The organism is Faecalicatena sp. (genome assembly GCF_058819085.1).
In genome coordinates this window covers 173014-287827 of the sequence record NZ_JBZUUL010000049.1, presented here as the reverse complement: position 1 = coordinate 287827, position 114814 = coordinate 173014, and the positions used below count along the sequence as shown (strand labels likewise).

Below are 114814 nucleotides of genomic sequence, written 5' to 3'. Positions count from 1 at the left end.
AGAAAAATAATTATATAAATAGGGGGATTAGAAAACGGAAATGGAATAATTATCCAAAGTTATTACGCTTAGTATTAAGAAATTTGACTGAACCAGCATATCTGTTTATATATTTAAAAACAAAGCATCAGTGGAAAAAGGGAAAATATAAGGGGGAAAATTTTATAGATGTTTTGTAAATTCAAAAAAATAGACACTATTGAGGAGATATTATTAAATGAGTAAATATAATAGGCATGTATACCTTTTTCACATGGTTGCAATTAGTGTAATAATTGTGCTGTGTTGTACTAATATTCAAAAATTAGATTATATAGCAGTTTTAAACGACGAATTTGGTTATTGGGGAAATGCTGCTTCAATTGCTGGATACGACTGGTCTTCATTAATTGCAGAAACTCCATATTACTCTTTAGGATATAGTATCTTTTTAATTCCGATAATGAAAATATTCTCGTCACCTGAGTTTTGGTATAAGATAGCAATTGGTTTAAATATATTCTTTTTAGTTATGTCGTATTTCCTTTGTTGTAACATAGGGCAGAGAGTTTTTAGTAAGGTGGATAAAAGAATTATTAATCTAGTTAGTTTACTAACAATTATTTTTCCAAGTAATATCACATATGCTCAAATAGCATGGAGTGAAACTCTTTTGTATTTATTGGTATGGTGTATGACATATTGTATCATAAGATTAGATGAAAAATTTTCTTACAAGTTATTTTTCTTGGAAGTATTCCTTATGATATACGCATATTTCGTACATTCAAGAAGTATCGGTTTGATTTTATCTGGGACCTTATGCTTATTTATGATTTTAATTAAACACAATAAGGGGAAATGGAACATTATTTTACTCCCGCTTTTAATTATTGTAGGATATGTGTGCGTTAAGCAAATATCAAAAATTCAAATTGCAACATTATGGAGTAACTCAAATTTATCGAATATGAATAACCTAAGTATTAATAGGAATACAGTTGCAACATATTTTGGTAATTTAGTGGTGAACTTTAAACTTTTTCTAGAATCATTAGGTGGTAAGTTACTATATTTAATAATAGGTACAGGTTTAACTATTTTTGGGCCAATTATATTCTTTACAAAGATATTGATTGGTAATATAAAAGAAAAAAAAATATGGAATAAGTATCTTATTTCGCAATTCTGGTGTGTTTCTATAATAGTAATAATGTGGATATTAAATAGTTTACAAATGCTAGACTGGTCATCAAGAAAAGACATAATAGTTTACTCACGTTATATGGAATATGTTTTAGGTCCTATTTTGTATTGGGGTATTTTACTTGTAATTACAAATAAAAAAGTTTCACGTTATAGTGGAATTATTTCATTTATTCTTCTAGCAATAGGGATTAGAAGTTTATATTATAGAGTAAATGAAGCAGATAAGTTTTTTAACACAATCTGTAGTCCTATCATAGGAACTTTTTATGATAATTCAGTAGATTGTAAGAGTGCATTTATAAAAATTTTTTTAGTAAGTTTAATTTTTTTCATTATAATTGTATTTGTTCCTACCATCAAAAAAGCATTGGTAAAAGTTTTCTTAATAAGTGGGATTTTTTTTGTTATTTTTATAACTATTGGATATAAGTCTAGTACATATATGAATGCTGCGAGAGAAAGATTTACATCTAGTACATTACCATTAAAGGAAGAAATAGAATACTATAACAAATTAGATATTTATTATGTACATGATGTTGAACACGATTTATATAGTGTAAATCCTAAATATTTGCAATTTATGATTCCTAGTAGATCTATTCATGTTATTGAAAGACAGGAAGTAACTCAGATAGAAGGAAAGTGTATAATTTTAGTTAATCCATTAGATTTAGACAGTATTTCTTATATTGAGAAAAAAATAGCGGAGGACTCTGTGAAAGAGACAAAAATGTTAGATTTATATATTATAGATTGAAATAAAATCAAATTATTAAGAGGAGAAATGTATGAGGTTAGAAAAAATAAAATTTCAACAGCATGGAGATAAACGAGGGCAACTGGTAGCAATTGAGGAATGGAAGGATATTCCATTTGAGATTAAAAGAATATATTATATGTATGATACGGGAAAAGGGGTACGAAGAGGATTTCATGCTCACAAATGTTTGCAACAGATACTAGTATGTGTCCATGGTTCATGTAAAATTCTTTTAGACGATGGAAAGGAAAAGGAAATAGTATTATTAGAGAATCCCTACGAGGGAATACTTATCACGAATAATATATGGAGAGAAATGTATGATTTTTCTGAGGATGCAGTGCTTTTAGTTCTGGCATCTGAATATTATGATGAAAAAGATTATATTAGGGATTATGATAAGTTTTTAGAAATGGTTCAGTAAATATTATATGTGATGAGGGATTAAGTATGAATATTTTATTTTCGACAGTAAAAGATATGCATAGTGAAATAAAAGAAGAGTTATTGTTAGACTTTAAAAGAGTATTAGATAATAATTGGTTTATAGGTGGAGAAGAGGATACTAAATTTGAACAAGCGTTTTCAGATTATCAAAATAGAAAATACTGCATAGGATGTGGTAATGGTCTGGATGCGATAATGCTTAGTTTAAAGGCCTTAGGTATTTCAGAAGGAGACGAGGTTATAATACCTTCTAATACATTTATTGCTACAGCATTAGCGGTTTCGTATACAGGAGCAACCCCCATATTTGTAGAACCCAGAATCGAGACATTTAATATCAATCCTGAATTAATAGTAGAAAAAATCACCCCAAAGACTAAGGCAATTATTGCGGTGCATTTGTATGGTCAACCGGCAGAAATGGATGCGATTTGTAGTATAGCTCAAAAATACAATTTGTTTTTGATAGAAGATTGTGCGCAGGCTCATGGAGCAGAGTACAAAGGGAAAAAGGTAGGAAATTTTGGAGATGCAGCAGCATTTAGCTTCTATCCAGGGAAGAATTTGGGAGCTTTAGGAGATGCAGGGGCTGTTGTAACAGACGATGTAAAACTTGCTGAAACAATAAGGGCTCTAGGTAATTATGGTTCTATTGAAAAGTATAATCATATTTATCAGGGAAATAATTCGAGATTAGATGAAGTGCAAGCTGCATTGTTAACTACCAAACTTAAATATTTAGACAAATGGAATAATGAAAGAAAAAGAATTGCAAAGAGGTATTTAACGGAAATTATTAACCCTAAAATTATCTTACCTAAGATTCTAGATGAGGTTGAATCAGTATGGCATATATTTGCAATAAGATGTTATGATAGAAACCGTTTAGAAAAGTATATGGATAAAAAAAATATTGGTACCAATATGCATTATCCAATACCGTTACATCTTCAAAAGGCTTATAAAAATTTGAGAATACCAGAAGGGGCATATCTAATTGCAGAGGAAATTTCAGCTACGGAATTGAGTATTCCGATGTATTATGGTATGACAGAAGAAGAGATTCAGTATGTAATTGATGCATTGAATGAATTTAAGTAAAGGAATTTAGTATGTATTTAAGGAATTTAAAAGAAAAAGATGCAGAACCAATGATAGAATGGATGCATGATCAAGACGTTATTGAAAATATGGCTGCAGATTTTATGCATATGTCAATCGAAGATTGTTTACAGTTTATTAGAAAATCTAACGAGGATGAGAGTGCAACATTAAACAGGGCGATTTGTACAGATGAAGATGAATATTTAGGAACCGTCAGTCTGAAGAATATTTCGGATACAGATAAAAATGCAGAATATGCAATCATCTTAAAAAAATCCGCTATGGGAAGTGGTGCGGCTAGATTTGCAACAGTAGAAATTTTGCGGATAGCCTTTGAAGTGTTAAAATTGCATAAGGTATATCTTTATGTTAGGAGTGGCAACATTCGAGCGCAAAAGTTCTATAATAAAATTGGATTTAGAAATGAAGGTACTTTTATTGATCATGTTATCAATAAAAACGGTGCATATGAAAGTTTAATTTGGCTTGCAATATTGGAAGATGAATTTGCTAAAATATCTAAAGATGAGAACGGAAGGAAAGAATGAGTAGGTTTAAACTTTTTATAGAAAATTTTCTTGTATATGGATTGGGCGGAATGATTAGTAAAATTGTTCCGTTTATTATGTTACCTATTGTAACAAGATTAATGCCGAATACATTTTACTTTGGTCTAAATGATATATCAACAGTAATAGTCTCATTTGGACAGGCTATTGCTATAATGGGAATGTATGATGCTTTATTTCGTTTATTCTTTGAGAAAGGTGAACAAGAGTATAAAAAGGAAATATGCTCTACAGCATTAACATTTACATTAATTACTTCAGCAATAATCTTTGTATTAATGATATTATTTAGAAAGCCAATGGCAGTATTATTTTTTAGTGACAGAAAATATGCTAATCTGTTATGTCTTTCTGCTATGAGCATATTAATAGGAGCGACAAATTCTATTGTATCGGCCCCCACTCGTATGCAAAACAAGAGAAAAGTTTTTCTAATTACCAATACCCTAAGTCCTGTGATTTCCTATAGTATATCGATTCCTTTATTATTAAAAGGATACTATGTCATAGCCTTACCATTAGCCTCTATTTTAGCAGCATTATCAGTAGAAATTATTTTTACAGTTTTGAACCATACATGGTTCAGCTGTAAAATAAATAAAAAACATCTAAAAAACATGCTTATTATTGCCCTGCCTTTAGTTCCTAATTTTTTGGTTTACTGGATATTTAATTCTTCTGATCGTTTGATGATATCCAAGCTGATAGGTACAGAATGGAATGGTATTTATGCAGTCGGAGCGAAAATAGGACAGATAAGTCAGCTTATATATACTGCATTTGCGGGGGGATGGCAGTTTTTTGCATTCTCAACAATGAATGATGATGATCAGGTTAAAATGACCTCAAATATTTTTGAGTATTTGGGTATAATTACTTTTTCATCAGGCATGATAATGGCATCCATAAGTAAGATAGTATTTAAAATGCTATTTTCTGAGGAATATTTGTCAGGTTACATTGTAATGCCGTATTTGTTTGTAGCGCCATTGTTGCTAATGCTTTATCAAGTAGTTGTAAATCAATTTTTAGTCATAAAAAAAACCTGGCCAAGTGTTATAATTTTAGCTGTAGGAGCTATAACAAATGTGACAATTAACGCATTGCTTATTCCGATAATAGGAATAGAAGGGGCAGCCATAGGTACATTCTTAGGGTATGTAGCAGCAATTGTGGGAGTTATAATTGTTTTAAGTATAATGAAGTTGGTATGTGTATCAGGGAAATTTTATCTTGGTGTAATATTATTTATTGGTTTTGCTTTAGTTTGGAGATTATTATTACTTAATAATTATGTGATTTGTTTGTTCTTGGCAATAGGTATAATTGTCTTTTATTGTTTTATGTATCGAAAAGACCTACGCAAAGTTTTACGGAAGAGATAGACAGTAGGGCAGGTACAGATATAAATATAATAGGAGAAAAAGCATTTTTTATGTCAGTTTCTGCTGCACAAATTCATACAGGAGTACCTCACACAAATGAAAAAGCACCACATTTTTTTTATTTTCATCATCATATCCGCCCTCCTCTGCCTCTTCTACGAAAAAGGCCACACCTATGCCATAGACAGGCAGCTTTCTAAGGACGAGGTCAACTGGACAGAAGCAGAAGGCGGCACCAGCTACATTCTGGATGCTTTCGACGCCGGCCTGACCCGCGGCGACTACAATTTAACCTTCGAATACAGCGATGTTCCTGCCAAGGAGATCACCTTCCAGCTTTTAGACACCAACCGCAATGACGGAAATAACAACCTGGGTGTCATAATCGCGGAAGGTGTCATCGATTCGGATAAGTCTCCTGACCAGTTATCCGTTACGATCCCTTTCCATCTGGAAGAGGACAGCTATGCCCTGCAGGTGCGTTTTTCTGAGCAGCCTGCTCTGCAAAGCTGGAAAGTAGAGCTGGTCCGTGACAATTATACAGACGGGTTTTTCGTGTTCCTTTTGCTTGCAGTATTCATTTATCTGTTCTACTGGAGGTTAAATTGGAAAAGACCTCAGTATACAATTCTTCTGACAGGCGCTGCCATATTGATCACGTTACCGTTTGTTGGAAATCTGTTAATGGACGGACATGACATTTCCTTCCATTTATCCCGAATCAAAGGAATCGCAGAGTCGTTATTCTTAGGCCAGTTCCCGGTTCGTATGAATGTGGATATTAATCAGGGGTATGGGTTTGTAAGTGAGATCCTCTATCCTAATCTGTTTGTCTACATTCCTGGAATCCTGTATTTGCTGGGTGTGTCTTTGATCACATCATATAAGATCTGGATCTTATTGATCAATATTGCAACGGCTCTGACTGGCTACTATAGTTTCAAAGGGCTGTTTAAATCACAGAAATTAGGCGCTGTATGTGCTTTTTTATATCTGGTTAACCCATACAGGCTGAATAATATTTTTCTGCGGGCGTCTATGGGAGAAGTGCTGGCTGAGATTTTCCTCCCGCTGCTCGTCTATGCGCTGGCTGAGATGATATTTGGTGACTCGAAGAGGTGGTGGCTGCTGTCAGTGGCTGCCGTAGGGATTCTTCAAAGTCACATTTTAACATTAGAAATGTGTGTTATGTTCGGACTGTTTTTCTGTGTGATGAACTGGCGGCACTTGTTATCCAGAGACGGCTTGGGCCGGATTTTTAACTGTTTGAAAGCTGCCGTTGTTTCCATTTTACTGAACCTTTGGTTTTTAGTACCGTTTCTGGATCAATTCTCCAAGGGCTATACTCTTGTGGAGGAGATTAATGACGTTGCAGCAAACTGCGCTTTCTTATTCCAGATGTTCTTGAGCCATTTTAAAGTCTCCGGAATGAATGTAGTAAACGGAGTCTATGAGGAGATGGCGATCACGATAGGTGGAGCTGTGCTCGCTGGTAGCATCATATTTCTATACTATGCCTTCGGCAAAAAGAGTTTAGACCCGGTGCTTGAGAAGATCGGGAATACGTGTCTGCTGATGGGGAGTATCAGTTGTTTTATGGCAACAGAATATTTTCCATGGAGCTTTCTACAAAAATATTGCTGGCCTATCTATAAAGTGTTGTCAAAAATGCAGTTCCCATGGAGAATGCTTGGATTTGCAAGTCTGTTCCTCTGTATTGTGACGACGATCGCAGTTTATGCACTCTACCAGGACAAACGGAAGATGGCGGCAGGTGCGATTCTCATTTTCAGTGGTATTTTAATGCTGGAATGCATGGACGGATATATAACAGACGGCTCCCCACTGATCAACAGCAGAAATCAGGATGTGGAACTGATGTCTTACAATGACTATTACCGGCTGGATCTGTATATTGGAGATATCTGGAGACTGAAGGATTATGGGGAACGTGTGATTTCCAAACAGAACGTTCAGATTACTGATTTCGAAAAGCAGGGAGTGGATGTAAAGTTTTATTTCGACAGCACAAAGCAGTGGGATGCAGACCGGGAGGAGATTGTCAAATTGCAGATACCGTTGTATAATTATGAACTGCACAGGGCTTATATCAATGGGGAAGAGGTCAAGACAGAAACCGGGAAATATGGGCTGCTGAATCTGACAGTCCCCAAAGGAGTGTCTGCCGGGCAGGTAAAAGTGGTCTATGTCGGCAGGAAGCTGTACAAAGCAGCAGATCTATTGAGTTTCGTATCGGCTGTGATGATGGCTGTTTATGTGGCAGTAAGAAGGAAAAAACTGCCCAAACCCATGAAGAGAAGGATAGTAGAATGACAAAGGAAAAAATATCTCTTGTAGTACCATGTTACAATGAGGAAGATGTATTACCATATTTTTATCAGGCGTTTTGCAAAGAAGCAGAAGAACTGCCGGACTATGATCTGGAGGCAGTCTTTGTAAATGATGGTTCCGCGGACCATACGCTTGAGCTGATTAAAGAGTACGCCCAAAAGGATGAAAGGATCAAGTTTATCTCTTTTTCGCGGAATTTCGGCAAAGAGGCGGCGATTTATGCCGGATTCGAGCATTCAGACGGTGATTATGTTGCTGTGATGGATGCGGATTTACAGGATCCCCCTGAACTACTCCCACAGATGCTTCATGCCATCAAGGAGGAAGGATATGATTCTGCGGCAACCCGGCGTGTGACGAGGAAGGGAGAACCACCGGTCAGGTCGTTTTTTGCGAGATGTTTTTATAAGCTGATGAACCGGATCTCCTCCACGGAAATTATGGACGGGGCCAGGGATTACCGGCTGATGACCCGGCAGTTTAAAGAAGCGATCATGCAGATGAAGGAGTATAACCGGTTTTCCAAAGGAATTTTCGGCTGGGTCGGCTTTCAGACGAAGTGGATCGAGTTTGAAAATGTGGAGCGTAAAGCAGGGGAGACAAAATGGTCCTTCTGGAAGCTGCTCATGTACAGCATTGAGGGGATCATTGGATTCTCTATTGCACCGCTTGCGATTGCATCTGTGTTGGGAATCATCGTATGTATCGCGGCTTTTATCTTTTTGATCATTATTTTGATCAGGACATTGTGCTTCGGCGATCCGGTTGCGGGGTGGCCGTCTATGACCTGTATCATTTTGATGATGGGCGGAATCCAATTGTTCTGTATGGGAATACTGGGAATGTATCTGTCAAAGACGTATTTGGAGGCGAAGGATCGTCCCATCTATATCTGTAAGGAGACGAACATCAAATAGATGATGTATTTTGAGCAAAACTGCGGTATATGAAAACGGCAGGGAGGAACATGGAAAGATTAAAGACGTTTTTTAAGGAAAATGAAGGATTGGCAGCAATTCTTTTGGCAATCTTAAGTTCGAATATTTTATTTTTCAGTCAAAAGGACTGGCTTATGAATCCAGTTTATATCGCAGGGACCGCCATGGTATTTTATGTGGCGCTGAGATATGCCTGGAAACGGCGGGGATATTTCTTGCATGCGCGTGTCTGGCAGGGCTGCCTTCTGCTGGGAGGACTGTTTTCTGCCATGGTGTCCGCCGGGGCTAAGATCAATGCGGGAAGTATAGAGTTTGGTGTATTTCACGTTGTGGATATTTTTTATTTCTTATTCTATCTGGCAGTGGGCTGTCTTTTATTTTTCTGCCTCTATCTGTTGAGCGAGGACAGTAAGATATCAGCATTTTTTAAGCCGGCAGCTAAGCAGGTGAAAAAGAGGAGTAAGAAGAATTGGATGCTCTACAGTATTGTCCTGCTTCTTGCATGGATTCCGGTTTTTATAACTTATTATCCGGGAATCATGCCGGAGGATGCATCGGTCTCAGTGGCGATTTCGATGGGAGCTCTTCCCTGGGATAATCATTTTCCTGTATTCTATACTTTGATCGTGGGAAAATTGATCTATATCGGCGATTGTCTGCTGCATGATGTGAATCTGGGAATTGCACTTTACTCAGTGATCCAGATGCTGATCATGGCAGGCGGATTAGGATATCTTTTGTACTGGCTGCAGAAAAAAGGAATCAGGAGAGAGATTATTTATCTCGGGCTGGCCTATTTTGCTGCGGCACCGATGTTTGGAAATTATGCAATTGTCATGTGGAAGGATCCCTGGTTTAGCGGACTTTTAATTCTGCTGGGAATCTTTTTATATGAGCATACGGTGGAGGACCGCATGTCCTTTCTGGAGAGGAAGAATCTGCTTTACTATATGGCTCTGATCGTGCTGATGTGCCTGATGAGAAACAATGGGATTTATATTGCTGTATTAATCACATTATGTCTTCTCATTGTTTATCGGAAAGAATTAAAGAAGGTTCTGCTTGTTCTGCTGGGAAGTGTCCTTTTGGTCTGGATCATTACGGGACCTGTATACAAGCATGCATTTTCAGCAGAAAATGTGTTTGTGGAATCCATCGGGATTCCCCTGCAGCAGATGTCAAGGACCGTAGTCATGGGCGGAAAGATGGATAAAGCGGATAAAGAGTTTATGGACAAGCTGCTTCCGCTTGAAAAGTATGAGGAGTATTACAGCCCATATCTGGTTGATTATATCAAATGGGCCCCGGAATTTGATACGCCGTATCTGGATGCGCATAAGGATGAATTTTTTAAGACGTGGTGGTCCATGCTTACGAAAAATTTCGACATTTATGTGGAGCAGTATCTGATGGGAACCTATGGCTACTGGCATATTGGCGGTGATACGAACTATGAGCTGGTGAAGGTAGAGGTTACGGGAAATGACTGGGGAATGCGTCAGAGCAGCCCCATTGAAAAGATATTTGGCTATCCTATGAAGGAGACGCTGAATGCAAAGTATGATTATATCGCCACTGGGCTGCTGATCTGGATCGTTCTTGCCAATGCGGTCTTTTGCTGGATGAAAAGAAGGGGAAATTATGTCATCCCTCTCTTGGGGATGATCGGGAACTGGATGACTCTTATGGTCGCTACGCCGACTGCATTTGGAGTCAGATATATTTTTGTATGTGTGATCGGACTGCCGCTTTTGATAGTCTATCCATGGCTGGTACCTGGCAGGGGAATAAAAACAGATTCCTGACTGCCTGACCATGCTGGGGAGTGACATAGGTATGGCGTATCAGTAGGGCAGAAGATTGACAGAGATAGGAAATACGGAGGAAGAGACATGTGGATTCTGGATGAACTAAAGAAAAGATCGAAAAGCGGTGAGATCGCTTTGATTCACAGAGAAGAGAGGATTACATTCCGGCAGCTGTGGGAAACCTCAGATGCGCTTGCTGCCTGGATGAAGGAAAAGTGTAAAACAAAGGCTCCGGTAGTCGTCTATGGAAATAAGGAGATTGAGATTACGGTGGTCATGCTTGCGGCATTGAAGACGGGGAGGGCCTATGTGCCGCTCGATATTACATTTCCGCCGTCCCGTGTGGAGACGATCATGCAGGATGTGGAAAATGAACTGCTTTTTAACTTTTCTGGCGAGGAGGTGGAGCTTCCTGCGGAGTGTATTGAGATCAAAAAGGATGAATTTCCATCCGTGTTAGAACAAACGGGATATAAAGGAGAAGGGGCGGAACTCCAAACAGGAAGCAAAATATCCGAGGACGAATACATAAAAGCAGATGATAACTGCTATATCCTTTTCACATCCGGCAGCACAGGAAAGCCAAAGGGCGTGCAGATTACCAGAAAGAATATTGAGAATTTCACCTCCTGGTTCGCATCTTCCTGTGAATTGAGCGAAGGAAAACAGGTGGTGCTCAATCAGGTATCCTACTCCTTTGATGTATCAGTCATTCCGCTGTACATCTATCTGCCTATGGGGAAAACCTTATTCAGCATCGATAAGGAGATGCTGGATAATACGAGGCTTTTGTTTGAATATCTGGAGGGCAGCCGGATCGCTGCATGGGTTTCTACACCGGCTTTTCTGGAAATCTGCAGCTTTGCGGACCAGTTTCAGGAGGAGATGCTCCCCGAGCTCGAGACGATCATCCTGGCAGGGGAGGTGCTGACTAAGAAACTGGTGTTGACCTTGCATAACAAGTTCAAACGTGCTAAAGTAATAAACGGATATGGACCGACAGAGGGAACGGTGCTTTTGAGTGCCTGTGAGATCACAGATACCATGCTCCGGGATGAAAAGAGCCTGCCGATCGGAAGAATACTGGATGACGGGGAATATCAGATCCTGGATGAAAAGAGTGAGGCCGTCTTAGACGGCGGCATCGGGGAACTGGTAGTTGTAAGTGACAGTATCAGTAAAGGGTATTTCAAGAATCCAGAGCAGACTAAGAAGGTGTTTTTCCATACAGAGTCAGGGAAGATGGGATATCACACCGGTGACCTTGTTTTCGAGCAGGACGGCCTTTTATACTATGTGGCCAGAAAAGATACCCAGGTGAAGCTGAATGGATTCAGAATCGAATTGAACGATATCAGTTCTAATCTGAATGAGCTGGCTATGGTCAATAACAGCGTAGTGCTTCCTGTGTATAAAGAAGGCAGGGTATCCTATTTGACTGCATTTGTTGTATTGAATGAAAGGCCTGAGGTGTCGGATCTAAAGATTGGAATTGAGTTAAAGAAGGAATTAAAAGAAAAGGTACCTTCCTATATGGTTCCGAGAAAAATTATAATTTTAGATCGTTTTCCTATGAATATTAATGGGAAGATCGATCGAAAGAAATTAGCGGAGGAATATTTGTAATGGTTTTTTCTCAATATGGAAGCATATTCAGTGTGTTTCTATTTACGCTGCTGTTGATTCCGGCGGTGATACTGAATCTGTGTGGTAAGAGGATCAAGTATTACGGAATGCTGCTGAATATCCCAATGCTGATTTTTCTGCTGGGACTTCACAGCCTGCAGATGCTGCAGTTTTTGGTGTTTATCGTCTGTGAGTTGATACTGATATATGGATATTATTTTTTACATAAAAAGGTGAAGGGCAATGCTTTGTATTACTTTGTAATGGCAGCGTCTATGCTTCCGATTTTTGTGATCAAGCTTTGTGTATACACGCCTTATGATATGCTGGGATTTGTGGGAATCTCTTATATCAGCTTTCGGATCTGGCAGCTGATCATAGAGATTCACGACGGACATATTGAAAAATTTGATTTCCTGGGCATTGTTTATTTCGTGACATTTTTCCCGACTTTGAGTTCCGGTCCCATAGACAGGTATCATAGATTTCTTGAGGATCTGGGAAATGTCATTCCGAAGAAGGTGTATTTGGAGGATTATCTGATTTTTGGCTTAACGCGGATCGGAAAGGGAATGCTCTATAAGTTCGGGCTGGCTTTTATTATAAACCAGTATATTATTGCAGAGCTTCCGGCAGAACACACCGTGTTAAGCACGGTGATCTATATGTATGCCTACACGTTGTATTTATTTTTTGATTTTGCAGGATATTCCCATTTCGCCATCGGGACAAGCTATATCCTCGGGATCAAGGTGGGAGAGAACTTCAATAAACCGTTCCTGGCCCATAATATGAAAGAGTTCTGGGAAAGGTGGCATATGTCACTATCACAGTGGTTCGGAGACTATATATATAAACGTTTTGTGCTGAACACTCTTCGTAAAAAGATCTTTAAGAGCAGGAAGACAGCTTCGCGCTGGGGAAATATGGTGACGATGCTGGTAATGGGAATCTGGCACGGACCTTACTTATTCTATATTTTATATGGATTATATGAAGGGGCGGCCCTGGTCGTGACAGACGTTTACTTAAAGAGTAAGGTATACCGCAGGTTCAAACAGATGAAGTGTTATGATCTTGTCAGCCGCATCGTATGCTTTCAGGTGATCGCATTCGGTATGCTTTTGTTTTCAGGGTATATGTTTGCATTTTAACTTCATTAAGGAAGCTGGATAATAAAAAGGAGGATGTTAGAAATGGAGAATTTACAGGAATTGGCATTGGATATTTTAGTCGCAGCATGTGAGACAGACGAGGTGGGAGAAGATCTGGACATGGATCTTTTTGAAGCTGGGTTGATGGATTCACTTGCATCCGTTTCCGTTTTGATCGAACTGGAGGAGCGGACAGGAGTGAGGCTGCAGCCGACAGATGTGGACAAGGATGATATCCGTACCGTGAACAAGTTTGCTGAGTTTTTAAAGGAGAAGATTGGTTAACCGATGAAAAGCAGATTATTAAAGAAGGTCATTGTACTGATTGCTGCGGCTGCAACGGTGATTCTCTTTGCATCGATATTTGAGAAGTATCTGGATAGAAAGATTGATGCGATGTACCGTGTATCGGATTATACAAAGGTGCTGAACCAGCAGTTTGATGACTATACAAAGGATAAGGGACAGCTGATCCTTAAGCGCAGTGCAGACAATGGAAATGTGATCCTGCTCGGTTCCTCGGAGCTGCAGTCATGGGCGGGGCAGAATCCGATCAATATGTTCCCTAATTCCACCTTAGATGAGGATCTCACGATTGTAGGCCAGGCTTATGTACAGAGTCTTCTTCATTCTATGAAGGTGGGAACGAAGGCTTTGGCGGATGAGAAGAAGATTGCCATCGTGGTATCCCTCCAATGGTTTTTTGGAGAAGACATTGATGTGAATGGGTTTGCTGCCAATTTTTCGGAATATCAGTTTTATGAAATGATGAAGAATGAGAGAGTCAGCCATGAAAGTAAGCTCTATGTATGTAACAGGACAGATGAGCTCCTCAGGGATATCCAGGGATACGATGATATCAAGGTATATGCATGGCTGTATACGCGGGATTCCTCGTTAGGCAATGCCGGGCTGACACTCTTAAAGCCTTATTACAGCCTCAGGTATAAGCTGCTGGAGATCAAGGACAAGTGGGATACTTATCAGATCTTAAAGAAGACAGCTTCCGACGCAAAAGCACCAAAGACACTTGAGCTTGACTGGGACAAAGCCATGGAGGACGCCCAGAAGGAAGGGGAGCACTTCTGTACAAATAATGAGTTTTTCGTGGAAGACAGTTACTACACTCAGTATCTTGCGGATGCAATTGAGGGCTTGAAAGGTGCGGAATCTGAGACTAAAATGGAGTCTAAGGAGTTCGAGGATTTCAAGATGTTTCTCCAGATCTGCAGAGAAAATGGCGTGGAGCCATATATCATCATGATGAATACGAATGGCAGATATTACGATTATGTCGGCATTGATCAGGAGAAGCGCAATGCGTTGTACGACAAGGTAGAAAATGCAGCAAAAGAGCAGGGCGCAGAGTATCTCAGGCTGTCTGATAAGGAGTACGAGCCTTATTTTATGTTGGACGTCATGCATCTAGGCTGGAAAGGGTGGTTATATGTGGATCAACAGATTTCTGAACACTTTTCAGAAGTTCAGGAAAAGTAGTATTGGGCAGTATATTTTACTGGTGGCCGTATTGCTTCTGATATTATGGGGCTTTATGGAGGCAGATGGAGCAAATGTTTCATTTGTATACAATAATTTTTAAGGGTGAGCAGCACAAAAAGCTGCAGGATCAGAAAGGAAGGGCTTATGAAAAAGGTCAGAGTGTTACTTGTATTAGCCTGCGTCCTGGCTCTGGGCGTGACTGGCTGTAAAAAGGAAACCAAAGAGGAACCGACAAAGGATACTACAAAAAAGGTGGAAAAACCAGTAGAAAAGGAAGAGGAGCCGGAGGTAAAAGAAGAGATCCCGGCAAACCAGAATCTTCTTACCGGTCTTACTGATCTGTCAGAGGAAGCGATCGGGAAACGCCCGGTGGCAGTTATGGTCAATAACGTAGAAAAAGCAATGCCGCAGTATGGCGTCGCCGAGGCAGATATTATATTCGAGATGCCTGTTGAGGGAGATGTAACACGCTTTATGGCATTATATGCAGACTATACCAAGGTGCCGAAGGTATGTGCGGTCAGAAGCTGCCGTTATTATTATCCGGTATTCTCACAGGGATTTGATGCATTCTATGTAAACTGGGGAATCGATGACAGTGTTGCAGACTATCTGGCAAGCCTGAATCTGGACCAGTATGACGGGATGAGTGATGGAAATGGACTATTTGGCCGTGACCAGGCCCGTCTGGATGCCGGATATGGATTAGAGCATACTGCTTATTTTGACGGTACCAAGTTTGCAGGTGTTGTTCAGGCAAACGGAAAGAGGACAGATCTTGCAGAAGATAAAAAGCGGACAGCATTCCAGTTCAATGGATTGAATGAGCAGCTTAAGCCGGAGGGAAATGACTGTACAAAGGTGGATATCAACTTTGGTGCACAGTCAGCAACTTTCACATACGATGCTGATAAAAAAGTTTATTTAAAGCAGCTGAATGGAAATCCGCAGATCGATGGAAATACACAGGAGCAGCTTGCATTTACGAATGTGTTCATCATGGAGACCTCCATTACGGTAAGAGACGAGATCGGACATAAAGATATGGACTGCATGGGAAGCGATAAAACAACTGCTTACTATGTGTCTAACGGCGCTGTACAGAAGGTACATTGGAAGAAAGATGGGCCGAATGAGAAGGCACCGCTGAAATTCTTCGATGACAATGGAAAAGAGATCAAGGTGAACCGCGGGAAGAGCTATATTGCGGTGAATTATCCTTCACAGGTTACGTTTCAGTAGAGATAAGATGTTTATAAACGAATAGAAGTATTATAGAAAATCAAACAGGAGCAGAAAAAGAGAGGAATCTTTTTCTGCTCCTGCTTATGCTATTGAGTCCAATGACATATTAACGGATCTAATTTCATATTAATGACATTTTTATTTTGAGAAGAAGTGGAAGTAAATCGAAGGTTTCTTATAAACAATATATGAAATTATGCTGTGATGCTTTCTGCAATTTTTTCTACCAGTGCATCGATCTCATCCATCTGTTCTGATTTCAGCGCTGATTTCATCACAAAGTTCTCTGTCAGCAGTGTCATATTCTTCATCTCACGGATCTTCGCCTCGATCTGCTTCGCGGACATCGGCGCCCAGGTGCCATTCCCCATGACAGCGACCGTACGTCCCTGTACATTGAGTGCCTTCATATCATCCAGATAATTGGTCATGACCGGATAGATCCCCCCGTTATAGGTTGGTGAGGCGAGTACCAGATGACTGTATTTAAAGGTGTCGGAAATCAGCTGTGATACATGTGTCCTGGAAATGTCATGCATTGTGATATTCGTTACCCCTGCCTCTGCCAGCTTGACAGCCAGGACATTTGCTGCATTTTCCGTATTGCCGTACATGGAAGCGTAAGCGATCATAACACCCTTGACTTCCGGGGTGTAGGTGCTCCAGGTGTTGTATTTATCCAGTAGATACTCAATATTGCTGCGCCATACAGGGCCGTGCAGCGGGCAGATATACTGAATGTCCAGGGCAGCAGCCTTCTTTAATACATTCTGTACCTGAACGCCATACTTCCCGACGATATTGGTGTAATAACGGCGGGCGTCATCCAGCCAGTCCCTGTCAAAGTCCAGTTCATCGTTGAAAATGGTTCCGCCCACAGCACCGAAGGTTCCGAAGGCGTCTGCCGAGAAGAGGACCTTATCCGTCTCATCATAAGTCAGCATTGCTTCCGGCCAGTGAACCATCGGTGCCATGATAAAGTGCAGTGTATGTTTTCCACAGGAGAATGTATCCCCCTCTTTGATGGTGATGGTCTTACCTGTCAGGTCTAATTCATAGAACTGCCCGATCATAGGAAATGTCTTGGCATTGCCGATGATCTGCATTTCTGGATAGCGCAGTACAAGCTCATTGATCAAAGAGCAGTGATCCGGCTCCATGTGGTTGATAACCAGATAGTCCAGTTTTCTGCCGGATAATACGGCTTCTACATTTTCCAGAAACTGTCTGCCGATAGAAGTGTCAACGGTGTCAAATAATACGGTCTTCTCCTCCATCAGAAGATAGGAGTTATAAGAAACTCCGTTCGGGATGGGAAATAAATTTTCAAATAATGCAAGGCGGCGGTCACTTCCGCCTATCCAGTAAAGATCATCTGTTACTTTTCTGTAATAGTACATATGCGTTCCTCCTTGATGATGTGTTTCGGTATAGTACCCTCCTGATAAATAAGGAAAGCAGATTCGTTAGAAATTATGAGGTATCCGTCCGTATGTGAAAACGGTACTTTTTCTCTTTCGTGAATATTCTATCACAAAAATGAGATTGTGCAAGGCAGGTATCTATTTTCGTACACAAAATTTTAACTATTCTTATAAATCCTTATTAATTCCTTATATTTACCTTTTAAACTAAACATATCGAAACAAACAAGAGATATTAAGAGGAGGATTTTAAAGATGAATGAGATGATGATAGAGACGAAAAGTATCAGTAAACGTTTCGGAGAACAAATGGCACTGGATCAGGTTTCACTAATGGTGCCAAAGGGGTGCGTTTATGGACTTCTGGGGCCCAATGGTGCGGGAAAATCCACGCTGATGAAAATTCTTTCCGGTATGATGCAGCCAAATGCAGGTGAGGTTTATTTTGACGGAAAACCGTGGAGCAGGGCAGACTTAAACAGGACGGGGGTTCTGATCGAGCAGCCGCCTTTGTACGAGAACCTGACGGCAAGGGAGAATTTAAAGGTGCGGGCGCTTCTGCTGGGGCTGCCCCAGAGCAGGATAGGCGAGGTGCTGGAGATTGCAGGATTAAAGAATACCGGAAATAAGAGGGCAGGGCAGTTTTCCTTGGGAATGAAGCAGCGTCTCGGAATCGCGGCGGCACTTTTGAACCATCCTTCGCTGCTGATCTTAGATGAGCCCACCAATGGACTGGACCCATTTGGAATCCAGGAGTTAAGGGAGATGATACTTGAGTTTGCCGGTCAGGGGATCACGGTGATGGTTTCCAGCCATATTCTAAGCGAGGTAGAGCAGGTGGCAGATTATGTGGGAATTATCTCTGAGGGAGTCCTGGGTTATCAAGGCGGCATGAGAGAGGGGAAAGATCTGGAGGAGTTATTCACAGAAGTGGTAAGAAAGAACAGGAGGGAAATGGCATGTTAACAGCATATATCAAAGCAGAGGAATTGAAAAACAGGCATACGGTGGCTGCAAAGTTGTTCTGGATCGTGCCGGGAGTCAGTATTTTACTAGGCATTATTTTTTCAGGACTGGATGCCAGATATTATCAGATGAATCAGTTTAACTGGTGGTATACGCTGTTGTTCCCGATGCTGCTTCTTCTCGTTACTGCATTCACGGTGCAGCGTGAAAGGAAGCTGAAAAACCGTGCGATGCAGGTTCTGCCTGTGGATATGAAAAAGCTCTGGGCAGCAAAAGTATTCTGTTGTTTTAAAACATTGTTTCTAGCGGTTGTGCTGATCTTCTGTGCACAGGAGGGGATCAGCAGGATCTTTGCCGGCGGAGCGGCAAGGGGAATCTCTACGACGGCAGCACTTACGGCGGCTGCATTATGGCTCATTTTAAGTGTCTGGCAGATTCCGCTGTGGCTTTTTATGAATCAGAAGTTCGGTTTTACTTTCAGCATCCTGTTTGGATTGATCTGCAATATAGTGGTAGGAGTACTAGGTTCGACATATATCTGGTGGGTAATAAATCCATTTTCTTATATCAGCCGTCTGATGTGCCCTGTTTTGAAAATTCTGCCAAATGGGCTTCCGGCAGAGCCGGGAAACGTAACTTTTTATCCGCAGCTGCTGGATCAGGGGATAATTCCGATAGGAGTTGGAATATCCGTCATCCTATTTATTGTCTGCTTTGCTGTCACTGCACTCTGGTACGAAAGAAGGGGGAAAAAGGGATGGGAAAAGTAGAAAAAGGACTGGGAAAAGACAGAGGGCATGCCACATTTTTCGGTATGCTCTATGCTGAGGGGATTAAGATGCGCAGAACATGGACACTGTGGCTGCATATCCTGATGCCGGTGATCGGGATTACAGTGTTCCTCTTATACTACTATGTTTCCATCTGGAGTGACTGGGGGAAGATATCGGCCTATGTGGAGGTTGTTTCTATCGTATGTCCTACTTTGGTCGGGTTTGTCACAGCTTTAGCGGCAGAGCAGGAAAAACAGGCAGGGCATTACCAGAATATCCTCGGAATCGGGAAATTCCGGGGAAAGAATCTGGCTGTGAAGCTCTGTTCACTGCTGATCTGGAATCTGCTGGCTGTGAGTCTGACAATCGGTGGGTTTGGAGCGGGATTTTATCTTTTCGTGTCCAGGATTTCCGTCTCTGCCAAGTTCTATTTTGAGGTCATACTGTTGATCTGGATCTGTCAGATATTTGCCTATGAGTTCCATCTGTTCCTGGGGCTGCGCTTCTCCAAGGGGATTACGATCGGTGCCGGGATCGTGGAGAGTGTTGTCAGCGCTCTGATGCTGACCGGGCTGGGGGAGAGGATCTGGCAGTGGATTCCCTGTGCCTGGGCCGGAAGGCTCAGCGGATACTGCGTGAAGGCCGCCGCAGATACAGGGATCAATGTGGAATATATGATGGAACAGATGAGATATGGCGGTGTGGCTTTGGCAGTGATCACATTGGCGGGGACAGTGTTACTGTTTGTGTGGTTTGCACGATATGAGGGAAGGCGGATGGAAGATTAGCAGGGGGGTTTTATAAGTGGAGGATTCATGGTACAATGACAAAGTATGAGGGGATGAAGAAACAGCGAAAAGAATTTTGGATATCCGCTTTGACTATGTATGGAGGTGACAGTTATGGGGAGGATACTCGCAGTAGACGACGAACCGGCAATCCTTACCCTGATCCGCCGCGCCCTGGAAAAGGAAGGACACGATGTAACGGTATGTCAGTCAGCGGATGAGGTAAATATAGAATATTTAACGCAATATGACCTGATCCTTCTGGATATCATGATGCCTGGGACGGACGGCGTGACCTTCTGCCAGCAGATCCGCGGCCAGGTTGACTGCCCGATCTTATTCCTGACCGCGAAGACAGAGGAGAGCAGTATCATGTACGGCTTAGGCTCCGGCGGGGACGACTACATCACAAAGCCTTTCGGGATCGGGGAGCTTCGCGCGAGGGTACAGGCGCACCTGCGCAGGGAAAACCGGGAGAAGAAGCATTCGGTTCTGATATCCGGTGTGCGCTTTGATCTGTCCGGGAAAATCGCCGGGGCAGGAGAGAATAAAATCCCTCTGACCAAGAGTGAGTATGAGATCAGTGAATTTTTAGCAATGAATCATGGACAGGTCTTTTCTAAGGAGCAGATTTTTGAACGTGTCTTTGGATTTGACAGGGAAAGCGATGTATCTGCGATCACAGAGCATGTGAAGAACATTCGTGCAAAGTTCGCAAAGCAGGGGGTGAATCCAATAGAGACGGTATGGGGGATCGGGTATAAATGGAAATAAGACGAAAGATGTCAGTACAGTCTGTATTTGGAAGGTTTTTGATCTGGTTCTGTACTCTGTTGGCCGGGCTGGCATGTTTATTTTTAGTCATGTATTTGGTATTAGACAGTACGGTGGGGATCCTTCCGCCAAATTACTGGGAAATCATGCTGGAAGAGAACCGGACAGAGATTGAAAAGGCAGAAAAGGTAACGAAAGATTTGATTCCGGAGCCCTGTTTTTTTGGAGTATATCAGCCGGACGGAACCTTTCTCTACGGCAGCCTGCCAGAAGAAAACAGAGAGAGCGTCTGGCAGGAATATATACAAGGAACTCAAATAAGCAGACAGGCAAAGGGGTATCTTAAGTTTTATCAGCGCAGCAAAGAAGTCTGTATTGCGGTCTATAAGGTCAGATCCGAATTCGGCGATCCGGTACTGCGTAAGCGTCTGCCTGGAGCTCCGGAAAAGGGCATCCTGCTTTACCTTGTTCTGTTCCTGATAGGATCAATTCTATTAGTCCGCAGATTTGGACGGGTGATGCAGAAAGAGCTGGAGAAATTAAAAAGGGTGACCGAAAAGGTTAGACTTCAGGATTTACAATTTGAAAAACCCGATTCCCGGATACGTGAGGTGGATGAGGTGATGGAATCTCTTGTTCAGATGAAAGCGGCGCTGGAAGATTCATTGAAAAAGCAATGGACCATGGAAGAGAACAGGCGGCAGCAGGTCAGGGCTTTAGTCCATGATATCAAGACTCCAGTGACCGTGATCCGCGGCAACGCCCAGCTTTTGGGGGAAGCAGAGTCTTTGGAGGAGAGCCGGGAGTATCAGGAGTATATTCTTGAGGAGACCGACCATATTGAGCAGTATATCCAGGTTCTGCAGGAAATGCTGAAAACTGAAGGGGTTATGCAGATAAAAAGAGAAAAGGTAGATATAAAAAGCCTGTGCAGCGAATTCAGTATTCGTGCAAAGTCCATGACATCTGCAAAAAAGCAGCATTTGGATATTGTAATTTCCCTGCATTCAGATTATATTATGAGTGACAGACAGCTTTTGCAGCGTGTCTGGGAAAATCTTCTGCACAATGCAGTGGAATATACCCCTCAGGGCGGAAAGATCGGCATTCATATCACAGAAGACGAGAGCAGGCTGTATTTTCAGATAGAAGACAGCGGTCCCGGATTTACCGAGGAAGATCTAATGCATGGGACAGAGCAATTCTATCAGGGGGATAAAAGCAGGAGTTCCAGGAAACATTACGGTATGGGGCTGTTTATCGTGCAGTCGTTTGTCAGTCAGCAGGGCGGCAGGCTCATCTTAAGCAATTTAGAGGGGCAAAAAGGCGCCTGCGTATGTTTAGAAATTAAGAAGATTCAGTGAAACTGTTCATGATCCTGAACAGTTAAGATTCAGGAAAGGGAGGAATAAACATGTTATTTGTATGCTATCCAAAATGAACCACCTGCCAAAAGGCCAGGAAATGGCTCGAAGCACAGGGGATTTCTTATGAGGAGAGAGACATCAAGACTCAGAATCCCAGCAAAGAAGAACTAACGGAATGGTATCAGAAGAGTGGACTGCCATTGAAACGATTCTTCAATACAAGCGGAAATCTTTATAAAGAACTGAAGTTAAAAGATCGCCTTCCAGAAATGAGCGAGGAGGAGCAGTTAGAGCTTCTCTCTACGGACGGAATGCTGGTTAAGCGTCCGCTGGTGGTGACAGAGGATGTGGTACTTACCGGATTTAAGGAAAAAGAATGGGTTGAAAAATTTCAGTAGCAGGAATCTTTAGTAAAAAAGCTGTAAAAGAAAATGCCAAACAGACAGAATGCATTTTCTTCTACAGCTTTTTATGATATCTCTCTCGTGATTCATGAAGGCCTATAGGGTCATTTGGGGAATCAACCGATCTATCTTTTGGAAATCTCCACATCCCCTGTATCAGATTCTATATGGATCAGGCGTTTCCCATCCCCATTGGTCTGATAGTATTCCTCCTCATCATCCCGGTCTCGGAAGTGTCCTTTTGGTGCGCCGTCAGGAAGCTGGATATCACCGTATTCCACGGAAATATCAAAGGTATAGTCATCTAATTTCCCCGGCAGTGTAAGATCCACGTCACCATACTCCACATCGCAGTCCAGCGACTTTAGTTCTACGGCATCGATCGTAAGTGAACTGGTATCCAGTTTTGCTGTGATAAAATCGCCTTTATACTGATTCAGCTCATTGTTTCCATACTCATTTTTTAAAGTAAGATCGGAAATCTTTGTATCTTCGGTTGTAAAATCTCCGCTGTCCAGATGGAGGTCCAGAGAACCAAAACGGGTATGATCAAGTGTAAGTCCGCCATAGTCGACAGCAATCGTGGATTCCGTAAAATTAACATCGGAGATCGAGACATCCCCGGTATCGTTATACAGATGCATATACTCGATGACCTTCCCTTTCGGTACATATAGATGTACATAGGTGTCGGACAGGTCGTCAAAGTATAAAATTCCGATGGAAAGAAAATGAACGCCAAGGTTCTGGTGCTGGAATGTGAAAACGTCATCATCCACAGTGTACTTGGGTTTTCCGTAGGATTTATCCAGGCGGTATTCCAGATAATAATTGTTATCATCAGAGGGAAGGATCTGGATATCGGCGTAGGAGTCGACTGTGATCTTCGCCTCTGAGAAGGAGTCCAGCTTTGTCTTTTTTAACTGACAGGGTTCTGAATTAGAAGGGGTAGATGAGATCCCTTCGCTTGTGATCTGGATACCGGGTCTGCCTCCTATGATAAAGCCGATTCCTCCAATGACTGCGCCAGCAGCCATGAGGCAGGACGATACGATCAGGATCTTTTTAGTGATTGTTTTCATTTCGCTTCCCCCTTTTTGAAATATGTGCAAGTGATTCAGCCACTTTTTTGAAAAAACGACGGCAGCCCAGTACGGATCCGTAAACGATCAGGATGCCGGCGCCAAGTGCAAATAATCCGATGCCAATAGTGGCAAGTCCGTCTGAAAATGCAGAGAAAAGAAGGATCCCGCCGCCGAAGATGCCGACGACACCGCTGGCAACCACTGCAACTGCCGTGAGGACCAGGCAGAGAAGAAGTGAAAGGATCACCACTCCAAAACTGAGGATGACGGCTAAGATGGCAACAGCCATCGGAAGTGCGATGGGAGCGGCACATACACCGAGGATCCCGATCCATATGGCGGACAGCCCGCTCTTGACAGTCTTTGGAGGTTTCTGGGCATTCTTAACGGCTAATTCGATGATCAGTTCATTGGCCGCATCCTGCGGATTCCCTAAGTCCTGAATCGCCTGCTGTTCGTTTTCCGGTCCGGCCTCGTCAAAATATTCTTCAAAGTAATCAATCGCTTTGTCATAATCTTCTTTTGGAAGACGGCGCAGCTGATATGCGAGCGTCTTCATATACTCTGTTCTGGTCATTGTGTTGCCCCTCCTTTAACAATCTCGTCAATTGTTGATTTGTAAACTTCCCATTCTTTTAATAATTCCTGCTGATGTGTCCTTCCGGTATCTGTAATCTTGTAATACTTCCGGTTACGGCCCTGGTACTGCTGGTCGTAAGTCTCGACATACTGGTTATCCTGCAGCCTCTTTAAAATGGGATACAGTGTAGAGTCCTTCGTATTGGCTGCCCTCTTGATGATCTGGCTGATCTGGTAGCCATAGGCATCTCCGTCTGCGATTACCGATAAAACAAGAAAGTCAAACATCGGAGCATTTAGTGTAAACGCCATACGCTCAGTCCTTTCTATATGTTTTTATCTAATATATATATCTGATAAACATATTATATGCAATATAATATATATTGTCAACATATATAATCTAAAGAAAATCAAAAGATTCTATTTAGAACTTGTTAGACAGCCAGGAATCAGAGTATAATATGTCGTAAAAGAAGACTGTGAATAAGAATAATTGTACGGGAATTGTCAAGGGGACTGACCCCCTTGACAATTCCCGCTGAAAAGAGGCACTTATGTATAAAATTTTAATAGTTGAAGATGATTTGACAATTGCAAAAACAATACAGTCCCATCTGCTCAAGTGGGATTATGAGGTCAGTTGCATTACTGATTTTAAGAATGTGCAGGAGGAGTTTATCGCTTTCGAGCCTCATCTGGTTCTGATGGATATCCTGCTTCCTTTTTATAATGGTTTTCACTGGTGTACACAGATCAGGGCGATCTCGAAAGTACCGATTATTTTCCTGTCCTCGGCCAGTGATAATATGAATATTGTGATGGCTATGAACATGGGCGGCGATGACTTTGTTGAGAAGCCCTTTGATTTAAATGTACTGACAGCCAAGATCCAGGCACTTCTGCGCAGGACGTATTCTTTCCAGGGACAGCTCAATGTACTGGAATATCACGGGGTGATCCTGAATCTGAATGACGCCAGCGTAATGTTCCAGGAGCAAAAGCTGGATCTGACGAAGAATGATTTTAAGATTCTTCAGATCCTGATGGAGAATGCGGGAAAGATCGTAAAGCGGGAACGGATCATGGAGAGGCTGTGGGAGAGCGATGAGTTCATCGATGACAACACGCTGACAGTGAATGTTACCAGATTGCGCAAGAAGCTGGAAGGAATCGGTGTGAAGGACTTTATCGTGACGAAGAAAGGAATCGGGTATTTCATAGAATGAGAAGGACAGTATATACTTATTTGAAGTTAAGAGCTGGGCAGATCCTGCTATACCTGGCCGTGCTGGGAATCTTCTGGGGGGTCTTATATCTCTATAATATAAGAAGGGATGCACTTATTTATGCTGTGATTCTGTCTGCCGCATTATTTGCAGGGGCAGGGGGACTGGGGCTTCTTAGATACTGTCGCCATCAAAAGCAGGCAGAAGAGGCTCTTTTACTGCTTCCCGATGAATTGAGGGACATGCCTGATCCTTTGGACCGCACAGAAATGATATATCAGGAAAGGCTGACACAGATGTTTCATGACTACGAGGAAATGAATACGAATGCCAGGATCACCCACCAGGAAATGATCGATTACTACAGCCTTTGGGCACATCAGATCAAGACTCCCATCGCGGCAATGCACCTTCTTCTCCAATCCTATGAGGAGGGCGGGATGGAAGAGGGGCAGGGGGAGTTTGTATATCCGATGAAGATGGAACTTTTCAAGACAGAACAGTATGTGGAAATGGTTCTGTCCTATCTGCGGCTGTCGGAGATGTCCTCAGACTTATCGCTTAAGTGGTATGAGACGGATCAGATCGTCCGCCAGGCTGTGAGAAAATATGCCCAGCTTTTCATTTTGAAAAAAATACGTCTGAACTACCGGAAATGTGAAGGAAAAATTCTGACGGATGAGAAATGGCTTTTGCTCGTCTTGGAACAGCTGCTATCTAATGCACTGAAGTACACGTTAGAGGGCTGTATTTCCATATACATGGAGCCGGGGGAAGAGGATGTTCTTGTGATTGAAGATACCGGGATCGGGATTCAGGCAGAAGACCTTCCGCGGATCTTTGAGAAGGGATTTACCGGCTACAATGGCAGGAAGGATAAAAAGTCCACCGGAATCGGGCTTTATTTGTGTAAAACAATTTGTACCAAATTAAACCATGGTTTGGAGATCGAGTCAGAAGTGGGAAAAGGGACAAAGGCAAAATTATACCTGTCACGAAAAAAGTTTACAGTAGAATAAATAATAGCAGAACAACAGAAGAAAGATTAGAAATGGATGCTGCCTCAGTGTGATAAGTTCCAATGAAGAAAAAACCGTGATCTGTGATTCACATCCTATGGATTGTGATCAACAGATTACGGTTTTACATTTCTTGTCATATTATCCTATCTACGCTTTTGGCTGCTGCTATCAAGCGTTCTGATCCTTCGCTTTCGGCGCTTCTATCTTACATCAATGCTTCGTAAAGCTTATCTGTAGGCCTTGGGATCACAACGCTGTTTACCATCAGCTCGCTGACGGATTCTGCGGCCTTTACGGCAGCGGTTACTGCGCTGACATCTCCGCACATCGTAACGAATCCTTTGCCTCCCACTGCAAATCCTGTACGGATTTCCATCAGGTGTACATCAGCAGCCTTTGCGGCTGTATCTGCAGCAACGATAGCAGAAGAGACAGAATAGAATTCAAGCACGCCAACGGCTCCGCTTGTCGGTACCTGTGTCGTGCTGCTGATCGCAGGCATGAGCTGATCGCTGATATTAGCGATCAAAAGCTTGTCAACCAGGAAAGGTCCTGCGATCTCTTCTCCAACACTCATTGCAGCGTTGACACTGCTTGTATCTCCGCCGATGATGATCATATATTTACCAGGGCATAAGGTAGAAGCTCTTAATAACTCTACCTCGGCCGCCTTAAGTACGTGGTCACATGTTTCAATTCCTTTTGCAATACTGGATAATTCTAACATTCCAACTGAATTTCCCATTTTTGATTCCTCCATTAGTTTACATTAATTCTGATGCCGCCAGGTGCTGCCTCGGTTACTGTTCCGTCAACGCTTGCATGGATATTGGCAGATAATCCAGCTTCGTCAGCCTTACCGATCAGATCACCTTTATGTACTGTGTCACCGGCTTTTACAACAGGTGCGGCTGGTTTGCCGATATGCTGTGACAGCGGGATGAATACCTCCTTAGGAAGCAGATCCGTACAGCTGTGTGCATGGCGCCCGTTGTACTGAGCAAGTCCTAATCTGGAGATCAGACGGTCAGTCGGGATACGGTTTAAGTCGATGGTAGGTCTTGCGGTCGGGTTCGGAGTCTTATCGATCATGATCCCTCTCTCACGCAGCTTCACCTTCATATAGTCATTCACTTTTCTTGGAGAAAGACCCATCGGACAGGAGAACATCTCACAGACACCGCAGCTTGAGCAGTTCACGGCATCGCCGAAGCTCTTTGCAAACTCTTCATTAGAATCGATGATCTCTTCCCTCCACACATTACGCATGACAAGATGCGGCTTGATGCTGTGTCCTGTCTGGAAACGCGGGCACAGATCCGTACACATACGGCACTGGATACAGGCGCTTCGTGCCTGGTGCTTGATCCGTTCGATGGAAACCTTGGTCTTATTGATCAGGTAATGATCCTTCGCAAGTACGATGATGTTCCCTGTTGTCTTAGTAACGACCTGTTTGTCGATCATAGCATCGTCAGAGAAAACTTTTCCCATCATCGGTCCGCCTAAGATCACTGCATAATCAGAGATATTCGGCTGTGCAGCCTCCACACAGGTACGGATGGAGGTACCGATCGGAACCTTGAGCATGACGGGCTCTTTTACTTCGCCTACAACGGAAAGATACTTGTCCGTTACCTTAGCCCCCTCTGTGACAGCACGGTAAATGCCAAGAACAGTTCCCACATTATCGACAACGGCGCCGACCTCGATCGGGATTCCGCGCTCGGGAACGGTCTTTCCGGTGATCTGCTGTACGATGATCTGCTCGTCACCGGCCGGATAGTAAGTCCTCATCTCGAAGATCTCGATATCCGCATGGTTTTTCTCGATAGCCTCCCGCAGTGCGGCGATCTCTGGTTTATATTTTGCTTTCAGTGCGATGTAGCGCTTCTTCGCCTCGAGGTGGTCTGCAATATAGGTAATGCCTTTGATCAGCTCATCAGCAAATGTTCTGCAAAGATACTTATCTGTCTCAATCAATGGTTCACACTCGGCAGCATTGACGATAAAATATTCTGCCTTCGTGTTCAACTTCACATGTGTAGGAAATCCTGCCCCACCGGCCCCTACGATACCGGCGTCTTTTACTGTTTCAATTAAACTCATAGCTTTCTTCTCCATTCATTGATTCTCGCTATTCTTTAAAATACGTTAATATAATAACACATTTTGGTGGAAAGAAACAGAGAAATTTGTATAATAGAGTCTGAAAAGCAAAAAATCGTTACAGAAAGAAACCAGGACCGGGAAGAAGCATTTCGTCACCTGGGACCAGGAAATAAGAAGTTTGCTCAATCTTACAAAAACGTAAGGATTCCATATGATTTTGAAAGCTTAAGTTATGGATTGTGACGCAGCCTCCACGTTATAATAATCATGCAGAGGAAAAGAGAATGCAAAAATAAATATAGAAGGAAAGGCAGGAAATCAATATGTCATTATTAGACGTTAAAAATGTAAAGAAAATTTATACAACCAGATTCGGAGGAAGCCAGGTGCAGGCGCTTTCTGACGTGACATTCTCGGTTGAGCCGAGGGAATATGTTGCCATCATGGGGGAGTCCGGTTCCGGAAAAACAACACTTCTGAACATCCTAGCATCCTTAGATAAACCGACCAGCGGAAAGGTTTATTTAAAAGGACGTGACTTAAGTACCATAAAGGACCGCGAGATGGCGGCATTCAGAAGGCAGAACTTAGGCTTCGTCTTTCAGGATTTCAATCTGTTGGACACCTTCTCACTGGAGGATAATATCTACCTTCCGCTTGTACTGGCGGGAAAGAAATATGAGCAGATGCATGAAAAACTAATGCCCATCGCAGAGAAGCTGGGCATCACAGATCTGTTAAAAAAGTTCCCCTATGAAGTATCCGGCGGACAGAAGCAGAGAGCGGCAGTTGCTCGTGCCCTGATCACCAGGCCCCAGCTCATCCTTGCAGATGAGCCTACGGGAGCATTGGATTCTAAGGCGTCAGACGATCTGCTGGCACTTTTTTCACAGATCAACCGGGAGGGACAGACGATCCTGATGGTGACGCATAGTGTGAAGGCAGCCAGCCATGCCAACCGTGTGCTTTTCATCAAAGACGGGGAAGTGTTCCATCAGATTTACAGAGGAAATCTCACAAATGAAGAAATGTATCAGAGGATCGCAGAATCTCTGACAGTCCTGTCCACAGGAGGTGACCGGTAATGTTTTATCCCAAGCTTGCTTTCACAAATATTAAAAAGAACGGAAAGACATATATCCCATACATGATTACCTGTATCCTGATCGTCATGATGTTCTATGTGATGAACGCCATCGGAAGGAATACAGGGCTGGATCAGATGCCGGGTGCCGCTTCGCTTAAGATAATCCTGTCCTGGGCTGACGTGATCACAGGGATATTTTCTGCAATCTTTCTCTTCTATACAAACAGTTTTCTTGTAAAGCAGAGGAAAAAGGAACTCGGTCTGTACCAGGTGCTGGGGATGGATAAAGGCAACCTGGCAAAGATGATGATCTGGGAGACGATCCTCACGGCAGCAGTCAGCCTTATTTCCGGCCTGCTTTTGGGAATGCTCTTCGGAAGGCTGATGTTTCTGGTTCTTTTGAAAATGCTTCACTTTGAGGTGCCGCTTCAGTTTGCGGTAGAGCCGCAAGCCATGGTGGTTACGGTCAATCTGTTCCTTGCTGTCTTTGTTGTAACTTTGCTTTTTAACCTTCTGCAGGTACAGACGGCGAATCCGGCAGAGCTTCTGCATGGAGGAAATCAAGGGGAAAAGGAACCAAAAACGAAGTGGATTCTTGCACTTTTAGGCGTGGCAACACTGGGTGCCGGATATTATATCGCTCAGACTACGCAGTCTCCGCTTGCGGCGATCAGTAAATTTTTTATTGCAGTTGTGCTGGTCATCGTGGGAACATACTGCCTCTTTACGGCAGGCAGCATTGCAATTTTAAAGCTGTTGAAAAAAAATAAGAATTTCTATTACCAGAGCAGGCATTTTATATCCGTATCCGGCATGATCTACCGGATGAAACAAAATGCCGTGGGACTTGCGAACATCTGTATCATGAGTACGGTAGTCCTTGTTTTGATCTCCGTAACGGTATCCTTGTATGCAGGTATGGAAGATATTCTGGAAACACGTTTTCCAACGGATTTCAGTGTATTTGCCCGTGATGCATCCCAGGAAAATATTGATAAGATCAGTCAGATCATAGAAGAAGAAACCAAGGAAGCGGGAGTACAGGTTGAAAACCGCAGCAACTTCAGATACGGCTCTTTTACTGCCATCTATAATAAAAAAGACAATCAGCTTCTGCTGGAAAATAACAAAGATACTTCTTATGAAACAGAAGATTTTCGAACATTAGAATTCATTCCATTGTCGGATTATAACCGGATGGAACAGAAGGAAGAGGTGCTAAAGGCAGATCAGGTCATTTTGTGTGCGCCGGATGATAAGTGGGATTCTGACACCATTCAGGTAGAAGAGGAACGTTTTCAGGTCAAGAAGGTGCTTCGGAACGAGTTCAGGCCCAATGCTGAGACGTCGAATGTAGTGAAAAGTTTTGTGATGATCGTGCCCGATGTAGAAAAGATCGTAGAGTTAAAGGAAACATATGGTTTTGATGAAACTGACCGGCTGACTTATGTGGATGATTTTGACCTAAAGGGGAAGGAAGCATCCAAGGAAGAAGCAATGAAAGCAATGAACGAACGGATTTCTAAGGAAGCTGTCAGTACAAGCTCAGAATATGAGTCAGCATTCCGGGCAGATTTTTACGCATTATATGGAGGCTTTTTGTTCTTGGGTGTGTTTGTCGGGGCATTGTTCCTGATGGCTGCGGTATTGATCATCTATTACAAACAGATTTCAGAGGGATACGATGACAGGAACCGTTACCAGATCATGCAGAAGGTCGGAATGAGCAAGAAGGAAGTAAAAAGGTCGATCAAGAGTCAGGTGCTTATGGTATTCTTCCTGCCGCTTATCGTGGCGATCGTGCATGTGGCATTTGCCTTCAAAACGGTGACGAAACTCTTGGCAGTCATGAATCTGACGAATGTAAACCTGTTCTTTGGGTGCACAGTGGGGACGGTACTGGTGTTTGCAGTATTCTATGCAGGCGTATTTGCATTTACATCCAGAGAATACTATCGGATCGTACAATAGGAAAGATGACTGCAAAAGATACTGGCAGATAAGAGAGCGGTTATAAAAAATGTATTAAAAAAGAGAGTAAACTGTCGTAATGTGCTATAATAAAAAAGATTGGTAATGAATCAATTTTGAGAGATACCGCGTTTTTGAATTAGGACGGTAAAATAAAAAATAGAGCAGGCATCAGGGAATGCGGGAAAGGACGGGGCATATGACAGAATACAGAGATGCTGTGGAGGGTGTGATCCGCGAGGTCGGGAAGGCAGTGGTTGGAAAAGCCGATGTGATCAATAAGATGATGATGGCAATCCTGGCGAAGGGCCATGTTTTAGTGGAGGATATCCCGGGAACAGGGAAGACAACGATGGCACTGGCTTTTTCCAGGGCCATGGGGCTGGAGGAGAAACGGGTGCAGTTTACGCCGGATGTACTTCCGGCAGACCTGACAGGATTCACGGTGTATCAGAAAGCTTCGGAATCATTTGTTTACCAGCCCGGAGCTGTGATGTGTAATCTTCTGCTTGCGGATGAGATCAACAGGACGTCTCCCAAGACACAATCCGCTCTTTTGGAGGCCATGGAGGAGCGGCAGGTAACCGTGGACGGAGTGACGCGTCCCACGGGGAATCCCTTTGTCGTAATCGCGACAGAGAATCCCACCGGGTCGGCAGGGACACAGCTTCTGCCGGAGGCACAGCTGGATCGGTTTATGATCTGCGTGAATATGGGATATCCGACGGTGAAGGAGGAAGTTGAGATTTTAAAACGGAACCAGTCGGGACGTACAACGGATGCCGTTAAGCGGGTAATGACGGCACAGTGGCTTCTGAAGGCTCAGGAAGAGGTGGAGGATATATTTGTGCATGATGTGGTCTATACCTATATCGCGCAGCTGGCAAAGAAGACGAGGGAGACGGAATGGATCACCATGGGATTAAGTCCGCGTGGTGCCGTGGCGATGACAGCTATGGCGAGGGCAGGAGCATACTTAAAGGGCCGTAATTATGTGGTGCCGGAGGATGTGAAGGAGGTCTTCGCATGTACAGCGATGCACAGGATACAGCTTAGTACCAAGGCAAAGGTGGGGCATATTCAAAAGGAGGATGTCCTGGAGAAGGTACTTGAGGAGGTACGCAGGCCTTCTGTCACAAAGCGTTGAGGATAGGAGCAGAAGATGAAGAAAAGGGTTGGCATATATTTGGCAGCAGTGCTGGTCATCGTATACCTGTTTCTGATGTATGATGAGGCAGCGCTGACAGTGATCCTTGTGCTGGGATGCATTTATCCGGTATTTTCCTTTCTGTATCTGCATTTTATGAGAGGCAGGATTACGGCAGGCCTCTATAAAGTACCTTCAATGGGGGAAAAACATAGTAAGATCAGAATCAGGATCTGGGTGAAAAATACATCAAGGATCTGGAGCGCCAAATACCGGATGGAGATTCGGGCAGGCAGCAGTCTTTTTACGGAGCGGACCGGAGGAAGGCCAAGAGGCGCAAAAAAAATGGGGGTATACAAGCTGCTGTCAGGAATGGTGGAAAGCCGGGGAACAAAAGTGCAGGAATATATTCTGAACGTCGATTACTGCGGCAGAATGTCAGTCTGCCTGGAGTGCCTCTGGATCTATGATCTTCTCGGGATATTTGGCACAAGGGTGAGACTTCGTGATACGGCAGCGATCGGGATCATGCCTGCGTTTGAGCTGATCCCCCTGGAGGTCAGCAGGGGGACGAGAGAATTTTTGGCAGATGCAGAGGAGCATTCTATGGAAAGAGGCGGCGATGATCCGGCGGAGACTTATCGTATCCGTAAATACCGCCCCATGGATTCTGTCCATGATATTCACTGGAAGCTGACGGCGAAGGAAGGGGAGCTCATGGTAAAGGAGCGGGGATTCCCGCTTGGCTGTGTAGTGCTGCTTTGGCTGGATTTCCCGGAGAATGGGATGAGTGCGGAGGGCTTTGACCGGATGCTTGAGAATGCAGCATCCATCTGTATGACTCTGACAGAAGAAAAGTGTATCCATATGGCTGCCTGGTTCGAGGAAAAGAATGAGCAGGTCGTGAAGTATAAGGTCAATGGGGCTGAGGCGGTCTATGAATTGGTATGGCGGCTTTTGGATATTGAGCCATATAAAAATCATGAGATGGCACAGATCGCTTACGAAGATGCCTTTTTAGGAGATCATTTCAGCAGTATCATTACCATCGACGGACAGGGCATCATCAAGGTAAATGGAGAAGCACAGGAATTACTGCAGGTATAGGGGGAGCATGATGTACATAAGAAAAAAGAGCAGGACAGGCGTCCGTCTGTATGAGACCGGGAATAGAAGAGAGACAGGATTCTCTGGAGGGGGCAGCGTGCTGCTGGTCCTGATGAGGGCAGTCTTTGTCTGGCTGCTGGCAGCAGCCTGGCAGCGGGCGTTTCTGTCAGTCTTTACAATCCCGGTAAAGGAAAGATGGATGTATGGATTCCTGCTTCTGTTTTCGGTATTGGCAAGCCTGTGGGCAGCGGGGCCGCGAAAGGTGCGGTTCATTAGTTTTCTGGCGTTCACAGGGGCCGCGGCAGTTTTGTTCTGGAAAAAGAAGGCGCTGGCGGCTGCGATGGTGAATACCATAGCTAACGCATATCTGCGTGTTCATGATGAAGGGGCCGTTTCTCTTCAGCTTTATAAGGTGCCCGCAGTATCTGAGTGGATGCTGGGCTTTCTGACCGCATTTGCCATAGTACCGCTTCTGCTGCTTTGGTGTTATGTGATCACCAGGAACAGAGGCCGGGTACTGGCATTTGCTGCGATATTATTTCCGGCTGTTTTGTCAGCCGTAGAAGGATATTTTATATCGATGCAGTCCTGCTGGCTGCTTTTGTTCGGCGCGGGAATGTATTTTGCGGTATGCGGAGGAAATTCGGGAAAAACAGCGGTAAAAAGCGGTGTATCGGCGTTTGTCTGCATTTTCCTGCTGTTTTTGATCGGCTCGGCGGCCGTAAAGCCTGTTGAATCTATGAAGAGATCCGAAGACGGGTTTTATCTTAAAGCGCGCAGCGCAGTCACTGAAAATGTGATCCAAAGGGTGGCAGATCTGACAGGCAGTGCAGAAAAAGAGAAGGATGCACAGAAAAAAGAGGAGACAGATGAGAAAGCCAGAAAAGAGCAGAAAACCAAAGAGGATACTTCTAAGGAGCCAGAATCTGAGGAGGAAGTGGCAGATTTAGAAAAACAGGAGAAGGACGCCCGGACACCTGCGCCTCCTTCGGATCTGGATGGGAGCACAGGGGGAGTATCAGGGGCACAAGATTTGAAATCGATTGCGGCCTTCTCTCCCGGTGACGGGAAAGGAATTACGGTAACAGTGAAAGAACAGCCAAAGGGCACCTACTACTATCCTGAGGAATATGGAGGAGGCTATGACGGGAACTCCTGGAGTCCAATGCCTTTAGGGGAGGAGGTTTATCCTGAGTACAGCGAATATCCCGGGAATTTGGGAGAGCTTGTTTCTTTGTGCCGTAAACAGAAAGTAGACAATATCGAGGATGCCGCACGGTTTATCCAGCAGCTGTTTGAAAAACAGACAGTATATGATTATCAGCCAGGGCCGACACCTAAGGATCAGGATTTCTCGGAATATTTTCTGTTTGAAAATAAGAAGGGGTTCTGTGTCCACTTTGCGACTACGGCGACGCTTATGTACCGGATCTTTGGCTTCCAGGCCAGATATGCACAGGGATTTGCGATCCCGGCTTCGGCCTTTCAAAAACAGCCGGATGGTACTTATACTGCCCAGGTGACAGGGGATATGGGCCACGCGTGGTGTGAGACTTATGATGATGGCTGGACGATCCGGGAACATACACTTCCCTATACAGGGGATGAGCCGCAGGCACTGCCGCCTGCCCAGAATAGCAGCGAAAATCCACCTATCAAAGAATCTCCGGTGAAAAAGGTTCTGGTGGGAATCCTGGCAGGAGCAGGAAGCCTGGTCATCCTTGTGGGTGTATTTTTCTTTCAGTCTGCCCTGCGCAGAAAACAAAGATTCTTAAGATGCAGAAAATACCGGCAGGGCAGAGGGATCCTGGAGCTTTATCAAAGCCTGTATGATATTGCCGTATTTTTAGGGATGGAAAAAATGGATCCGGCTGACGCACAGACCTTTCAATCACTGCCGGAATGGATTCCGAATATTTCTAAGCCGGACTGGGAATGGATACATATGATTGTCTGGCAGACCCTGTTCGGACCATCCTGTCCGTCTAAGGCAGAGCACGAAAAGCTGTTTCGGATCGTCTTTGATACAGCAGAGCAGACCGGTAAAATGCAAACCGGATGGAAACGTTTTAAATACCGCTATCTAAATAATCTTGGATAAAAACCTGATATGCCCCTGGCAGGCCGGAACAAAGATCCGGCCTGCCAGGGGCATCTGATTTTCTGTTACGTTTTACTTTTTAGAAAAGAGAATCCGGAATATGATTCCCAGGGTAAGCCCGCCGGAGATCAGATACCCGATGAAGCTAAGCCACGGGATGCCAAACCAGGCGGGGATCGATGCAGAATCCAGGATCAGACTGGAACCGATGAACAGCCCGACAGCCAGGACACTCAAAATGAAACGGTTGGCTGTACGGCGGATACCAATACGGATATCCTCGAAATCTGAGATCTGGAGGTTCAGCTGTGCCTGTCCATTCTTGGTAATATTCAGCAGGTCAGAAAGCAGAGCCGGGATGTCCAGCGACTTGTCCATGGAAGTGTAGAGCTGTCTCCCTTTGTACTGTAACAGCTTTTTGACATCTAATTCCTTTAGGATCAGGTTAGACATATGGAGCCTTAATATCTGGAGGATGTTCACCTCAGGAGCACAGGCAGCCAGCGTCCCTTCCATAGTAATCATGCTGCGTCCCAGTAAGGTGACATCCGGTGTGATCGCAAGTTTATGTTCTTTTACCAGTTCCAGCATCCGCTCGATCAGCTCGCCGAGTTTCATGGTTCCGAAATCCATGGACATATACTTACTCAGAATATCATCAACATCGGTATACAGCCGTGCGTGGTTCACACGCTCGCGCGGCTCGCCGAATGCCAGGAGCACATTTTTTAATGTGTAGATATCATTTTCCAGGATGGCGGTGATTGCCTTTTTCAATAACTGCTTATTATGCTGTGTCAGCGTTCCCGTCATACCCAGATCCAGCCAGGCAATTTTCCCGCCCACGATCCAAAGGTTGCCGGGATGAGGGTCGGCATGGAAAAAACCGTCCTCCAGGATCTGCTTGCAGTAATTCTCAGCAGCCTTCTGCCCGATCTCTGTCATGTCATACCCGGCGTCAGTCAGGCGCTTCGTCTCATCGATCTGAATCCCGTCCATATATTCCATCACCAAAAGGCGGGGCGTCGTTAATTCATGGAATACCTGTGGACATGTGGCATACACGATATCCCTTTGATTTTTATAAAACAGATCCAGATTCTCGGCCTCCTGGATAAAATTCATCTCTTCCTGCGTAGTCTTCCAAAGTTCATCTAAAATGGTCTTGAAGTCGATCAGGTCTTCGGTACCGACAGCCAGCTTCAATAGTGTGGCAGCTTTTTTTAAAAGCCCGATATCATTCTGCATGGTCTGCTGGATCGCCGGCCGCTGAATCTTGATCACTACCCTGGTACCATCTTTTAAGATGGCGGGATGTACCTGTGCGATGGAAGCCGAGCCCAGAGGAACAGCTTCGATACTGGAAAAAACCTCCGTCAGTGGTTTCTTCAATTCTGTTTCAATTACCTGGGAAATGACGGAAAAGGGCAGGGGCTTTACTTCTGTCCTCAGCTTTGTCAGTTCCTTGCAGTAAGACTCTGGCAGCATGTCCGAGCGCATGGACATGATCTGACCAAGCTTAACATAAGTAGGCCCCAGGTCTTCGAAAATCTCCCGCAGCTTTACCGGAGTCAGTCCGTGTGTGATCTGATGGCGCCTGAGCACGCCGAGGATCTCACGAAGTCTCCTGTCAGAAGCGGGAGCTTCCCTGTCATGTTGTTCCTGCATTACAATCCTTTCATCCATAATCAGCTCCGTGTCAGTGGGTCAAAGGCCTTACTGCCTAAGATGTCTGCCAAAATGTTTATAAAGTCTTGTCCTCATCACAGGCTTCGGGATCAGGACAGTCACACGCATCACATGCCTGCTCACAGCATTCCTTTGCAGCATCCTCAGGGCAGCAGGCAGCTTCGTCTTTGGGGCAGGTCTCTTCTGTGTCTTCACAGCAGCAACTGTCTTCTTTTGGAGTCTCGCCGGAAGCAGCCTGTGCCTCCTCACATTTTTGAGCATTGGCAGCCTCGGCCTCAGCGATCTTGGCTTTCAGGGCTTCAAGCTCGTCAGCACCCATATGTTCCACAGCGGCCATGGCATCCTTGTATTCTTTGACAACAGTCACGGAAACATGCTCTTTTAACTTTTCTTTGGCACTTTGTTTTAACTCTTCGTTTAAAACCTTGCCCTGCTCCATGGTCAGTTCCCCTTTTTTTACCAGATTATCCACAACATCCTTTGCTGTCTCTGCCGTAGTTGCAACAGCACCTACACCTGCCAAAAATATTTTTTTTAAACCTTCATTTAGTTCCATAAAGCACCATCCTTTCTCTGTGTGGTAAAAATAAAGTCTATTTATAAATACATTATAACACAAAGCGGGGAGAAGAAATCTTAAAAAAAGAGAAAGAATCAGAAAGGAACTCCTTAAATCCCCTGGCAGTTTTAGTAAAAGTATGTTAGGATGATTCCATATTCTCCATGAATAGGAGTTATGAAGCAGGAGGTTTTTATGATACGAGAATTGAAGCAGGAAGACAGAGAATTATATTTGAAGATGGCACATGATTTCTATCATTCACCGGCAGTGCTGCATCCGGTTCCTGATTCTTATTTTGAAAGGACTTTTGAGGAATGCATCAACGGCGGCACTTATGTGAGAGCCTTCATTCTGGAATATGATGGGCAGCCGGCAGGATACGGCCTGATCGCGAAAACCTTTTCACAGGAAGCGGGAGGATATGTGTACTGGCTGGAGGAACTCTACATTTTGGAAGAATTCCGTTCCAAAGGCTTGGGGAGTGAATTCTTTGCTTATGTGGAGGAACATAAAGAAGAGGGCGTTTTAAGATTCCGCCTGGAAGTGGAAGAGGATAATACAAGAGCAGCAGCATTATATGAAAGGCTGGGATATAAGCCTCTCAATTATAAACAGATGATGAAAGAATTTTAAGCAGGGAGGGCATGATGATGACAAAAGCAGGAGAAAGAAAAGTGGAGACCGTGGAGAAGGTAAACGGCGGTGCAGGATTTATTATGAAGGAGGCACTGCTTTCACAGGAGCAGTTAGGGGAACACTGTAAGATGTTTTCTAAGGTGACGCTGAAACCAAACTGCGAGCTGGGACATCATGAGCATCACGGCGAGACAGAGACTTATTATATTCTTTCCGGAAAAGGAATGTATGATGATGACGGAAAGGCTGTTCCGGTAGAGGCAGGGGACGTGACCTTCTGCGAGGACGGTAAGGGCCACGGGATGAAAAATACAGGAAACGAAGATTTAGAGTTTATTGCTTTGATCTTAAAGTAGAATAGGTTGGAAAAAGGCACTCTGGAAATGGATCTGTATCCTTACATTTCCAGGGTGCTTTTTTATGAGACAGGAAATCGGCTGATACCGGATCATTCCAGGATCTCCTTTAAGGCTTTCAGCAGCCTTGTATTTGCTTTGGGCATCATCACACAAAATCTAATATATTCTCCCTTAAGGCATTGGAAGGAGGAGCAGTCCCGTATCATCAGCCCCTGCCTTATTAAAGCTTCGAATACATCATAAGCAGTGAGATCGTCTTTTTGCAGCTGTATCAATATAAAATTAGCATGGGCTTCAAAGACCCGGATATCTGCTAGTTTCTTTAATTCCTTTAACATCCTCGTCCGTTCACGGGAGATCAGACTGCGGGTCCTTTCTATATACTCATGATCCTTTAGCATCCGCTCCCCCGCAAAAGCACCGATGCTGTTCAGTGACCAGGGGATCTGGTGTTCTTTTACACGCTCCAGAAAAGCCTGATTGCTAGTGACTCCGTAGCCAAGCCTCAGGCCGGGGGCAGCGAAAAATTTGGAAACACCACGCAGTACCATGAAGTGGTCAAATTCTTCGAGGAAGGACATGGCAGTCACCTCCTCAATATCCGGGACAAATTCCACATAGGTCTCGTCGATCATGACAAAAGTATTGGTGTCCCGGCATGCCCTTAAAATCTGGCGCATCTCATCTGTTTTGATGACAGAGGAGGTCGGATTGTTTGGATTGCAGATGATAAGAAGGTCAAAGCCTTCCTGCAGCCTGTTGACAAAATCTGGAAGGTCAAGATGAAATCCATTGTCCGGCGTCAGATGATAGTACTCCTGTGTGCTGCCTGAGAAGGAAAGCTCTCTGGCATATTCGGAGTAGGTAGGTCCAAGGATCAAAGCTTTTTTCGGGCAGCGCTGTTCGATCAGCAGGGATATCAATTCTGTGGAACCATTTCCGACAAGGACGTGTTTCGGAGAAACTCTTAAGTAATCTCCGACAGCGCGGCGAAGCGCTTTATACTCCCTGTCAGGATAGGAAGAGATGAGATCTAAATGTTCTTTGATCTCTTCCTTAACTTTCCCGGAAAGTCCCAGGGGGTTGACATTGGCTCCGAAACAAATGATGGATTCCTTTGGAATGCCATAATATTCCTCTATTTTTTCCAGATCACTGCCGTGAAACTCTGGTTTTGTACTCATGTATACAATCTCCCTTCAAATTCTTTCATTCACCCGTTGCAAGAAATACTATAATGATGATATAATTCATTATAGCGTGCTTAAGAAAAAAAGCAAGGAACAACAAGATGAGTAGGTGACGAACTTGAAAAGTAAGATTAAACGTCTTTCCAAAGGAGATTTTCACATTCCGCAGCCAGAGATTATTTTCCCGGAGACACGGATCATTATGCGTGTCGGTGAGGGGGAGATGTATAAGGGGAGCTTCTCTTTGCAGAACCAGGGAGAAGGGACTATCAGAGGGTTAGTATATCCCTCTTCTTATCGTGTCCATTGTGAGGAACAGGGCTTCGATGGGAACCCGGTTAATATTTATTATACATATGATGGTTCTGGTCTGGTGCCGGGACATGTAGAACATGGTAAGTTTACGATCGTATGCAATGGCGGAGAATACGATGTCGCGTTTACGGCGATCATTGAGAAGCCATTTGTAATGACAAGCTATGGTAAGGTACAGAGTCTGGAGGACTTTAAGAAGCTTTCCTTCAGGGATCCGGCAGAGGCGGAGAAGCTGTTCCGTTCCAGAGATTTTTATGAGATATTAAAATATGAAGATAAGCGTATCCAGGCCCTTTATGATAATATGCGAAAGTGGGAGCTGGATCAGCAGGCATTGGAGGAATTCCTTGTCGGCTGTAAACAAAAGGAAAAGATCTTCCTGACACTGGAGGAGGAGAGCCGTGCTTTTATGGAAGTGGAGGAAGCCCGCAAGGAGACTCTGACGGTGAAGAAGAATACGTGGGGCTATCTCACGATCGATGTGCGTACGGAAGGAGATTTCCTGACCGTAGAGCATTCTAAGCTGACGACAGAGGAGTTTATCGGGAATTCCTACCGGCTGGAATATATCATTACGACAGAGCAGCTGCACAGGGGAAGTAATTTTGGGCAGATCATTTTAGAGACTCCTTATGAGACCCTTGTGTATGAGATCGTGGTGGAGAAGGACGTGAAGCGCGAGGAGGATTACCGGAGCGCTGACCTTGAGTTCGCAAGCATTGTGAAGCGCTATCTGACCTACGAGGCAGGAAGGATAGATCTGAATACATGGACGGAGGAGTCTTTGAAAAAGATCGAGCATCTCCGTGAGGCAGACAATAAGAATGAGATCTATCTGCTTGTCCATGCCCATATCTGTCTGCTGGGCAGGCGGTTTGAGGAGGCAAAGTGGATCCTTGAGTCTTATAATTACAATCGGTTTGCCATCGGCAAGAATGTGGAGATGAGTTCTTACTATTTATATCTGACCACGCTGCTCAGCAACGATTCTATCGGACAGCGCAGGGTTGCGGAGGAGCTTTCCAAGTCCTATATGAAGCACCCGGAGAGCTGGATGATCCTCTGTATGCTGGTGAATGTGGATTCGGAATATAAGATCTACAGTGAACGCCTGCGTGTACTGGAACAGCAGTTTGATGAAGAGAAGAGCCATAGTATCTGGTTTTATATGGAAGCGTTCAAATGTTTCAGGGATAAGAGCTCTTCACTTAAGAAGCTGGGGACGTTTGAGGTGCGTGTCCTGTACTTTGCGGCCAAGTATAAGCTGATGACAAAGGAGCTGGCCCTGTATACGGCGAACCTGGCAAGTCAGCTGAAAGGGTTTGACAAGCACCTGTATGAAACCCTTGTCCTTGCCTATAAGATGTATGAGGAGTCTATGATTCTGACGGCGATCTGTACACTGCTGATCAAGGGGAACTGCGTAGACAATCTCTATTTTAAATGGTATGAAAAGGCAGTGGAGTCTGAGTTAAAGATCGCACAGTTATATGAATACTATATGGCGTCCATCCGGGTACAGCATTTCCATAAAGCACTCCCCAGGTCGGTATATCTGTATTTCATGCACGGAAATAATCTGGATTACCGCAAGTGTGCACTTTTATATTCAAATCTGATCACACACGAGGATGAATCCAGTGAGATTTATGCGCATTACCGTGATGAGATGGAGGCTTTTGCGTGGAATCAGCTGGAGCGCCGCCATATTGACGAACAGCTGCGCATCATTTATAAACGCTTTGTAACGGAGCGCGCCATGAATCCTGAGCGGATCAAAGCTTTATACGATATCTGCCATGCCTATGAGATCACGACGAAGGTACCGAATATGAAGTTTATCCATATTATTTCTGATAATGGCACGATCACGCAGAAGGTGCCGTATACAGACAGAGGTACGCAGGTATTTTTGTATGCGAAAACGGACAGGCTCGTGTGGGAGGCAAGAGACGGAAGGCATTTCACAGATTCCATCCCTTATGAAAGCCGGAGACTGTTCTATGAGCTGCGGTATATGGATATGTGCAAGAAGTATCTCAACAGTATGCGTCTGAACCGGATGGAAGAGGAGGAAGAGCCTCTGACACTGGAAGTGGTAAGAGAACGTGGTGTGGAGAACTATGAGGAGGACGAGCTGTTTGCACTGTGCAGCAAGACCATCCGTGAAAATAATTATGAGAATGATGATTTTCTGACTTATATCTGCTTTGAGCTATTTAAGAAGGGGCAGTATGATAAGGTGATCCTGACGTACCTTTCCAACTATTACTGCGGAGCTACGTCAGAGATGAAACAGCTCTGGCGGGAAGCCAGGGAATACGAGGTGCACACCCATAAGCTGGGTGAGCGCATCCTGACCCAGATGCTGTTCTCAGAGGAGTTATTTGCAGAGGTGCAGGTATTTGAGGAGTATTATGCAGAGGGAGCCTACTTCCGCCTGCAGCAGGCATATCTGGCTTATATGGCAAGGGGCTATGTGGTGGAAGAACGCAAGATCAGCAAGAGTGTGATCGATATCATCTGCCGTGAATATGAGAAGGGCGAGGATACGATCGATATCAGCAAGATCGCGGTACTGAAATACTACTCCACGAGAGAATATAATTCCACGATCCGAAAGACTCTGAAGAAGTTCTTACAGGAGCTCTGCGGGAAACAGATTTATTTCCCGTTTTTCCTGGCATATGAGAAGGACTGGCTGGTGGAGCTGCAGCTTTGGGACAAGACTCTGATCGAGTACAAAGGACAGAAGGGCAGCAGGGTCATGCTGTATTATCAGCTGCAAAAGGGAGAGACAGAGGCGGTGGATTACTCCACAGAAGTATTGACGCCTATGTATGAGAACCTTTATGTTAAGAAGTTTGTGCTGTTCTCAAACGAAAAGCTGAAATATTATTTTAAGGAAACCATTGACGGCAATACTTACCGGAGTGATAAGGAGAGCTGCGTAAAGGAAGTGACGCAGGGAGAATCAGGACGGTATGGACGTCTGAACGATATCCTTCTGTGCGAAGGGCGCGAGAAAGAAGTAAAGATGAAGGCCTACGCAGCAGAGGATGCGATCGCAGCACATATGTTTGAACAATATTAAGATACCAGAGTGCATAACAAGCCGCAGGTATCATGGGGCATGTCACTAAGACTCGATAAAACCGGGACTGAGTTGACAGGATATACTTTGTAATCAGGGCTTGATCATACCAGGCCTTAATTACATAAGCAGCAAGGAGGCTGTCTGTGATGGGACACGGGAATATTATTGGATATGAGATTAATGAGAAGACCTGCCAGATTAGTTTCTATAATGAGCAGCAGCTTGAACCGGAGACTATGGAGGTGGACGCGGATAACTATCAGATTCCGCTGATCATCGGAAAGCTTAGGGATACCTGGGCTTATGGTAAGGAAGCGAAGAGGCTTGTGACGATTAAGGAAGGGTTTACGGTTACAAGGCTTCTGGATAAGAGTCTGGCAGGGGAAAAGATTGAATTCGGGGAGGAGACCTATGACGCGGTCTGGCTTCTGTCTAAGTTTGTACAGATGTCACTGCAGTCATTTCCTCAGATCGACGGTATCGTATTTAGCGTACCGGAGCTGACCGAGGAGCTGGCGCAGCTTCTGCGGGGGATCGCGGTAAGGATGAATATTGATAAGCGGCATATCTTTATACAGGATTATAAGGAAAGCTTTTGCAATTATCTTTTTTACCAGCCAAAGGAGCTGTGGCAGTATGAGGCTGCTTTGTTCTGCTGTGACAGGAATGAGATCAAAGCTTATATGCTGCGGCGGCTCAAGCCGGGGCTGGGCGGCGGAAAGACTACATTTGTCACGGTAGATGAGGTCGCAAGCGCACATATGAAGGAGCTGGCGGCAGTTTATCCGGTACTGAATGAGGATAAGGCCAAGGAAGCGGATATGCGGTTTCGGAAGTTTATTGAAGGCGTTTTTGATAAAAGGATCGTTTCTTCTGTTTTTCTGACAGGAGAGGGGTTTGAAAATAACTGGTATCCGACGTCTCTGCGTGTACTCTGCAACGGAAGAAGGGCATTCATCGGGAATAACCTGTATTCCAAGGGTGCATGCTATACGGCTTACCGTAAGATGTATATGCACATCGAGGATCCGGTGTATCTGTCGGAATCTAAGCTGACCGACCAGATTACGGTCAATATGCGGGTGGACGGACAGGAGATGTGGTATCCGATCGTATCCTGGGGTGCACACTGGTATGAATCTAATAATCAGTGGGAAGTGCTTTTAGAGGATGTGGAGGACATTGAGCTGCATGTAGAGTCACTTGTGCAGGGAACATTAAAGACAGAAGTGATCCCGCTGGAGAATTTCCCGAAGCGTGGGGAATATTCCATGAGGCTGCAGTTAGAAACGCTGTTTCTGGATGAAAAAACATGTAAGATCACGGCAAGGGACGTAGGGTTTGGAGAATTTTTCCTGCCTACGGATTTTCAGGAAGAGAAGATAATTCACTTAGGAGGCAATGATGGGAAGTTTAATTCTTTGTCATGACAGACACGCAACGCATCCTTATGAGATCACAAGGATCCATTGCAAAATATATACAATTGAAGAATTGTGCTATTATCTGTGCAATAATCTCTACCTGATTGATTACACGATCATGAATGAGCAGCTCTGCAACTGGCTGGAGGAGGAGCTTGGACTTACTGCACTGGCAGGAAGCCTAAGGGATGTGATCCGTCTGCACGGTTCAGTGGAGAAGTTCGTACTGACGATCCTGAAAAGCTCCAAGATTTTCAGGGAGCCTGAGATGATCCGCATCCAGAACGTTTTGGAGCGTTTAAAGAATCAGAAGGACATTGAACGCCAGAAGTATAAAGGCGACAACCTGTTGGAAAGCGGTGAGATCGAGGAAGCTATTCTCGTCTATCAGGCCATATTGAACGAGGAGCCGGATGAGAGTGTGGACCCCAAATTCTATGGGAAGATATATGCGGGTCTGGGTGCTGCATATGGAAGACTGTTTTTGTACCAGGAATCAGCCAGAATGTATGACAGGGCCTATCAGATCTGTGAGGACAAGGCTCTGCTAAAGCCATACCTGTATGCATCCTACAAATACATGTCCCTGGAGGAATACCATATCCTTCTGACAAAGCATGACGACTATGTGGAGATCAATGCACAGATGCGCCAGGAGATGGAAGATATTAAGGAACACCTCCAGATGGAGCCGAGTAATATCATGCTGGAGAAGTGGAAGCAGCAGTACCGCCGCAGCCATATCTAAAGGATGAGACAGCGGTTCTGAGGTGATGTAAAAACCGGCGGGGCAGATTTTCAACAGCCACTTTGCCGATAGCGAATAAAGAGGAATAGAAGGGGAAGGAACAGGGGGAAATGCAGCCTGTTCCTTCCCCTTCTATTAGTGGACATTTGAAGGTGAGTTTATAGGATGGCCTGACCGGAATGTTCTGCTGCATGTCTTTCCGTCAATTCTTGACATCAGGATAAAAATATGATATTATATCGAAGTGATTTAGCGTGGTAAAGTAATCAATTGGTAAAATAATAAAGCGCCGCGCAAGGGAGGACGAACTTATGAAAAGAAAACTGGCATTAGCTCTGGCAGCGACACTGATGTTAACGACTGCATTGGCAGGATGCGGAGAAAAAGAAACGGATTCCAAGGGATCCGGTGATTCTGATAAGAAGGAGACAACAAAGACGGAAGCGGCGAATGTAGAAAAGGCCGAGGGAGACAAATTTATTCTTGGATTTGATGCGAACTTCCCGCCTTATGGCTATAAAGATGACAACGGAGAGTATGTAGGGTTTGACCTGGATCTGGCACAGGAAGTCTGTGACAGGAACGGCTGGGAGCTTGTAAAGCAGCCGATCGACTGGGATGCCAAGGACATGGAGCTGAATTCCGGGACTATCGACTGTATCTGGAACGGGTTTACGATGGACGGACGTGAGGACGAATATACATGGTCTGATCCGTATGTGGACAACAGCCAGGTAGTGGTTGTATCAGAAAAATCAGGGATCAAATCCCTGGAAGACCTTGCTGGTAAGATCGTAGAGGTACAGGCTGATTCATCAGCTTTGGCAGCGCTGGAGGGAGACCAGAAGGAGCTGGCCGATACCTTTGGACAGCTGACTCAGGTGCCGGATTATAATACGGCATTTATGGATCTGGAAGCAGGAGCTGCAGAAGCAGTTGCTATGGATGTGGGAGTATCGAAGTACCAGATCGAATCCAGAGGCGGCGGATATGTGGCATTGGATGAGCCGATCTCTTCTGAGCAGTACGCAATCGGATTTAAGAAGGGCAATGAGAAGTTAAGAGACCAGGTTCAGAAGTCACTCAATGAGATGGCGGAGGACGGCACTTTCATGAAGATCGCAGAAAAATGGGGCGTTGAGGATGCAGTCTGCCTGGGAAAATAGTAATAGTGAAATGATAAAGTAAGGAAGCAAAAGGCCGGAAATAATCTCTGGCCTTTTATCCAGTTTAAGAACCCGGAGGATGAATCGATGAAGATTAGTTTGATGGCGATGATAAGCCAGATGTCAGGCGGTATGTTAGTCACGCTTGAAATATTTTTTTCTACTCTTTTGTTTTCCCTGCCATTGGGACTGATCGTGGCATTTGGAAGGATGTCAAAGATAAAGCCGGTCCAGTGGATCACAAAGGCGTATATTTCTATCATGCGCGGGACTCCGCTCATGCTGCAGCTTATGGTGGTCTATTTCGGACCGTATTACATATTTGGGATACAGATCACTACCACATATAGAATTACAGCAACGTTGATCGCTTTTGCCATCAACTATGCCGCCTATTTTGCAGAGATTTACCGCGGAGGAATAGAATCCATGCCGGTGGGGCAGTATGAGGCGGCAAAGCTTTTGGGATACAGCAGGATACAGACATTTTTCAGGATCATCTTTCCGCAGGTGGTCAAACGGATCATGCCTTCCGTGACAAATGAAGTCATTACTCTTGTGAAGGATACGTCTCTGGCATTTGCGATCGCAGTGGCAGAGATGTTTACCACGGCAAAACAGATTTCTTCTGCACAGACTTCTGTGATACCGCTGATCGCAGCAGGTGTTTTCTATTACATCTTTAACCTGGTTGTGGCAGTGATCATGGAAGGGATCGAGAAGAAGTTGAATTACTATCAATAGGAGGAAATGTCATGAGTTTGTTGGAAATGAAGCATATCAAGAAAAGTTTTGACGGCTTTGGAGTGTTGGAAGACATTTCCCTGACTGTGGAGGAAGGGGAGGTACTGGCGATCATCGGACCTTCCGGTTCCGGGAAGTCTACACTTCTTCGCTGTGCGACCAATCTGGAAACACCGGATGCAGGAGAGATCCACTATGAAGGAGAGTATGGGCTTGTGTTCCAGAGCTTCAATCTGTTTCCGCACTTTTCTGTATTGAAAAATATCACGGATGCCCCGATCAAGGTGCAGAAGCGTAATAAAGAAGAGGTTTATAAAGAGGCTAGGGTACTGCTTCAAAAGATGGGGCTTGCGGATAAGGAGAATGCCTATCCGTATCAGCTTTCCGGCGGCCAGCAGCAGAGAGTGTCTATCGCGCGGGCCCTGGCAATGAATCCGAAGATCCTCTTTTTTGACGAGCCCACATCTGCGCTTGACCCGGAGCTGACAGGGGAGATCTTGAAGGTTATCAAGGATCTGGCGGCGGAACATATGACTATGGTGATCGTGACCCATGAGATGAATTTTGCAAAAAATGTGGCAGATAAGATCATTTTCATGGATAAAGGAGTCATTGCAGAACAAGGAACGCCGGAGGAAGTGTTCGGTTCTGACAATACAAGGATGAAGGAATTTCTAGGGAAACTGTCAGAAGAATTTTGATAAATAAGGTGTGTAATATAAGTATAACTTATATATAACCGCGAAAATAAATAATGAACATTAGATGATACAAGGCAGAGGGTATATTGATTTTCCCTCTGCCTTGTATTATAATCAGTGTGCGAGACCACAATTTTATATTACAAAAGATGGTCGTACTCTATGAATCACGAAAAATACAAGAAGGATAGGTGTAAACGTATGAAAAAATTAGAGCAGCTTTACGAAGGCAAAGCAAAAAAAGTATTTTCTACAGAGGATCCAGATATTGTAATCGTAGACTATAAAGATGATGCAACCGCATTCAACGGGGAGAAAAAAGGAACGATCGTTGGAAAAGGCGTGATCAACAACCGTATGACCAACTATATCTTCCAGGTACTGGAAAAAGAAGGTGTACCGACACACTATGTTGAGGAATTAAGCGACCGTGAGACAGCAGTAAAGAAAGTAGAGATCGTTCCGCTTGAAGTGATCGTGCGTAACGTGGCAGCAGGAAGCTTTTCCAAGAAGCTGGGAATCGAGGAGGGAAGAAAGTTACTTGCACCAACTCTGGAATTCAGCTACAAGGACGATGATCTCGGAGATCCGATGATCAACGATTACTTTGCGATCGCCATCGGGGCAGCAACAAGAGAAGAGATCGACAAGATCACAGAATATACATTTAAAGTAAACGATGTGTTGAGAAAGTTCTTTGATGAGGCAGGCATCGAGCTGATCGACTTTAAGATCGAATTCGGAAGATTCCACGGAGATATCATCCTGGCTGACGAGATTTCACCGGATACATGCAGACTGTGGGATAAAGAGACTCATGAGAAGCTGGACAAGGACCGTTTCCGCAGAGACATGGGCAATGTAGAAGATGCTTACCAGGAAGTATTCAAGCGTATCGGCATTAAATAAGATACACCAAGATCGTCTAATACCAGCCGCGTATTTATATACGCGGCTGATGTACGAATAGATCAGATGAAGAAAGAATTCTGGATTATGATTATATTTTGAAATGAATAGGAGATAACATTTATGAGTACGGATCGTTATGTCAGCCCTCTTTCAGAGCGTTATGCCAGCAAAGAGATGCAGTATATATTTTCACCGGACAAGAAGTTTCGGACATGGAGAAGGCTTTGGATCGCCCTGGCCGAGACAGAGAAGGAATTGGGATTGAACATCACAGACGAGCAGATCGAGGAACTAAAAGCCCATGCTGAGGATATCAATTATGATGTGGCGAAAGAGCGTGAAAAAGTTGTACGCCATGACGTTATGTCACATGTTTATGCATACGGGGTGCAGTGTCCGAAAGCGAAAGGGATCATCCACCTGGGTGCGACTTCCTGCTATGTAGGAGATAACACAGATATCATCGTGATGTCTGAGGCGTTAAAACTGGTCCGCACGAAGTTAGTGAATGTCATCGCTGAGCTTGCGAAGTTTGCAGATGAGTATAAGGCACAGCCGACACTTGCATTCACACATTTCCAGCCGGCACAGCCGACCACTGTCGGAAAAAGAGCAACTCTGTGGATGCAGGAATTTGAGATGGATCTGGAGGATCTGGATTATGTGCTTGGCAGCTTAAAGCTTCTTGGTTCCAAGGGGACCACAGGGACACAGGCAAGCTTCCTGGAACTTTTTGACGGCGACCAGGAGACCATCGATAAGATCGACCCGATGATCGCACAGAAGATGGGATTTGCGGCATGTTACCCTGTTTCCGGCCAGACCTATTCAAGAAAAGTAGACACAAGAGTCTTGAATGTGCTCGCAGGGATCGCTGCAAGTGCACATAAGTTCTCCAATGATATCCGTCTGCTACAGCATTTAAAAGAGGTAGAAGAGCCGTTTGAGAAGACACAGATCGGCTCTTCAGCCATGGCATATAAGAGAAACCCGATGAGAAGTGAGAGGATCGCATCCCTGTCCAGATATGTGATGATCGATGCCTTAAATCCGGCGGTCACATCTGCGACACAGTGGTTTGAGAGAACTCTGGATGACTCCGCGAACAAGCGTTTGAGCGTGCCGGAAGGCTTTCTGGCAATCGACGGGATCTTAGATCTCTGTCTGAACGTGGTGGACGGCCTGGTTGTCTATCCAAAGGTAATTGAGAAGCGTCTGATGTCCGAGCTGCCGTTTATGGCGACTGAGAACATCATGATGGATGCCGTAAAGGCCGGCGGAGACAGACAGGAGCTGCACGAGAGAATCCGAGAACTTTCCATGGAAGCAGGAAGGAACGTAAAGGAAAAAGGATTGGACAACAACCTGTTAGAGTTGATCGCAGCAGACGAAGCCTTTAATATGAGCCTTGAGGACCTCCAGAAGACCATGGATCCGGCGAAGTACGTGGGACGTGCTAAAGAACAGGTAGAAGCATACTTAAAGAACGTCATCACTCCATTGCTGGAAGAAAATAAAGCAGTACTCGGAGTAAAAGCAGAGATCAATGTATAGTATGAAGTTATGAGAAATCAGCAAAGCGGATGCCGAAGGTCCGCGCTGCTTTATAAAGATTCGAATCCAACACTTTAAAAGCCTGGACAGGATGGCGTGGGATGCCTCTCACGCCGTTCGTCCAGGCTTTTTATTGCGGTATTACTTTATATGGGGTACAATAATAAGAAAAGGAGGGTTTTATATGGCAGTATGGATAATTCTTATCATTGTAGTCATTATTGCAGTCTGGCTGGTGAGCTCGTACAACGGATTTGTGAAGCTGAGGAATAAGACAGAAGAAGCGTTTTCGGCAATGGACGTCTCGCTGAAAAAGAGATACGATCTGATCCCTAATTATGTGGAAACAGTGAAAGGATATGCAAAGCATGAATCCGGGACACTGGAGAAGGTGATCTTAGCCAGAAATGCCGCGATGAATGCTTCTACGGTAGAGGATAAGATTGAAAAAGATAATATATTGAGCGGTACATTGAAGTCTCTGTTTGCCTTGTCAGAGGCCTACCCGGATCTAAAGGCAAACCAGAATTTCCTGCAGCTGACCCAGCAGCTTTCACAGATCGAAGAAGAGATCGCAGGTTCCAGGAGATACTACAATGGTGTTGTGAACCGTTTTAACACTAAGATCGAGATGTTCCCGGGGAATTTGGCAGCAGCAGTCTTCGGATTTAAGAGAAGAGCATTATATGAAGTAAGCGAAGCGGAACAGAGGGAGAATGTGAAGGTTTCTTTTTGATTTCACCAAGGAAGCAGCAAAGCGGACTTTAGAGATCCTCTTTGACAGAAAATCTGTAAAGACGGTGGTTTCAAGTAACCGGACATAGGAGATATGTTTATGAAAAGATATAATACAAAGGCAGTTCCCATGTTGGTCTGGATATTGATCTGGCTGGCCGTGACATATGGTTCCGGGTTTGTGGAGTCGCTGCAGGCTTCGGGGAAAGACGTGATTCAAAATGATACGGCTATGAGCACCCAATATTTCAATACGGATATTGTGGTCAGGGAAGACCAGTCCTATGAGGTGACAGAACATATCGGCGTAAATTTTTTGCAGGCCCGCCATGGGATCTACCGGTATATCCCATATAAGGGCGTGGTCTACACGGCCGGCACGGACGGCGGATACCAGGCAGTCCCGTATTATGCTGAGGTATCAGATGTAAAAATCAGCGAAGATTTTACCAGGGATACCTCGAATGGCAGCAAAGTCTTCAAGATCGGTTCAGAGTATTCCAGTATGACCGGTCCTAAGGAGTATCAGATTCATTATATATTCACTCCGAGTGTACAGGAAAAGGGATATCACGATGCAGCCTATAATGTAATACCGGGGCAGTGGCAGAATCCGATCCCGGAAGGCAGCCGTTTTTCTGTCACATTTCCAAAGGAATTTAACCGCAATGACCTTCGCTTTTATTATGGTGCATACGGGGAGACAAAAGATGCCCGGGAGATATTGAATATTTCCTGGTCGGGAAATACCATGACCGGAATCCTGAAAACAGGTCTGGAGCTTGGGGAGGGGATCACGTTTCGTGTACCTATGAAGGCAGGATATTTTACAAACACAGACCGTCTTTCCTTTCTGCCGTGGCTTTTGCTTGGACCGGGAGTTGTCATTTTTCTCATCATTTTGTTTCTGTTTTTAAGATTCGGAAGAGATGAACAGATGATCCCTTCCATCCAGTTCAGGCCGCCGGATGGTCTGGACAGTGCTGCGGTCGGTTATATTATCGATGGAAAGGCACAGGATAAGGATCTACTTTCTCTGATCATCTATTGGGCGGACAAAGGATATCTGCGTATTGAAGAGCTGGCTGACCATGAGCTGTGCCTGTATAAACTGTCTGACCTGCCGGCAGATTCTCCGAACTACCAGCATACGATATTTAATAAGCTGTTTCATAATGGAGAAGAATGGAAGATCAAAGATCTGGAGTATAAGTTTGCCGGCACCCTGGATACTGCGAAAAGCCAATTACAGAATTTCTTTAAAAAGCAGGGTGAGGATATGCTGTATACGCATTCCTCCAAGATTGCAAGGTGGATATCAGCGGCCTTATGTACGCTTCCGATCGGCTGGTTTATCATTGCAGATGGGATCTATTCCTATATCACACTGCGAAGAGGGGTGCTTTATATCCTCCTTTGGGTACTGCTTTTGGCAGGGGTTCTGATCTTTTGTAAAAATATTGATGCATGGTATGCCAAGGCGGCAGTTTCGAGAAAAGGCACCGCGGCCGTTACACTGACGGTATGCTTTCTGTCCATGGCTGTATATACCGGCAGCTATGTTGTGCGTGTCCGGCAGAGGGAGATATTTCATTATGTTTGGGTCTTAGTCCTGCTTTTACTGATGACCGGGGCGATGGTGCTCATGACCGGATTTATGAAACGCCGTACTTCCAAATGCATTGAATGGATGGGATGTCTGGCAGGTTTAAGAGATTTTATAGAGACTGCGGAGCTGGAACGCATGAATGAGCTGGCCAAGACGGATCCCCAGTGGTTTTACCACATCATACCCTATGCTTATGTATTCGGACTTTCTGATGTGTTTGCAGAAAAACTGAAAAGCCTTGCTCTTCCTGCCCCTCAGTGGTATGCACCTTATCACAGTTATACGTTTTTTGATTACTATATGTTCAACCGTCTGATGGTGAGCGGATTGAATAAAACTGCATCTACTCTGGCAGTTACCCGCCCTCCGGCTTCGACAGGTACAGGTTCCGGAGGAAACTTCGGCGGCTTTTCCGGAGGGGGCGGCGGCTTTTCCGGAGGCGGATTTGGCGGCGGAGGAGGCGGCAGCTGGTAGGACGAAGAACCGTCAATTTTATAGAAATGTAAAGGAATGTTGCAAAATTGGTTGCAGGATTCCTTTTTCTTTTGTAAAATCTATAATCGTGGGTGTTTATTGGAAAATTATAGAAAATACAGGTGATTAAAATGGAATATTGTGTAAACGTTTTCGAGAACGAAAGGAATAGGAAAAGATTTGCCAGAGTAGCTTATCGGACCTTGGCGGTAATGTGTATCTTTGGAATGGCGTGTGAATTGCCGGCTCTGGAAGAAGAGGCTGTCCCGGTTGTGAATGAAAGCACAGAGGGTGGAGCCTACAGGACACCGGCAACAGGAGATCACATTTCTCTGAACGGGAAAACCGGAGTAAAGCTTCCCAAAAGAAGTCTGCTTGAAAGCGTTAACAGATTAAGATATGGGGACCAGGACGTTCCCGCATTGATCATGCCTCCCAGTCCGGGCAGGTATGATGAGTGGACAGAAAGTTTGTTTGACTTTCATACAGGAACAGATCTGCCAAAAGAACTTCTGTGCGAAAGCGGAACAGGGACAGAGATAACCATACCGAATATTTCGGGTGCAGATATACTGCCTGGTGTTTCGGAAAACAATACGGTTCCGGATTATTCCACAGAGTCTGAACAGCCGGTGGTGCCAAGTATACCGGAACATCCGGCTAACCCGGATGGTTCGGACGATACGGCGGCTCCTGACCTGCCGGAAATACCGGAGTATCCAGTTCTGCCGGATCATCCTTCTGTACCGGATACTCCCGAAAGCCCGGATATTCCAGATTATCCGGCAGTCCCGGATGCGCCGGATACTCCGGCGATACCGGACGATCCGGCAGAACCCGAGATACCGGACGGTGAAAGCGATGTGGAAGTGGATCCACTGGCAGGGTTCCAGGTAAATGAGGAAGGACTGATCTATGCTCTCTCACTTGAGGAGGCAGGAGCTACAGACGGATATTTGGAACTGCCGGCGGAAGGATGTACAGGAATACTAAGCAGTGCCTTTACAGGGCTGGAGTCTGAGATCACAGAGATCTCTATCCCGGCCAATATTACTTATATAGAAGAAGGCGCCCTCTCTAAAATGACGAACTTGTTTGGAATATGGGTGGATGAGGGAAATCCGGGCTATACCTGTATGGAAGGCGTGCTGTTTGATAAGGATGTGACAACTCTCCTTACATTCCCATCGGGACGGATCGGAGTCTATAATATGCCGGCAAGTGTGACCCGGCTGGCAGATTACGCTCTTATGGGTACCAGACTTAATAAGATTGAAATGAGGGCATGTCAGCTGATCGAAGTTGGAGGTAATGTATTTGGCCAAGGCAGCGGAAATGGCCTGGTCATTTTTGCACCGTCAGAATACCTTGCCCAGTATCAGGAGATCTTCGCTGGATTTGATGTTGTAGTGAGATAGAATTTTTTTAGTTCTGCTTTAAGAAAGAGTTTTTAGGAGAAAGCCGGCAGAGAAAGTCGGGTCTTCCACAAGACAGGGATTTGTGTTAAAATGTCTAGGTATTTGGAAAAGCAGAGGCAGGCGGTCCGGACTTTCTGCATGACGGCAGACGGATCCCCTGCGTGACTGTATTAGAAGGCAGGACATGCAATGATAGATTATAAACTTGTAATGAATACTGCCATATTGGCAGGTGAACTGATGCTGTGCAGCGGTGCCGAAACATACCGTGTGGAGGATACCATGAACCATATTCTGAACACCACTAAGGCCCAGACCGTGGAAGCGAGTGTGATGATGACCGGGATCGTGGCGACACTTGGGAATCCGGACATGGAACCGATCACTGCCACAAAGAGGGTGCAGGAGCGGGGAACGAATCTGAATAGTATCATGGAAGTGAATGACATCTCCAGAAAGTATTGTGCCGGTGATCTGCCCTTGGAAGAGGCTTACGAACGGCTGAAAAAAATCGGCCGCAAGCAATATCCGGTCTGGCTCTTCAATGTGGCGATCATCATGGTCTCATCAGGGTTTGCCCCTCTATTCGGAGGCGGACTCAAAGAGATGGCAGCGGCTGTAGTGACGGGTGGTGTGCTGGCACTTGTGATGACAGTCGGGAAAAGGCTGCAGATCAATGGATTCATCCAAAATCTGCTCTGTTCATTTTCGGTTGCAGTGGCAGCTATTTTATTGAAGCAGCTCATCCCTGTGATAGATGATAATGTGATCACTATGAGCTCGATCATGCCTTTGGTCCCGGGAGTAGCAATTACGAATGCGGTGCGTGACACTTTGCTGGGAGATTATATCTCAGGGGCAGCCAGAATCCTGGAAGCGTTTCTGATCGCGGCGGCGGTGGCGCTGGGAGTCGGTACCGGCATGGCGCTGATGGGAGCATTTTTCCCGGGAGGTGGTCTGATATGATGTTTGTGTTAGGTGTTTTGGGATGCTTTGCAGCAGTGTCCGCATTTGCCATCATCCTGGAGACTCCGCGTAAATATGTGCTCCATGACGGAATTGTAGGAGGAATCGGAGGATTTGTCTATCTGCTCAGTGTAAATCTGGGACAGGATGTGGTTCTGGCCTCTTTTTTGTCGGCACTGGCGATCGCATTGATGTCCCACACATTTGCGAGGATATTCAAGGCTCCGGTGACGATCTTTTTGATCGCCGGGATTCTGCCTACTGTACCGGGTGCAGGGATGTACAGGATCGTGTACTACCTGATCGCAAATGATAATGCGAGGAGCAGCTACTATCTGATCCAGACACTTGAGGTTGCAGGCGTGATCGCCCTGGCTATTTTCATAATGGACTCGATTTTCAAAGTGCGTATAAAAAAGACTGGCACGCAGTAGGCTGCAGCATAAGCTGCGGATTAAGGTATACCCAAAGGGCATCCCGCAACACATGCCCTGGCGGGCGGGTCCGCAGCATAAGCTGCAGATTAAGGTATCCCCCCTGTTTTGTTTGTTGAACAATTTAGGGACTTGCTTTATAATAAAAGTAAGAAGGAACCTGCGGCAATTGTTTTAGGGATGAGAAAGGCGGGATGGGTATGCTGAACAGTAATATTTTACAAATGTTGGAAGAGAGTAAATATACAGTAGCGATGAGCGGGATCGAGATGCTTCACGAGAATGGGTATTCCGGACTGCGGGATGGCGAGGAAGCATATGACATTGAGCAGAAGTATGGCTATTCTGCAGAAGAGATTCTAAGCAGCACCTTTTATGCTACACGAAAAGAACTCTTCTTTGATTTTTACAAGAAGGAGATTCTTGCCCAGACAGAGATCCCTCCGGGAAAGGGATATCTGTATCTGCAGAAGCTGGAGGAATACGGCCTTGTGCAATGTGAGGTCAGTAAGCGGATATTCGGCCTCCTAGAGAGGGCTGGCTGCAGGCATGCCGTGAACCTGCATGGTTCCGTATATGATAATTTCTGTCCGCACTGTGGCAGGAGATATCCCCTGGAGTATGTAAAGCAGTCCAAAAGCGTTCCTTTGTGTGAGAAATGTAAGACCCCGGTCCGGCCGGGAATCTGCCTGTACGGCGAGATGGTGGATAATGGGGTGGTGACCAGGGCGGCGGAGGAGATCAGGAAGGCGGAAGTTCTCCTAGTCTTAGGAACAGGGCTCCATGCGGGGCTGTGTAACAAGCTGCTTCCGTATTATAATGGTGATAAGCTGATTCTCATTACCAATGAAGAGCATTTCTCGGATAAGCTGGCCGATGTGGTGATTTACAGCAGAGTAGATGATTTTTTAGAAAAGCTGGTAAAAGAATACCAGGCAAAATTAAAATAAGAAACAGAAAATGGAGAAGAAGACATGAGTAAAGTAAGAACAAGATTCGCACCAAGCCCGACAGGGAGGATGCATGTAGGAAACTTAAGAACTGCATTGTATGCATATCTGATCGCTAAGCACGAGGGAGGAGATTTCATCCTGCGTGTGGAGGATACGGACCAGGAGCGTTTTGTGGAAGGCGCGCTTGATATCATTTACCGGACCCTTGAGAAGACAGGACTGATCCATGATGAAGGGCCGGATAAGGATGCGGGATATGGCCCATATGTTCAGAGTGTAAGGAATGCATCCGGGCTGTACTTAAAGTATGCAAAGCAGCTTGTTGAGCAGGGCGATGCTTACTATTGCTTTTGCGATAAGGAGAGACTGGAATCATTAAAAACTTCTGTATCTGAGGATGGAACTGATATCGTTGTATATGACAAACACTGTCTGGGCCTTACGAAGGAAGAAGTGGAAGAGAATTTAAAGGCAGGGAAGCCGTGGGTGATCCGTCTGAATGTTCCGAATGAGGGAACGACCACTTTCCATGATGAGATTTATGGAGATATCACCGTGCCCAATACAGAGCTGGATGATATGATACTGATCAAGTCAGACGGTTTTCCGACCTACAATTTTGCAAATGTGATCGATGACCATCTGATGGAGATCACACATGTTGTCAGGGGAAATGAGTACCTTTCCTCTGCACCGAAGTATAACCGCCTTTACGAAGCTTTTGGATGGGAGGTGCCGGTATATGTGCACTGCCCGCTGATCACAGATGAGAATCATAAGAAGCTGAGCAAGCGCTGCGGACATTCCTCCTATGAGGATCTGATCGATCAGGGCTTTGTTTCAGAGGCAGTAGTGAACTTTGTTGCGCTTCTCGGATGGAGCCCGGCAGATACGAGGGAGATATTCTCCCTGGAAGAGCTGGTGGAGGCATTTGATTACCGGCATATGAGTAAGTCTCCGGCTGTGTTTGATACCGTAAAGCTAAAATGGATGAACGGGGAATATTTAAAAGCAATGGACTTTGACAGATTTTATGAGATGGCAGAGCCGTATATCAAAGAAGTGATCACTAAGGACTATGATTTGAAAAAGATCGCCGGGCTGATCAAGACAAGGATCGAAGTATTCCCGGATATCAAAGAACAGATCGATTTCTTTGAGGAGGTTCCCGAATACGATATCGCGATGTATACTCATAAGAAGATGAAGACAAATGCAGAGACTTCCCTGGAAGTATTAAGCGAAGTACTTCCGCTTTTAGAGGCGCAGGAGGATTACAGCAACGATGCCCTGTTTGAGACATTAAAGGGATATGTGGCAGAAAAGGGCTGCAAGAACGGATACGTGATGTGGCCGGTCAGAACGGCTGTATCCGGCAAGCAGAACACACCCGGTGGTGCAACAGAGCTTATGGAGATCCTGGGAAAAGAAGAGTCTTTAAAGAGAATCAAAGCAGCAATTGAAAAGTTGAGTTAAGGCCGCAGCGCGGCTGATCTGACCGGGTGCAGGAGGTGTTTTGACTGCACCCGGCAGATTTTTTGACAGAAAGAGGGATATATGAGTTTCAGTAAAGCCCAGACAGAAGCAGTCACTCATGGGGAAGGCCCATGTCTTGTCCTGGCGGGTCCCGGTTCCGGTAAGACCCTGACAATCGTGAATCGAATGAAATATCTGATAGAAGAGTTGAAAGTACGGCCAGAAGAGATTCTGGTCATTACTTTTACTAAGTATGCGGCAGCGGAGATGAAGAACCGCTTTATCCTGCTGATGGAAAATCGCAGGCTGCCCGTTACGGTAGGGACGTTCCACGGCATTTATTACGGGATCCTGAAATGGGCGTACCGTTTCGGCCCCCAGAATATTCTGTCGGAAGAAGAAAAATACCAGCTGATCCGGCACGTTGTGAATCATCAGGATATCGAGATCTTTGATGAGGAGGATTTCCTGGATGAGATGGCGACGGAGATCGGAAAGGTTAAGAATAACCGGATGGATATTGAGGCGTATAAGTCCTCAAAGTGTGATCCCGCAGCATTTAGGAATATATACCGGGAATATGAGGCTGAGAGAAAACGTGTGAGAAAGATTGATTTTGACGACATGCTGGTACTCTGCTGCGAATTATTTCAGTCAAGAGCGGATATCCTGAAAATGTGGCAGGAAAAGTTTAAATACATTTTAATCGATGAGTTCCAGGATATCAATCAGGTACAGTATGATGTCATTAAGATGCTTGCCAGTCCAGAGAACAATCTTTTTGCAGTGGGGGATGACGATCAGTCTATCTATGGGTTCAGAGGAGCAGATGCAAAGCTGATGTTCCAGTTCCAGAAGGATTTCCCAAATGCAAAACAGATCCTTTTGGATATCAATTACCGTTCTACCTCGAATATCGTGGAGAACGCATTAAAAGTGATCGCCAATAATGAACTGCGTTTCCAAAAGGCGATCCATGCCAACAAAGAGCGTGGCGCCAGCCTGCATGTACAGGAGGTGCGTGACCCGGTTGAGGAAGGCCGGTATGTGCTGGATGAGATCCAGGGCAGGATCGATGCGGGGATAAAACCGGAGGATATTGCTGTTTTGTTCCGTATCCACACGGATGCAAGACCCCTTGTAGAAGGGCTGATGGAGCGTAAGATCCCGTTCCAGATGCGGGAGCATATGCCCAATATCTATAACCATTTTATAGCAAAGGATATCCGCACATATTTCAAGATGGCGCTGGGAAGCCGGGAGAGACAGGAATTTTTGCAGATCATGAACCGGCCGAAGCGCTATATCGGGAGGGACAGCCTGTCCGGGAAGACGGTCGCCTTTGAGGATCTGCGGAGGTTTTACTGTGATAAGGACTGGATGCTGGACCGCGTGGATCAGTTTGAGTGGGATCTGAAAATGCTGGTAAAGATGGCTCCCTATGCAGCGATCCAATATCTCCGGAAACGGATCGGATACGATGATTTTCTCAGGGAATATGCAAAGGAGAGAAGGGTAAAGAGCAGCGATCTTTTCGAGGTGCTGGCAGAGCTGGAGGAAGCAGCCCGCCCATATGCGACTCTGGAAGAATGGTTTACACACGTAGAAGAGTATACCAATGCATTAAAGCTCCGGGAAAAGAAGCGTGAGGAGATCCATGACGGAGTCCGTCTTATGACCATGCATGCCGCGAAAGGGCTGGAGTTTGATACGGTCTATATCATAGAAGCGAATGAGGGACAAATCCCTTACAAAAAGGCATTAAAGGAGCAGGGGGTAGAGGAGGAACGGCGGCTCTTTTATGTGGCAATGACAAGAGCGAAAGAACTGTTGAAGATCAGTTACGTGAAAAATAAAAACGGAAAGGAGACCTCTCCTTCCCGCTTTGTAGATGAATTATTCCTCGTCTAAATCCTCGTCCAGATCTTCAAATTCCTGGGTGTCGAGCCACTCGTCAAACTTGTCGGCGGCACGCTCATATTCATCATCATCCTCGATGTTCTCCAGCTCCGGTTCACCCGGAACACTTTCGGAGAAACGGTAGAGGAAAACCTGTCCGTCATCATTGCTGCCTTCCTCATCCAGTGGGAGCAGCGCGATATACTGCTGTCCTTCCACCTCATAGATGGTGAGTACGGCACACTCTAATTCCTCGTCATTATCCAGTGTCAGTGTTACGGTAAGTGATTCGTTTTCGTTCATAAATAATCTCCTTTATTCATCGGCTTATTCTGCAGTGAAAGCAGCGGACCTGTTAAGGAAGGATTCTTGTCTATCCTGCAGGTATATACTAACTCTAACAAAAAGACAGATAAAAAGCAAGGGAAAAACATAGAGCAGCAGCTATTGACATTGAAGAGAAACAAGGTAGAATGGAAGAGACGGGACTTGAGTTTAATTTTGATTAGGAGGATACCAGATGAAAAGAAGAATACTAAGCGTACTTTTTGCGGCGCTGCTGGCATCGGTGATGCTTGCGGGATGCAAGAAAAATGTAGGTACGCCTGAGGATAATGCAGTACAGGAAACAGAGGAGGATGCAGGTGAAGAAGAGCAGGAGGAGTACGATGGTTACATCTTCGGCTATAGCTGTATCGATATGGGAAACCCTTATTTTGATACTCTTAAGAAGTCCATCGAGACGACGCTTCATGAGGAGGAATATCAGCTGATCAGCAAGGATCCGGGATCTGATGCCGATCTTCAGGTGAAGCAGATCGGGGAGATGATCGAGGAAGGCGTTGATGCGGTATTTCTCTGTCCGGTAGACTGGGAGAAGATCACACCGGCGTTGGAAGCTCTAAAGGAGGCCGATATCCCTGTGATCAATATAGACACGCAGGTCAAACAGACAGATCTGGTCTCCGCTTATGTGGGATCTGATAATAAGAAGGCAGGGGCTCTGTGCGGAGAAGACCTGGTGAAGCAGCGCCCTGACGGAGGGAAGATCGTCATTTTGGAATGCCCTTCTATGAATTCCATCAACGAAAGAATCACAGGATTTGAGGGAGCGATCGTAAGCGCAGGATTCGAAGTGTTAGCAAGGGCGGATGTGAACGGAAAGCTGGATGAGGCTCAGGCAGAGATGAAGAAGATTTTAGCAGAGAACCCGCAGATCGATGCAGTGATGTGTGGAAACGACCAGATCGCACTGGGAGCAGTCAGAGCCATCGAGAAGGCCAATAGAAAAGATATCCTTGTATATGGCGTGGACGGCTCACCGGATGTGAAGAATGAACTGACGAAGCCGGGAACTTTGATGGAGGGAACCGGAGCACAGTCCCCGATCAATATCGGAAAAAAGGCGGTTGAGACAGGGATCAACATTCTGGAAGGAAAGGATTATGAGGAACAGATATACGAAGATACATTTTTCATCAATAAGGAAAATGTAGAGATGTATGGAACGGACGGATGGCAGTAATACAGGAAGAAAGGAACTTATGCGTATGAGAGAAGTGCAGGGATATCCATATCCGCTGGGGGTGACCATTAAAAAGGACAGGACGAATTTCGCGGCGGCAGTACCGGGAGGAAAGCCCTGCCAGCTGCTGATCTATAAGGCTGGCAGAGAAGAGCCTGAGTATGAGTTCGATCTTCCGGGAGAAAAGGCCGTGGGCGAGGTGCGGTTTCTGGCGCTGGAAGGATTTGATCCCCAGGAATACGAATACCTATACCGGGTGGAGGAAAAGCTGTGGATCGACCCTTATGTAAAGAAGCTGACGGGACATCACATTTTTGGGCTAAAGGAGGACTTTCAGGCCGGCCGGATACGTGGAAAGGCCAGCGCGGGGGAGTTTGACTGGGGAGATGATACGCGCCTTTCCATTCCCTATCATGAGGTAATCGCCTATAGTCTGCATGTGAGAGGGTTTACTATGCACAGCTCTTCCAGAGTGAAGCATAAGGGGACATTTTTGGGAGTAGCAGAGAAGATCCCTTATCTAAAGGAGCTGGGGATCAATCAGATCCAGTGTATGCCCGTCTACGAATTCGAGGAATACAGTGGTAATTACCGGAATTACTGGGGATATGGGAAAGGCAGGTATTTCGCGCCCAAAGCCGCATACAGTGCGTCGGGGTGCGCGTCACGGGAATTGAAGGAGATGGTAAAAGCATGCCACAGTGCAGGGATCGAGGTGGTGCTTGAAACTCCGTTTACGCCGGGGATCCTGCCGCAGATGGCGCTGGAGTGCCTGCAGTATTATATGCTGGAATACCATATTGACGGTTTTGTTGTAAATCCATACAATGTACCATGGGAGATGCTGATAAATGATCCGCTCTTAAAGGGTGTTAAAATCATGAAAAAAGAGGATGGTTTCCAGAATATCATGCGCCGTTTCCTGAAAGGCGATGAGGGGATGGTCAACGATGTGATCTGGGCACTGCGCCATAATACAAAGGAGGACGGGTGCTGTAATTATGTTACAACACATACGGGCTTTACACTGGCCGACCTGGTATCCTATGACGGCAAGCATAACGAAGCCAACGGGGAACAGAACCAGGATGGTCCTGACTATAACTACAGCTGGAACTGCGGAGTTGAAGGTCCCAGCCGTAAGAGGTCAGTGGCAGAGCTTCGCAAAAACCAGATGAAGAATGCCATGTTTCTTCTTCTGATGGCACAGGGAACACCATGTCTTTTGGCCGGGGATGAGTTTGGAAATACACAGAATGGAAATAATAATGTATACTGCCAGGATAATGAGCTTTCCTGGCTGAACTGGAACAAATTAAAGACTCAGGATGCCTTATTCCAATATGTGAAGGCGCTGATCGCTCTGCGCAGGGCCCATCCTGTCCTTCACCGGTCTGATATTCTATCAGGCCTGGATCAGACAGCCTGCGGAATTCCGGATGTGTCCTACCACGGAGAGAATGCCTGGAGGATACCGGCAGAGATCGCAAGCCGTCAGCTGGGAATCCTCTACAGCGGAAGCGGGATGAAGGATGAGGACTGTTTTATTGCCTATAATATGCATTGGGAAAAGCATTCCTTTGCACTTCCCACCCTTGGGAAAAAGAAAAAGTGGCATCAGGTCATGGAGACCCAGGAGGGAGTCCTCGCAGAGGAGCGGCTTCTTGAGGACCAGAAGATGATCGAATTAAAGCCAAGGAGCATCGTTCTTCTATTCGGCAGAAGTGCAGCAGACGAAGGGCCTGAATATGGTCAGGCAAATAGCAGAGAGGAAGGACATAAAAGGAAATGAAAGCAGTACAGCATTTTTGTACGATAACCAGACATAAAATTTTGGTGATGAAGGAGTGCTTCCGTGTTGGTTTATACAAACAAGGGCTCCTTCATGACCTTTCTAAGTACAGCTGGACCGAATTCAAGGTGGGATGTAAGTATTATCAGGGGGATCGCAGCCCGAATAATGCGGAGCGCGAAGAGACGGGATGTTCCCTTGCATGGCTTCATCATAAAGGGCGAAATAAGCACCATTATGAGTATTGGATCGATTATGGAGACAATAAGGATACAACAATGACAGGAATGAGGATGCCTGTCCGGTATGTGGTGGAGATGTTTTTAGACAGGATCGCTGCCAGTAAGATCTATAAAGGTGCGGAGTATAAAGACACAGACCCGCTTCTCTATTTCCAGGGCGGCAAGGGACAGTATCTGATGCACCAGGATACAGAGGCGCTCTTGGAGAGGCTTTTGAAAATGCTGGCAGTAAGAGGCGAGGAGGAAACCTTTCGCTACATTCGTCATGAGATCCTGGGAAAAGAAGAGAGCTGCACAGCGGGGGCACCCGATGCACAGATGCGGGGACTTGCGGATCATGAGATCGGAGATGAGAAGAAGAGTACCCAGGGCAGTAATGCATAAGGACGTAAGTATATAGAATAAGGCAGATGAACTTGGCCGTTGTAACGGAAGCGAGATCATCTGCCTTTTTGTATGCTTACCCCGGATAGTACATCTGAGTGTCCTGAATGTCGATCAATACCTCGTTTAGGTATTTCTTTGCCTGATATCTAGCCATCGGAAGATTCATATCTAGATAATTTCCACAGTCCTTTGCGCTTGCCCCGGGAACTTCGCCTTCAAAAGACGCGATATAAGCGAACATTTCGCGCATAAGCGGGACGATATCTGCGGATTCATAGTCACCGGCCAGAAGCAGGTAAAAGCCTGTGCGGCATCCCATAGGACCGAAGTAAAGAACCTTTTCCTTGTATTCTGAATGATTCCTCAAAAAAGTAGCACCGAGGTGCTCTAAAGTGTGGACTTCTGCCGTATTCATGACCGGTTCTTCGTTAGGATTCGTCATTCGGATATCGAAGGTCGTCACCGGATGCTCTTTTACAAGATCCTTTCTAGAGACGTAGAGACCTGGCACGAGTTTGTTATGATCTATGGTGAAGCTTGTTATTTTTTCCATAGGGATTCCTCCTTAAGATTTTCATTTGATACTACAGATTATTATAGCGGCAGATGGGATGAAAGACAAGCATGAAAAGCGAAATGCTCCGGCAGAAAAGCAGGAGACTGGTCAAAGAATGTATTCTGAAAACAGGGAGGAAACATTGACTGACAAGGAGGGAGTGTTTATACTTAATAAGGTATTATGGATCTGTATGCACAGATTCTATTATAAAACACATACAGGAGGCTTATAGAGATGAAATTATATATTGTCCGTCATGGAGAGACAGCGTGGAATAAATTAAAAAAGGTTCAGGGGCATTCAGATATCCCTTTAAATGAATATGGGGTCTATCTGGCTGAACAGACGGCTTTGGGACTGAGAGACGTCGAGTTTGACGCGGCATATACAAGTCCGCTGATCCGCGCCCGTCAGACTGCAGAAATCATTCTGTCAGGGAGGAATGTCCCGATTTATGATGAACCGAGGATCAAGGAGATCGGATTCGGTGTATGTGAGGGAATATGCTACAACGGGGAAGAGAAAGATCCTGTCAGGGATGTATTCAATAAATTTTTTACCGATACTGCCAACTATAAAACACCTGAGGGCGGTGAATCTATTCAGGAAGTAGGAGAGCGGGTCCGTGAATTTCTAGAAGAATTATATGGAAAGGAAGAAGCGAAAGACCAAAGCATTCTGATTTCTACCCATGGGGCAGCGTTGACGGCCATGTTGAACTCTATCAAAGGGAAAGAGGATATTGGAGATTTCTGGGGAAAAGGGGTGCCAAAGAACTGCTCTGTGACAGAGGTTCAAGTAATTGACGGCAGGCCGGAAATACTCGAGGAAGGGAAAATATTTTATTAATGAAGAACCCCATACACAAAATGGCGCTGTCCGAGGCAGACAGTGCCTTATTTTTTCCTTGATTTTCGAAAAGGTTATTTCATTTACTTTCACTTTGCCTTTCTAATCGAAAACTGGTAAAATATACCAGACAGCACTCCCGTACAAATGTGCGATAATAGTAGTGTCGTAAAAGGAGGGAAAGGAATGCACAAAAGCTTTGGTTATGTCAGGGTATCTTCAAAAGACCAGAATGTAGAACGACAGTTGGTTGCGATGGAGCCCTTGAAGATACCGGATAAGAATCTTTATGTGGAGAAGATATCAGGGAAAGATTTTGACAGACCGGAATATAAAAGACTTCTGAAAAACTTAAAAAAGGATGACGTATTATATGTGAAGTCTATAGACCGGCTGGGCAGAAATTACGAGGATATCATAGAGCAGTGGAGATACATAACGAAGGAGATCGGAGCAGATATTGTGGTGATCGATATGCCGCTTTTGGATACCCGCAAGGGAAAAGATCTGGTAGGAACACTGATCGCGGATATCGTACTTCAGCTTTTGTCCTTTGTGGCACAGAGTGAGAGGGAAAGCATCCGGCAGAGACAGGCTGAGGGAATAGCGGTAGCAAAGGCGAAAGGGGTACATTTTGGCAGGAGATGCCTAAAGATACCTAATTCCTTTGAGCTTGTATATGGGCAGTGGAAACGGCAGGAGATCAGCGCAAGAGAAGCCTCCAGAAGGCTGCATGTGGACTTTAAAACATTTAAAAAGTGGTGCATCCAGAAAGAACAAATGTAAAAATATGGAAGAAATAATGTAGAAAAAGGTAGACTTTATTCTGCATTATTGTTAATATAATAATACATGGATGCATTTGTTGATGAAAAAGGTAGACTTTGGTCTACAAATGCATTCATATACGTTTTAAACAAAAAAGTATTATTCAATCTTGGGTAAGAGTAACATAATCCCTAAAAAAAATCACTTATTCCATATACGATAATCTTAACAATAATGCAGAATAAAGTCTACCTTTTTCATCAACAAATGCATCCATGTATTATTATATTAACAATAATGCAGAATAAAGTCTGCTTTAATCCGCAGTACCATAAGGAGGAGTAGTTATGTCAAAAGAAGAGGGGCTGTTAGAAGTCCTGACACATCAGGTAGGTGCGAATTATATATCGGATCTGAGAAAGAACGTGTTTCATGATCCGCTTATCAAAGTGATCGAAAACTTGGAAAGTTCCGCCTATTCTATTGCTGAGTGGCGTGATGTGTTAGACTATCTGTCAGGCAGGAAGCCGGAGATCAGGAGCTCAGAGGAAGGGAAAAAAGCGCTGCTTGAGGCCTTGGAAGAAGCGTAAAGGATAAAAAGATAAGAATAAAAAGGAGTACTCTGCTAAAGCTGCAGGGTACTCCTTTTGTGATCCGGATGTCTTCTAGTCTTCATCTTCTGTTTCTACAGTATAAGTATATCTCTTTCTTGCCATCTCATCGCTCTCAAGGTATTCGTCATAAGTTGTGATCTTATCGATCAGCTTACCGCCCGGGACGATTTCCATGATACGGTTGGCTGTAGTCTGGACGATCTGATGGTCGCGTGAGGTAAAGAGCAGCACACCCGGGAATTTGATCATTCCATTATTCAGAGCCGTGATGGATTCCATATCCAGGTGGTTGGTCGGCTCATCAAGGAGCAGGACATTCGCGCCGGAGATCATCATTTTGGAAAGCAGGCAGCGCACCTTTTCACCACCTGACAAAACCTTTAAACGTTTCACGCCGTCTTCCCCTGCAAACAGCATTCTGCCCAGGAAGCCGCGGACATAAGTAGCATCCTTATCATCAGAGTATTGAGTCAGCCATTCTGTGATCGTGTAATCGTTATCGAATTCGCCGCCGAAATCCTTCGGGAAGTAAGCCTGTGAGGTGGTAATTCCCCATTTATATGTCCCCTCGTCCGGTTCCATTTCGCCGATGAGGATCTTGAACAATACAGTCTTGGCAACCTCGTTGCTGCCGACAAAAGCAACCTTATCATCGTGTCCCAGTGTAAAGGAGATATTGTCCAGTATCTTCTCGCCGTCAATCGTCTTGGAAAGCCCTTCTACTGTGAGGACCTCGTTTCCGATCTCACGTTTTGGACGGAAATCGATGTAAGGATATTTTCTGCTGGAAGGCTTGATCTCATCCAGCTCGATCTTTTCCAAAGCCTTCTTTCTGGAAGTAGCCTGTTTAGACTTGGAAGCATTGGCACTGAACCGGGAAATAAATTCCTGCAGCTCTTTGATCTTTTCTTCCTTCTTCTTGTTGGCTTCTTTCATCTGGCGGATCAGGAGCTGGCTGGACTCATACCAGAAATCGTAGTTGCCGGCATAGAGCTGGATCTTGCCGTAGTCGATGTCTGCGATCTGTGTACATACCTTGTTCAGGAAGTAACGGTCATGAGATACAACGATCACGGTATTCTCGAAGTTGATCAAAAATTCCTCCAGCCATGCGATCGCATCCAGGTCCAAGTGGTTAGTAGGCTCGTCCAGAAGCAGGATGTCAGGATTTCCGAATAATGCCTGGGCAAGGAGGACCTTGACCTTCTCGGGACCTGTTAAGTCCTTCAGATACTTATAGTGGAGCTCCGTTTCGATGCCCAGTCCGTTTAACAAAGTAGCGGCATCAGATTCTGCCTCCCAGCCGTTCATGGTAGCAAATTCCGCTTCCAGTTCACTGGCCTTGATTCCGTCTTCATCTGTAAAATCTTCCTTTGCGTAGATGACTTCCTTTTCTTTCATGATTTCATACAGACGTGCATTTCCCATGATAACCGTATCCAGCACCGTATATTCGTCATATTTAAAATGATCCTGCTGCAGGAAGGAAAGACGCTCACCCGGAGTGATGACTACCTCTCCCTTTGTCGGCTCTAACTGGCCGGACAGGATCTTTAGGAATGTGGATTTTCCGGCACCGTTGGCACCGATCATCCCGTAACAGTTTCCTTCTGTGAACTTGATGTTCACGTCCTCAAACAGCGCTTTTTTTCCAACGCGCAATGTCACATTATTTGCACTGATCATGTTCATAATCTCCTTTAAAAAATCGTGTTCAGACTGCACGGAAAGCTACCTATAAAATGCAGGACCGCGCAGTTACTTTTATCCCAACGCTTATATTAACACGAGATGCAGGGAAATAGCAAGGTTTCCGTATGTTTTCGGGAAATTTAACAAGATTGAGGTTTTCGAATTGGGAAAATCGTTATATAATGGGAACATAAAAGCGAGGAGGCATAAAAAATGCAGAAAGCAACATTAGTACTGGAGGGCGGCGCTACCAGAGGAGTATTCACATCAGGCGCATTGGATTACCTGATGGAGAAGGAATTATATATGTCACACGTGATCGGTGTTTCGGCGGGCGCCTGCAATGCAGTAGATTATGTATCAAGACAGCCGGGCAGGACAAGGGACTGCATGATACCGACAGATAAGAGCGGGAATTATTATTATGGCTTCCGCAAGTTTGTGAAGGAAAAGAGCCTGATGAACATGGATCTGATCTTCGATGTTTTTCCTAATCAGCTGATTCCTTTTGATTATGATGCATATTTTCAATCCGGGATGGAGTGCGAGCTTGTGGCAACAAACTGTCTGACAGGCAAGGCAGAGTATTTTAACGAAAAGAAAAGCAGGGAGAGGCTGATGAAGGTCTGCCGTGCATCCTGCAGCATGCCGCTGGTCACTCCGATTGTAAATATTGAGGACGTACCGTATCTGGATGGCGGGCTGGCAGACAGCGTGCCTCTGAAAAGAGCACTGGACAAAGGCAATGAGAAGATCGTGGTTATGCTCACAAGGAATGCGGGATATCGGAAAAAGACAGTGTCCAAGGGGATGGCAGAGGTATACCGAAAGGCTTACAGCTCCTATCCAAAGCTCGTGAAGGCAATCCTTCGGAGAAGCTTTTATTATAACCGGACGATGAACCAGCTGGAGGCATTGGAGAGGGAAGGAAAGATTTTTGTTCTGCGACCGCTCGTGAAGCCGGTGGCAAGGCTGGAACGAAACAAAGAAACGCTGACTGCGTTTTATGACCATGGCTATCAGCTGATGGAAAAAGAATACAGCCGGCTGATGGAATATCTGAAAAAGTAAAGACAGGAGGTATCATCCATGAATCTGTATGAACATCACATTTCTACACAATATGCACAGCAGATGATGAAAGTGACGAATATGGTGAGGGAGGATGTGGCGAAAAGCGGCATAAGGGACGGGATCGTCGTAGTATTTTCTCCCCATACGACGGCAGGATTTACGATCAATGAGAATGCGGATCCGGATGTCGTACACGACATGCTCCATGGGTTTGAAGAAGTATTCCCCACAGAAGCACCGTTTTACCGGCATGCGGAGGGCAATTCCCATGCACATATGAAGACCACGATGACAGGACCGTCTCAGACACTGGTCCTGCATGACGGAGAGATTCTCTTTGGGATCTGGCAGGATTTGTATTTCTGCGAATATGACGGCCCGAGGAACCGCAGGTTTTTTGTGAAGATCATAGAGGGGTAGGGATTATGGCGAAAAAGACACTGAATTACACACAGAACAGAGAGCTTTCCTGGCTGCGTTTCAACCAGAGGGTGCTGGAGGAGGCAAGGGATGAGAACGTGCCGCTTCTGGAAAGGATGAAGTTCGTTGCCATCTTTACAAGCAATCTGGATGAGTTCTTCATGATCCGCGTAGGCAGCCTGTATGACATGGCCTCAGTGGATAATAAAAGCGTGGATTTAAAGTCCGGCCTGACACCCCAGGAGCAGCTGGATGCCATTTATGCAGCTGTGGCCCCGCTGTATAAGGAGCGGGATAAGACTTATGCAGAGATCAAAAAGCAGCTTCATCCTTACGGCGTATGCGGCTTGGATTTTAAGGAGCTGGAGCCGCAGGAGAAGAAATACGTTAAGAAGTATTTCAAGGAGCAGATCCTGCCGGTATTATCCCCCCAGATCGTGGATGCGAACCATCCGTTCCCGCATCTGCTCAATAAAGATATTTATGTGGTTGCTGACCTGAAATTTGAAAATAAAAGCATGATGGGAATCGTGCCGGTGCCCCAGTTTATCTCGGATATCCTGTATCTGCCGGGGCACGATATCCGCTACATCCGGATGGAAAAGGTAATTATGGAATATCTGGATATTGTGTTTGAGCAGTATCAGGTCTCCGGGAAGAATTATATCTGTGTTACCCGCAATGCGGATGTCTCACCGGATGATGAGGCTTATGCCGACAGCGAAGATTTCAGGTTTATCATGAAGGAGACTCTCCACAAGCGGAGAAGGATGGCAGTGGTACGTCTGGAAGTGGCGAATCCTCTTACGAAGGAGATGGAGAAGTATTTCTGTGACAAGTTCAACATCACGCCGGAATGCATTTTCCGTACAAAGATGCCGATGAAGCTGGAATTTATGTTTGCCATAGCGGAAAAGGTGCCGGTTTCTATGAAACGCTCCCTGATCGATGAGCCGTTTACCCCTCAGCCGTCCGCCTGCGTGGCGGAGGGAAGTGTGATGGCACAGGTGAAGAAGCGGGACATCCTCCTATCGTACCCTTACGAGAGCATGGAGCCGTTTTTACAGATGATCCGGGAAGCATCGGTTGATCCGAATGTCATGACCATCAAGATTACAATCTACCGCCTGGCGAAGAAGACGAGGCTGGTGGAATACCTGTGTGCTGCGGCTGAGAATGGAAAAGAGGTTACGGTCCTGATCGAACTGAGGGCGCGCTTTGATGAACAGAATAACATTGACTGGTCTGAGCGTATGGAAGAGGCAGGATGCCGTGTGATCTATGGGTTCGAGGGATATAAGGTGCATTCCAAGATCTGCCTGATCACCTACAGGAATAAGAATGAGATCAAATACATCACGCAGATAGGGACCGGGAATTACAATGAGAAGACGGCTAAGATGTATACAGATTTTTCCCTGATGACAGCCAGCCAGGCGATCGGTGAGGATGCGGCGGTATTCTTTAAGAATATGTCCATCGGCAATCTGGACGGTGCATACCAGCATCTGATCGTCTCTCCGACCAGCTTAAAGCCGAAGGTGCTGATGCTGATGGATGAGGAGATTAAAAAAGGCACTGAAGGCAGGATCATCATGAAGATGAATTCTGTAACCGATATGGATTTTATCAATAAGGCGGCAGAAGCCTCCAGGGCAGGCGTGAAGATCGATCTGATCGTGCGGGGGATCTGCTGTATCCTTCCGGGAATCCCGGGGGAAACGGAGAATCTGACCGTTACCAGTATTGTAGGACGTTATCTGGAGCATCCAAGGGTATTCGTTTTTGGGCAGGGGGTGGATCAGAAGGTCTATATCGGTTCTGCCGACATGATGACGAGAAACACAGAAAAGCGTGTTGAGGTTGCATGCCCGATCTATGACGAAGCTATCAAAAAACGCCTGGTACGCAGTCTTGGCGTAATGCTTTCGGATAATGTAAAGGCAAGAGTGATGCTAAGCGACGGAACATATCAGAAAAAGGAGCCGTCGGACAAAATAATCAATTCCCAGGAGGTCTTTATGAAGGAGGCTCTGCGTGCAAAGCGGCCTCAGCAGAAGATTGAGAAGCCTTCCTTCCTGAAACGGCTGAAAAGGCTGTTCCGGTAAAGAAGAGAAGACGTTAGGAGAAAGAGTGTTTGACAGGAGGAGTTCAAAATGAGCAGCTTAGAGAAAAGAGAATTTGGAACAACACAAGATGGGAGAACAGCATATCTCTATACATTGGAGAGCCAGAGTGGTATGAAGATCACGGTCACGGATTTTGGGGCAGCACTGGTGAATCTGTATGTGCCGGATAAAGACGGAAAGCTAAGGGATGTGGTGCTTGGATATGACGACGTGAAGCTGTACGAAGAAGGGGGCCAGGCTTTTGGGGCACCTGTTGGAAGAAGTGCAAACCGGATCGGCGGTGCATCCTTTGAGCTCAACGGTGTGGCCTATCAGCTGACAAAGAACGATAATGGGGAGAACAACCTGCACAGCGGCAATGAGTATTATTATAAACGTTTCTGGGAGGTGGCAGAGGAAAAGGAAGATTCCATCACCTTTGTACTCCACAGTCCGGACAAAGACCAGGGATATCCGGGAGCACTGGATATGCATGTCACGTATGAGCTGACGTGTGATGGGGGGCTGCGCATGAGCTATGAGGCGGTGCCTGATCAGGATACGGTCATCAATATGACGAACCACAGTTATTTTAATCTTGGCGGCCATGACAGTGGTGATGTGCTGGGACATAAGATCATGGTCAACGCAGACTATTTTACAAGGGCGGATGCACAGTCGATCCCGACAGGGGAATTGGTAGAGGTAACAGGTACTCCAATGGACTTTAGAACCCCCTGTGCGATCGGTGACAGGATCGATGCAGATTACGAGGCTACACGGCTTGGAGGTGGATATGACCACAACTGGGTATTGAAAAATGATGGAAAATTTGCTAAAGTAGCTGAGGCTGCAAATGATGAAAGTGGAATCGTGATGGAGGTCTTCACGGATCTGCCGGGAATGCAGGTCTATACGGCCAATTTTCTGGATCATGAGCCGGGCAAGGGAGGATGTACATATCAGAGACGTGCGGCGGTATGTTTCGAGACGCAATACTTCCCGGATGCCATCCATCATGATAATTTTGCAAGCCCGGTATGCAGGGCAGGAGAGACTTACAGGACTGTCACAGAATACCGGTTTGATAGACTATAAAGAGAAAAGCAGGCAGTATAAGTATTTATGGGGAAATCAGTATATATTGCGGAGAAGCCGAGTGTGGCTCAGGAATTCGCAAAGGCATTAAAATTGAATACAAAGCGCAGAGACGGGTATCTGGAATCTGATGAAGCGATCGTGACCTGGTGCGTCGGACACCTGGTCACGATGAGCTACCCGGAGGTGTATGATCCGGCTCTGAAAAGATGGAGTCTGAATACACTGCCTTTTATACCGGAGAACTTTAAGTATGAGGTGATCCCGGCGGTGGCGAAGCAGTTCCAGATCGTGAGTGGCCTTCTGAACAGAGAGGATGTGGACACCATTTACGTGTGCACCGACTCCGGGCGGGAGGGAGAATACATCTACCGATTGGTGGAACAGGAAGCACAGGTGGAAGGAAAGAACAGGAGGCGTGTCTGGATCGACTCTCAGACAGAAGAGGAGATCCTGCGCGGGATCCGGGAAGCCAAGGATCTGTCGGAGTATGATAACTTAAGCGCTTCCGCTTATTTAAGGGCAAAAGAAGACTATCTGATGGGAATTAATTTTTCCCGTCTGCTGACCTTGAAATATGGGAACAGCATCTCAAATTATCTGCATACTAAATATGCAGTCATTTCTGTAGGACGTGTCATGACCTGTGTGCTGGGAATGGTCGTACGCAGGGAAAGAGAAATCCGTGATTTCGTAAAGACGCCGTTTTACCGTGTCCTAAGCACGATCGAGGCACAGGGGCAGACATTTGAAGGGGAGTGGAGGGCTGTGAAAGGCTCCCGGTATTTTGAATCCTTCGATTTATATAAGGAGAATGGCTTTAAGAAAAGGGAGAAAGCAAAGGAATTGGTGGACTATCTAAAGGATCCGGAACCGGTGAGCTGTCAGATCGTGTCGATCGAGAAGAAGAAGGAGAAGAAGAATCCTCCTCTTCTCTATAATCTGGCGGAGCTGCAGAATGACTGCTCGAAACGGTTTAAGATCAGTCCGGATGAGACCCTGCGGATCGTGCAGGAGCTTTATGAGAAGAAACTGGTCACTTATCCAAGAACAGATGCCAGGGTGCTGTCAACTGCGGTGGCAAAGGAGATCAGCAGGAATTTAAACGGACTGTCCAAGTATCCGATGGCAGCGCCGTATCTTAAGGACATCCTGACATTTGGAAGTCATAAAGGGCTTGCCAAGACCAGATATGTCAACGACAAACAGATCACAGATCATTATGCCATCATTCCCACGGGCCAGGGATTAAGTGCCCTGAAATCGGTTTCTGCAACGGCAGGAAAAGTATATGACTGTATCGTGCGTCGGTTCTTAAGTATTTTCTACCCTCCGGCCGTATATCAGAAGGTTGCACTTACAACAAAGATCAAGGAAGAATGCTTCTTTTCCAGTTTTAAAGTTCTGGCAGAAGAGGGATATCTGAAAGTCGTGGGCATTCCGCAGACGAAGAAGAGCAGTGCCTCTGCAGGAAATGGAAGCACAGAGTCAGACGAAACGGATGCCGGGAATTCTGAGCCACAGGATACCAAAGAGGAGCAGTCCCAGGATCTGGATACCAGTTTTTTCCAGGTGATCCAAGGCCTGAAAAAAGGAGCGGTGCTCCCGGTGAAGGCTCTTGAGATCAAAGAAGGTGAAACCTCACCGCCAAAGAGATATAATTCAGGTTCCATTATCCTGGCCATGGAAAATGCAGGACAGCTTATTGAAGACGAAGAACTCCGCGCCCAGATCAAGGGAAGCGGGATCGGAACCAGTGCCACCAGGGCGGAGATACTTAAGAAATTGATACATATCAAGTATCTGGCTCTGAATAAGAAGACTCAGATCATTACACCGACCCTTCAGGGGGAGATGGTGTTTGATGTGGTGGAAAATTCCATCAAGTCTCTGTTGAATCCGGAACTGACAGCGAGCTGGGAGAAGGGGCTGAATTATGTGGCTGAGGGTGAGATCACGCCAGATGAATACATGAAAAAGCTGGATCATTTCATCATCAGCCGTACAAACGGAGTGAAGGGATTGAATAATCAGTACCAGCTGCGGGGCTGCTACGACAGGGCTGCGCAGTTTTACAAAAAGCAGGGGGCAAAAAAGTAAAACAGATAGGTAACCCACACTTGGTTCCAGGAACAACGGCAATGTGATAAGGAGGAATAGGCATGAGAGAAGTATTAGTGACAATTCCGGTTGAACCACAGCATAAGATATGTTTAGAGAATGCGGTATCAGCAGCCGACGGAGGCCGTGATCTGCACTTTACTTATCTTGCGAAGGCAGATGTGACGCAGGAAATAGTAGAGGAAGCGGAGGTGATCCTGGGGAATGTAGATCCTAAGTATTTAAGACGGGCAGGAAAGCTAAAACTGCTGCAGCTGGACAGCGCCGGTGCGACTTCATATACAGCGCCCGGAATCATGCCGCCGGGGGCACAGCTTGCTAATGCGACCGGGGCCTATGGCCTTGCTGTGTCGGAGCATATGCTGGCAGCGGTATTGATGCTGATGAAAAAACTGCATCTTTATCAGAAAAATATGCAGAGCCACATGTGGAGAGACGAAGGCCGGGTGACCTCTATCAGCGATTCCGTTACACTCGTGATCGGTCTTGGTGATATCGGAGGACAGTTTGCACAGAAAATGCATGCTTTGGGAAGCCATGTGATCGGTGTTCGCAAAAACTGTGCTAAAAGGCCTGACTATGTGGATGAAATGTACCAGATGGATGAATTGGATTCTCTTTTAGGCAGAGCAGATATTGTTGCCTGTTTCCTTCCGGGCACTTCCCAGACCTCTCACTTGATGAATAAAAAGCGGATAGCACAGATGAAGGAGGGGGCACTCCTGCTCAATGCGGGGAGGGGCAGCCTGATCCCTACAAAAGATCTATGCGAGGCATTATTCAGCGGTAAGCTGGGCGGTGCGGCTATTGATGTGGCAGAACAGGAGCCGCTGCCGGAAGATTCCCCGTTGTGGGATGCACCAAATCTGCTGGTAACCCCGCATATTTCAGGCAGCTATCACATGAGGCAGATCCTGGAGTTGATCGTGGAGATTGCCGCAGAGAATTTAAAGGCAGTTATATCCGGCTGCCAGATAAAGAATGAAGTAGATTTTCAGACCGGCTACAGGAAATTCCAGGAGCCGGAAGATATTTAGGAGGAGATTATCATGATACAATTAACTGTAAAAGAACTTTACACACTGGAGGAGACCATCGCGAAGGATATTTTTGAGGGAGTCACCTATCCGTGGGAGGTACTCCCTAAGATCAGCGGTTTTATCCTGGAACTGGGCGCGAAATTAAATGCAGAGGAATATGAAAAGCGCGGTGAGAATATCTGGATCGCAAAATCTGCGAAAGTTGCACCTACAGCATCCATCACCGGCCCGACGATCATTGGGAAAGATGCGGAGATCAGACATTGTGCCTTTATCAGGGGCAATGCGATCGTTGGTGAAGGAGCAGTGGTGGGAAATTCCACTGAACTTAAAAATGTCATTTTATTCAATAAAGTACAGGTTCCGCACTACAATTATGTTGGAGACTCTATTCTCGGATACAAATCCCATATGGGGGCAGGTTCCATTACTTCCAACGTAAAGTCTGATAAAAAGCTGGTAGTTGTGAAGACGCCGGAGGGAAACATTGAAACGGGCATGAAGAAATTCGGCGCCATGCTGGGCGATGAAGTAGAAGTTGGCTGCGGGAGCGTCCTGAATCCGGGAACTGTGGTAGGCAGCCACACAAATATCTATCCATTGTCATCTGTCAGAGGATACGTGCCGGCAGGCAGCATTTATAAGAAACAAGGTGAAGTAGTGGAAAAACAAGACTAGAGAGGTGCGAAAGGTCAGAGGTTTTTGACTGGTGCTTTGTTATTACAGTCCACTTGGCTGCTAACCCATAGCAGACGGGTGGACTGTAACGTTTTAAGTTTTCATCTAAGCTTTAAAATGTTACTCCGTCGAAATTCCCTCTGGTAAATGAAAGTGCCATATGATATAATAATTCCATCAACCGGCATTTCATGAAAATTCTATTTTTCTGATAATTCAGGCATATCGCCGTAGAATTCAAGTTGATAAAATCCAAAGAGAATGGTCGTGATGCTTATGAGTGTAGTGTCTCTTTATTGAAAACGCATAGGGTGCATGTTAAAATAAGGAGGACAATGTATGGCAGAAGCCAAAAGAAAGCAAAGCAGTAAAAGAAAAAAGAAGAAAGAAAAGCAGTGTAACCGGAAATATAAGGACAGCTTGTTCCGTATTATATTCCATGATAGGAAAGATCTTCTTGAATTATATAATGCTGTGAATGGAACGGATTATAAGAAGGAAGAGGATTTAGAGATTACGACTCTGGATGGAGCCATCGGGGTGAAGGTGAAGAATGACATCTCTTTTCTTATCGGAACGACGATGAATCTTTACGAACATCAAAGTACAAAAAATCCGAATATGCCTCTCCGCGGAGTTTTTTATCTGAGTACGCTCTATCAGGAGTACATGAATGAAAACTGGCCGGATATTTATGGCAGCAGGCAGATAAAGCTGCCGTTTCCCCAGTATATTGTGTTCTACAATGGGACAAGTGAAGAGGCGGACCGCAGTGAACTTTATTTGCGGGATGCGTTTTTGGGCCCCGCAGACGGCCGTGCCCCCTGTATTGACTGTACAGCAGTGATGCTGAACATTAATTACGGTCATAATAGGGAGTTGATGGAGAGATGTGAGGCGCTGCAGGGATATGCGTTTTTTGTGGAAAATGTGCGCAGCTGTCTTGCAAAAGGGATGGAACTGGACACCGCTGTGGAGGTGACAATCGAAATGTGTATGAAACAGGGCATTTTATCAGGAATTCTAAAAAAATATCGCAGAGAGGTGAAGCGTACTATGATTTTGGAATATGATGAAGAACTTCACAGGATATACGAAGAAAAGTACCATCAGGAGGAATTGGAAAAGGCAAAAGCAAAGGTGGAAAAAGAGGCTCTTGAGAAGGGATTATCGCAAGGAATATCACAGGGAATATCACAGGGGATATCACAAGGGATATCACAGGGATATGCAGAGGCGGTATTGGAGCTATTGTCAGAGAAAGGAGCTGTTTCAAAAGAGCTCCGAGAACAAATATTGGAAGAGAAAGACGTAGAAGTTCTGAAAAAGTATCTCAAGACTGCAGGCAGCGTAGATACTGTGGAAGAATTTGCAAAGAATAGGCTTTAATCCACAGCTATGCTGCGGACCCGCCCGTCAGGGCAGGGGTTACGGGATGCCCCATGGGTAGGCCTTAATCCGCAATTTATTGCGAAAGATATCTAAGCAAAAAAGAGAATAAAAATGAGATAAGTCCTGATTAATGGACATGTAATGTTGTATAATAAATTTATAAAATTGTTGTTGACATTTGACAACAAGTATAATAGTATATTAATAGAAAACGAACAATTGTTCGAAAGATGAGAAGGAGAAGTTTTTGATTATGGCAAATAGTAATGAAGATAAGAAGAAAGCGTTGGATGCAGCGATAGCGAAGTTAGAGAAGGATTTTGGTAAAGGAACGGTTATGAAGCTGGGAGAGTCGGGAGCTCAGGTTGCGGTTGAGACCGTACCGACAGGGTGTCTAAGCCTTGATCTGGCATTGGGGCTTGGTGGAGTTCCAAAAGGCCGTGTGATCGAGGTTTACGGACCAGAGTCCAGTGGTAAGACGACAGTTGCACTACATATGATCGCAGAAGTACAGAAGCGGGGCGGAATCGCCGGATTTATTGATGCTGAGCATGCACTGGACCCGGTATATGCTAAGAATATCGGGGTGGATATCGACGAATTATATATTTCCCAGCCAGACAGTGGTGACCAGGCCCTTGAGATCGCAGAGACGATGGTGCGTTCCGGAGCGATCGATATCATTGTTATCGACTCTGTTGCAGCCCTGGTTCCGAGACAGGAGATCGAAGGGGATATGGGAGACAGCCACGTAGGTCTTCAGGCAAGGCTGATGTCCCAGGCACTGAGAAAGCTGACGCCGGTTATCAGTAAGTCTAACTGTGTTGTGATCTTTATCAACCAGTTACGTGAAAAGGTTGGCGTTATGTTTGGAAATCCAGAGACAACGACCGGAGGCCGTGCATTGAAATTCTATGCATCTGTCCGTATGGATGTCAGAAGGATCGAGACATTAAAGCAGAGCGGTGAGATGGTAGGTAACCGTACCCGTATCAAGATTGTGAAGAATAAGATCGCGCCCCCTTTCAAAGAAGCCGAGTTTGATATTATGTTTGGTAAAGGAATCTCTAAAGAAGGGGATATCCTTGATCTGGCAGCAGGGATCGATGCTGTGAATAAGAGTGGTGCATGGTATGCGTATAACGGTGAGAAGATTGGACAGGGAAGAGAGAATGCCAAAGCATACCTCGCCGAACATCCGGAATTGATGGAGGAGCTGGATCATAAAGTACGCACCTATTACAAGTTGAATGGGGGAGACGAGGATGAGACAGAAGCAAGTGATTTAAAGCTTGCGAAGAAAGCAAAGGAACCTGCAAAAGTAAAGGCAGCAGATAAGGCAGAAAAAAGTGCGGCAGACAGCCCAGCTGTTAAAGCAGAATAGGATGGGGTCATGACGGTTACAAAGTTAGAGCCTGTAACAAAGATGAAATATAAAGTATTCCTGGATGAGGAGTTCGCCTTCGTGTTATACAAGGGCGAACTCTCACGTTATGGTATTCGTGAAGGGGTACAGGTTGAAGAGGAACTTCACCGGAAGATCATGGATGAGATCATATTGAAGCGTGCTAAGCTTAGGGCTATGCATCTTCTGGAAGATATGGACCGCACGGAGCTGGGACTGAGGGATAAACTAAAACAAGGACTGTACCCACAGGAAGCAATCGAGGGGGCAGTCCAATATGTGAAGTCCTTCGGATATATTGACGATCTCCAATACGCAAGACGTTTCATTGAAAGCAGAAAGCAGATGAAGAGCAGACGTGAGATCTATGCTCAGCTATGCAGTAAAGGTGTTGCATCGGAGCTGATCGAGATCGCTTTTGAGGATTGCTATGAGACTGGCGGAGAAAAGGATGCTATTTTACAGCTAATACGCAAAAAAAGAGTTGATCCGGCACGGGCAACAGAGGAAGAAATGCGCAAATTATATGGGTATTTGGCCCGAAAAGGATTCCGATATGACGATATCCGTCAAGTGATACAAAATTGTGATGAGAATGCTTGACATAGTTGTGAAAACAGTATAAAATTTAACTGTTGTATTTTAAAGCAAAATGTACAATGAAAATTGAATAAGGAGGTGCTCCTGTGCCAACAATGATTAGTATTGTTATTGCCGTAGCCCTCGCGTTGATAGTTGGTATTATTACTCACTTTGTAACGGTTTCCAATTTAAAGAACAATGCCGAGTCCAAGATTGGGAATGCCGAAGCAAAGGCAAGAGAGATTATCGATGATGCCGTAAAGACTGCTGAGACAACGAAAAAAGAAGCTCTTTTGGAAGTGAAGGAAGAGTCTATCAAGACGAAGAATGAACTGGAAAAAGAGACGAAGGAAAGAAGAGCCGAGTTGCAGCGCTATGAGAAGAGAGTGCTCGCAAAGGAAGAGGCCGTGGATAAACGGTCAGAGGCGATCGAACAGCGGGAAGTTAAATTTACAGCAAAAGAAGAACAACTAAAACAGCGTGAAGCAAAGGTAGAAGAACTCAGTCAGAAGAGAGTACAGGAACTAGAAAGAATCTCAGGACTTACCTCCGAACAAGCAAAAGAATATCTGTTGAAAACTGTTGAAGAAGATGTGAAGCATGACACGGCTAAGATGGTCAGAGAGCTGGAGTCACAGGCGAAGGAAGACGCGGACAAGAAGGCAAAGGAATATGTTGTCAATGCGATCCAGAGATGTGCGGCGGACCATGTGGCTGAGACTACAATTTCTGTAGTGCAGCTCCCGAGTGATGAAATGAAGGGAAGGATTATCGGACGAGAGGGACGTAATATCAGAACTCTCGAGACTTTAACCGGTGTCGAACTGATTATCGACGACACACCGGAAGCAGTCGTATTATCCGGCTTTGATCCGATCAGAAGGGAAGTTGCAAGAATCGCCCTTGAAAGATTGATTGTGGATGGACGTATCCATCCTGCAAGAATCGAGGAGATGGTAGAGAAAGCACAAAAAGAAGTGGACACCATGATCAGGGAAGAAGGAGAGGCAGCAGCATTGGAAGTTGGTGTGCCGGGAATTCATCCGGAACTGATTCGTCTGTTAGGACGTATGAAGTTCAGAACAAGTTATGGTCAGAATGCCCTGAAGCATTCTGTCGAGGTTGCACAGTTATCAGGACTTCTTGCCGGCGAGATCGGTTTAGATGTCAGGATGGCGAAGCGTGCAGGTCTTCTGCATGATATCGGCAAATCGATCGACCACGATGTGGAAGGTTCACATATTCAGATTGGTTCAGACCTCTGCAGGAAGTATAAAGAGTCTGCAACAGTCATCAATGCAGTGGAAGCTCATCATGGAGATGTAGAGCCGCAGACATTGATCGCATGTGTTGTGCAGGCAGCGGATACGATTTCTGCAGCAAGACCAGGTGCAAGAAGAGAAACAATTGAAACATACACAAACAGATTGAAACAATTAGAAGAGATCTCAAACCAGTTTAAAGGTGTTGAGAAGTCTTTTGCTATTCAGGCAGGTAGAGAGATTCGAGTAATGGTAGTTCCAGAACAAGTATCTGATGATGACATGGTACTTATGGCTAGAGAAATTGCAAAACAGATTGAATTTGAGTTGGAATATCCAGGCCAGATCAAAGTAAATGTAATCCGTGAGTCACGAGTTACAGATTATGCTAAATAATCCATATCAGATAGGAATTGAATGTACAGCCCTTGTCGAAAGACAAGGGCTTTTTTTATGAGGATGCTTAAGCTTTTTTAAAAATAGATGCAAGAAATGGAAAATAAAATTGCAAAATATGAGATAAACGACTTTTAAAAATACGAAAAAACGGAAAATAAGAATGACAGGCAAATATAACTTGCATTACTGCGGAACTTATATTATAATAAAAAACCAGAATGCACCCTGTTAGATTTCTGAGAGTTTAGGGTATCTGGTAGACAGTTTTTAGAAGAGATGTCTGCTAAGTTTAAAATATCTATTATGGAAAATGGAGGATGGAGAAATGTCATTAACATTATCAAGAAAAGCATCAAGTGTAAAGCCATCATCAACGTTAGCGATCACTGCAAAGGCGAAAGCGATGAAAGCAGAAGGGATCGATGTTGTTGGATTTGGAGCCGGTGAGCCGGATTTTAATACACCGGATAATATCAATGAGGCGGCAGTCAAGGCGATCAGGGATGGATTTACGAAGTATACGCCAGCTTCGGGGACAGAGGAACTGAAAAAGGCAGTCTGTGCAAAGTTTGAAAGCTTTAACGGTCTTCACTATGAACCGAATCAGGTTGTGATCAGCAATGGCGGCAAGCATTCTCTGACAAATATTTTTGAGGCGATCCTGAATCCGGGGGATGAGGTGATCATTCCGGCACCATATTGGCTGACCTATCCAGAGATCGTGAAGCTTAGCGATGGAATCCCGGTCTTTGTGTATGGTTCAAAAGAAAACGGTTATAAAGTAACGGCACAGCAGATCCGCAGCGCAGTTACGGAGAATACAAAGGCATTGATCCTGAATTCCCCATCCAATCCGACGGGTATGATTTATTCAGAAGAAGAGCTTCGTGCCATCGCAGAAGTAGCAGTGGAGAAGGATTTTTACGTTGTAGCCGATGAGATGTATGAGTATCTGATCTATGGAGATAAGAAGCATGTAAGTATCGCTTCTCTGGGTGATGAGATCTACAAAAGGACGATCACCTGCAGCGGAGTATCAAAGAGCTATGCCATGACAGGGTGGCGGATCGGTTATACAGGTTCCAGTGCAGAAATCGCCAAGCTGATGGGGAGCGTACAGAGCCATCAGACATCTAATCCGAACTCCATCGCACAAAAGGCAGCTTTAGAGGCTTTATCGGGAGACCAGTCTGCAGTTGCGGCTATGAAGGTAGAGTTTAACAAGAGAAGACAGTATATGTATGAAAGAATCGCCAAGATGCCGTTTTTGGATTTATTAGAGCCTGAGGGCGCTTTCTATGTATTTATCGACTTCACAGATGTATTAGAAAAGTCATATAAAGGGCAGAAGATCGGTACTTCTGCCCGGGCGGCAGAGATTCTGCTGGAAGAGTACCAGGTGGCGGTAGTACCGTGTGCAGATTTCGGATTTGACAATTTTATCCGTTTGTCTTATGCTATTTCCATAGAGGCGATCAAAAAAGGTCTCGATAGAATAGAAAATTTTGTTTCTTCTCTGTAGGAGGACGAAAAGGAGTTAAAGATGAGCGGACAGATTAAAAGATTGAATCGTGAGTTAAAGTTCAAAGGTAAAATCATTGATTTTTATCAGGACACAATGGAGATTGATAAAGACCATACGGTCATTTGGGATTTTATCAAACATAAGGGTGCAGCGGCAGTGGTGCCGGTCACGGATGAAGGAAAGATCCTGATGGTAAGACAGTACCGGAATGCCCTGGAGCGTTATACTCTGGAGATCCCGGCGGGAGCGCTGGATGAGGAGGATGAACCTGGCATTGTGTGTGCCGGCCGTGAGCTGGAGGAAGAGACAGGATACCGCAGTGAAGAGCTGGATTGGCTGATCACCCTTCGGACAACAGTTGCATTCTGCAATGAGAAGATAGAGGTTTTCGTTGCCAGGAATCTGATCCCGTCAAAACAGAATTTGGACGAAGACGAATTCATTGATCTGAAAGCTTACACGATAGAAGAATTAAAAGAGAAGATATTTTCTGGAGAGATCGAGGATGCAAAAACTGTTTCCGCACTGCTTGCATATGATACAAAGTACGGAAAAGGAACATCCCCCGCATAAATAAGAAACCCCGGCATATAATGAAATATCTGAACAATAGGAGGAGCGCCTGTGAAGATACTTCATACAAGAAAACAGCTATTTGTTTTCTTTATGCCGGGGTTTTTATTTGGAATTCTATATGTCAATTTTATTATGAAGAAATACACGGCTGAACCGGGCATTTTCAGTGATTATTTTCTGAAGCAGTTTCAGTCGGCGGACTTAAATGTCAGGGAGTATCTCTGGTACCTGCTTGAAGTGCGTGCCATCCCATTTCTTTTGCTGGTGGCCCTGGCGTTCACAAAAGTAAGGAAATTGTCTTCTGCAGCCTTTCTGGTATGGACGGGCTTTTCAGGAGGGATGCTCTTTTCCCTGGCTGTTCTTAGCATGGGGATTAAGGGGAGCATTTTGTGCATCGTCGGGATGCTGCCTCAGTTTCTTTTATACATACCGGCATATATGGTGGTCCTTTGGTATGGTTATACTTACCCACAGAACAGGTGGAATATGCAGAAAAGCGTATTCGTGGGACTCGCCATGGTGGTTGGGATCCTGCTGGAGGCCTATGTAAATCCGGGAATCATGCATGCGTTCCTCAAAACCTTATAGAAGATATTTTATAAAATGCAGAGAGATAGTTTTGGTCCTGCATCAGGTATAATTTCTGTGGGTTGCCATAATACAAGAAAACGAAAAGAACCAGAGTCTGATATGACCCTGGTTCTTTTTGCTGTAGTGCGATCACGTATTTTAGAGTTCACATTTCAATACAGCCCCTGCACATAAGCTTACAATAAGCTGGCTTGCAAGCATTCCCCAGAGGTATCCCTGGATTCCGAACAGAGGGATCGCGATGAATACGCTGGCGATCCTGACGACCAATCCGAAAGAGTTGATCAGAAAGGTAGATGTGGTTTTTCCCAAGCCGTTGATCACACTTAAGAGTGCGGAATTGGTATATAGGAAGGGACATATCCAGGCCAGTGTCATGATGAATTTACCGGCTGTGGCACTGCCAAACAGAACACTGCCGATCCACGGCCCTAACAGGAGAAAGAAAAGGCAGCATGCCAGACCAAGGATAAAACAGGAGCCGGCCACCTTTTTGATGATGTCCAGCATTTCATGGTGGTTGTCTGTAGCCTGGATCTCTGCAACTGTGGGCATGAGCATGATGGAGATGGAACTGGTGATGGCAGAGGGAAACAAGATGCATGGCAGAGCCATTCCGGTCAGGACTCCGTATATGCTCAGGGCTTCCGAGGTTGTATGCCTGTGCATCATAAGGCGGGCAGGAATAGAAATGGCTTCGATACTCTGCAAAAGAGTGATCAGGATCCGGTTGGCGGTCAGTGGAAGCGAAAGTGGGATCAGTTCCTTGAAACGTGCCCCAAAATCACGGAATGTAATATGCAGTCTGCCGATATTTCCGGTATGGGCAGCCAGAGCCTTTGCAGTGTATAGAGCGGATACCATTTCTCCCAGGACCAGACCCAGAACAGCGATCGAGATAGGCGCGTCCTCTCCCTTTTTTAGCAGAACCATATAAAACACATAAACAGCCAGGATTCGGATGACTTGTTCCACGAGCTGTGAAACGGCGGGGATTTTCGTCTCCTTCTTTCCATAGCAGTAACCACAGATGCAGCTGTGGATGGCTGTAAACGGCAGGGAATAGGATAACGGGATAAGCAGCGGTTCACAGCGGGGATCACCCAAAAATCTTTCGGCTATATAGGCTGCATTCTCCTGGAGGAAAAGCAGACAAAAGCAGGAAAGCAAAAAAGAGAGGAGCAGACCTAATAAAAGGATTTCGCGGGCCTCTTTTTTTCTGCCGAGAGAAATCTTTTGTGCGACAGTCCTGGATATGGCGGTCTCAAGTCCTGCAGCTGTCAGCGAAAAGCAGAGTGAATAAACTGGGAAAATCAGCTGGTAGAGGCCGACACCTTCTTCGCCGAATGTATGACTTAAGAACATCCGGTAAAAGAACCCCATAAATCTGCATAAAAAGCCGGTGGCGGTCAGAATGAAAGTTCCGCGGATGATGGTTTGTTTTCTGGACACTTTTTATGTATCTCCTAAAAAACATATTTTTACAGCATATTCCCGATTCTGGCTTGACAGAACCATAAAACGAGTGGTATTCTACAAAAGGAAAGAAATCCTAGTAAAATAATAGGGATTAAAACACTAGGAAATGAAATACTAGGAATTAAAGTGTTATCATACATGCAGTATAAACGTAAGAAGGTGATGAGTTGAAATTATCAACAAAAGGCAGATACGGTCTGCGGGCATTGATCGACCTGGCACAGTACAGTGAGACGGAGCCTGTTTCTATAACGAGCATCTCTGACAGGCAGGGAATCTCGGAGCGGTATCTGGAACAGCTGATGGCAATGCTGAAAAAAGCAGGGCTGGTCAAAAGTATCCGTGGTGCCGGCGGCGGTTATATCCTGGCAAAGGATCTAAAAGAGATCTCTGTAGGAGATGTCCTGCGTGCCCTGGAAGGAAACCTGGAACCTGTGGAGTGCTCCGGGTTGAACCCGGAGGAAAGATGCAAGGCTGCAGACAGCTGCGTGACCAAGTATGTCTGGCAGAGGATCAATGACAGTATTAATCAGACGGTTGATGAGATGAAGCTGGATCAGCTGGTCGAGGAGAGCAGGAAAATGGGATGCCATGATCTGCACGGGCAGGCAGGATGCAGGAACTAGGAAAATGAAGTACAGGAGGAAATTAAAGTATGGATAAACTTATTTATTTAGATAATGCGGCTACTACGAAGACAGCACCGGAAGTTGTGGAGGCAATGCTTCCTTATTTTACAGAAAAATACGGTAATCCGTCCAGTGTATATTCCTTTGCATCTGGAAATAAAGACGTGATCACCCGCCAGCGTGAGATTATTGCAGGTGCATTAGGAGCGCAGGGGAATGAGATCTATTTTACTGCAGGTGGATCTGAGTCTGATAACTGGGCTATAAAAGCAGCGGCAGAGGCCTATGCAGGAAAAGGAAAGCATATCATTACGACCAAGATAGAACATCATGCGGTCCTGCATACTTGTGAGTATCTGGAAAAATCAGGATATGAGGTAACATATCTTGGCGTGGATGAGAATGGTATCGTCAGAATGGATGAGCTAAAGGCAGCCATCCGCCCGGATACGATCCTGATCTCTGTGATGTTTGCAAATAATGAGATCGGCACGATCCAGCCGATCAAAGAGATCGGGGAACTGGCACATGAACACGGGATTGTGTTCCACACAGATGCGGTACAGGCCTTCTGCCAGGTGCCGATCAATGTGGATGAGTGCCATATTGATATGCTCAGTGCCAGTGCGCATAAGCTGAACGGACCGAAGGGAATCGGCTTCCTCTATATCAGAAAAGGTGTGAAGATCCGTTCCTTTGTACACGGTGGTGCTCAGGAGAGAAAACGCCGTGCAGGAACAGAGAATGTCCCCGGGATTGCAGGATTTGGCAAAGCAGTAGAGCGCGCGTCAGCTTCCCTGGAAGAACGGACGAAAAAAGAAGTGGAACTCAGAGACTATCTGATCGGCCGGATCGAGGAGGAGATCCCATATTGCAGGCTCAATGGAGACCGGAAAAAACGTCTTCCAAACAATGTGAACTTTAGTTTCCGTTTTGTGGAAGGTGAATCACTTTTGATCATGCTGGATATGAAGGGGATCTGTGCATCCAGCGGTTCTGCGTGTACCTCGGGCTCCCTGGATCCGTCCCATGTACTGCTGGCGATCGGGCTTCCGCATGAGATCGCTCATGGCTCCCTTCGTATGACTCTGAGTGAGGAGACAACAAAAGAAGAGCTGGATTATGTAGTGGAAGCTTTGAAAGAAATTGTAGAGAAGTTAAGACACATGTCCCCATTATATGAGGATTTTGTAAAGAAACAGAATAGATAATAGGAGGAAGATCATATGTATTCAGAAAAAGTAATGGACCACTTTGAACATCCAAGAAATGTGGGAGAAATAGAGAATGCCAGCGGTGTTGGAACCGTGGGAAATGCAAAATGTGGAGATATCATGCGTATTTATCTTGACATTGATGAGAATCAGGTCATCCGCGATGTGAAGTTTAAAACGTTCGGCTGTGGTGCGGCAGTAGCAACGAGCAGTATGGCAACAGAGCTGGTGAAGGGAAAGAATATTAAGGAGGCAATGGAGATCACAAATAAAGCCGTGATGGAGGCACTGGACGGACTTCCGCCAGTCAAGGTGCACTGTTCTCTGCTTGCCGAGGAGGCAATCCATGCAGCACTTTGGGATTATGCAGAGAAAAACGGAATCAAGATAGAAGGACTGGAAAAACCGAAATCAGACATCCACGAGGGTGAGGAAGAAGAGGAAGAGGAATATTAATGAGCAGAGTAGTAGTCGGAATGTCCGGGGGCGTGGACTCATCTGTTGCGGCCTACCTTTTAAAAGAACAGGGGTATGACGTGATTGGGGTGACGATGCAGATCTGGCAGGACGAGGAGCAGGCAGCCCAGGAGGAAAACGGGGGCTGCTGTGGCTTAAGTGCAGTTGATGACGCCAGGAGGGTTGCTGCAGATCTGGGGATTCCATATTATGTGATGAATTTTAAACAGGAATTCAAAGAGCATGTGATCGACTATTTTATCGGGGAATATCTGGAGGGAAGGACCCCGAACCCATGTATTGCCTGCAACAGGTATGTGAAGTGGGAATCGCTTCTTTCAAGGAGCATGGCGATCGGAGCTGATTATATTGCCACCGGACACTATGCGAGGATCGTGAAGCTGGATAACGGGCGGTATACACTGCGCCGCTCGGCAACCTTAAATAAGGATCAGACCTATGCTCTTTATAACCTGACTCAGGATCAGTTAAAACATACCCTGATGCCGGTTGGAGAATACTCCAAGGAGGAGATCCGCAGGATTGCGGATAAGATCGGTCTCCAGGTAGCCAATAAACCAGACAGTCAGGATATTTGTTTTGTGCCGGACAAAGATTACGCTTCTTATATAGAAGAAAATGCAGGTATACAGATCCCGGAGGGGAATTTCGTAACCAGTGACGGTGCGATCCTCGGGAAACATAAGGGGATCACACACTATACAGTGGGACAGCGAAAGGGACTGGGACTGGCGCTTGGATATCCGGCGTTTGTCCTGGAAATCCGTCCGGAGACGAATGAGGTGGTCATCGGGACCATGGAGGAATCCATGACAACGGTGTTAAAGGCCAACCGACTGAACTTTATGTCGGTGGAAGATTTAACAGAGCCTTTACATGTTTTTACGAAAATACGCTATAACCACAAGGGAGCATGGTGTACCATAGAAAAGACCGGTGAGGATGAAGTGACATGTACGTTTGATGAACCCCAGCGTGCGGTGACTCCTGGCCAGGCAGTCGTGTTTTATGATGGGGAATATGTGCTCGGAGGAGGAACAATACTTTGATGACCAGTGACTTTCATATGCATACAGACTTTTCTTCTGACTGTGACACCCCTGTTCGAAGTATGATCGAGGGAGCAATAGACAAAGGTTTAAAGACTATCTGTATCACAGACCATAACGATAAGGATTATCCTTTCCATGAGGATATCGGTCCCAAGGCATTTACTTTTGATCTTGAGGAGTATTTTAAAGTGCTGACAGCACTCAAACAGGAATATGCAGATATAATTGACGTCCGCATCGGGATCGAGATCGGGCTGCAGCCGCATTTGGGTGAATATTATAAAGAACTGGTGAATAAATATCCATTTGATTTTGTGATCGGTTCTGTGCATGTGGTTCACGGAAATGATCCTTATTACCAGGAGATGTTCCAGGGGAGAAGTGACGAGGAGGCTTATAGGGAAACTTTTCGCGCGACAGTAGAAAACCTGGATTCAGTCGACGATTTTGATGTACTGGGACACATTGATTATGTGGTCCGGTATGGGAAAAATAAGGCACAGGGGTATTCCTACCAGAAGTACGCAGATGAACTGGACGAGATCCTGAAAAAGGTGATTTCCAAGGGAAAAGGGATCGAAATGAACATGGCGGGATTCAAATATGGGCTGGGCTTCTGCCATCCTCATCCGGATGTGCTTAAAAGATACCGGGAGCTTGGAGGTGAGATCATCACGATCGGGGCAGACGGCCACAAACCAGAGCACATTGCCTACGATTTTGAGAAGGCATCAGGGATACTGAAAGAGTGCGGTTTTAAATACTACACAGAATTTTTACAAAGAAAGCCGATTTTTCAACAACTTCCATAAAAATGCATTTAGTACTTGAATTTTTGTTCTTGATTTAGTACAATAAACTACAGTTGATGAATCTTTAACAAACTAGCTGTTTGGCTTAAGATTCCACTATTTAACGACTGTGTAACAGTTGACACTTTTTAAAACTTTAGGAGGAATTAATCATGGCAGTAAAAGTAGCGATTAATGGATTTGGACGTATTGGACGTCTTGCATTCAGACAGATGTTCGGAGCAGAGGGATATGAGATTGTTGCGATCAACGATTTAACATCACCTAAGATGCTTGCTCACTTATTAAAATATGACTCAACACAGGGAAGATATGCATTATGCGACAAGGTAGAAGCTGGCGAAGATTCTATCATCGTTGACGGAAAAGAAATCAAGATCTATGCAAAAGCTAATGCAGAAGAACTTCCTTGGGGAGAGATCGGAGTAGACGTTGTTCTGGAGTGTACAGGCTTCTATACATCCAAAGCAAAAGCAGAAGCTCATATCAAAGCAGGCGCTAAGAAAGTTGTTATTTCTGCACCGGCTGGAAATGACCTTCCTACGATCGTTTACAATGTAAACCACGAGCAGCTTACAAAAGATGACAACATCATCTCTGCCGCTTCCTGTACAACAAACTGCTTAGCACCAATGGCAAAAGCACTGAACGACTTAGCACCGATCAAATCCGGTATCATGTGCACGATCCACGCTTACACAGGTGATCAGATGACACTTGACGGACCACAGAGAAAAGGTGATTTAAGAAGATCACGTGCAGCAGCTGTTAATATCGTTCCTAACAGCACAGGTGCAGCAAAAGCAATCGGTCTGGTTATTCCAGAGCTGAACGGCAAACTGATCGGATCTGCACAGAGAGTTCCAACCCCGACAGGATCAACAACAATCTTAACAGCAGTTGTTGAAGGAACAGTAACAGCTGATCAGATCAACGAAGCAATGAAGGCAGCTTCCAATGAATCTTTCGGATACAACACAGATGAGATCGTATCCAGTGATATCGTAGGAATGAAATATGGTTCATTATTCGATGCTACACAGACAATGGTACTTCCACTTGAGAACGGAACAACAGAAGTACAGGTTGTTTCATGGTATGACAATGAGAATTCTTACACAAGCCAGATGGTAAGAACAATCAAACACTTCGGAACATTACTGTAAGCCGTAGTTTCGGAAATAGACTCAAAAAAGGGTCCGGTCTTTATATAGGGCCGGACCTTTTCTTTTCGTAAATCCCCCAAAGGACAACTTAAGCTTTAAGCCCTGCGGGTGCATGGCAGCCAAGGCTGCTAAATAATGTAAGGGAGGCAATATTATGCTTAACAAAAAGTCAGTAGATGATATCAATGTAAAGGGGAAAAGAGTGCTCGTTAGATGCGACTTCAACGTACCGTTGATCGACGGAAAGATCACAGACGAGAACCGTCTTGTTGCTGCACTTCCAACCATTAAAAAATTGGTTGCAGACGGAGGTAAGATCATTCTCTGCTCTCACCTTGGAAAGCCGAAGGGACAGCCGGTTCCGGAACTGTCACTTGCACCGGTAGCAGCAAGATTAACAGAGCTGCTTGGACAGGAAGTGAAATTTGCGGCAGACGCAGAGGTCGTAGGGCCGAATGCAAAGGCAGCAGTAGAAGCAATGAACGATGGTGATATCATCCTCCTGGAAAATACACGTTACAGAGCAGAAGAGACAAAGAACGGAGAGGCATTCAGTAAGGATTTAGCTTCCCTGTGCGATATTTTTGTAAACGATGCTTTCGGAACAGCCCACAGGGCACACTGCTCTAATGTTGGTGTAACACAGTTCGTTGATACAGCAGTTGTAGGATACTTAATGCAGAAGGAGATTGATTTCCTGGGTAATGCAGTAGAGAATCCGGAAAGACCGTTTGTAGCGATCCTCGGCGGTGCGAAGGTATCCAGCAAGATCTCTGTGATCGAGAACCTGCTTGACAAAGTAGACACTCTGATCATCGGAGGAGGAATGTCCTATACATTCAGCAAGGCTCAGGGCGGAAGCGTTGGTAATTCCCTTCTGGAAGAGGATTACTGCCAGTATGCTCTGGATATGATCAAGAAGGCAGAAGACAAGGGCGTAAAGCTTCTTCTCCCTGTTGACAATGTGATCGCCGATGATTTCTCTAATGATGCACATGCAAAGGTTGTAGCACGCGGAGAGATCCCGGATGGATGGGAAGGTCTTGATATCGGACCTGAGACTGCTAAGATTTTCGCTGACGCAGTGAAGACAGCGAAAACAGTTGTATGGAATGGACCAATGGGCTGCTTTGAGATGCCGAACTTCGCAGCAGGAACAGAGGCAGTTGCAAAAGCTCTTGCAGATACAGACGCAGTAACCATCATTGGAGGCGGAGATTCCGCAGCAGCCGTTAACCAGTTAGGATACGGCGATAAGATGACCCACATCTCCACCGGCGGCGGAGCATCCCTCGAATTCTTAGAAGGAAAAGAACTCCCAGGCGTAGCAGCTGCTAACGATAAGTAAAAAGCTTGGCGAGGTATTTTACGAGCCTAGCGTTTACTTAGTTCGCCGCTCTTGGCGAGGTACTTTCGAGCCTAGTAAGGCGAACATCCCGTAAAAAAGCTTGGCGAGGTATTTTACGAGCCTAGTGTTTACTTAGTTCGCCGCCCTTGGCGAGGTACTTTCGAGCCTAGTAAGGCGAACATCCCGTAAAAAAGCTTGGCGAGGTATTTTACGAGCCTAGCGTTTACTTAGTTCGCCGCCCTTGGCGAGGTACTTTCGAGCCTAGTAAGGCGAACATCCCGTAAAAAAGCTTGGCGAGGTATTAATTTACATTTATTAAATATATAAAAGGAGACCATAATCATGGCAAGAAAGAAGATTATCGCAGGTAACTGGAAGATGAACAAGACTCCGAGTGAAGCAGTTGCATTAGTTGAGGAGTTAAAACCATTAGTAGCAAACGAAGAAGTGGATGTTGTATTCTGCGTGCCTGCAATCGATATCGTTCCTGTAGTTGAGGCTGTAAAGGGAACGAACATCCAGGTTGGAGCTGAGAACATGTATTTTGAGGAGAGTGGAGCTTACACAGGTGAGATCTCTCCGGCTATGCTTGTAGATGCAGGTGTTAAATATGTTGTTTTGGGACATTCTGAGAGAAGAGAATATTTCGGTGAGACAAATGAAGATGTGAATAAGAAAGTCCTGAAAGCATTTGAGCACGGCATTACACCGATCATGTGCTGCGGTGAGACATTAGAGCAGAGAGAGCAGGGAGTCACAATGGACTTCATCCGCCAGCAGGTAAAGGTTGGATTCCAGAACGTGACAGCTGACCAGGCAAAGACTGCTGTTATCGCTTATGAGCCGATCTGGGCGATCGGAACAGGAAAGACAGCTACAACAGAGCAGGCACAGGAAGTGTGTGCAGGAATCCGTGCATGTATCGCAGAAGTTTATGATGAAGCAACAGCAGAAGCGATCCGCATCCAGTATGGCGGATCTGTAAACGCAGCTACAGCTCCTGAATTATTTGCTCAGGCAGATATCGATGGTGGTCTTGTAGGAGGCGCATCTCTGAAAGCTGATTTCGGTAAGATCGTGAACTACAAATAAGAATCATAAGAATGAGGAATCCTGGGACATGAAAACTGTCCGGCAGGATCAGCATAGAAGAAATCGTGGGGAGTAAGAGGCAGCACTCGCCACGATTTTTTCTTGAAAAGGAGGAGAACCTATGCAGTATGAGGTGATATCTATTCAAACAGAGCAGTCCGCCCCGGATGCCAGATTCCATGCATATATCCTGGACAGCTCCAAACAATTTCAGCCGGAGCGTTTGAGGCCGATGATTATACTTTGTCCGGGCGGAGGATACGAGTTTACCAGTGACAGGGAAGCAGAGCCTATAGCTATGCGTCTGCTTGCTATGGGGTATCATGTAGGGATCCTGCGGTATTCCGTGGCACCGGTAAGATTTCCGACGGCTCTTTTAGAACTGGCGGAGGCGATGAAGCTTGTCCATGAGAACCATGAAAAATGGCATGTGGATTGGAACCAGATTTTTATCCAGGGATCATCAGCAGGGGGACATCTGGCCGCCAGCTTCGGAGTATTTTGGAATCAGCCGTTTCTCTACGAGGCAGCCGGGACGACACCGGATATCTTAAAGCCGGCGGGGCTGATTCTGAGTTATCCGGTGATCACTTCGAAAAAGAAATATATGCATAAGGGCAGCTTTAGGAATCTTCTGGGAAGCAGTTACAAGGAGAAGAAAAAGGAGCTGTCTATCGAAAGGCTGGTTACAGCAGACATGCCGCCGTGTTTTATCTGGCATACATTTACAGATCCGACAGTGCCTGTAGAAAATTCCCTGTTTCTGGCAGAGGCGCTTAAAAGGGCCGGGGTTTCCACAGAGCTTCATATTTATCCTACAGGAGGTCATGGCTTGTCTCTGGCGGATGAGACATCCTCCAACCCGGATGGAAGTTCCATTTGCGAACCGATTCAGTCATGGATTGATCTTCTGGGGACATGGCTGAAAGAAAAGACCCGTTAAAGTTTGTGCCTGCAGACCTGCCTTGGGAGAAGGATTTATTAGGAAAAATGTAAACATAAAAGATATAGGGTGAGATACGAAAAGGGATTTGCAAAAAACAGAAAAAACGGGTACAATAAGTACCGGAACAGATTTCCCTTAAGGGCATGGGCAGCCGGGGCAGAAGTGCCGGTTAAAAAGGCTGCAATATCGAGTTTATAATGTAGAGGAGAAGAGATATGAGTAAAAAACCAACCGTATTAATGATTTTAGATGGATATGGATTGAATGACAGCACTACCGGAAATGCCGTATTCGAAGGCAGAACACCGGTTATGGATAAATTAATGGCTGATTGTCCGTTTGTAAAAGGAAATGCAAGCGGGATGGCTGTAGGACTTCCGGAAGGACAGATGGGAAATTCAGAGGTAGGGCATCTGAATATGGGTGCAGGCCGCATCGTATACCAGGATCTGACCAAGATCACTAAGGCGATCCAGGATGGAGACTTTTTTGAGAATAAGGCACTCCTTGCAGCCTGTGAGAATGTAAAAAAGAACGATTCCGCACTGCACATGTTCGGATTGGTATCCGATGGTGGTGTCCACAGCCATATCGAGCACATTTTCGGACTGCTTGAGCTGGCGAAGAGACAGGGAATCGAGAAAGTATATGTTCACTGCTTCCTGGATGGACGTGACACACCTCCTGCTTCTGGAAAAGAGTATGTAGAGCAGTTGGAAGCTAAGATGGCAGAGCTGGGCGTAGGACAGGTTGCAAGCGTGATGGGGCGCTACTATGCGATGGACAGAGATAACCGCTGGGACCGTGTAGAAAAGGCTTATAATGCATTGACAAAAGGAATCGGTGAGACAGCAGAGTCAGGTCCGGCAGGGATCCAGGCATCCTATGATGCGGATACAACGGATGAATTCGTCCTTCCTACTGTTGTTGTAAAGGACGGTGCGCCGGTTGCGACGATCAAAGATAACGACTCCGTCATTTTCTTCAACTTCCGTCCTGACAGGGCAAGAGAGATCACCAGGACCTTCTGTGATGATGAGTTCAATGGGTTTGACAGAGGAGAGCGTGTGAAGACAACTTTTGTATGCTTCACTGATTATGATGTAACGATCGGTAATAAGCTGGTTGCGTTTGTAAAGGATGAGATCACTAACACATTCGGAGAATTTCTGGCAGCAAATAATATGACTCAGGCACGCATTGCCGAGACGGAGAAGTATGCACATGTGACATTTTTCTTCAACGGCGGCGTGGAGGAGCCGAATAAGGGAGAGGACAGGATTCTTGTAAAATCTCCAAAGGTAGCAACCTATGATCTGCAGCCTGAGATGAGCGCATATGAGGTATGTGATAAGCTTGTGGAGGCGATCAAATCCGGCAGTTATGATGTGATCATCATCAACTTCGCTAACCCTGATATGGTAGGACATACAGGTGTTGAGGCAGCAGCAGTGAAGGCAATTGAGGCCGTGGATGAGTGTGTTGGAAGAGCAGTGGAGGCGATCAAGGAGGTGGATGGACAGATGTTTATCTGTGCAGACCATGGAAATGCAGAGCAGCTGATCGATTCCGAGACGGGAGAACCGTTTACTGCACATACGACCAATCCGGTACCATTCCTGCTTGTAAATGCAGATCCGTCTTATAAACTCAGAGAAGGCGGATGTCTGGCAGATATCGCACCAACTCTGATCGAGCTGATGGGAATGGAACAGCCGAAAGAAATGACAGGAAAATCACTGCTTGTAAAATAAATCAGGGAATCCATTGATAGTAACCGCATCAGAGGATCGACTGAGAAGGCCCCGGGGGAGCAAAAGACATCTGTCTTTAGCTTCCTCGGGTTTTTAGAAGCCGAAGGATCATTATGGCGGTGAAAATCATATCATTGGGACAGAATGTTTTTTGCCCCGGCATCATAATATTAGAATAAGGAATGGATGCAGTTATGTATGATAAGTTAACAAAAAGTGATATAGAAAAAATTAAAGAAGAGATCGAACACCGGAAGGTGGTTGTCCGAAAAGAGCTGATCGAGGCTGTGAAGGAAGCGCGTGCGCATGGGGATCTGAGTGAGAACTTTGAGTACCATGCTGCTAAGAAAGAAAAAAACCGCAACGAAAGCAGGATCCGTTATCTGGAGAGGATGCTGAAAACAGCTGTGCTCGTAGATGACTCATCCAAAGAAGACGAGGTGGGGATCAATAACACCGTTGAGCTATATTTTGAAGAGGACGATGAGGTGGAGACATATCGTCTTGTTACATCTGTACGCGGAAGTTCCATCAATGGACTCATCAGCATAGAATCTCCGATCGGCAAAGCCATATTGGGACATAAAGTGAACGACAAGGTGTTTGTGAAGGTAAATGACGACTTTGGATATTACGTGGTCATCCGTAAGATCGTAAACACACAAAATGATGAAGATGACAAGATCAGGAGCTTTTGATATGGAAATAAAGACAGTATTATTCGATCTGGACGGTACATTGACAGATTCTGGCCCGGGAATCATAAACAGCGTCCAGTATGCATTAAAACAATACGGTATGCAGGTAGATGACCTGTCCCGGTTAAGATGCTTCATAGGTCCGCCGCTGCACAGGCAATTCCAGGAATTCTGTGGTTTTTCGGAGGAAGAAAGCAAAAGAGCGGTAGAGCGCTACCGGGAATATTACAGTGTCACAGGGTTATTTGAAAACGAGGTATACGGAGGAATCCCTGAATTGCTGTCTGCAATCAGAAAAGAAGGACTAAAGGCAGCTATGGCAACTTCCAAGCCTGAGAAATATGCGAAACAGATTGCTGACTATTTTGGTCTGACCTCCTATTTTGACTTTATAGGAGGCAGTATGATGGACGGAGAACGCACCAAAAAGGCAGAAGTTATCGAGTATGTCCTCGAGTCCTGCCATATAAAGGACCGAAGCACTGTCCTCATGATAGGGGACCGGGAACACGATATCATAGGAGCCAAAGAAACAAAAATACACTCTGTGGGAGTCCTGTATGGGTACGGCACATTAGAAGAATTAAAAAAAGCCGGAGCCGATTATATCGTCAAAGCCCCGGCGGATATCCTGGATATTATCCGAAACATAAACAAAGGATAAACGAATATATTAGAGCCGGATTTTACGGATGGATTTTGATTTCAGTATCAGATCCCGATGAGAGTCAAGCGTGTTTGCACAGGCAGACACGGTGAATCTTTCGTCGTTTCGTAAAATCCGGCTCTTGTTTTAAAAAGCGTTCTCTAACCTTCTGCCTCCAGGTTCTTATTTGCGGTGGACAGCATCAGTTTAATCCTGTTCAGCTGATTTACTTCGCTGGCTCCCGGATCGAAGTCGATCGCTACCACATTAGACTGTGGATATCTGCGTCTCAGCTCCTTGATGACACCTTTTCCTACCACATGGTTGGGCAGGCAGGCAAACGGCTGTGTGCAGACGATATTGCCGGCTCCGCTGTGGATCAGCTCCAGCATTTCCCCGGTCAAAAACCAGCCTTCTCCGGTCTGGTTACCGATGGAAACGATCTCGGAAGCCATCTTTGCCAGATCTTCAATGTGTGCAGGCGGATCAAAATGTCTGCTCTTCTCAAATTCCCTGGTTGCCGGCGAACGGAACCATTCCAGTGCCTTAATGCCCAGATTCCCCAGCGCGGCCTTGGATTTTTTGAATCCCAGGTGGGAAACCTTGAAATTCTGGTTGTAGAAACAGTAGAGCAAAAAGTCAAGCAGATCCGGCACAACAGCCTCTGCCCCTTCGCTTTCCAACAAATCGACCAGATGATTGTTTGCTGCCGGAAGGAATTTGACGAGGATCTCGCCTACCACGCCGACGCGCGGCTTCTTGATGTCCACAGTCTCGATCGTATCAAAATCGTGGATGATATCCCTGCATAATTTTTTGAATTTACGTCTGGAGGGATATCCGCTGGAAACGAAGCCCTTGCAGACCCCGACCCATTTCCTGTGGATGGCATCGGTCGTTCCCGGTACTTTTTCATAGGGGCGCATCCGGTAGACACATTTCATAAAAATGTCTCCGATAGCGGCCGCGTAAACCCCGCGCAGTGCCAGTGCAGGTGTGATCTTAAATCCCGGATTCCCCTCCAGCCCGCTTAAGTTAATAGAGATGACCGGAATATGGGAGTAGCCAGCCTTTTTCAATGCGCGGCGGATGAAGCCGATATAATTGGAAGCACGGCAGCCTCCACCGGTCTGGCTGATGATGACGGCCAGCCTGTCAGTATCATATTTTCCTGATAAGATCGCATCCATGATCTGTCCTACGACCATCAGAGACGGGTAGCAGGCATCGTTATTTACATATTTTAAGCCCACATCCACGGCCTGCTTGTTATCATTAGGCAGTACCTCCACCTTGTAGCCGGAAGCCTGGAAAGCAGGCTCTAAAAGCTCAAAATGCATAGGAGACATCTGAGGGCAGAGAATGGTATGGGTCTTGCGCATCTCCTTTGTAAACGGTACCTTCTCGATGGAGGACGGCTGGATCTCCCTCCTGGATTCTCTCTGCTCTCTGACGCGGATGGCTGCGAGCAGAGATCGTACCCGGATCCTGGCAGCGCCTAAGTTGTTTACCTCATCGATCTTTAAAGAGGTATATATCTTATCCGAACGATTCAGAATCTCGGCAACCTGATCTGTGGTTACCGCGTCCAGACCGCATCCGAAGGAGTTCAGCTGGATCAGATCCAGGTTTTCCTTTGTTTTTACATAATTGGCTGCTGCATAGAGACGGGAATGGTACATCCACTGATCCATTACATTGAGCGGGCGCTCCACAGCATGCAGGTGGGACACGGAGTCCTCTGTCAACACGGCGATATTATAAGAGTTGACCAGTTCCGGCAGACCATGGTTTACCTCAGGGTCGATGTGATATGGGCGGCCTGCAAGCACGATTCCGCGATTTCCTGTCTCATCCAGAAATTTGATGGTTTCTTCACCCTTGCGGCGCATATCCTCACGGCAGGCAGCAAGTTCATTCCATGCTTCATGAACAGCCTTGTGAATCTCATCTCCAGGAATGGAGAATTTTCCTGCAAATTCTTCTGTCAACCGGCTGGAGAGTGTCTCCTCGTTTTTAAAAGAGAGGAACGGGTGGATAAAGTCCACCTCCCCATGCACGATCGGGTCCATATTATTTTTAATATTCTCCGGATAGGAGGTGACGATCGGGCAGTTATAGTGATTATTGGCATCCTCAAATTCATTCCGCTCATAAGGAATAGAAGGATAAAAAATGTGGGAAACTCCCTGATCGATCAGCCACTGCACATGTCCGTGGGCAAGCTTTGCCGGGTAACACTCGGATTCACTTGGAATAGAATCGATCCCCAGTTCGTAGATCTTCCTGGTGGAAGCAGGGGATAACACTACGCGGAAACCAAGCTTGGTGAAAAATGTGAACCAGAACGGGTAGTTTTCATACATGTTCAATACACGGGGGATTCCGATCGTCCCACGTTTTGCAGCCTCCTCTTCCAGTGGAGTATAGTCAAAATAACGCTGCATTTTATACTCGAACAGGTTTGGAAGCTTATTGACGGATTTCTCCTTGCCAAGTCCCCGTTCACAGCGGTTTCCTGTGATAAACTTACGGCCGCCGCTGAAGTGGCTGATGGTCAGACGGCAGTTGTTAGTGCAGCCTTTACATTTGGTCATTGTTGTCTTATATTCCAATGCTTCGATCTCATCGATCGGAAGCATAGTCGTACCTTCACACTCTGTATATCGTTCGCGGGCGATCAGAGCGGCTCCAAAAGCTCCCATGATCCCGGCGATATCCGGACGGATTGCCTCACAGCCTGCGATCTTCTCGAAACTGCGCAGAACAGCGTTGTTGTAGAAGGTTCCGCCCTGCACAACGATGTGATTGCCAAGCTCGGTTGCATCGGATACCTTGATGACCTTGAACAGCGCATTTTTAATGACAGAGTAGGCAAGCCCTGCCGAAATATCGGCAACCTCAGCCCCCTCCTTCTGTGCCTGTTTCACCTTGGAATTCATAAATACAGTACAGCGGGTTCCCAGGTCGATGGGATTTTTGGCATACAAAGCCTCCTGGGCAAAATCTTCTACAGAGTAGTTCAGAGATTTTGCAAAGGTCTCGATGAAAGAACCGCAGCCGGAGGAGCAGGCCTCGTTCAGCTGTACACTGTCAACGGTCTGGTTTTTGATCTTGATACATTTCATATCCTGCCCGCCGATATCCAGGATACAGTCTACATCCGGTTCAAAGAAGGATGCTGCATAATAGTGAGAAACAGTTTCAACCTCGCCCTCATCTAAGAGTAGTGCAGCCTTGATCAGTGCCTCGCCATAACCCGTCGAGCAGGAATGCACGATCTCGACATCATCCGGCAGCTGGCTGTAAATATCCTTGATGGCCCGGATAGTCGTTCCCAGAGGATCTCCCTCATTATTATTGTAGAAAGAATATAAAAGGGTTCCGTCTTCCCCGACTAAGGCCGCTTTTGTTGTGGTAGATCCGGCATCGATGCCAAGAAAGGCCTTTCCGTGATATGCAGCCAGATCCCTCACAGGAACCTGATGCTTTGCATGACGTTCGATAAACGCATTATACTCTCCGGTGGTGGCAAAAAGCGGCTCCATGCGGTCTACCTCGAATTCCATCTTGATCTTTCCTGCAAGACGCTCCTGTAATTCGATCAGTGCCACATTGACATCTTTTTTCGAATTCAGGGCAGAGCCGATCGCTGCGAATAGATGAGAGTGGTGCGGAGCGATCGTGTGCTCGTCATCCAGCTTTAGAGTACGCACAAATGCAGCGCGCAGCTCGGATAGGAAATGGAGCGGTCCTCCCAAAAATGCCACATGTCCGCGGATCGGCTTTCCGCATGCGAGTCCGCTGATGGTCTGGTTTACTACGGCCTGAAAAATAGAAGCGGACAGGTCCTCTTTGGAAGCCCCCTCATTGATCAGCGGCTGGATATCCGATTTTGCAAACACGCCGCAGCGTGCTGCAATAGAATAAAGTGCTTTATAATTCTTGGCATAGTCATTCAATCCCGAGGCATCTGTCTGTAAAAGGGATGCCATCTGGTCGATAAAGGAACCTGTACCGCCGGCACAGACCCCGTTCATGCGCTGTTCCACATTTCCGCCTTCAAAATAAATAATCTTTGCATCTTCACCGCCAAGCTCGATCGCAACGTCTGTCTGTGGTGCATAATCCTGTAGTGCCGTGGATACGGCGATGACTTCCTGTACGAACGGGACGCCCAGATGCTTTGCCAGGGTCAGCCCTCCGGAACCAGTGATGACTGGGGAGACACGGATCGGTCCCAGTTTGTAGACCGCTCTTCCGAGCAGATCGGACAGTGTTTCCTGTATATTGGCAAAATGCCGTTCATAGTCGGAAAAAAGTACTTCGTTATCACCATTTAGAATTGCAATCTTGACAGTGGTAGAGCCAATGTCAATTCCTAAGGTATGTAATTCGTTTAAGCTCATAATATTTTCCTCATCCTCTAGAGTCTGCTTAAGGCACACTCTTACTATTTTATGTCTGTTACTTCTTATTAAATGTGTTCCATATTTTTACAACAATTTACATTATACGACAGTAATGAAAAAAACACAATTGGCATTATTATGCAGTATGGAGTAATATTTCCATAAACTTTATAAAATTTAACAAAATCGTCACATGAAAGGATAACATATATTTGACAAACAAAGGGGGGAAATGTACAATTACTTCATGAATGAGAAAATAAATGATAAGGAGAACGTGGTCATTGAATTGGTTGAATAAGTTAGAAAGAAAATTTGGACGTTATGCGATTCATAATCTCACGATGTATTTATTAGGCGGATATGTGATCGGGTATGGGATCTATTACCTGATGCCGAATCTGCTTAACTGGCTCACCCTGGAGCCCGGCATGATCTTGAGGGGACAGGTCTGGCGGATCGTATCCTGGGTGCTGATACCGCCGAGCGGCAGGTTTCTGACAATTGTTATTATGATGCTGCTGTACTATTCCCTGGGAAATGCACTGGAGCGTACATGGGGCGCATTTAGGTATAATGTTTATATCTTTTCGGGAATTTTGTTTACCGTGATCGGTGCGTTTATCCTGTATGCGATCACAGGCGGGCTGGTTGGACTGGGAATCTTTTTCAGCACATATTATATTAATATGTCGATCTTCCTGGCTTTTGCAGCAAGCTACCCGGATATGGAGCTGATGTTATATTTCATCCTTCCGATCAAGATCAAATGGATGGCACTTGTATATGCGGTGATGATACTGTATACGATGGTAAAGGGAAATATTGCGGTCAGAGTTGCTATTATGGCCTCTCTTTTAAATTTCGTGATTTTCTTTTTCTCGAGCCGGAATATGAAGCCTTATACACCGAAGGAGCGTGCACGCAAGACAAAGTTCAAGCAGCAGTCCAGACCGCATATGGCTTATCCTGGCGGAGCAAGGCACAGATGTGCGGTGTGCGGGCGTACGGAGCTGGATGATCCGACACTGGAATTTCGATTCTGCTCAAAATGTAACGGCAATTATGAATACTGTCAGGAGCATCTTTTTACACATCAGCATGTGAAGTAGAAAGAGCCAAAAGGCAGGATCCAGATAGATAAATGACAAAACAGTAAGGCAAAAAAGGAGATATGATATGAAAAAGACAAAAGTAGTTTGTACTATGGGACCAAACACAAATGACAGAGAGCTGATGCGTAAGCTGATCCAGAATGGGATGGATATTGCACGTTTCAACTTTTCACACGGCGATCACGAAGAGCATAAAAGCAGGATGGACATGTTGAAGCAGTTAAGAGAGGAGGAGCGCTCTAACACAGCGATACTTCTGGATACAAAGGGACCTGAGATCCGTACAGGTTTACTAAAGGATGGCAAAAAGGTACATTTGGTAACAGGGGATACATTTACTCTGACGATCGATGAGATCGAGGGAGACGATAAGAAGGTATCCATCACCTATGAAGGTCTGGTGGATGATGTGGATAAAGGCAAGCTGATCCTGATCGATGACGGTTTGATCGGCCTGGAGGTGGTCAGCAAGACAGACAGAGACATTATCTGTACTGTTGTGAACGGCGGTGAATTGGGAGAACGCAAAGGTGTGAATGTGCCGAACGTGCCTGTCAGACTTCCGGCGATCACAGATAAGGATAAAGAGGACATCAAGTTCGGAGTGGAGCAGGATGTAGACTTTATTGCGGCATCCTTCGTAAGAAATGCAGAGTGTGTTTTGGAGATCAAGGCGTATCTGAGGGAGCTGAATGCACCGTATATCCCGATCATCGCAAAGATCGAGAATGCGGAGGGGATCCAGAATATAGATGAGATCATCCGTGCGGCTGACGGAATCATGGTAGCCCGCGGCGACTTAGGAGTGGAGATTCCGGCAGAGGAGGTTCCATATCTTCAGAAAATGATGATCCAGAAATGTAACAATAATTTCAAGACTGTTATCACGGCGACACAGATGCTGGATTCCATGATCCGTAACCCGCGTCCGACCCGGGCAGAGGTGACTGATGTAGCCAATGCGGTTTATGACGGGACCGATGCGGTAATGCTTTCCGGTGAGACTGCACAGGGAAAATATCCGGTAGAAGCCCTGCAGATGATGGTGCACATCATTGAAAATACAGAGCAGCACCTGGATTATGATATCATGCTGGAAAAGGCCGGGGAGCACTTAAAGACAGGGGTATCCAGCGCGATCGGATATTCTTCTGTGCTGGCAGCATCCAACCTGAATGCAAAATGTATCATTACGCCGTCTGTGTCAGGTGCGACTGCAAGGGTAGTTTCAAACTTAAAACCGAAACAGGAGATTCTCGGGGTGACCCCAAATGAGAGAACTTTGAGAAGAATGTCCATCTACTGGGGAGTAAGACCGCTGAAATCTCTGGAGTTTGATACCACAGAGGATATCTGCAACGGTGCGATTGAGCTTGCACTTGTGAAGCAGTATATCGAAGTGGGCGACGTGGTCGTGCTGACAGCAGGAATCCCTTCTCCAAGTGTGAAGAAAGAAAAGAGCGGCGTAAGCAATATGATGAGAATTGCCACGATCGAGTAGCCTTTGGACAAAAGCTGGTTTGATAGAACCGTGTTTTATAAACAGAATTACGTGAAGGGGAAAAGAGATGAAGAAACAACCATTTGTGACAAAAGAACAGATAGATGAGATCGTGAAGGAATTCCCAACCCCTTTCCATCTCTATGACGAGAAAGGAATACGGGAGAATGTAAAGGCACTGAAGGAGGCATTTTCCTGGAATCCCGGATATAAAGAGTACTTTGCGGTGAAGGCAACGCCGAATCCGTATTTGATTGATATTTTGAAAGAATATGACTGTGGATGTGACTGTTCTTCTTATACAGAGCTGATGCTGTCCGATGCAGTCGGGATCAGAGGGGAAGATATCATGTTTTCCTCCAACGATACACCGCCGGAAGAATATGTGCTGGCAGACCGGCTGGGTGCGATCATCAATCTTGATGATATTACCCATATTGATTTCCTGGAGGAAACGATCGGACACATCCCGGAAACGATCAGCTGCCGTTATAATCCAGGCGGACTGTTCAAGATCAGTAATGATATTATGGACAATCCGGGGGACTCCAAGTATGGAATGACCACACAGCAGATCGAAGAGGCGTTTCAGATTTTAAAGAGCAAAGGGGCAAAGGAATTCGGTATTCATGCCTTTTTAGCAAGCAATACGGTGACCAATGACTACTATCCGATGCTGGCAAAGGTGCTGTTTGAGCAGGCAGTACGCCTTCAGAAGGCGACAGGAGTGCATATCAAGTTCATCAATCTCTCAGGAGGGATCGGCATCCCTTATACACCGGACCAGGAGCCCAATGATATCCGGGTGATCGGAGACGGCGTGCGCAGAGTGTATGAAGAGGTGCTGGTGCCGGCAGGGATGGGCGATGTCGCTATCTATACCGAGCTTGGCCGTTATATGATGGCGCCGTATGGCTGTCTTGTGACAAAGGCGATCCATGAAAAGCATACTCATAAAGAGTATATCGGTGTGGATGCCTGCGCCGTAAATCTGATGCGTCCTGCTATGTATGGGGCTTATCATCATATTACGGTGATGGGAAAGGAAGACTGGCCGTGTGACCATCAGTATGATGTGACAGGCTCCCTGTGTGAGAATAATGATAAGTTTGCCATCGACAGAATGCTCCCTAAGATCGAGATGGGAGACTATCTTGTGATCCATGACACAGGCGCACATGGTTTCTCTATGGGATATAATTACAATGGAAAATTAAAGTCGGCAGAGGTACTGCTGAAAGAGGACGGTACAGCACAGCTGATCCGCCGTGCAGAGACCCCGGCAGATTATTTTGCAACCTTTGACTGCTTTGAGATTGGAAAAAAACTGCTTCAGAAATAAAAAAAGTATTGCAAAATACTACAGGATATGATAAGATAAATCTCGGCTTGAGGAACAGATAAACGTCTGGTTCAAAGGCCGATGAGCGGATGTGGCGGAATGGCAGACGCACAAGACTCAAAATCTTGCGGGGGTGACCTCGTGTGGGTTCAAGTCCCACCATCCGCAGTAATTGTACATAACCCGGGCGTTCACTTAAAGGTGGGGCGCCCGGGTTTGTGTTTTATTGGGATAAAACAGATTACATAGCCAGGGCATGGTCGGTTCATAACCGTTGAGGATTTCGGCATAGGATTTTTGGCGGATCCTGAAGTCTAAGGATTTGCAATAAGAGCAGGTTAAGGTGATAATATGCGAGAAAAAGTATCTAAAGCAATATGGTACATTTTATCTTTTACATGTTTCTTTATAGGTATTTACCTATTATTTTTTAAAGGAGCGATATTGGCATCCATGACAGTTGGGATAGGAATGGGGCTTTCCAGCCCATTTTTGTATGACTTGATTATGAAAAAGTATAGTATAGAGGAATCTGGATTTTACTGGTATATGTTACGAATGCTCTTAACTCTCACGGGCGCCTTTTTGGCACTACTTGTAGCCTTGCCTATTTATCAATTGGTAAATAGGAATGGGATTTTTCAAAAGGCAGAGATGGAAAATTACAAATCAATATTAAAAATAGTGATGTTTATTATATATTTGGCAGTACTATTTTTGAATAGAGAAGTTAAGCGGTTTCACAAGTATATTATATTTGGAATGTTTTATTTATTATGTGTTAATCTTACCTTTTTTTCAGATTCTATAAATTTGATGATTGTAAGAAGTATGAATAAACTACTATTCGATGGTTTAGGTATAAAAGAGTTTGAATTTATAATTGATGGGTTTTTAGTACCTATAAAAGAAGCCATACTCACTTATATTATCTTTGATACAGTTCTAGAAAAAAAGCAGGATCAAGAACAAAAGTTTAATAAACAGCGGCAGACTACATATGAGGTGAATGTTATAGATCACAAAGGGGAATTAGGAAAGGACTATTATATAACAATAAGATGATGTTGGGGTCAAAAGTCAGTTTGGTACAACAATTTTAACATAACAGAGGTGTTCTGCTATTTGCTGAATATAATAAGTGATGGAGCAGTAAGATGAGATTATTAAGTATAACAGCCCAGAAGCCGGACAGCACCGGGAGCGGAGTATATCTGACGGAGCTGGTGAAGGGCTTTCAAAGGTTAAATATTGAGCAGGCAGTAGTCGCTGGTATAAGCCGGGATGGTACGGTCTGTCTGCCAGAAGGAGTGCAGGTGTTTCCGGTCTGTTTTGAGACGGGTGACCTGCCTTTTCCGGTTGTGGGGATGTCAGATGAAATGCCGTATAAAAGTACGAGATATTCGGACATGACACAGCAGATGACAAGGCAGTTTAAGACGGCCTTTGCTAAACGGATACAGGAGGCAGTACGCGAATTTATGCCGGATATCATTCTGTGCCATCATCTGTATTTTCTTGCGGCGATGGTGAGGGAGATGTTTCCTGATATCCCCGTATATGGGATTTCGCATGGATCGGACCTGAGACAGATCAAGAAAAATGAATGGCAGCGGGATTATATCAGCCAATGGATTCCTAGGCTGGACGGGATTTTCGCATTGCATGAAGAGCAGAAGGAGGAAATCTGCAGGCTCTATCAATGTACCAGGGAGCGGGTCCGGGTGATCGGAACAGGCTATAACAGCGATATATTCTATATAGATGATTCTTGTGCAAGTGATTCCTATACAAATGGTGCTTACATAAATGATACATGCACAGATGAGCGGGTAAAAGAAAAACTGAATTTGATCTTTGCCGGAAAGATATCGGAGAAGAAGGGGGTAAGAAGCCTGATCCGTTCGATGAAATATCTGGAAGAACGGGGAACCAAGGTGCGCTTGATGCTTGTGGGCGGGGCAGGGAATGAGAGGGAGTACCAAGCTATCTGTGAGGAAGCCCAAAACTGTCCGGCAGAGGTTGTATTTACCGGGAAATTGTCCCAGGAAGAGCTTGCATTTCGGATGAACCAAAGCGATGTGTTTGTATTGCCGTCTTTTTATGAGGGTCTGCCGCTGGTCGTGGTGGAGGCGATGGCATGCGGACTGCGGGTGGTCTGCACAGACCTGCCGGGGATCAAAAGCTGGCTGGATGCGAATATTCCAAATCATGGAGCCGTGTTCGTAGAGCCTCCGGTTATGGTGAATGAGGATGAGCCGATCGAGTCGGCCCTGCCCCTGTTTGAGAGACGTCTTGCATCGGCCATAGAAGAGGCAGGGAAAGCAGGCCTTCCACAGAGGGGGGCAGTGGAACGTATCTCATGGAGCAGTCTGTGTAAACGGCTTATAGAAAGCATGGATGATAGATAAAATCGATAAGTAGACCTATTTATATAAAATACTAATTAGCAAATATGCAGACTTTCATGCTAAAATTCTTTTAAGTGATGGGATTTAAAAAGATATCAGGGAGGTTTGCAGGATGCTGATAGACATGCATATGCACGAGATGCGGTACTCAGGTGACAGTTTTTTAAAGCTTGAGCAGATGGTAGAACTGGCAAGACAGCGTGGGCTTGACGGAATATGCATTACGGACCATGACAGCATGGGTTTGAAAAGTTTTGCGCAGGAATATGCCGAAAGGACTGGATTTCCGATTTTTGTAGGGATCGAGTATTTTTCATTGCAGGGCGATATCGTAGCTTTTGGGATAGAAGATTTTCCGAAAGAGAGGATCCCGGCACAGGAATTCATTTCTCATGTGCAAAGTCAGGGCGGCATGTGCTTTTGTGCCCATCCGTTTCGGAATAATAACAGAGGATTGGAAGAAAAGCTGCATGATATGCGCGGACTGGATGGAGTGGAGGTCCTCAATGGAAGCACTCTTTTTGAGGCCAACAAGAAAGCGGCCGAGCATGCGAAGGAATTGGGACTTGCAATGCTTGGTTCCAGTGATTGTCATGTCCCGGAAAAGCTTGGTATTTATGCAACCTATTTTCAGCGGGAGCTAAGCTCTGTGGAGGAACTCATCCAGGCGGTGAAAAATCATGAATGTATGCCGGCGTACTACAAGGAAGGCAGCTATTACTTATGGGATACAAAGAACAGAATCGATGCGCCTTTTACAATCCAGAAAAAAATTTGGAACAAGCCGTTGTGTATGGGAGTTGGGCCTTTTTGAATGCATAATACGCAATTTTCCATATCAAAATTACAGGATACTAAGCGGTGGGACAAAAGATGCTTATCTTTGTGGGGAGTAAGGCTCCGCAGAAAGTCGCAAAAAGATTTAATTTAATCGAAAGAGGAAGCTATGGATATAATAACAATTGATCATATTTTGGCAGGTAGTTTTTTCTTGTCTCAGGTATCTGAATATATGATAGAAAAATTGCAGTGCAGTGTAAAAAATTACAAACTGCAGGATTTTCGTTCGGATGATCTTGAATATCAGTTTATTGAAATGCTAGAAGATTCCTTGCAGGATACTTTTTCAGAATATGATGATAAGGTGGTTTCTGAGAAATTTAGTCTGTCCTTAAAGAATATAAAACGATTAGCAAAAGTTACAAGTCTAAAGGAGATCTTAGAAATATTGATCGAACAACCTGTAGATGATGACTTATTACATTTGTGGTATAACAATGTTAGAAAAGAGATTACGAAACCAAATAGGGAGTGGCTGGATGTAGTCGAGCGCTATGAAAGGGATGTACTTGTTTTGCGTACCGCCAGTATGATATAAAGATAGAAAGGATCTCCTAAAATGAATGAAAAACAATATGAATTTGATGCCGTATTAAAAAAGGTGCCGGATATCGACGGTGCCTATGTGGATTTCCCCTTTGATGTCCGTGAGGAGTTCGGCAGGGGCCGGGTGAAGGTACACGCCGAGTTCGACGGCGTGGAATATGATGGGAGCCTGGTGCGGATGAAGACTCCGAATCATATCATCGGGGTCAGAAAGGATATCAGGCAGAAGATCGGAAAACAGCCGGGAGATCTGATCCATGTTACGATCCGGGAGCGGGAGTAAATAGAGCATTGATAGTATAGGAACCAATCGGCAGCAGGTATTTAGAAAATTTTCTAAATACCTGTTGCTTTTTGGTTTGCAGTATGGTATAAAGTAATTAGAAAGTTTTCTAAATAGGTTTTACTACAGGTTTTCAGGACAGAAAAGAGGGATGTAAAATGAGCTTTGCCGAGACCTTTAAAGCGTTATCAGATCCTGTCCGGCGGGAGATCCTGGTACTTTTGAAGGATAAGACTATGTCAGCAGGTGAGATCGGCAGTCATTTTGATATGACGGGGGCAACGATCTCCTACCATCTGAATGTGTTAAAGAAGGCGGATCTGGTATGGGAGACGAAAGTGAAGAATTTTGTTTATTACGAATTGAATACATCTGTAGTGGAAGAGATTATGTTGTGGCTGTCTGAATTGAAAGGAGATAAGTGAGATGAAAGAGGAAAGCAAGTATAGGAAATATAAAGGTCAGATTATTTTGACGACGATCATCACGATTCTTCCTATGGTGGTGGGAATCCTTCTCTGGAACAGGATGCCGGATCAGGTAGTGGTCCACTGGGGGAATGATAATCAGCCGAATGGCTGGGCAAGCAAAGGATTTGCAGTGTTTGGAATTCCATTTTTGCTTGGCGTCGTACAGTTCTTATGTGTGATAGTGACATTGAACGACCCGAAGAAGCAGAACATCAGTGCCAAGATGCTGAAAGTAGTTTTCTGGCTGATCCCTGTCGTCTCCTGGGTCTGCTGCGGCATGACTTATATATGGGCGGCAGGCATTCCCGTTAATGTCGGGATGCTTGCCGGCCTGGCAGTAGGTATTGTCTTTATTGTGATGGGCAACTACATGCCCAAGAGCAGGCAGAGCTATACGGTCGGCATCAAGCTCCCCTGGACCCTTAATAATGCCGAGAACTGGAACCGGACAGTACGGTTTACGGGGAAACTGTGGATCGTGGCAGGCTTCTTATTCATTATAGAAGGCTTCGTGCAGTTAAACGGTGTCATACCTGTAGTGATTGCCCTAGTGATTGTCATACCTGCGGCATATTCCTTTATTCTTTATCAAAAAGGGGTATAAGCTCACGGATCGAGTGGATCACATTGGGCGCATCCGGCACCTCACCGAACCCATACGCTGCGAAGATAAACGGGATCCCGGCCTCTGTGCAGGCGCGGGAATCCCCCAGCGTATCCCCTACATAGACCACGTCTTTAAGATGATTTCGTTCCATTAATTTCAGGATCGTCTGTCCTTTCGAGGTATGCGTCTCTCCAAAGCACAGGTGATCCTGAATGTATTCACCAATACCTGTCGTCTTCAGCAAGACTTCGATATAACCACACTGACAGTTGCTTACGATGTAAAGAGGGACTTTTTTAGAGAGCGTATGCAGAGTTTCTTTTACACCATCATATAAAATTCCTGGTTTCGTTTCCAATAATTGATTCTCATATTCAAAGCACAGATCCCCCAGACGGTTCTGCTCCTCAAAAGACAGTTCCGGGAAAAGTGCCTCATAGATCTCATTCATCGGCAGACCGAACAGGTTCTTTAATGTAGCACCGTCAATTCTGATCTCCAGGTCAGAATGTTCTGAAATAGCCTGATTCCAGGACTCTGCCACAGTATCTGTTGAGTTCCATAATGTTCCGTCGATATCAAAAATAATTCCATCCATGATCATATACTCCTTGAGTTTCTTTTTATGATAACATAAAAAGAGCCTTTTAAAAAGAAAGATTTTAGTGTATACTCTATTATGATAATCAAGCAGTTACTATATTTATCTGACTGTAAATAGTAACAATTAGTCAAGTCATGGAGAATGAAAATGAGAGAAAAGATTGTATTGATAGATGGTCATAGTATTTTAAACAGGGCGTTCTATGGTGTCCCGGATCTGACGAATTCGGAAGGACTTCATACGAACGCTATTTATGGGTTTTTAAATATCATGTTCAAGATTCTGGATGAGGAGAAGCCCGAGTATCTGACCGTGACATTCGATGTACATGCCCCCACATTCCGGCATGAGATGTATGCGGAGTATAAGGGGACAAGAAAGCCGATGGCTGAGGAATTAAGGCAGCAGGTTCCTGTGATCAAGGAAGTTCTTCGTGCGATGGACATTGAGATCATCGAGAAGGCAGGACTGGAGGCAGACGACCTTTTAGGAACCATATCCAGGACCTGTGAGGAACGAGGACTTGATGTTTCTATCATTTCCGGTGACCGGGATACTCTGCAGCTCGCCACAGAGCATGTGAAGATTCGGATCCCGAAGACGAAGCAGGGCAGGACAGAGGTGGAGGATTATTATGCCGCCGATGTAAAGGAGAGATACGGTGTTACGCCGATCGAATTTATAGATGTAAAGGCACTGATGGGAGATGCCTCAGACAATATTCCGGGCGTTCCGGGAGTAGGAGAGAAGACAGCGACGAAGATCATCACCGAATACGGTTCCATTGAGAATGCCTACGCCCATGCGGCAGAGATCAAGCCGCCGAGAGCGAGCAAGAATCTCCAGGAATACTGGGATCAGGCATGTATGAGCAAGACGCTTGCCACCATCGATACCCATGCAGAGATTGAGTTTCAATTAGAGGATGCAAGACATGGAAATCCCTATACAAAGGAGGCCCATGATTATTTCCAAAGGCTGCAGTTCAAAAATCTTTTGAGCCGTTTCGATGTGGAGACCTCTGTCAATGATGTGGAATCCTCTTTCAAAGAGGTTACCGATAAAAAGGAAGTGGAACGGATCTTTGAGGAGGCGGCAAAGGCCGGGGCTGTCGGCGCTGCACTCACAGAAGACAATGGGAACGTACTGCCGCTGTTTGCACATCCATCCGGCTATGGCAGGCTGACGATCGCTTATGGAAAGGATCAGGTCTGGTCGATCGTGTGCAGTCCTGAGGTGGAGATGGACTACTTGTTTGGCAGACTCTCAGAACTGGCAGAGAAGACCGAGACCTTTGCCATGTTTGATCTAAAGAAGTATCTTCCGGTCCTTACGGTTACAAAGCAGGAGCATTGTTTTGACGTGACGGTAGCCGCATACCTGCTGAATCCTCTGAAAAGTGATTATGATTATGAGGATGTGGCGAGAGAGCAGCTGAATCTGATGATCGATGAGAAGGCGGAGCCGATGACGAAGGCCTGCTATGAAGCGTATACAGCCTATGCGGCATCCGGGATTTTGAGAGAAAAGATGCAGGCACAGGGAATGTATCATCTCTTTACAGATATTGAGATGCCGCTTGTATTTACCTTATT

The 114814-nt window shown here is 45.3% G+C and carries 102 protein-coding genes and 1 tRNA gene (1 of these 103 cut by a window edge); 88 read left to right on the top strand and 15 right to left on the bottom strand.

Annotated features, from left to right (window positions below):
- The first annotated feature begins 217 nt into the window (after window positions 1-217).
- From AC4OGX_RS21955 to AC4OGX_RS21895, 13 genes are all read left to right on the top strand, one after another.
- Complete coding sequence (locus AC4OGX_RS21955; RefSeq protein WP_493333054.1) at window positions 218-1948, top strand: hypothetical protein; 1731 nt, start codon at window positions 218-220, stop codon at window positions 1946-1948.
- 31 nt (window positions 1949-1979) lie between these two features.
- Entirely contained in the window at window positions 1980-2375 is a 396-nt protein-coding gene (locus AC4OGX_RS21950) for a sugar 3,4-ketoisomerase (RefSeq protein ID WP_493333052.1), read from the top strand.
- A 26-nt stretch (window positions 2376-2401) separates the two neighbouring features.
- Entirely contained in the window at window positions 2402-3499 is a 1098-nt protein-coding gene (locus tag AC4OGX_RS21945) for a DegT/DnrJ/EryC1/StrS family aminotransferase (protein ID WP_493333050.1), read from the top strand.
- Window positions 3500-3510: 11 nt separating this feature from the next.
- A complete protein-coding gene (locus tag AC4OGX_RS21940; protein ID WP_493333048.1) occupies window positions 3511-4050 on the top strand; it encodes a GNAT family N-acetyltransferase in 540 nt (179 codons plus the stop codon).
- A complete protein-coding gene (locus tag AC4OGX_RS21935) occupies window positions 4047-5456 on the top strand; it encodes a lipopolysaccharide biosynthesis protein (RefSeq protein ID WP_493333046.1) in 1410 nt (469 codons plus the stop codon). The genes AC4OGX_RS21940 and AC4OGX_RS21935 overlap by 4 nt, the downstream gene beginning before the upstream one ends.
- A 96-nt stretch (window positions 5457-5552) precedes the next feature.
- On the top strand, window positions 5553-7790 hold the full coding sequence (locus AC4OGX_RS21930; protein WP_493333044.1) for a putative glycosyltransferase family protein: 2238 nt from the start codon (window positions 5553-5555) through the stop codon (window positions 7788-7790).
- A complete protein-coding gene (locus tag AC4OGX_RS21925) occupies window positions 7787-8725 on the top strand; it encodes a glycosyltransferase family 2 protein (RefSeq protein WP_493333043.1) in 939 nt (312 codons plus the stop codon). The genes AC4OGX_RS21930 and AC4OGX_RS21925 overlap by 4 nt, the downstream gene beginning before the upstream one ends.
- Before the next feature lie 50 nt (window positions 8726-8775).
- Window positions 8776-10551 (top strand): DUF6020 family protein, encoded by a 1776-nt coding sequence (locus AC4OGX_RS21920; protein WP_493333041.1) that lies wholly within the window; start codon window positions 8776-8778, stop codon window positions 10549-10551.
- Window positions 10552-10638: 87 nt separating this feature from the next.
- Entirely contained in the window at window positions 10639-12180 is a 1542-nt protein-coding gene (gene dltA, locus AC4OGX_RS21915) for a D-alanine--poly(phosphoribitol) ligase subunit DltA (RefSeq protein WP_493333040.1), read from the top strand.
- Entirely contained in the window at window positions 12180-13334 is a 1155-nt protein-coding gene (gene dltB / locus AC4OGX_RS21910; protein ID WP_493333039.1) for a D-alanyl-lipoteichoic acid biosynthesis protein DltB, read from the top strand. The genes dltA and dltB overlap by 1 nt, the downstream gene beginning before the upstream one ends.
- Before the next feature lie 42 nt (window positions 13335-13376).
- Entirely contained in the window at window positions 13377-13619 is a 243-nt protein-coding gene (dltC, locus tag AC4OGX_RS21905) for a D-alanine--poly(phosphoribitol) ligase subunit 2 (protein WP_493333038.1), read from the top strand.
- 3 nt (window positions 13620-13622) lie between these two features.
- Window positions 13623-14831: a D-alanyl-lipoteichoic acid biosynthesis protein DltD gene (dltD, locus tag AC4OGX_RS21900; protein ID WP_493333037.1), complete on the top strand. Its 1209-nt coding sequence runs from the start codon at window positions 13623-13625 to the stop codon at window positions 14829-14831.
- A gap of 147 nt (window positions 14832-14978) precedes the next feature.
- Complete coding sequence (locus AC4OGX_RS21895) at window positions 14979-16076, top strand: DUF3048 domain-containing protein (protein ID WP_493333036.1); 1098 nt, start codon at window positions 14979-14981, stop codon at window positions 16074-16076.
- 197 nt (window positions 16077-16273) lie between these two features.
- Here the strand turns inward: AC4OGX_RS21895 and AC4OGX_RS21890 are convergent, their stop codons facing one another.
- Window positions 16274-17479, bottom strand: a complete 1206-nt coding sequence (locus AC4OGX_RS21890; RefSeq protein ID WP_493333035.1) for an FprA family A-type flavoprotein — start codon at window positions 17477-17479, stop codon at window positions 16274-16276.
- A 279-nt stretch (window positions 17480-17758) separates the two neighbouring features.
- Between AC4OGX_RS21890 and AC4OGX_RS21885 the strand changes: the two genes are divergently transcribed.
- From AC4OGX_RS21885 to AC4OGX_RS21860, 6 genes are all read left to right on the top strand, one after another.
- On the top strand, window positions 17759-18469 hold the full coding sequence (locus AC4OGX_RS21885; RefSeq protein WP_493333033.1) for a lantibiotic protection ABC transporter ATP-binding protein: 711 nt from the start codon (window positions 17759-17761) through the stop codon (window positions 18467-18469).
- On the top strand, window positions 18463-19239 hold the full coding sequence (locus AC4OGX_RS21880; protein WP_493333031.1) for a lantibiotic immunity ABC transporter MutE/EpiE family permease subunit: 777 nt from the start codon (window positions 18463-18465) through the stop codon (window positions 19237-19239). Before AC4OGX_RS21885 ends, AC4OGX_RS21880 begins: the two co-directional genes overlap by 7 nt.
- Window positions 19227-20030: a lantibiotic immunity ABC transporter MutG family permease subunit gene (locus AC4OGX_RS21875; RefSeq protein ID WP_493333029.1), complete on the top strand. Its 804-nt coding sequence runs from the start codon at window positions 19227-19229 to the stop codon at window positions 20028-20030. The genes AC4OGX_RS21880 and AC4OGX_RS21875 overlap by 13 nt, the downstream gene beginning before the upstream one ends.
- Window positions 20031-20144: 114 nt before the next feature.
- Window positions 20145-20804, top strand: a complete 660-nt coding sequence (locus AC4OGX_RS21870; RefSeq protein ID WP_493333028.1) for a response regulator transcription factor — start codon at window positions 20145-20147, stop codon at window positions 20802-20804.
- On the top strand, window positions 20795-22168 hold the full coding sequence (locus AC4OGX_RS21865; RefSeq protein WP_493333027.1) for a sensor histidine kinase: 1374 nt from the start codon (window positions 20795-20797) through the stop codon (window positions 22166-22168). The genes AC4OGX_RS21870 and AC4OGX_RS21865 overlap by 10 nt, the downstream gene beginning before the upstream one ends.
- Window positions 22169-22218: 50 nt before the next feature.
- Window positions 22219-22569, top strand: coding sequence for an arsenate reductase family protein (locus AC4OGX_RS21860; RefSeq protein ID WP_493333026.1), 351 nt, complete (start codon window positions 22219-22221; stop codon window positions 22567-22569).
- 131 nt (window positions 22570-22700) lie between these two features.
- Here the strand turns inward: AC4OGX_RS21860 and AC4OGX_RS21855 are convergent, their stop codons facing one another.
- Genes AC4OGX_RS21855 through AC4OGX_RS21845 form a run of 3 tightly spaced genes read right to left on the bottom strand, consistent with a single transcriptional unit; the run spans window position 22701 to window position 24551 of the window.
- Window positions 22701-23657 (bottom strand): DUF4097 family beta strand repeat-containing protein, encoded by a 957-nt coding sequence (locus AC4OGX_RS21855; RefSeq protein ID WP_493333025.1) that lies wholly within the window; start codon window positions 23655-23657, stop codon window positions 22701-22703.
- Entirely contained in the window at window positions 23641-24237 is a 597-nt protein-coding gene (locus AC4OGX_RS21850; RefSeq protein WP_493333023.1) for a DUF1700 domain-containing protein, read from the bottom strand. The genes AC4OGX_RS21855 and AC4OGX_RS21850 overlap by 17 nt, the downstream gene beginning before the upstream one ends.
- Window positions 24234-24551, bottom strand: coding sequence for a PadR family transcriptional regulator (locus AC4OGX_RS21845; protein WP_493333021.1), 318 nt, complete (start codon window positions 24549-24551; stop codon window positions 24234-24236). The genes AC4OGX_RS21850 and AC4OGX_RS21845 overlap by 4 nt, the downstream gene beginning before the upstream one ends.
- A 245-nt stretch (window positions 24552-24796) precedes the next feature.
- Here AC4OGX_RS21845 and AC4OGX_RS21840 point away from each other — a divergent pair, with 245 nt between their 5' ends.
- On the top strand, window positions 24797-25468 hold the full coding sequence (locus AC4OGX_RS21840; RefSeq protein WP_493333020.1) for a response regulator transcription factor: 672 nt from the start codon (window positions 24797-24799) through the stop codon (window positions 25466-25468).
- Window positions 25465-26487: a sensor histidine kinase gene (locus tag AC4OGX_RS21835; protein ID WP_493333019.1), complete on the top strand. Its 1023-nt coding sequence runs from the start codon at window positions 25465-25467 to the stop codon at window positions 26485-26487. Before AC4OGX_RS21840 ends, AC4OGX_RS21835 begins: the two co-directional genes overlap by 4 nt.
- A gap of 208 nt (window positions 26488-26695) precedes the next feature.
- Here the strand turns inward: AC4OGX_RS21835 and AC4OGX_RS21830 are convergent, their stop codons facing one another.
- Together AC4OGX_RS21830 and AC4OGX_RS21825 are read right to left on the bottom strand one after the other, a co-directional pair.
- Entirely contained in the window at window positions 26696-27235 is a 540-nt protein-coding gene (locus AC4OGX_RS21830) for a BMC domain-containing protein (protein ID WP_493333018.1), read from the bottom strand.
- Between the two features lie 14 nt (window positions 27236-27249).
- The gene (locus tag AC4OGX_RS21825; RefSeq protein WP_493333017.1) at window positions 27250-28599 is read right to left on the bottom strand and encodes a 4Fe-4S dicluster domain-containing protein; all 1350 of its coding nucleotides are present in this window, start codon (window positions 28597-28599) and stop codon (window positions 27250-27252) included.
- Between the two features lie 326 nt (window positions 28600-28925).
- Here AC4OGX_RS21825 and AC4OGX_RS21820 point away from each other — a divergent pair, with 326 nt between their 5' ends.
- The 5 genes from AC4OGX_RS21820 to AC4OGX_RS21800 all read left to right on the top strand — a co-directional run bounded on the left by AC4OGX_RS21820 (window position 28926) and on the right by AC4OGX_RS21800 (window position 36015).
- On the top strand, window positions 28926-29687 hold the full coding sequence (locus AC4OGX_RS21820) for an ABC transporter ATP-binding protein (RefSeq protein WP_493333016.1): 762 nt from the start codon (window positions 28926-28928) through the stop codon (window positions 29685-29687).
- A complete protein-coding gene (locus AC4OGX_RS21815) occupies window positions 29687-31660 on the top strand; it encodes an ABC transporter permease (protein WP_493333015.1) in 1974 nt (657 codons plus the stop codon). The genes AC4OGX_RS21820 and AC4OGX_RS21815 overlap by 1 nt, the downstream gene beginning before the upstream one ends.
- 199 nt (window positions 31661-31859) lie before the next feature.
- Complete coding sequence (locus AC4OGX_RS21810; RefSeq protein ID WP_493333013.1) at window positions 31860-32807, top strand: AAA family ATPase; 948 nt, start codon at window positions 31860-31862, stop codon at window positions 32805-32807.
- Window positions 32808-32822: 15 nt separating this feature from the next.
- Complete coding sequence (locus AC4OGX_RS21805) at window positions 32823-33914, top strand: DUF58 domain-containing protein (RefSeq protein WP_493333012.1); 1092 nt, start codon at window positions 32823-32825, stop codon at window positions 33912-33914.
- A gap of 7 nt (window positions 33915-33921) precedes the next feature.
- On the top strand, window positions 33922-36015 hold the full coding sequence (locus tag AC4OGX_RS21800; protein WP_493333011.1) for a transglutaminase domain-containing protein: 2094 nt from the start codon (window positions 33922-33924) through the stop codon (window positions 36013-36015).
- A gap of 72 nt (window positions 36016-36087) precedes the next feature.
- Here AC4OGX_RS21800 and AC4OGX_RS21795 read toward each other — a convergent pair whose 3' ends face one another.
- Both AC4OGX_RS21795 and AC4OGX_RS21790 read right to left on the bottom strand, forming a co-directional pair.
- Complete coding sequence (locus AC4OGX_RS21795) at window positions 36088-37701, bottom strand: ABC1 kinase family protein (protein ID WP_493333010.1); 1614 nt, start codon at window positions 37699-37701, stop codon at window positions 36088-36090.
- 58 nt (window positions 37702-37759) lie between these two features.
- A complete protein-coding gene (locus tag AC4OGX_RS21790; protein WP_493333009.1) occupies window positions 37760-38260 on the bottom strand; it encodes a phasin family protein in 501 nt (166 codons plus the stop codon).
- A gap of 198 nt (window positions 38261-38458) precedes the next feature.
- Between AC4OGX_RS21790 and AC4OGX_RS21785 the strand changes: the two genes are divergently transcribed.
- Together AC4OGX_RS21785 and AC4OGX_RS21780 are read left to right on the top strand one after the other, a co-directional pair.
- Window positions 38459-38899 (top strand): GNAT family N-acetyltransferase, encoded by a 441-nt coding sequence (locus AC4OGX_RS21785; protein ID WP_493333008.1) that lies wholly within the window; start codon window positions 38459-38461, stop codon window positions 38897-38899.
- Window positions 38900-38916: 17 nt separating this feature from the next.
- Window positions 38917-39258 carry a cupin domain-containing protein gene (locus AC4OGX_RS21780; protein WP_493333069.1) on the top strand — a complete coding sequence of 114 codons (342 nt, stop codon included), beginning with the start codon at window positions 38917-38919 and terminating at the stop codon, window positions 39256-39258.
- Between the two features lie 92 nt (window positions 39259-39350).
- Here AC4OGX_RS21780 and AC4OGX_RS21775 read toward each other — a convergent pair whose 3' ends face one another.
- Window positions 39351-40445, bottom strand: a complete 1095-nt coding sequence (locus AC4OGX_RS21775; protein ID WP_493333007.1) for a pyridoxal phosphate-dependent aminotransferase — start codon at window positions 40443-40445, stop codon at window positions 39351-39353.
- 124 nt (window positions 40446-40569) lie between these two features.
- Here AC4OGX_RS21775 and AC4OGX_RS21770 point away from each other — a divergent pair, with 124 nt between their 5' ends.
- From AC4OGX_RS21770 to AC4OGX_RS21695, 16 genes are all read left to right on the top strand, one after another.
- Window positions 40570-43860, top strand: coding sequence for a DUF5717 family protein (locus tag AC4OGX_RS21770; RefSeq protein ID WP_493333006.1), 3291 nt, complete (start codon window positions 40570-40572; stop codon window positions 43858-43860).
- A gap of 149 nt (window positions 43861-44009) precedes the next feature.
- Window positions 44010-45293: a DUF5716 family protein gene (locus AC4OGX_RS21765; RefSeq protein WP_216244528.1), complete on the top strand. Its 1284-nt coding sequence runs from the start codon at window positions 44010-44012 to the stop codon at window positions 45291-45293.
- Window positions 45268-46035 (top strand): hypothetical protein, encoded by a 768-nt coding sequence (locus AC4OGX_RS21760; RefSeq protein ID WP_493333003.1) that lies wholly within the window; start codon window positions 45268-45270, stop codon window positions 46033-46035. The genes AC4OGX_RS21765 and AC4OGX_RS21760 overlap by 26 nt, the downstream gene beginning before the upstream one ends.
- Before the next feature lie 311 nt (window positions 46036-46346).
- Window positions 46347-47201 (top strand): amino acid ABC transporter substrate-binding protein, encoded by an 855-nt coding sequence (locus AC4OGX_RS21755; RefSeq protein ID WP_493333001.1) that lies wholly within the window; start codon window positions 46347-46349, stop codon window positions 47199-47201.
- 87 nt (window positions 47202-47288) lie between these two features.
- The gene (locus tag AC4OGX_RS21750) at window positions 47289-47945 is read left to right on the top strand and encodes an amino acid ABC transporter permease (protein ID WP_493333000.1); all 657 of its coding nucleotides are present in this window, start codon (window positions 47289-47291) and stop codon (window positions 47943-47945) included.
- 11 nt (window positions 47946-47956) lie between these two features.
- Window positions 47957-48646, top strand: coding sequence for an amino acid ABC transporter ATP-binding protein (locus tag AC4OGX_RS21745; protein WP_493332998.1), 690 nt, complete (start codon window positions 47957-47959; stop codon window positions 48644-48646).
- Window positions 48647-48847: 201 nt separating this feature from the next.
- Window positions 48848-49555 (top strand): phosphoribosylaminoimidazolesuccinocarboxamide synthase, encoded by a 708-nt coding sequence (gene purC, locus AC4OGX_RS21740; protein ID WP_493332997.1) that lies wholly within the window; start codon window positions 48848-48850, stop codon window positions 49553-49555.
- 123 nt (window positions 49556-49678) lie between these two features.
- Window positions 49679-51112 carry an adenylosuccinate lyase gene (gene purB / locus AC4OGX_RS21735; RefSeq protein ID WP_493332995.1) on the top strand — a complete coding sequence of 478 codons (1434 nt, stop codon included), beginning with the start codon at window positions 49679-49681 and terminating at the stop codon, window positions 51110-51112.
- Window positions 51113-51296: 184 nt separating this feature from the next.
- A complete protein-coding gene (locus tag AC4OGX_RS21730; RefSeq protein WP_493332994.1) occupies window positions 51297-51848 on the top strand; it encodes a LemA family protein in 552 nt (183 codons plus the stop codon).
- A 99-nt stretch (window positions 51849-51947) separates the two neighbouring features.
- Window positions 51948-53930 carry a DUF2207 family protein gene (locus tag AC4OGX_RS21725; protein ID WP_493332991.1) on the top strand — a complete coding sequence of 661 codons (1983 nt, stop codon included), beginning with the start codon at window positions 51948-51950 and terminating at the stop codon, window positions 53928-53930.
- 131 nt (window positions 53931-54061) lie between these two features.
- The gene (locus AC4OGX_RS21720) at window positions 54062-55348 is read left to right on the top strand and encodes a leucine-rich repeat domain-containing protein (RefSeq protein WP_493332989.1); all 1287 of its coding nucleotides are present in this window, start codon (window positions 54062-54064) and stop codon (window positions 55346-55348) included.
- Window positions 55349-55537: 189 nt separating this feature from the next.
- Entirely contained in the window at window positions 55538-56314 is a 777-nt protein-coding gene (locus AC4OGX_RS21715) for a threonine/serine exporter family protein (RefSeq protein ID WP_493332988.1), read from the top strand.
- A complete protein-coding gene (locus tag AC4OGX_RS21710; protein ID WP_493332987.1) occupies window positions 56311-56748 on the top strand; it encodes a threonine/serine exporter family protein in 438 nt (145 codons plus the stop codon). Before AC4OGX_RS21715 ends, AC4OGX_RS21710 begins: the two co-directional genes overlap by 4 nt.
- Before the next feature lie 200 nt (window positions 56749-56948).
- Window positions 56949-57698, top strand: a complete 750-nt coding sequence (locus tag AC4OGX_RS21705) for an SIR2 family NAD-dependent protein deacylase (RefSeq protein ID WP_493332986.1) — start codon at window positions 56949-56951, stop codon at window positions 57696-57698.
- A gap of 24 nt (window positions 57699-57722) precedes the next feature.
- Window positions 57723-59177 carry a glutamate--tRNA ligase gene (gene gltX, locus AC4OGX_RS21700; RefSeq protein WP_493332984.1) on the top strand — a complete coding sequence of 485 codons (1455 nt, stop codon included), beginning with the start codon at window positions 57723-57725 and terminating at the stop codon, window positions 59175-59177.
- 81 nt (window positions 59178-59258) lie between these two features.
- Window positions 59259-61088 (top strand): ATP-dependent helicase, encoded by a 1830-nt coding sequence (locus AC4OGX_RS21695; protein WP_493332983.1) that lies wholly within the window; start codon window positions 59259-59261, stop codon window positions 61086-61088.
- On the opposite strand, the gene AC4OGX_RS21690 is transcribed toward AC4OGX_RS21695, so the two are convergent.
- Entirely contained in the window at window positions 61074-61379 is a 306-nt protein-coding gene (locus AC4OGX_RS21690) for a DUF1292 domain-containing protein (protein ID WP_493332982.1), read from the bottom strand. The two genes, AC4OGX_RS21695 and AC4OGX_RS21690, sit on opposite strands and share 15 nt — an antisense overlap.
- A 217-nt stretch (window positions 61380-61596) precedes the next feature.
- Between AC4OGX_RS21690 and AC4OGX_RS21685 the strand changes: the two genes are divergently transcribed.
- Genes AC4OGX_RS21685 through AC4OGX_RS21675 form a run of 3 tightly spaced genes read left to right on the top strand, consistent with a single transcriptional unit; the run spans window position 61597 to window position 65019 of the window.
- Entirely contained in the window at window positions 61597-62601 is a 1005-nt protein-coding gene (locus AC4OGX_RS21685; protein ID WP_493332980.1) for a sugar ABC transporter substrate-binding protein, read from the top strand.
- Between the two features lie 25 nt (window positions 62602-62626).
- Window positions 62627-64393, top strand: coding sequence for an alpha-amylase family glycosyl hydrolase (locus tag AC4OGX_RS21680; protein ID WP_493333068.1), 1767 nt, complete (start codon window positions 62627-62629; stop codon window positions 64391-64393).
- Window positions 64390-65019, top strand: coding sequence for a DUF5662 family protein (locus AC4OGX_RS21675; protein WP_493332979.1), 630 nt, complete (start codon window positions 64390-64392; stop codon window positions 65017-65019). The genes AC4OGX_RS21680 and AC4OGX_RS21675 overlap by 4 nt, the downstream gene beginning before the upstream one ends.
- 76 nt (window positions 65020-65095) lie before the next feature.
- On the opposite strand, the gene AC4OGX_RS21670 is transcribed toward AC4OGX_RS21675, so the two are convergent.
- Window positions 65096-65575 carry an S-ribosylhomocysteine lyase gene (locus tag AC4OGX_RS21670; protein WP_493332977.1) on the bottom strand — a complete coding sequence of 160 codons (480 nt, stop codon included), beginning with the start codon at window positions 65573-65575 and terminating at the stop codon, window positions 65096-65098.
- Window positions 65576-65815: 240 nt separating this feature from the next.
- Here AC4OGX_RS21670 and AC4OGX_RS21665 point away from each other — a divergent pair, with 240 nt between their 5' ends.
- The 3 genes from AC4OGX_RS21665 (at window position 65816) to AC4OGX_RS21655 (ending at window position 67788) form a co-directional block, all read left to right on the top strand.
- Entirely contained in the window at window positions 65816-66430 is a 615-nt protein-coding gene (locus AC4OGX_RS21665) for a histidine phosphatase family protein (RefSeq protein WP_493332975.1), read from the top strand.
- A 186-nt stretch (window positions 66431-66616) separates the two neighbouring features.
- Entirely contained in the window at window positions 66617-67216 is a 600-nt protein-coding gene (locus tag AC4OGX_RS21660) for a recombinase family protein (RefSeq protein WP_493332974.1), read from the top strand.
- A gap of 329 nt (window positions 67217-67545) precedes the next feature.
- On the top strand, window positions 67546-67788 hold the full coding sequence (locus AC4OGX_RS21655) for a hypothetical protein (RefSeq protein WP_493332972.1): 243 nt from the start codon (window positions 67546-67548) through the stop codon (window positions 67786-67788).
- A 75-nt stretch (window positions 67789-67863) separates the two neighbouring features.
- Here AC4OGX_RS21655 and AC4OGX_RS21650 read toward each other — a convergent pair whose 3' ends face one another.
- Complete coding sequence (locus AC4OGX_RS21650; protein ID WP_493332971.1) at window positions 67864-69498, bottom strand: ABC-F family ATP-binding cassette domain-containing protein; 1635 nt, start codon at window positions 69496-69498, stop codon at window positions 67864-67866.
- A 219-nt stretch (window positions 69499-69717) separates the two neighbouring features.
- On the opposite strand from AC4OGX_RS21650, the gene AC4OGX_RS21645 reads away from it, so the two are divergent.
- From AC4OGX_RS21645 to AC4OGX_RS21580, 14 genes are all read left to right on the top strand, one after another.
- A complete protein-coding gene (locus tag AC4OGX_RS21645) occupies window positions 69718-70575 on the top strand; it encodes a patatin-like phospholipase family protein (protein WP_493332970.1) in 858 nt (285 codons plus the stop codon).
- Window positions 70576-70593: 18 nt separating this feature from the next.
- Window positions 70594-70998, top strand: coding sequence for a secondary thiamine-phosphate synthase enzyme YjbQ (locus AC4OGX_RS21640; RefSeq protein ID WP_493332969.1), 405 nt, complete (start codon window positions 70594-70596; stop codon window positions 70996-70998).
- A 5-nt stretch (window positions 70999-71003) separates the two neighbouring features.
- On the top strand, window positions 71004-73106 hold the full coding sequence (gene ppk1 / locus AC4OGX_RS21635; protein ID WP_493332968.1) for a polyphosphate kinase 1: 2103 nt from the start codon (window positions 71004-71006) through the stop codon (window positions 73104-73106).
- 48 nt (window positions 73107-73154) lie between these two features.
- Window positions 73155-74204, top strand: coding sequence for an aldose epimerase family protein (locus AC4OGX_RS21630; protein ID WP_493332967.1), 1050 nt, complete (start codon window positions 73155-73157; stop codon window positions 74202-74204).
- Between the two features lie 27 nt (window positions 74205-74231).
- The gene (locus AC4OGX_RS21625; protein ID WP_493332965.1) at window positions 74232-76304 is read left to right on the top strand and encodes a DNA topoisomerase; all 2073 of its coding nucleotides are present in this window, start codon (window positions 74232-74234) and stop codon (window positions 76302-76304) included.
- 62 nt (window positions 76305-76366) lie between these two features.
- Complete coding sequence (locus AC4OGX_RS21620) at window positions 76367-77362, top strand: D-2-hydroxyacid dehydrogenase (protein ID WP_493332964.1); 996 nt, start codon at window positions 76367-76369, stop codon at window positions 77360-77362.
- Window positions 77363-77374: 12 nt separating this feature from the next.
- Complete coding sequence (locus tag AC4OGX_RS21615) at window positions 77375-78043, top strand: LbetaH domain-containing protein (RefSeq protein ID WP_493332963.1); 669 nt, start codon at window positions 77375-77377, stop codon at window positions 78041-78043.
- Between the two features lie 339 nt (window positions 78044-78382).
- Window positions 78383-79432, top strand: coding sequence for an RpnC/YadD family protein (locus AC4OGX_RS21610; protein ID WP_493332962.1), 1050 nt, complete (start codon window positions 78383-78385; stop codon window positions 79430-79432).
- A gap of 256 nt (window positions 79433-79688) precedes the next feature.
- Window positions 79689-80819, top strand: a complete 1131-nt coding sequence (recA, locus tag AC4OGX_RS21605) for a recombinase RecA (RefSeq protein ID WP_493332961.1) — start codon at window positions 79689-79691, stop codon at window positions 80817-80819.
- A 9-nt stretch (window positions 80820-80828) separates the two neighbouring features.
- Window positions 80829-81443: a regulatory protein RecX gene (locus tag AC4OGX_RS21600; protein WP_493332960.1), complete on the top strand. Its 615-nt coding sequence runs from the start codon at window positions 80829-80831 to the stop codon at window positions 81441-81443.
- 92 nt (window positions 81444-81535) lie between these two features.
- Entirely contained in the window at window positions 81536-83080 is a 1545-nt protein-coding gene (gene rny, locus AC4OGX_RS21595) for a ribonuclease Y (protein WP_493333066.1), read from the top strand.
- 328 nt (window positions 83081-83408) lie between these two features.
- Window positions 83409-84605 carry a pyridoxal phosphate-dependent aminotransferase gene (locus AC4OGX_RS21590; RefSeq protein WP_493332958.1) on the top strand — a complete coding sequence of 399 codons (1197 nt, stop codon included), beginning with the start codon at window positions 83409-83411 and terminating at the stop codon, window positions 84603-84605.
- 21 nt (window positions 84606-84626) lie between these two features.
- Window positions 84627-85181, top strand: coding sequence for an NUDIX hydrolase (locus AC4OGX_RS21585; RefSeq protein WP_493332956.1), 555 nt, complete (start codon window positions 84627-84629; stop codon window positions 85179-85181).
- Between the two features lie 51 nt (window positions 85182-85232).
- Complete coding sequence (locus tag AC4OGX_RS21580; RefSeq protein ID WP_493332954.1) at window positions 85233-85772, top strand: stage II sporulation protein M; 540 nt, start codon at window positions 85233-85235, stop codon at window positions 85770-85772.
- A gap of 141 nt (window positions 85773-85913) precedes the next feature.
- On the opposite strand, the gene AC4OGX_RS21575 is transcribed toward AC4OGX_RS21580, so the two are convergent.
- Window positions 85914-87227 (bottom strand): oligosaccharide flippase family protein, encoded by a 1314-nt coding sequence (locus AC4OGX_RS21575; RefSeq protein ID WP_493332952.1) that lies wholly within the window; start codon window positions 87225-87227, stop codon window positions 85914-85916.
- Between the two features lie 194 nt (window positions 87228-87421).
- On the opposite strand from AC4OGX_RS21575, the gene AC4OGX_RS21570 reads away from it, so the two are divergent.
- From AC4OGX_RS21570 to AC4OGX_RS21515, 12 genes are all read left to right on the top strand, one after another.
- Entirely contained in the window at window positions 87422-87880 is a 459-nt protein-coding gene (locus AC4OGX_RS21570) for an RrF2 family transcriptional regulator (protein WP_493332951.1), read from the top strand.
- Between the two features lie 29 nt (window positions 87881-87909).
- Entirely contained in the window at window positions 87910-89094 is a 1185-nt protein-coding gene (nifS, locus tag AC4OGX_RS21565) for a cysteine desulfurase NifS (protein WP_493332949.1), read from the top strand.
- A 15-nt stretch (window positions 89095-89109) separates the two neighbouring features.
- Window positions 89110-89553: a Fe-S cluster assembly scaffold protein NifU gene (gene nifU / locus AC4OGX_RS21560; protein WP_493332947.1), complete on the top strand. Its 444-nt coding sequence runs from the start codon at window positions 89110-89112 to the stop codon at window positions 89551-89553.
- Entirely contained in the window at window positions 89553-90623 is a 1071-nt protein-coding gene (gene mnmA / locus AC4OGX_RS21555; protein ID WP_493332946.1) for a tRNA 2-thiouridine(34) synthase MnmA, read from the top strand. Before nifU ends, mnmA begins: the two co-directional genes overlap by 1 nt.
- Complete coding sequence (locus AC4OGX_RS21550; protein WP_493333065.1) at window positions 90623-91438, top strand: histidinol-phosphatase HisJ family protein; 816 nt, start codon at window positions 90623-90625, stop codon at window positions 91436-91438. Before mnmA ends, AC4OGX_RS21550 begins: the two co-directional genes overlap by 1 nt.
- 152 nt (window positions 91439-91590) lie before the next feature.
- Window positions 91591-92604 (top strand): type I glyceraldehyde-3-phosphate dehydrogenase, encoded by a 1014-nt coding sequence (gene gap, locus AC4OGX_RS21545; RefSeq protein ID WP_493332945.1) that lies wholly within the window; start codon window positions 91591-91593, stop codon window positions 92602-92604.
- 154 nt (window positions 92605-92758) lie between these two features.
- The gene (locus AC4OGX_RS21540) at window positions 92759-93952 is read left to right on the top strand and encodes a phosphoglycerate kinase (RefSeq protein WP_493332944.1); all 1194 of its coding nucleotides are present in this window, start codon (window positions 92759-92761) and stop codon (window positions 93950-93952) included.
- Window positions 93953-94294: 342 nt separating this feature from the next.
- Window positions 94295-95044: a triose-phosphate isomerase gene (gene tpiA / locus AC4OGX_RS21535; RefSeq protein WP_493332943.1), complete on the top strand. Its 750-nt coding sequence runs from the start codon at window positions 94295-94297 to the stop codon at window positions 95042-95044.
- A gap of 121 nt (window positions 95045-95165) precedes the next feature.
- Window positions 95166-95987, top strand: a complete 822-nt coding sequence (locus AC4OGX_RS21530) for an alpha/beta hydrolase (RefSeq protein WP_493332942.1) — start codon at window positions 95166-95168, stop codon at window positions 95985-95987.
- Window positions 95988-96205: 218 nt separating this feature from the next.
- Window positions 96206-97744, top strand: coding sequence for a 2,3-bisphosphoglycerate-independent phosphoglycerate mutase (gpmI, locus tag AC4OGX_RS21525; RefSeq protein ID WP_493332941.1), 1539 nt, complete (start codon window positions 96206-96208; stop codon window positions 97742-97744).
- 194 nt (window positions 97745-97938) lie between these two features.
- The gene (gene greA, locus AC4OGX_RS21520; protein ID WP_493332939.1) at window positions 97939-98442 is read left to right on the top strand and encodes a transcription elongation factor GreA; all 504 of its coding nucleotides are present in this window, start codon (window positions 97939-97941) and stop codon (window positions 98440-98442) included.
- Window position 98443: 1 nt separating this feature from the next.
- Window positions 98444-99106, top strand: a complete 663-nt coding sequence (locus AC4OGX_RS21515) for an HAD family hydrolase (RefSeq protein ID WP_493332938.1) — start codon at window positions 98444-98446, stop codon at window positions 99104-99106.
- 143 nt (window positions 99107-99249) lie between these two features.
- On the opposite strand, the gene AC4OGX_RS21510 is transcribed toward AC4OGX_RS21515, so the two are convergent.
- Window positions 99250-103497, bottom strand: coding sequence for an acyl-CoA dehydratase activase-related protein (locus tag AC4OGX_RS21510; RefSeq protein ID WP_493332937.1), 4248 nt, complete (start codon window positions 103495-103497; stop codon window positions 99250-99252).
- Between the two features lie 287 nt (window positions 103498-103784).
- On the opposite strand from AC4OGX_RS21510, the gene AC4OGX_RS21505 reads away from it, so the two are divergent.
- The 11 genes from AC4OGX_RS21505 (at window position 103785) to AC4OGX_RS21455 (ending at window position 112612) form a co-directional block, all read left to right on the top strand.
- The gene (locus AC4OGX_RS21505; protein WP_493332936.1) at window positions 103785-104612 is read left to right on the top strand and encodes a DUF1751 domain-containing protein; all 828 of its coding nucleotides are present in this window, start codon (window positions 103785-103787) and stop codon (window positions 104610-104612) included.
- Between the two features lie 67 nt (window positions 104613-104679).
- Window positions 104680-106116, top strand: coding sequence for a pyruvate kinase (gene pyk, locus AC4OGX_RS21500; protein WP_493332934.1), 1437 nt, complete (start codon window positions 104680-104682; stop codon window positions 106114-106116).
- A gap of 67 nt (window positions 106117-106183) precedes the next feature.
- Window positions 106184-107458 carry a diaminopimelate decarboxylase gene (locus AC4OGX_RS21495; protein WP_493332932.1) on the top strand — a complete coding sequence of 425 codons (1275 nt, stop codon included), beginning with the start codon at window positions 106184-106186 and terminating at the stop codon, window positions 107456-107458.
- An 85-nt stretch (window positions 107459-107543) separates the two neighbouring features.
- Window positions 107544-107626: transfer RNA gene (locus AC4OGX_RS21490), tRNA-Leu, on the top strand.
- A 183-nt stretch (window positions 107627-107809) separates the two neighbouring features.
- Window positions 107810-108523, top strand: coding sequence for a hypothetical protein (locus AC4OGX_RS21485; protein WP_493332931.1), 714 nt, complete (start codon window positions 107810-107812; stop codon window positions 108521-108523).
- A 92-nt stretch (window positions 108524-108615) separates the two neighbouring features.
- The gene (locus tag AC4OGX_RS21480) at window positions 108616-109869 is read left to right on the top strand and encodes a glycosyltransferase family 4 protein (protein WP_493332930.1); all 1254 of its coding nucleotides are present in this window, start codon (window positions 108616-108618) and stop codon (window positions 109867-109869) included.
- A 112-nt stretch (window positions 109870-109981) separates the two neighbouring features.
- Window positions 109982-110683, top strand: a complete 702-nt coding sequence (locus AC4OGX_RS21475; protein WP_493332929.1) for a PHP domain-containing protein — start codon at window positions 109982-109984, stop codon at window positions 110681-110683.
- Between the two features lie 132 nt (window positions 110684-110815).
- Window positions 110816-111247, top strand: coding sequence for a hypothetical protein (locus AC4OGX_RS21470; protein ID WP_493332928.1), 432 nt, complete (start codon window positions 110816-110818; stop codon window positions 111245-111247).
- Between the two features lie 21 nt (window positions 111248-111268).
- A complete protein-coding gene (locus AC4OGX_RS21465) occupies window positions 111269-111538 on the top strand; it encodes a DUF1905 domain-containing protein (protein ID WP_493332927.1) in 270 nt (89 codons plus the stop codon).
- 158 nt (window positions 111539-111696) lie between these two features.
- Window positions 111697-111963 (top strand): autorepressor SdpR family transcription factor, encoded by a 267-nt coding sequence (locus tag AC4OGX_RS21460; protein ID WP_493332925.1) that lies wholly within the window; start codon window positions 111697-111699, stop codon window positions 111961-111963.
- 1 nt (window position 111964) lies between these two features.
- Complete coding sequence (locus tag AC4OGX_RS21455) at window positions 111965-112612, top strand: SdpI family protein (RefSeq protein WP_493332923.1); 648 nt, start codon at window positions 111965-111967, stop codon at window positions 112610-112612.
- On the opposite strand, the gene AC4OGX_RS21450 is transcribed toward AC4OGX_RS21455, so the two are convergent.
- Window positions 112587-113213 carry an HAD family hydrolase gene (locus AC4OGX_RS21450; protein ID WP_493332922.1) on the bottom strand — a complete coding sequence of 209 codons (627 nt, stop codon included), beginning with the start codon at window positions 113211-113213 and terminating at the stop codon, window positions 112587-112589. The genes AC4OGX_RS21455 and AC4OGX_RS21450 overlap by 26 nt on opposite strands.
- Window positions 113214-113366: 153 nt before the next feature.
- Here AC4OGX_RS21450 and polA point away from each other — a divergent pair, with 153 nt between their 5' ends.
- Window positions 113367-114814, top strand: partial view of a DNA polymerase I gene (gene polA / locus AC4OGX_RS21445; protein ID WP_493332921.1) — the 5' portion only. Its footprint extends 1168 nt past the window's final position; only the first 1448 of its 2616 coding nucleotides appear in the window; its start codon is at window positions 113367-113369; its stop codon lies beyond the right edge, outside the window.

What these genes read in the sequence shown, in the direction of transcription:
- AC4OGX_RS21955 (WP_493333054.1), top strand. Translation starts at nt 218, where the DNA reads ATGAGTAAATATAATAGGCATGTATACCTTTTTCACATGGTTGCAATT.
- AC4OGX_RS21950 (WP_493333052.1), top strand. Translation starts at nt 1,980, where the DNA reads ATGAGGTTAGAAAAAATAAAATTTCAACAGCATGGAGATAAACGAGGG.
- AC4OGX_RS21945 (WP_493333050.1), top strand. Translation starts at nt 2,402, where the DNA reads ATGAATATTTTATTTTCGACAGTAAAAGATATGCATAGTGAAATAAAA.
- AC4OGX_RS21940 (WP_493333048.1), top strand. Translation starts at nt 3,511, where the DNA reads ATGTATTTAAGGAATTTAAAAGAAAAAGATGCAGAACCAATGATAGAA.
- AC4OGX_RS21935 (WP_493333046.1), top strand. Translation starts at nt 4,047, where the DNA reads ATGAGTAGGTTTAAACTTTTTATAGAAAATTTTCTTGTATATGGATTG.
- AC4OGX_RS21930 (WP_493333044.1), top strand. Translation starts at nt 5,553, where the DNA reads ATGAAAAAGCACCACATTTTTTTTATTTTCATCATCATATCCGCCCTC.
- AC4OGX_RS21925 (WP_493333043.1), top strand. Translation starts at nt 7,787, where the DNA reads ATGACAAAGGAAAAAATATCTCTTGTAGTACCATGTTACAATGAGGAA.
- AC4OGX_RS21920 (WP_493333041.1), top strand. Translation starts at nt 8,776, where the DNA reads ATGGAAAGATTAAAGACGTTTTTTAAGGAAAATGAAGGATTGGCAGCA.
- dltA (WP_493333040.1), top strand. Translation starts at nt 10,639, where the DNA reads ATGTGGATTCTGGATGAACTAAAGAAAAGATCGAAAAGCGGTGAGATC.
- dltB (WP_493333039.1), top strand. Translation starts at nt 12,180, where the DNA reads ATGGTTTTTTCTCAATATGGAAGCATATTCAGTGTGTTTCTATTTACG.
- dltC (WP_493333038.1), top strand. Translation starts at nt 13,377, where the DNA reads ATGGAGAATTTACAGGAATTGGCATTGGATATTTTAGTCGCAGCATGT.
- dltD (WP_493333037.1), top strand. Translation starts at nt 13,623, where the DNA reads ATGAAAAGCAGATTATTAAAGAAGGTCATTGTACTGATTGCTGCGGCT.
- AC4OGX_RS21895 (WP_493333036.1), top strand. Translation starts at nt 14,979, where the DNA reads ATGAAAAAGGTCAGAGTGTTACTTGTATTAGCCTGCGTCCTGGCTCTG.
- AC4OGX_RS21890 (WP_493333035.1), bottom strand. Translation starts at nt 17,479, where the DNA reads ATGTACTATTACAGAAAAGTAACAGATGATCTTTACTGGATAGGCGGA.
- AC4OGX_RS21885 (WP_493333033.1), top strand. Translation starts at nt 17,759, where the DNA reads ATGAATGAGATGATGATAGAGACGAAAAGTATCAGTAAACGTTTCGGA.
- AC4OGX_RS21880 (WP_493333031.1), top strand. Translation starts at nt 18,463, where the DNA reads ATGTTAACAGCATATATCAAAGCAGAGGAATTGAAAAACAGGCATACG.
- AC4OGX_RS21875 (WP_493333029.1), top strand. Translation starts at nt 19,227, where the DNA reads ATGGGAAAAGTAGAAAAAGGACTGGGAAAAGACAGAGGGCATGCCACA.
- AC4OGX_RS21870 (WP_493333028.1), top strand. Translation starts at nt 20,145, where the DNA reads ATGGGGAGGATACTCGCAGTAGACGACGAACCGGCAATCCTTACCCTG.
- AC4OGX_RS21865 (WP_493333027.1), top strand. Translation starts at nt 20,795, where the DNA reads ATGGAAATAAGACGAAAGATGTCAGTACAGTCTGTATTTGGAAGGTTT.
- AC4OGX_RS21855 (WP_493333025.1), bottom strand. Translation starts at nt 23,657, where the DNA reads ATGAAAACAATCACTAAAAAGATCCTGATCGTATCGTCCTGCCTCATG.
- AC4OGX_RS21850 (WP_493333023.1), bottom strand. Translation starts at nt 24,237, where the DNA reads ATGACCAGAACAGAGTATATGAAGACGCTCGCATATCAGCTGCGCCGT.
- AC4OGX_RS21845 (WP_493333021.1), bottom strand. Translation starts at nt 24,551, where the DNA reads ATGGCGTTTACACTAAATGCTCCGATGTTTGACTTTCTTGTTTTATCG.
- AC4OGX_RS21840 (WP_493333020.1), top strand. Translation starts at nt 24,797, where the DNA reads ATGTATAAAATTTTAATAGTTGAAGATGATTTGACAATTGCAAAAACA.
- AC4OGX_RS21835 (WP_493333019.1), top strand. Translation starts at nt 25,465, where the DNA reads ATGAGAAGGACAGTATATACTTATTTGAAGTTAAGAGCTGGGCAGATC.
- AC4OGX_RS21830 (WP_493333018.1), bottom strand. Translation starts at nt 27,235, where the DNA reads ATGGGAAATTCAGTTGGAATGTTAGAATTATCCAGTATTGCAAAAGGA.
- AC4OGX_RS21825 (WP_493333017.1), bottom strand. Translation starts at nt 28,599, where the DNA reads ATGAGTTTAATTGAAACAGTAAAAGACGCCGGTATCGTAGGGGCCGGT.
- AC4OGX_RS21820 (WP_493333016.1), top strand. Translation starts at nt 28,926, where the DNA reads ATGTCATTATTAGACGTTAAAAATGTAAAGAAAATTTATACAACCAGA.
- AC4OGX_RS21815 (WP_493333015.1), top strand. Translation starts at nt 29,687, where the DNA reads ATGTTTTATCCCAAGCTTGCTTTCACAAATATTAAAAAGAACGGAAAG.
- AC4OGX_RS21810 (WP_493333013.1), top strand. Translation starts at nt 31,860, where the DNA reads ATGACAGAATACAGAGATGCTGTGGAGGGTGTGATCCGCGAGGTCGGG.
- AC4OGX_RS21805 (WP_493333012.1), top strand. Translation starts at nt 32,823, where the DNA reads ATGAAGAAAAGGGTTGGCATATATTTGGCAGCAGTGCTGGTCATCGTA.
- AC4OGX_RS21800 (WP_493333011.1), top strand. Translation starts at nt 33,922, where the DNA reads ATGATGTACATAAGAAAAAAGAGCAGGACAGGCGTCCGTCTGTATGAG.
- AC4OGX_RS21795 (WP_493333010.1), bottom strand. Translation starts at nt 37,701, where the DNA reads ATGGATGAAAGGATTGTAATGCAGGAACAACATGACAGGGAAGCTCCC.
- AC4OGX_RS21790 (WP_493333009.1), bottom strand. Translation starts at nt 38,260, where the DNA reads ATGGAACTAAATGAAGGTTTAAAAAAAATATTTTTGGCAGGTGTAGGT.
- AC4OGX_RS21785 (WP_493333008.1), top strand. Translation starts at nt 38,459, where the DNA reads ATGATACGAGAATTGAAGCAGGAAGACAGAGAATTATATTTGAAGATG.
- AC4OGX_RS21780 (WP_493333069.1), top strand. Translation starts at nt 38,917, where the DNA reads ATGACAAAAGCAGGAGAAAGAAAAGTGGAGACCGTGGAGAAGGTAAAC.
- AC4OGX_RS21775 (WP_493333007.1), bottom strand. Translation starts at nt 40,445, where the DNA reads ATGAGTACAAAACCAGAGTTTCACGGCAGTGATCTGGAAAAAATAGAG.
- AC4OGX_RS21765 (WP_216244528.1), top strand. Translation starts at nt 44,010, where the DNA reads ATGGGACACGGGAATATTATTGGATATGAGATTAATGAGAAGACCTGC.
- AC4OGX_RS21760 (WP_493333003.1), top strand. Translation starts at nt 45,268, where the DNA reads ATGGGAAGTTTAATTCTTTGTCATGACAGACACGCAACGCATCCTTAT.
- AC4OGX_RS21755 (WP_493333001.1), top strand. Translation starts at nt 46,347, where the DNA reads ATGAAAAGAAAACTGGCATTAGCTCTGGCAGCGACACTGATGTTAACG.
- AC4OGX_RS21750 (WP_493333000.1), top strand. Translation starts at nt 47,289, where the DNA reads ATGAAGATTAGTTTGATGGCGATGATAAGCCAGATGTCAGGCGGTATG.
- AC4OGX_RS21745 (WP_493332998.1), top strand. Translation starts at nt 47,957, where the DNA reads ATGAGTTTGTTGGAAATGAAGCATATCAAGAAAAGTTTTGACGGCTTT.
- purC (WP_493332997.1), top strand. Translation starts at nt 48,848, where the DNA reads ATGAAAAAATTAGAGCAGCTTTACGAAGGCAAAGCAAAAAAAGTATTT.
- purB (WP_493332995.1), top strand. Translation starts at nt 49,679, where the DNA reads ATGAGTACGGATCGTTATGTCAGCCCTCTTTCAGAGCGTTATGCCAGC.
- AC4OGX_RS21730 (WP_493332994.1), top strand. Translation starts at nt 51,297, where the DNA reads ATGGCAGTATGGATAATTCTTATCATTGTAGTCATTATTGCAGTCTGG.
- AC4OGX_RS21725 (WP_493332991.1), top strand. Translation starts at nt 51,948, where the DNA reads ATGAAAAGATATAATACAAAGGCAGTTCCCATGTTGGTCTGGATATTG.
- AC4OGX_RS21720 (WP_493332989.1), top strand. Translation starts at nt 54,062, where the DNA reads ATGGAATATTGTGTAAACGTTTTCGAGAACGAAAGGAATAGGAAAAGA.
- AC4OGX_RS21715 (WP_493332988.1), top strand. Translation starts at nt 55,538, where the DNA reads ATGATAGATTATAAACTTGTAATGAATACTGCCATATTGGCAGGTGAA.
- AC4OGX_RS21710 (WP_493332987.1), top strand. Translation starts at nt 56,311, where the DNA reads ATGATGTTTGTGTTAGGTGTTTTGGGATGCTTTGCAGCAGTGTCCGCA.
- AC4OGX_RS21705 (WP_493332986.1), top strand. Translation starts at nt 56,949, where the DNA reads ATGCTGAACAGTAATATTTTACAAATGTTGGAAGAGAGTAAATATACA.
- gltX (WP_493332984.1), top strand. Translation starts at nt 57,723, where the DNA reads ATGAGTAAAGTAAGAACAAGATTCGCACCAAGCCCGACAGGGAGGATG.
- AC4OGX_RS21695 (WP_493332983.1), top strand. Translation starts at nt 59,259, where the DNA reads ATGAGTTTCAGTAAAGCCCAGACAGAAGCAGTCACTCATGGGGAAGGC.
- AC4OGX_RS21690 (WP_493332982.1), bottom strand. Translation starts at nt 61,379, where the DNA reads ATGAACGAAAACGAATCACTTACCGTAACACTGACACTGGATAATGAC.
- AC4OGX_RS21685 (WP_493332980.1), top strand. Translation starts at nt 61,597, where the DNA reads ATGAAAAGAAGAATACTAAGCGTACTTTTTGCGGCGCTGCTGGCATCG.
- AC4OGX_RS21680 (WP_493333068.1), top strand. Translation starts at nt 62,627, where the DNA reads ATGAGAGAAGTGCAGGGATATCCATATCCGCTGGGGGTGACCATTAAA.
- AC4OGX_RS21675 (WP_493332979.1), top strand. Translation starts at nt 64,390, where the DNA reads ATGAAAGCAGTACAGCATTTTTGTACGATAACCAGACATAAAATTTTG.
- AC4OGX_RS21670 (WP_493332977.1), bottom strand. Translation starts at nt 65,575, where the DNA reads ATGGAAAAAATAACAAGCTTCACCATAGATCATAACAAACTCGTGCCA.
- AC4OGX_RS21665 (WP_493332975.1), top strand. Translation starts at nt 65,816, where the DNA reads ATGAAATTATATATTGTCCGTCATGGAGAGACAGCGTGGAATAAATTA.
- AC4OGX_RS21660 (WP_493332974.1), top strand. Translation starts at nt 66,617, where the DNA reads ATGCACAAAAGCTTTGGTTATGTCAGGGTATCTTCAAAAGACCAGAAT.
- AC4OGX_RS21655 (WP_493332972.1), top strand. Translation starts at nt 67,546, where the DNA reads ATGTCAAAAGAAGAGGGGCTGTTAGAAGTCCTGACACATCAGGTAGGT.
- AC4OGX_RS21650 (WP_493332971.1), bottom strand. Translation starts at nt 69,498, where the DNA reads ATGATCAGTGCAAATAATGTGACATTGCGCGTTGGAAAAAAAGCGCTG.
- AC4OGX_RS21645 (WP_493332970.1), top strand. Translation starts at nt 69,718, where the DNA reads ATGCAGAAAGCAACATTAGTACTGGAGGGCGGCGCTACCAGAGGAGTA.
- AC4OGX_RS21640 (WP_493332969.1), top strand. Translation starts at nt 70,594, where the DNA reads ATGAATCTGTATGAACATCACATTTCTACACAATATGCACAGCAGATG.
- ppk1 (WP_493332968.1), top strand. Translation starts at nt 71,004, where the DNA reads ATGGCGAAAAAGACACTGAATTACACACAGAACAGAGAGCTTTCCTGG.
- AC4OGX_RS21630 (WP_493332967.1), top strand. Translation starts at nt 73,155, where the DNA reads ATGAGCAGCTTAGAGAAAAGAGAATTTGGAACAACACAAGATGGGAGA.
- AC4OGX_RS21625 (WP_493332965.1), top strand. Translation starts at nt 74,232, where the DNA reads ATGGGGAAATCAGTATATATTGCGGAGAAGCCGAGTGTGGCTCAGGAA.
- AC4OGX_RS21620 (WP_493332964.1), top strand. Translation starts at nt 76,367, where the DNA reads ATGAGAGAAGTATTAGTGACAATTCCGGTTGAACCACAGCATAAGATA.
- AC4OGX_RS21615 (WP_493332963.1), top strand. Translation starts at nt 77,375, where the DNA reads ATGATACAATTAACTGTAAAAGAACTTTACACACTGGAGGAGACCATC.
- AC4OGX_RS21610 (WP_493332962.1), top strand. Translation starts at nt 78,383, where the DNA reads ATGGCAGAAGCCAAAAGAAAGCAAAGCAGTAAAAGAAAAAAGAAGAAA.
- recA (WP_493332961.1), top strand. Translation starts at nt 79,689, where the DNA reads ATGGCAAATAGTAATGAAGATAAGAAGAAAGCGTTGGATGCAGCGATA.
- AC4OGX_RS21600 (WP_493332960.1), top strand. Translation starts at nt 80,829, where the DNA reads ATGACGGTTACAAAGTTAGAGCCTGTAACAAAGATGAAATATAAAGTA.
- rny (WP_493333066.1), top strand. Translation starts at nt 81,536, where the DNA reads ATGATTAGTATTGTTATTGCCGTAGCCCTCGCGTTGATAGTTGGTATT.
- AC4OGX_RS21590 (WP_493332958.1), top strand. Translation starts at nt 83,409, where the DNA reads ATGTCATTAACATTATCAAGAAAAGCATCAAGTGTAAAGCCATCATCA.
- AC4OGX_RS21585 (WP_493332956.1), top strand. Translation starts at nt 84,627, where the DNA reads ATGAGCGGACAGATTAAAAGATTGAATCGTGAGTTAAAGTTCAAAGGT.
- nifS (WP_493332949.1), top strand. Translation starts at nt 87,910, where the DNA reads ATGGATAAACTTATTTATTTAGATAATGCGGCTACTACGAAGACAGCA.
- nifU (WP_493332947.1), top strand. Translation starts at nt 89,110, where the DNA reads ATGTATTCAGAAAAAGTAATGGACCACTTTGAACATCCAAGAAATGTG.
- mnmA (WP_493332946.1), top strand. Translation starts at nt 89,553, where the DNA reads ATGAGCAGAGTAGTAGTCGGAATGTCCGGGGGCGTGGACTCATCTGTT.
- AC4OGX_RS21550 (WP_493333065.1), top strand. Translation starts at nt 90,623, where the DNA reads ATGACCAGTGACTTTCATATGCATACAGACTTTTCTTCTGACTGTGAC.
- gap (WP_493332945.1), top strand. Translation starts at nt 91,591, where the DNA reads ATGGCAGTAAAAGTAGCGATTAATGGATTTGGACGTATTGGACGTCTT.
- AC4OGX_RS21540 (WP_493332944.1), top strand. Translation starts at nt 92,759, where the DNA reads ATGCTTAACAAAAAGTCAGTAGATGATATCAATGTAAAGGGGAAAAGA.
- tpiA (WP_493332943.1), top strand. Translation starts at nt 94,295, where the DNA reads ATGGCAAGAAAGAAGATTATCGCAGGTAACTGGAAGATGAACAAGACT.
- AC4OGX_RS21530 (WP_493332942.1), top strand. Translation starts at nt 95,166, where the DNA reads ATGCAGTATGAGGTGATATCTATTCAAACAGAGCAGTCCGCCCCGGAT.
- gpmI (WP_493332941.1), top strand. Translation starts at nt 96,206, where the DNA reads ATGAGTAAAAAACCAACCGTATTAATGATTTTAGATGGATATGGATTG.
- greA (WP_493332939.1), top strand. Translation starts at nt 97,939, where the DNA reads ATGTATGATAAGTTAACAAAAAGTGATATAGAAAAAATTAAAGAAGAG.
- AC4OGX_RS21515 (WP_493332938.1), top strand. Translation starts at nt 98,444, where the DNA reads ATGGAAATAAAGACAGTATTATTCGATCTGGACGGTACATTGACAGAT.
- AC4OGX_RS21510 (WP_493332937.1), bottom strand. Translation starts at nt 103,497, where the DNA reads ATGAGCTTAAACGAATTACATACCTTAGGAATTGACATTGGCTCTACC.
- pyk (WP_493332934.1), top strand. Translation starts at nt 104,680, where the DNA reads ATGAAAAAGACAAAAGTAGTTTGTACTATGGGACCAAACACAAATGAC.
- AC4OGX_RS21495 (WP_493332932.1), top strand. Translation starts at nt 106,184, where the DNA reads ATGAAGAAACAACCATTTGTGACAAAAGAACAGATAGATGAGATCGTG.
- AC4OGX_RS21485 (WP_493332931.1), top strand. Translation starts at nt 107,810, where the DNA reads ATGCGAGAAAAAGTATCTAAAGCAATATGGTACATTTTATCTTTTACA.
- AC4OGX_RS21480 (WP_493332930.1), top strand. Translation starts at nt 108,616, where the DNA reads ATGAGATTATTAAGTATAACAGCCCAGAAGCCGGACAGCACCGGGAGC.
- AC4OGX_RS21475 (WP_493332929.1), top strand. Translation starts at nt 109,982, where the DNA reads ATGCTGATAGACATGCATATGCACGAGATGCGGTACTCAGGTGACAGT.
- AC4OGX_RS21470 (WP_493332928.1), top strand. Translation starts at nt 110,816, where the DNA reads ATGGATATAATAACAATTGATCATATTTTGGCAGGTAGTTTTTTCTTG.
- AC4OGX_RS21465 (WP_493332927.1), top strand. Translation starts at nt 111,269, where the DNA reads ATGAATGAAAAACAATATGAATTTGATGCCGTATTAAAAAAGGTGCCG.
- AC4OGX_RS21460 (WP_493332925.1), top strand. Translation starts at nt 111,697, where the DNA reads ATGAGCTTTGCCGAGACCTTTAAAGCGTTATCAGATCCTGTCCGGCGG.
- AC4OGX_RS21455 (WP_493332923.1), top strand. Translation starts at nt 111,965, where the DNA reads ATGAAAGAGGAAAGCAAGTATAGGAAATATAAAGGTCAGATTATTTTG.
- AC4OGX_RS21450 (WP_493332922.1), bottom strand. Translation starts at nt 113,213, where the DNA reads ATGGATGGAATTATTTTTGATATCGACGGAACATTATGGAACTCAACA.